A 115,343-nucleotide genomic window follows, 5' to 3' on the forward strand; every position below is an offset into this window, starting at 1 on the left:
GTTCTGGGGGCTTTTGCGTCTGCTCGGCGTCATGAGGTACCCACTGAGCAGGTCGACGATCTCGTCCTCGAGCTGTTGCGGATCGACCGGAGTCTGCGACGTGACGAGCCGATGCACCAGCGCGTCGACGGTGCTCACCACGATGTGGGCGCTGAGCCTGCCACCGGCTGACACGTCGGGGTGCTGCTCGAGCAGCCGGGTCGTCATATCCACGGCCAGCTCTTCCAACTCGTGCATCCGCGTCAGAAACTCCGGCGCCCGCGGGGCCTCCTCGAACAGCACGCGGTGCAGCCGCGGGTTGTCCCGATGGTTGTCTATCGTCGCGCGCACGAACACCCGCAGGATGTCGCCGAGGCCCTGCGGCAGGCCGCCCGACAGTCGTTCGCCGAGCAGTCGGGCGCCGTCATCGACGTGCGCGTCCATCAGCGCCCGCAGGATGGCGTCCTTGTTGGGGAAGTACTGGTAGAGCGAACCGATCGAGATCTTCGCCTGCTCCGCGATGCGGTTGGTGGTCCCGGGGACATAGCCGTGTTCGGTGAAAACGTGAGCCGCCGCGTCCAGGATGCGTTGCCGAGTCTGCGCGGCTCGTTGCTGTTTGGGCTGCTTGCGCTGCCGGAACCGATCCGGTGGGGCGATCGTGCGTGTCCTTCCCGAAAGCGAGTAGTCAACCGACGCTGTGACCAGCAAAATTAGGGTAACCTCACCGCCGCTCGACAGGAACCATTGTGCGAACCGTTCACCTCGAGACCATCCTGCCCACCAGCGTCGATCGCGTATGGCAGGCGATGCTGCTCCCAGCCACGTTTTTGTATGTGTGCAAGGGCTTGTTCGGCTTTCCGGCCCTCTCCGGACGCTCGGAGCCACTGCGCGCGGGTGAGGCCGGCACCGGCTGGCTGGTCGCCTTCCACCTGATCCCGGCGTACCGGCACACGATCGAGGTCATCGAGGTTGACGACGTGAGCAAGACGGTGCGCACCCACGAGCACGGCGGCATCCTCAAGACCTGGAACCACACCCTGCACGTCGAAGCGGTCGACGAGCACGCCTGCCGCTACAGCGACACCATCGACATCGACGCCGGAGCCTTGACGGCGCTCGCGGCGATTGTCGCGACGGGCATCTTCCGCTACCGCCAGCGGCGCTGGCACAAGCTGGTCCGCTGACCCCCTCCGGTGAGCAGACACAAAGGTCCCCATTTTCGTGCCGAAATGGGGGCTTTTGCGTCTGCTCGGCAGGGGTGCGTGACAACCATCACCCTTTGTGATACAAACTGCTATATTCCTAATAGGAATATAGCAGCCCGATACACCCCGCAGCACTTGGAGGACCGATGCCCCGGACCGTCGACACCGCCGAACATGCCACCCCCAGCGCCGTCATCGACCGCATCTCACTGGTGCTCGACGCGTTCGACGGGCCCGGACGGCTGACGCTGGCGCAGATCGTCCGTCGCACCGGTCTGCCGCGTTCGTCGGCGCACCGCATGCTGGAGCGGCTGGTACAGCTGCGCTGGCTGCGTCGCAGCGGGCGTGACTACGAACTCGGCATGCGGCTGGTCGAACTGGGCTCGCTGGCCGTACACCAGGACCGGCTGGTGCGGGCGGCGAGGCCGTTGCTGGGTGAATTGCACCGTGCTACCGGGCTTGTCGCACATCTGGCGGTGCTGGACGGATCCGATGTGGTCTACCTCGACAAGGTCGGCGACCGATTCAGCGCACCGCTGCCCACCCGGGTCGGCGGTCGTCAGCCGGCACACTGCACCGCGCTCGGCAAGGCGATGCTGGCCTACACCGACGACGACGCCCGCGCGGATCTGCGGGTGCGCAAGACGAAGTATTCGATCACCACCGGCCCGCAACTGGCCGTCGAACTGGCCAAGGTACGGGCGCACGGGGTGGCGTTCGAGCGCGAGGAGTCGCTGCTCGGATTCGGTTGCGTCGCAGCGCCGATCGGCGGCCCCGGCGAGGCGGTCGCCGCGGTCTCGGTGTGCGGCCCGATGAGTCAGATGAAGTTCGACCAGCGCCTGTCCGCCCCGGTCCGCATGACCGCGATGGGCATCTGGCGCCACGTCGAGGGCGGTCCCGCGCCGACTCTGCAGCCGCTACGGCCGCTGCGCCCCCAGCGGCCCGCCCTGCAATACGCGTGAACCTCGGCCCGATGCGGTCGGCCCATGCCTGAGGTCTTCGTGATCGACCGCGTGCTGACCCGCCCCGGCTGCGCCCGTCGCTTCGTCGACACCTACCTCGCCGAATACGCCCCCGGCGCGCGCGACCGGGGCATGACGCTGCGCGACGTCCTGGTCAGCCCGCCGATCTGGTACGACGACGACGTCAACACCGTCACGATCACCTGGACGCTGCCGAGCACCCAGGCCTGGTGGGAGATGACGTGGCAGGGTCGGCCGGATCCGGCTCTGGGCGAATGGTGGTCGCGGATGGCGGAACTGGTGCAGGACCGATCGCGGTCCTTCGCCTCGGCCGCCGAAGACGTGGACAGCCTCTGCGATGTATAGCGTGACGAGGTTGCTCGACGTCACCGACGGTCAGCGGGACCGGATGCTGGCCGAGTTGCGCTCCGCCGCAGCCGAAGCCGGCGCGCTACGCCGAGTCGTGCAGCCGACACTGCCCGGCTCGCGCAACGGTGGCGACATACTGGTCCATCTACGATTCGCCACCGAAAACCACTGGGATCGTGCCGCGACGCGATTCGGGTCGCTGCTGGCGGACCCGGCGGTGAGCCGCAGCAACGGGGCCGAGTATCCGGGCGAACCCCGGCGCTGCGGCGACACGCCGGGCTCCGTGTACCGGGCGCTGCTGCTGCGGGTGTCGCCCGACACCGATGCGTCCGTCGTCGCCCGCTTCGAGCGCGAGCTGTCGGCGATGCCGCGCTACGTGTCCACGATCCGTTCCTGGCAGCTGAGCCGGATCGCCCGGGCCGTCGGTGACACCGAGTGGACGCACGTGTTCGAGCAGGAATTCTCCGACGTCGAGGGGCTGATGGGGCCCTACCTGATGCACCCGATTCACTGGGCGGTGGTGGACCGCTGGTTTGACCCCGAGACCACCGATGTGATTGTCCGGCAACGCGTCTGCCACAGCTTCTGCACCATCACCGACCCCGTGCTGAGCTGACCCGCGATCAAACTCCCGCGGGCAGGATGTTCGGGTTGGCCGAAGCCGGCGGCTGCAGCGGCGCCAACAACCGTGTGCCATCCAGGCTGCGCACCGGCAACCGCTGCGACCAGGGGTAGTGCAGGCTGAAGGCCACGAGCCCGGTGCGCTCGGCGGCGGGCAGGTGGCACATGGCCAGCACGGTCTCGGCGAGGTATTCGACCGGCTCGGTCGGGAAGGAATCCGGGATCAGCTGTGCCGCACCGGGTGTCCGAACCGCCGTCGACGGAGCCACGCTGTTGACCGCGATGTTGTCGTCGAGCAGTTCGGCCGCCACACCCTGGGTAAAGCGGTGCAGCGCGGCCTTCATCGACGCGTAGACCACGTCGCCGGCGTTCTTGTTGTACTCGCGATACGGCCGCACCGGAGCCAACCCGGTAACCGAACCGATGTTGACGATCCAGCCCGCACCCTGCCTACGCATGTGCGGCACCGCGGCCTTCGTCAAGACGAAAGGGGTCCGCAGGTAGTGCTCCAGCGTGCGGTCGAATGTCTCCAGGCTCATGTCCTCGACCAGCGCGTAATCCGCGAAGCCGGCGTTGTTGACGAGGATGTCGATGCGCCCGGTGCGGCCGAGCACCTCGTCCACCAACCCCCCGCGCTGCGCGGCATCCTCCAGGTCGACCGCGAGTCCGAACGCCCGACCCCCCGCGGCCTGGATCAGATCGACTGTCTCGCCGACCGTTCCGGGCAGGACCGACGTCGCACCGGCCCGCGTCGACGACGACGGCGCGAGCGAGCGGGCCGTGACCACCACCGTGGCACCCTCGGCGGCCAGTCGCTGCGCAATCGCCCTGCCGATCCCGCGGCTACTGCCGGTGACCAACGCCGTTTTGCCCGAAAGCAACTCGCTCATCGGAGCTCGAAGTCAGCTTCGACCGGGGTGCGGTGAGCGTGCCACACGTCGACCAGGCGGTACGGGAAAGCGGTCACTATGCGTCCCCCGCCGGATCGGTAATACGTGTGCGCCGAAGGGGTGTGGCACCACACGGTGCCTGCCATGGCCGCATCGATGTCGGCGACGTAGTCCTCGTAGGCGCGTGGCGTGACCTCCATGACGGCCGCGTGCCGCAGCGCCATCAGCTGCAGGCACTCCAGCACGTAGTGCACCATCACCTCGACACCGAAGTTGTGGCCGGCGCCGTGCCCGGGGCTGTAGTTCGGTGACGACGAGATGAACAGATTCGGGAAGCCGGGCACCGTCCCGCCCCGGTAGGCACGCGGGCTGTCGCCCCACTCGTCGGCCAGCCGCCTGCCGTCGCGGCCCCGAATGTCCACGGTGGAAAGGAAATCGAGGTGGTAGCCGGTGGCGTAGACGATGACGTCGAGGTCGATCTGGCGGCCGTCGGCGGTCACGATGCCCGCCTCGTTGACCCGGGCCGGCTCGGCGGCCTCGACGTCCACGTGATCGCGCGCCAACGCCGCGTAGTACCCGCCCGGGTCGCGGATGATCCGCTTGCCGTACGGCGCGAAGTCCGGCGTCACCTTGCGGGCCATGTCGCTGCCGGCACCGAAGACCCGGTCGATGTACTCGAGGCACATCTGCAGCAGCATGTCGTTGGCGCGCGAGATCGACAGATGGCCGGCCGCCCATTCGGGGTCATGCAGAATGACCGGGTAGTTGTTATCCGCCGTTCCCCAGAATGACTTGAGCCGAACCCAATTGGCGTAGTACGGGAGGTGGGTGCCCAGCCACCGGCGGTGGTCCGGGACATCGTCGGTGAGCCGCCGCCGCGGGGCCACCCAGTGTGGCTGACGCTGGAACACCGTCATGTGCGACACCTGGTTCACGCAGGCGTCGACGATCTGGACCGCGGTGCAGCCGGCACCGACAACGGCGACGCGCTTTCCGGTCAGATCCAACGCGGGATCCCATCGCGCCGAATGGATCTCGACCCCCCGGAAGGTCCCCCTCCCGGGCAGCGCGGGCCAGCGCGGGCGGTTGAGGTAACCGGCGGCGGGGATGACGACGTTGGCGTAGCTGACGTCGCGGGTGCCGTCCGGGCCCACCGCATGGATCTGCCACTGGTCGCGCTCGGCGTCCCACCACAGCGCTTCGACCTCGGTGCCGAACCGGGTGCGCTCGCGCAGCGAGTTCGTGTCCGCGACCGACACCAGGTACCGCTGGTACTCCGCGCCCTGGGGGTAGTAGCTCGACCAGCCACCGTTGACGTCGCGTGACAGCGAGTAGTACGCCGACGGGGTGTCCACGCCGATACCGGGATAGGTGGTGGTGTACCACGTGCCGCCGACCTCGTCGTTGCGGTCGAGGATCACGTAGTCGATGTCGGCGGCGGCCAATTCCAGCGCGGCCGTCAGCCCGGCGATGCCCGCACCGATGATCGCGCCGCGGAAACCCTCCGGAAGCTTCGCGGTACACGGCAGCACCGGCTGCGACGGGTGGAACCCGCCCTGCTCCAGCAGCAATTCGAGGTACTCCGGGCCGACGGTTCCCCCGAGCGCCACCGGCGCGATCCGCGCGAACAGGCCGGGGTCGTCGGCGGGCAGGGCACCCGGCGGGCGGGGCGATCGCGTCGCGGCCAGCACCGCTTCGACCAGCGCGCAAGTTGTCGCGGGATCGGTCACGCCGGCCTGTTCCGGCGGGTCGGGAACGTGGGTGATGCGGTGCGCGAATCGGTCGACCACCGCGGGGTCGCCGGTCAGCTGGGCCAGCACGGCGAGCAAGACCCCGGGGTCGGCCTGCCGCAGGTTGGCCCGCAGTTCGTCGGGATCCAGCGCCGCCTGAGCCCTCATGGCTGCGATTGTCGACGCCGCCGGCGGCGGTGGACGGGCCGCCGTCTACTCAGTGGGACAGCAATTGGCCGGGAGGGGTTCGAGCAGTACCGGCAGACCGAGTCCCTACAGTTGCCGTCATGAGCCTCGACATCGCCACCAGCGGATCGACCCAGGTCTGGACCATCAGCCTGCCCCAAGTGGGCAACGCGATCACCGGCAAGGACTTCATCGCCGCGCTGGAGGCCGCCGTCGACGACGCGAACGCCGACACGAATGTCCGGGCGGTGATCCTCACCGGCGAAGGAAAGATCTTCTCCGCGGGCGGCAACGTCAAGGAAATGGCCGACCAGGCGGGCATGTTCGGCCTCAGCCCGCTCGACCAGCGGCACGCCTACGTCGCCGGGGTCCAGCGCATCCCCCGCGCCCTGGGTCTGCTGGAAGTGCCGCTGATCGGCGCGATCAACGGCGCAGCCATCGGCGCGGGCTGCGATCTGGCGATGATGTGTGACATCCGCATCGCCTCCGAGCGGGCGTCGTTCGCCGAGAGCTTCGTGCAGCTGGGCCTGATCCCCGGCGACGGCGGCAGCTATTTCCTGCAGCGCGCGATCGGCTACGAACGCGCCGCCGAGATGACGTTCACCGGCGACCGCATCGACGCCGCGACCGCACGGGACTGGGGGCTGGTCAGCCGCATCGTGCCGCACGACGAGCTGCTCGCCGAGGCGCATGCGCTGGCCGAGCGAATCGGCAAGAACCCGCCGCACGCCCTGCGGATGGCCAAACGTCTGCTGCAGGAGTCGCGCAGGGGTTCCCTGGAGTCGACGCTGGGAATGGCCGCGTCCATGCAGGCGCTGGCCCATCGCGACCCCGAGCACGAACAACGCATCGCAAAGTGGCGAACCCAGTGACGGCGGCGATCCCCCGCCTGGTGCCACCCGCCGCCACGGATGCCGCGGCGACGGACGCCCTGCGCACCGAGGTGCGCCAGTTCCTCGCCGAGCAACTGGCCGCCGACGCGTTCACACCGTCCGTCGACGCCTGGCTGTCCGGCTGGGACCAGGAGTTCACCGCTGCGCTGGCGGCGCGCGGCTGGTTGGGCATGACGGTGCCCGTCGAGTACGGCGGACACGGACGCTCCTTCGTGGAACGGTTCGTCGTGACCGAGGAACTGCTGGCCGCCGGCGCGCCCGTCGCCGCGCACTGGATCGCCGACCGGCAGATCGTGCCGTCGTTGCTCAAATACGGTACGCAGCAGCAGAAATCGGAATTCCTGCCTCGCATCGTGCGGGGCGAGTGCTTCTTCGCCATCGGCATGAGCGAGCCGGACTCCGGCTCCGACCTGGCCAGCGTGCGCACCCGCGCCGAGCGGGTCGACGGCGGATGGGCGCTTTCCGGCACCAAGGTCTGGACCTCGGGGGCGCATCTGGCGGAGGCGTTCATCGCGCTGGCCCGCACCGAACCGGTGGACCCACAGCATCGGCATGCGGGGCTCAGCCAATTCATCGTCGACCTGCGCGGGCCCGGGATCGACATCCGCCCCATCGTCTCGATGAACGGTGCACACCACTTCAACGAGGTGATTTTGGACGGGGCCTTCGTGCCCGACGACATGGTGTTCGGCGAGATCGGCGACGGCTGGCGCCAGGTGACGTCGGAGCTGAGTTTCGAACGCAGTGGCCCGGAACGGTTCTTGTCCACATTCGTGCTGCTGGCCGCCTGCGCCGACCGGATGGCCGCGAACGCGATTCCCCGCGACGCCGGACTGGGGCGGCTGGTGGCACGTGTCGCCGGGCTGCACCAGATGTCCACCGCGGTTGCGGGCGCCCTGGAACGACACGAACCCGCCGATCTCGCCGCGGCCGTGGTCAAGGTGCTCGGCACCACCACCGAGGGTGACATCGCGGAATTCGCCGACCAACAGGACTCCCCCGATTCGCGCTTCTCGCGGTTGGTGCGGGCCGCCGTGGACCAGCGGCCCGGCTTCACGCTGCGCGGCGGCACCAACGAGGTGCTGCGCGGGGTCGTCGCGCGCGGATTGGGCCTGCGATGAGCGCCGCCGTCGACCGCGCACTCGTCGACATGATGGGCGCCGTCTTCGCCGACTACCGCGAGAAGCATCCACCCACCCCGACCAGCGAACGGGACCCGGACCTGTGGGGGCACCTCAACGAGCTCGGCCTGGTGCGACTGACCGGCTCAGAACAGCGCGGCGGCAGCGGCGCCGGCTGGTACGAGGCGGCCGAACTGCTGGCCGCCGCGGTCCGGCACAGCGTCCGAATCCCCTTGGCGGAGCACGATTTACTGGCCTGCTGGCTGTTGGAGGCCAGCGGCGGCGCGGCCGACGGCGCGGTGCGGACGGTGTGCATACTCGACAAGCGCGGCGAGGCGACTCAGGTGCCCTGGGCGGCGGCCGCCGACCGCGTCGTGCTGGCGTGGCGGGCCGACGGCCAGTACCGGGTCGCCGACGTCGCCGCCGAGCAGCTCGCCATCACCGGTGACACCAACCTGATCGGCGAACCGCGCGACACGGTGGCCGCCGACCTCGGTGGCCTGCAGGGCGCCCCGGTGGCGCCGGCCCTGATCACCGGGCTGCGACTGAGGTCCGGGCTGGTGCGCGCCATTCAGGTGTGCGCCGCGCTGGACCGGATCCTGCAGCTGTGCGTCGAACACGTCTCCTCGCGGATCCAGTTCGGGCGCCCGCTGTCCAAATTCCAGGCCATCCAGCACCTGATCTCCGACCTCGCCGCCGAGGCCGCGCTCGCCCGGGCGGCCACGGAGGCCGCGCTGGCCGCGGCGGTCGGCAGCGAATGGTCGTCCCCCGATCTGGATTTCCTGGTGGCCGTGGCGCGTTCGTGCGCCGGCCACGCGACGTCGGTCGTGGTGCGCAACGCCCATCAGGTGCACGGTGCGATCGGCACCACCCGCGAGCACCGGTTGCACGAATACACCCGGGCCGCGCTGGCGTGGCGCTCGGAGTTCGGTTCGGTGCGGTACTGGGACGAGCAGGTCACCGATTCGGCGATGCATGCCAGCGCGGGCGCGCTGTGGAGCCTGATCACCGGCTGAACGCGGTGTTCCACTGACCGGGCGGCCCGCTACCAGCCGGTCGCGGGCGGGTGTTGACTCGCCGGATGAGCACCGACATCACGCTGCCGGAACTGCAGGAGTTCATCGCCGGCTTCTGGTACCACTACGACGAGGCGCACTACGACGAGCTGGCGGTGCGTTACGCCGCGGACGTGCGCTACATCAGCCGTAGCGACTCGGGCGCCAGCCCTTTCGAGGACCTGATGTCACCCGAACTGCACGGACGCGATGCGGTCATGGAGTGGCTTTCCCAGCATCGCGCGCAGAGCCCGTACCCCTTGCGGCACCACGCCACCAACGTGCACCGCACCCACACCGACGGCGATGTCGCCCACGCGCGCTTCTACATTTTCGTCAATCAGATCGCGAATTTCGTGCCATTCGCGGTGTCCAGTGGAGTGGGCGAGGTCGGTGTGCGCCGCGGCGCGAACGGTTTAGAGTTCACCGAAATGGACGTCATCCTTGATACCACCGACTCGGTGCCGCTATCCGAGCAGCAGGCCGAAACCACCGGGTCGTGAGCGCCCGCGAGACGTTTTCCGGCGGCGTCGCCGTCATCACCGGCGCCGGCGCCGGCATCGGTGCCGGGTTGGCCCGCCATGCCAGCCGGTTGGGTATGACGTTGGTGCTGGCCGACATCGATGCCGACGCCGTCGCCGCGTTGCGTGACGAGCTGAGCGCGGCGGGCGGCCGGGCCATCGACATGGTGTGCGACGTGCGCGACCCCGACGCCGTGCAGGAACTGGCCGCCCGGACGTACCGGGAGGTGGGTCCGGTACGACTGCTGGTGAACAACGCCGGCGTCGAACAGTTCGGCTATCTGTGGGACACGCCGGTGGCGAACTGGCAGCGGGTCGTCGACATCAACATCAGCGGAGTCTTCCACGGCGTCAGGGCGTTTCTGCCGCGGATGATGGCCGGCGACGAACAGGCGTGGGTGTGGAACCTCTCGTCGGTGGGCGGGGTGGTGGCCATTCCGTTGCAGGGCCCCTACATCATGAGCAAGCACGCGGTGCTCGCGATGACGGAATGCCTGCGTCTCGATGTGGAAGCGGCGGGACACGGGCACCACGTTCACGTGCAGGCCGTGCTGCCCGGCGCGGTGGTGTCCAACATCTTCGAGTCGGCCGGCGGCGTCGACGGCGCCGCCGGCGATGGCGTCGACGTTACAGCCGCCGAGACGCAGCGTTCGGCGATGTTGAACGTCAAGGCCGCGGCCATGGATCCGCTGGCGGCGGCCGAGACGCTGTTCGAGCAGGCCGCCGAGGGCCGGTTCTACCTGGTGACGCAGCCGTCGGTGGTGTCGGCCATGGAGCAGCGGGCGGATGTCCTTGCCACACAACGCCCTCCGTCGCTGAAATGACCCTGGAGCCCGAATGACCCCGGATCCCGAATGACCCTTGATCCCGATGCCGCCGCCCGGATCGCGTCGTTCGGCGACGTCCCGCCCATGCGGGTGCGGGGGCTGGCGGCGGTGCGAGCGGCTCTCGAAGCCGCTCCCCTGCCCGCGCAAATGCCGGCGATGACCAGCATCGTCGACACCGTCACTTCAGCATCGACTCCGGTCCGGATCTACCGGCCCACAAGCGATCCCAGCTCACCGGTGTTGGTGTACCTCCACGGCGGCGGCCTGGTGATGGGCAGTAACCACTGCTTCGAGCCGCTCGCCCGCGAGCTGGCATCGGCGTCCCGCGCCACCGTCGTCGCCGTCGAGTACCGGCTGGCTCCCGAGGCGCCGCCGCCGGCGCAGTTCGACGACGCCTACGCCGCGACCGAGTGGGTGTCACGCAACGCCGCCGACTTGGACGTCGACCCCGGCCGGCTCGCCGTGGTCGGCGACAGCGCGGGTGGGGCACTGGCGGCGGGCGTCGCGCTGGCCGCACGGGACCGTGGTGGGCCGCCGATCTCGGCGCAGGTCCTGCTGTACCCCGGCCTGGAGCGCGACATGTCCGCTCCGTCGATCACCTTGCTCGCAGACGCGCCGATGCTCGGCCGCGACGATATCGACTACCTGCATGCCCTGGTCGACGGGGACGGTGGCCACACCACGGACCCCTACCTGGTTCCCGCCCGCGCCGCCGATCTTTCCGGTCTGCCGCCGGCCATCGTGGTGACCGCGGGCTGCGACCCGATCCGGGACTGGGGTGAGCGGTACGCGGCCCGGCTGCGCGAAGCCGGAGTGCAGACCACCATGACCCGTTATCCGGGTGTCTATCACGGCTTTCTGATGCGGTCCGACGCGACCGCACGGGGGCGGCTGGCCATCGCGGAGATCGGGGCCCTGCTGCGGGCCAAGTTCGCCAATCCGATCCGCTTCGATGTCCCGGTGACCGGACAACACGTGACCGCACCGCGGTGACGCTGCGCACAATCGGGCAGTCCCATACGGAGAAGGAGACTGCCGATGCTCACCGAGGAACGGCGAAGAGAGCTGTCGGACGTGCTGCGCCCGGCCGCACCACCGCGCGAGATCGACGACGTCTACACCGACGACCAGCTCGAGCGACTGCTCGACGTGGTGCGCACCGAGGGGCCGTGGCGACTGATCATCGCGCAGCACTTCGCCTCGGCCGACGAGTTGATCGCCACCATGAGCGGCTTGTTCCCCGAGGGGTTCACCCCGTCGCTGGACCTGTTCCTGACCCCCACGTTCCGCGGCTACCTGGCCAACTACGGCGCGGTGCTCTATCCGCAGTTGCACGACTGCTTCTACCACGCCCGGTTCCTGGAGATGGCCAAGCGCTACTGGGGCGCCGAGTACGCCAAGCCGCAACTGATGCTGTTCAACATCAACGGCCCGTGCGCCAATCGCGATCCGGGACACCTGGATTCGCCGAGCTTCCGCGGTGTGCGGCATGAGAACGCACCCACCTGGCTCACCAGCGTCATGGGAAAGTCCGGCCTCTTCGGTGACTACCTCATCAAGATGGCCCAGGTGATCACCTGGTTCTCGCTGGATCCCGGCAGCGGTTTCACCTATTGGCCGGACGGGCCGTTGCGGGCGCCCCGGCGCGTCCTGCCGCCGATCAACAATCGCGGTGTGGTGGTGCAGAACGAGATGATGATGCACCGCGGCGAGGCGAACGGGCCGCTGGAGCAACAGATTCCGGCCGGCCTCGCGTTCGACACGATGTTCACCGGCGATCCCGGCGACCGCGACCAGTGGCTGCTCACCAACGGCGACGAGGTGATCGCGCGCCACCGCACCGACGAGCTCCGCTTCCTGGTGCACTGGTCGGCCGAGGTGTTCGCCGACTTCGACGAGCTGAAGAGAAACATGGAAGGCTCCGACGACCTGAGCATCGAAAAAGCCATCGACATCATGGTCGACGACGTCAACGGCAGGGGCATCAATCTCGACATCCCCAGCGAACCGCTGCACGATCCCGCGTTCATCAAGGCGCTCAACGCCGCCTACGACATCGGCGGGCCTGCCGCATACCCCGACGAGGCACCGATCAGCGCCTTCCAGCTGACGTGAGGCGTCGCCTGACTATCTGACCACCACGGTGCTCGGCTCCCGCGGCACACCCAGGTGGCGATGTGACGGCGGGCGGCGGCCGTCCTCGTCGGTAATGCCGTACCGCTCGGCCAATTCCGCGCCGATCAGTGCTTGTCCGCTCAGTTCGGCGAGTTCGGGATCGCGATACAGCGCATCGATCAAATTGCCGGTGAATTCGGGGGTTTCGGCGTGCGCGGCGGTCTTGGCCAGCGCTTCCGGCTGCCCGGCGAAAGCGGCTCGCAGCTTCTCGGTCAGCAGGATGCCCATCCAGATCGACGCCGTCGCGACCCCGGTGCCTTTGAAATCCACGGCCATGTCGGCGGCCATCTTGTCCACCCCGGCCTTCTGCGCGCCGTAGGCGGGCCCGTGCATGTAGCACACCGACCCCGGAGAGGAAGTGAATGCGATCAGGCCCCGCCCGGCGGCCACCAACATCGGCGCGGCATACCACGACGCCACGTAGGACGACCGCAAACCCACGTCCAGCACGTCGGCCAGCGAAAGCGGCTTCTCCCAGAACGGCTTCGGGCTGACCAGTGCGTCGGAGATGACCGCGGCGTTGTTCACCAACAGGTCCAACCGCCCGTCCTCGGAGCGCACCCGCTCGAACAGCGCGGCCACGGCGTCGTCGTCGCCGTGGTCGACGCGGACCGCCACGCCGCCGGGCGGAGCGTCGGCGATGGTGCGGCCGGTCGCATAGACGCGCCAACCGCGCGCGCTCAGGGCCGCCGCGATGCCGCGGCCGGCGCCGCGGCTTGCCCCGGTCACCACCGCGACACGCGCTGAGTCATTCATCCGCCGCCACCCCGGGCGAGGGCTCTCGAGGCGCGATGACCGCCGCCAGAATCGTGATTACCGTTGTTCGCACGGGCCTCCTTCGGGATCCTCGACAGCGAACGTCGCGACGATCGCGTCGCGGGCGGACCGCCAGGTCAGGCCGAGGTCGCGCAGCGTTTCGGAGTCGTCGGTCGGAATCGCGGCGGTGATCAGTTGCGCGGCTTCATAACTGAACCCCCCGCCCAACGGCAGCACCGGCGCGGCGAGGTCGCAGACCCGGCCGAGGAGGCGGAACGCGCCGGGGCTCATGGGGATCCGGCGGACCCGGCGGCCGGACCCCTGCTCGATCGCGGCGATCATGTCGTCGAACGTCAGCATCTGGCCGCCACACAGGTAGCGCTTCGGCCCCCGCCCGGGTCGCATCAACCGCTGGTGCACGTCGGCGACATCGCGCACGTCGACCATCATCATGCCGGCGTGGGCGACCTTGGGGGCAACCCCGAACCGGACGACGGTTCCCCAGCCCTGTTCGGTGATGCCCGGCGGGGTGCACAGCGCGGGCCCGACGACGCTGGAGGGGTAGGTCACGACCACGGGCGCACCGTCCCGCTGCAACTCACGCGCGACCCGGTCGGCGTAGGACTTGGTTCGCGCGTAGGCCGACTTTCCCTGCGCGGTTGGCGAATCCGGTCCGATCACCGATCCGGGCGGGGGAAACAACGCGCTGTAACTGGACACCAGGACGATCGGGTCGAGGCCCTGCGCGACGCCGCGGCGCATGATCCGCTCGCTGGCATGGGCATTGATATCCCACATCAGCTGTTCGCGGCTGTTGTCGGTGCCCACCACCCCGGCGGCGTGGATGACGGCCTCGCAGCCGTCCAGCAGACCGTCGAGGGCTTCCGGTGCGCGCAGGTCCCCGCGTACCGTCGTCACGTCTCCGGCGGCGCGCAGCCTGTCGATCAGGGCGTCGTTGGACCAGTGCGGTTCCACCAGCAGGTTCACCCGGTGGCCGGCGGTGAGCAGCCCGCTCACCACATGGGCACCGACGTAACCCGTTCCACCCGTCACCGCTATCCGCATCGCGGCAACCCTATCCGGCGTCGACGATCTTCAACTCCCCGGCGGCCACCGCCGCCTCGATCGAGTCCCGCAGCGCCGAGCACACCAGGAACGGGCCCGGCCGGTGACCCGCGAGGCGCTCGGCCTGTCGGCGTTCGGCGCAGCGGCCCGACGCGTCGGCGTTCCACTGCACGCTGGTCTGGTTCCAGGTGCTCTTGCGGGCCAGCACCCGCGCACCGCAGTCCCGGCACACCACCGGCGCCATCGGCATGTCGTCGAGGCGGTTGTCGGCCCGAACGCCGGGAGGGGTCACACCGAGCCCGCCCGGGCCGCCATGTTGTCCTCGACCTGTTTCATCCACGCCTCATAGGGCCGGGTGGTGTCCAGCTCGAACTCGAAGCGGTCCACCATGTCCGGCTCCACGTCGGCGGCATCGACATAGAACTGCTGATACCAGCGGCGCAGTTGATAAACCGGGCCGTCCTCCTCGACCAGCAGCGGGTTGTCGATCCGCGCCTTGTGCCGCCAGATCTGCACGTCCTGCTCGAAGCCCAGCTTCACGAAGTCGCCGAGCTTGACCGCGGTCCGCATGGCCTCGGCGCCCGGCAGGTTCGTCGATTTCTTCACCATGATGCCGTATTGCAGCACAAAGGAATTCGCATCGATCGGATAGTGGCAGTTGATCAGAATCGTCTTCTGGTCGCCCTGCTCGTAGTGGTAGGTCAGGTCGTCGATCATGAACGACGGCCCGAAGTAGGACGCCACCGACGTGGTGCCGAGCATCTTCGCGCCCTCACCGCCGATGTCGGGGCGACCCTCGCCGTTCATGTACTGCGTCGCCACCTGGCCCTCGAAGATGTTCTTGAAATACGTGGGCAGCGAGCCGTGAATGTAGAAGAAGTGCGCCATGTCCACGACGTTATCGATGATCTCGCGGCAATTGCTGCCGACGACGGTGGTGTACCAATGCCAGTCGGTCCACTCGTCGCTGGTGGCGCCCTCGATCCGGGGGATCGTGACCTCGGACGGGGGCGGCTTGCCCTCCGGGTCGTTCCAGACGAACAACATGCCGTCCTGTTCCAGCGTGGTCCAGGTCGCCGTGCGGGCCAGCCGGGGAGTGCGCCGCGCGTAGGGCACCTGCTTGCACCGCCCGTCGCCGCCCCAGCGCCAGTCGTGGAACGGGCAGGCGATCTCGTCGCCCTTGACCTCGCCCTGCGACAGGTCGCCGCCCATGTGCCGGCAGTAGCCGTCCAGCACGTTGACCTTGCCGTCTCCGCTGCGGAACACGACCAGCTTCTGGCCGAAGGCGTTGACGGCGTGCGGTTTGCCGTCCCCGAAATCCCGGACCAGTCCCAGGCAGTGCCAGCCGCGGGCGAACCGCGTCGGCGCCTCCTGCGCTTCGATGAACCGAACGGCGTCGGGCTGCTGCGTCATAGCCCCCATTGAACGCCTGCCAGGCGGGCGGCGCAGCGGCGTCGTTCCACTGACCAGGACGACTCATCCTGCCGAACGGCTCGGCAGCCTAGCGTTGCCAGGCGTGAGCGCCCTCAGCACGACGATCCCCGCCGGGCTCGCGGTCGCCGACACGTCCGTCGACCTGCTGGTGGTGGGCTCCGGCACCGGGATGGGCGCCGCACTGGCCGCCCACGAGCTGGGGCTGTCGGTGCTGATCGTCGAGAAGTCGTCGCACGTCGGGGGGTCGACGGCACGCTCGGGCGGCGCACTCTGGCTGCCCGCCGGCCCGGTGCTGCGCGAGGCCGGCGCCGGCGACACGGCGGCCGCGGCCGCCTCCTACCTCGACGCGGTGGTCGCGGGCAGCGCGCCCCCGGGGCGGTCGGAGGGCTTTCTGACGCACGTCCCGGCGACGGTCGACATGCTGCGGCGAATGACTCCTCTGCGCTTCTTCTGGGCCCGGGACTACTCGGACTACCACCCCGAGCAGCCGGGCGGCACGGCGGCCGGCCGCACCTGCGAGTGCTACCCGTTCGACACCTCGGTGCTCGGCGACTACCGCACCCGGCTGCGGCCCGGCGTGCTAGAGGCCGGGTTCGCGATACCGACGACGGGCGCCGACTACCGGTGGATGAATCTGGTGGCCCGGCTGCCGCGCAAGGGAATTCCCACCTTCGCCAAGCGGATAGCGCAGGGTCTGGGCGGCCGGCTGATCGGGCGGCGCTACGCCGCTGGCGGCCAGGCCCTGTCGGCCGGCCTGTTCGCCGGTGTGCTGCGCGCCGGCATCCCGGTGTGGACCGACACCACACTGCTGCGCCTGGACGGTGACCGGGAGCACGTGCGCGGCGCGGTCGTGGACCACGGCGGGCGCCAGGTGACGATCGCCGCGCGGCGCGGCGTGGTGCTGGCCACCGGTGGCTTCGACCACGACATGGAGATGCGGCGGAAGTTCCAATCCGAGTCGCTCGGCACGAATCTGAGCCTGGGCGCCAACACCAATACCGGCGACGGGATCCGCGCCGCGCAGGGGCTGGGCGCCGGCATCGACTTGATGGACCAGGCATGGTGGTTCCCGGCGATCGCGCCGCCGTCCGGCAAGGCACCGGCGGTGATGCTGGCCGAACGGTCACTGCCCGGCAGCCTGATCGTGGACCAGCACGGTCACCGCTTCACCAACGAGGCGTCGGACTACATGACTTTCGGTCAGCGCCTGCTCGAGTTGGAGCGGTCCGGCAACCCCGTCGAAGCGATGTGGATCGTCTTCGACCAGCGCTACCGCAACAGTTACGTCTTTGGGGCCGAGTTATTTCCGCGAATGCGGATTCCGCAGGCCTGGTACGACGCGGGAATCGCCGCACGCGCCGACAGCCTGGCCGACCTGGGGGCGCGGATCGGCGTTCCGGTGCCGGAATTCGTGCAGACCATGACGCGGTTCAACCAAAATGCCTCCGCCGGTGCCGATCCCGACTTCGGCCGGGGCCGCAGCGCCTACGACCGCTACTACGGCGACCCGACGATCACGCCGAACCCCAACCTGCGCCCGCTGATCCACGGCCCCTTCTACGCGGTGCGGATGGTCCTGTCCGACCTGGGCACCTGCGGCGGGCTGCGGGCCGACGAACGGGCGCGGGTGCTGCGCGAGGACGGCGGAGTGATCGCCGGGCTGTATGCGATCGGCAATACCGCCGCCAACGCGTTCGGCACCGCGTACCCGGGCGCGGGCGCGACCATCGCGCAGGGACTGGTATACGGCTACATCGCGGCCAGCGACGCGGCGCGTTAATCGGGGGCTAGTCGATGACGCGCTTGGCCTGAACCTGCTTTTCCACCTCTCGCCAATAGCCGGGAGTGGGCCGTGGTTTGCCAAACCCGCCCTTGGCGGCGGTTTCGATGATGGCGGCGGCCTCGTCGATGTCCTTCATCAGTTCCAGCGCGAATTCTCGTTCGGCGGCGTAGTACTTCGCCGCCCAGCGCAGCGCCATCACCGAATAGGCCCACGCGGGTTCGGATTCGGCCCCTTCGGCGTCCTCCACCGCCTTGCGGTACCTGGCCTCCGCGTAAGCCACGTGCTCGGCCAGCAGTTCCTTCAGCCGGGTCGGATTGCTGAGGTGTCCGAACGTCACCCGCAGCAGCATGCTGTGTTTGAGCACCGGCGGGTCCAGGGGCGCATTGTTGGTCCAGTCAGTGATGGCGGCCATCCCGGCCGGGGTGATCTTGTAGAGCCGGCGGCTGCGGGTGCCTTCGTCGCGCTCGACGCGAGATGTCACCAGCCCCAGGCTCTCCAGCTTCTTCAGCTCGCTGTAGATCTGGCTGTACGACGGGCTCCAGTAGTAGAGGTCGACGCTCCAGTCGATCCACTTCTTGAGGTCGTAGCCGGAGACCTCCTCTTCGTAGGACATCATGCCCAGCAGTGCCCAACTCGTGGCGGCAAGCGCCGGCTTCGCCGGTTCGTTGCTGGTCGGGTCCATTTCGCCAGATTAACAACACCGCGACCGACATCGCGTCCTACGACCGCTGGCCGGGACATCGCGTCGCGGGAGTGCCCGGGCCCTGCTCTATCGTTGCGGCCATGGTGGATCCGATCGCCGCGATGGCCGACTCGTCGCCGGGCTACGAGACGCTGGCCGAGTCGGTGCGCCGTTTGATCGATGCGACGATCCGCACCGAGGTGGCCCCCGAGCTCGTCGTCGCCGCGGCAGCCAAGATCGACGGCATCACAAGCGAACTCAGCACCGCGCTCATGCCCGGCTCATTCGGCCAGCGGGTGGCCGACGACGGGCAGGGCCCGGCCGCGGGCAACGTCGTGATCGGGGTGCGCAACCCGTCGGCTCCCCCGCTGGTCGTCCATCACGACACCGACGGCTCGGTGTGGACGGAGTTCGTCCTCGGGGCGGCATACGAAGGCCCGCCCGGCCATGTGCACGGCGGTGTCTCGGCGATGATCCTCGACCACGTCCTCGGTGCCACCGCGCACAAACCGGGACGGCCGGCCTACACGGGCACCCTGACGTTGCGCTATCACCGGCCCACGCCGCTGCAGCGACCGCTACGTGCCGAGGCCCGCATCGAAAGCGCGCAGGGGGCAAAGACTTTCGCGGTCGGTCAGATCAGCGACGGCTCGGCCGTCACCGTCTCGGCCGAAGGCGTGTTCATTCACCGACGAGCGTGACGGCTAGTGCGATCCTGACAACATCGCGAGGCCGAAGAAGATGAACCACAAGGACCCGAAGGCGAAAGCCAGGCCCGACGTCACCATGCCGCCGATGGCCATTCCGGTCGGCTCGTTGTACTTCTTGGCGCGGCTGTAGGCGAGGTATCCCACGACACCCGCAATGATCGCGGTGAGCACACCCGCACCGCATAGGAAGTCCAAGAGAAAGCTGACGCCACCGATGATGATCGAGTACAGCGCCATCGTCTTGGTGGTCGTCCAGGGCGGCGCCGTGGAGGCGGCCGGTTGCGGATATCCGCCGGGCGCGGCCCCGTACTGCGGCTGCTGTGAGTACTGGGGCGCCCCGTAGCTCGGCGGCGGCGGCGAGTAGCCCTGCTGCCCGTAACCGCCGCCCGCGGCAGGATCGCCTTGCGGCGGATAGCCGGGCGGGGGGTAACCCTGCCCCGGGGGGTTGTACTGCGGCTGATTACCCGATTGCCACTGGTCGCCCGGACCTGTCATTCCGACAATCTAGCTCATAGCGAGTTACTACCAGGTTCTAATGAGTGGATTTATGAAAAATTAACAGGCCGGGTTACGGTCCCTTCGCTTACGCTCCGCTCGCCCCGATCGCGACAACACTGAGACGGCACCCGTCCGGGCCCACGCGCCACGCGTGATCGACGCCGGTGACCACGACGCAGTCGCCCGCCTCGAGCGGGTGCACGCCGTCGCCGAGGATCAGTTCCACCGAGCCGGCCAGCACGATGTCCAGGTCAACGGTATTGGTGTGGTGCATGGAAAACTCTGCGCCGGAAGCATATTCGATCATCATCCAGTTGGTGACCCCCGCCGCGACACCCAAGTTGAGTGCGTTCGCGTGACGTCCGCCGTCGGCAATCGACGGTATTGACGGCGTCGAATGCAGCAGCGCATAGACCAGGCTGCCGAAACCCGGTTCGCCCTGCAGGGCGATCGGGTCCTCCGTTACCGCACACGAACGCCCGTCGGCGTCGACACCGGTGACCAGCAGGCGCCCGGCCATCTCACGCGCCTCCGGCGGGCCGGAACCGGGACGAGTCCTCGATGACCGTCACCGGGATGCCGTTGAGGGCGCCGTTGCCGGACGGCTCGTCGAGGAACGTCGGCGGTGACAGTGCGTTCGTGTTGGCGCCGGGCGAACTGTTGGCCACCGACATGCGCGTCCCCGGCTTGCCGTGGCCCCAGCCGTGCGGCATCGACACCACACCGGGCCTGATCGCGTCGGTGATCTCGACGGGCACCTTGATCTCGCCGGCCTCCGATTTCACCGTGACGACGTCGTCGTCGGCGATGCCTAAGCGGGCCGCGTCGGCGGTGTGCATCAGCAGGGTGCAGCGGTCCTTGCCCTTCATCAGCGCCGGCACGTTGTGCAGCCAGGTGTTGTTCGACCGCAGGTGGCGGCGGCTCACCAGCACCAGCGGCTCCGCCGGGCGCTGGATCCGCGCGGCCAGTCGCGGCAGGTCGTCGAGCAGGTACTGCGGGGCGAGCCGGATCTTCTTGTCGGCGGTGCCGAGGACGTCGGGCAGTTGCGGCACCATCGGGCCGAAGTCGATGCCGTTGGGGTTGGCCTTGAGCAGGTCCAGCGTGAGCCCGCCGGGGTTGTCCCCGTACCGGTCGCCGAAGGGGCCGGTGCGCAACGTCAGATCCAGCATCCGTTCCGGGCCGCCGTGACTGTAGAGCTTGCGGATTTCGGCGCCGTCGACGCCGCGGGTGAAGGCGAGGTAATCGAAGAAGCCGTCGTCGATCGCGGCGACGTCGACGTCCTCGGCCGGTGTGCTCGTGCACAGGCCCGTGAGCCGGATCAGGATCTCCCACTCGTGCGGGCGATCGCCCGGATCGAACACCGGCGCCGAGTAATTCGCGATGCTGTGGACCGCGAATTGCAGGATCAGGTCGTCATGATGCGCCTGTTCCAGCGGCGACAGCCCGGGCAGGATCACGTCGGCGTGCCGGGTGGTCTCGTTGAGCCAAAGGTCAACGGAGATCATCGCTTCCAGCATCGGCAGCGCCTCGTCCAGCTTGTCGCCGCCCGGCGTGGACAACACCGGGTTGCCCGCGATGGTGATCAGGGCCTTGAGCTGGCCGTCGCCCGGTGTGACGATCTCCTCGGCCATGCAGGACACCGGCACCTGGCCCAGCACCTCTTTCGCGCCACGCACCCGGGTGCGCCAGCGGCCGAATTCGGGTGCGCCGTCCTCCAGACCGGGCAGCGGCTGTGTGGTGATGGACCAGGCCGCGGGCCGCGGGAACATCGCGCCGCCGGGGGTGTCGAAATGTCCGGTAACGATGTTGACGACGTCGACGAGCCAGCTGGCCAGGCTGCCGAATTCCTGATTGCACAGGCCGATTCGGCCGTACACCACCGACTTGTCGGTGCCGGCCAGCTGGCGCGCCAGCCGCCGGATGCGGTCCGCATCGATGCCGGTGACCGCGCTGACCCGCTCCGGGGGCCAGTCCATGGCGACCCGGCGCATGGTGTCTATCCCATCGATGTGGCCCTCGACGTGCGGGCCCGGCCGGGCCAGACCCTCGGCGAACAGGGTGTGGGTCACCGCCAGCAGCAGCGCGGCGTCCGTGCCGGGGACGATCGGCAGCCATTCGTCCGCACGCGCGGCGGTGGCGGTGCGCACCGGGTCGATGACGATTACCTCGCCGCGCTTGCGGACCGCGTCGATCAGGCCCATCACGTCGGGGGCGGCCAGCAGCGAACCCTGGGACGCGGCGGGATTGGCGCCCATGATGACCAGCAGGTCGGTGCGCTCGATGTCGGGCACGGGGAAGGTCCACCAGCCGCCGTACATCAGGTGCGACGAGAGGTTCTTGGGCCACTGGTCGACCGTGCCCGGCGAGTAGGTGACCGGCATCCCCGACATGCCCAGCAGCACTCCCGCGTAGCGGGCCAGCGAGAACGAGTGCGCGAGCGGGTTGCCGGTGTAGGCGGTGACGGCGCCGATTCCGTACTTGCGGATCACCGGGGTCAGCAGCTCGGTGCAGCGGCGAAACGCCGCGTCCCAGCTGACCTCCTGCCACTGGCCGTCCACCTTGACCAGCGGGCGGCGGATGCGGTCGGGGTCCTCGTGCAGCGCGCCCAGCGACACGCCCTTCGGGCAGAGGTGGCCGTGGCTCCACACGTCGTCGCGGTTGCCCCGGATCGCGGTCACCTGCCCGGTCTCGGAGCCCCCTTCGACGGTGATCTCCAGACCGCACATCGCCTCACACAGCGGACACGTCCGCAGATGCCTGCTCTTCTCGACCGTCGTCACCCACCCACCATATTCCGCTACTGGCGGTAGCGGAAGTGCTTCCGGGCCTGCGCAATTTCCTGGCAGGCCGCTGCTGACCTGCCCTGAAACTGATTTGAATTCGCACAGGGTGCTGTACAAGGCGGTTATGCGGGTCCTAGCGTCAATTGCGGTAAACAAACTCGAGGGGGCTTGATGATCGACGATCGGCAGCCGACGAACATCGAGTACTTGCGCAGCGAAGTCCTCGAGCGGGTGGATGCGCAACCTTTCGAGGACTGGTCCCCCGCGTTGTTGCGGGCCCTCATCGCCGTCTTCGACCTCAACGGGTTCACGCCGTCGGCCCCCCGCGCTTTCCGGCCCTACCTGGTCAGGTAGCCAGTCCCTCGACCGTCCCGTGCAGCACGGTGCCGCTGGCGTCGGGCAGCACCCGGCGGGCAACCAGGAACTCGCTGCCCATCCAGCCGCGGCGGATGAACTTGCCGAAACCGATGCGCGTGCCCGGCGCTCCCGTCGCGGCCGGCATCATCTTGATCCTCTGCAGCGCGTCCTTGACTCCCGCGCCCGTCAACGGTCGCGCGGAGGCCAGCGCGGTCATCATCACCCGCCCGATATCGCAGCAGTAGAGCGGGAAGTAGTACTCCGGACGGTGCCCGTACCGGGCCGCGAAGCGGTCCAGGAATGTCTGCCCGACGGCGTTGCGCTCGTCGTACTGGTCCAGCCCGATCCAGCCCGCAAGCTGTTCGCGCCACCATGGGCTGACCGCCGCGAACTCGAACGCGGTGGTCGTGTATCGCGGTGGCGTCCAGCCGATTTCGGTCAGCGCCTCGTTCATTCCCGGAATGCCCAGCCCGAACCCGACGTGCAGAATGGCGTCAGGCCGGTGAACGGCCAGCTCCACCATGGCTTTTCGCTTATCGGCGGCGACCTGTGGAATCGCGACCTCCGCCGTGATCCGCAGCCCCGCATCCTTGCACGCCGCCCGGGTGGTGCGCAGGTACTCGTCCCCGATGAGCGACGACTCGAACGCGATGCCCACCGTCTGGCAGCCGTCCAGGGCGGCGACGGTCGCCATGATGATCGGCTCCTCTTCCATTGAGCCCGCAGGCAATCCGAACGACCACTCGCCGAGGATGTTTTCCGACGCGCCCATCGTGATGATCGGCACCCGTCCGAGGTCTTCGACATAGCGCCGCAGTGCGACGGCGTTCTCGGAAACCCAAGGGCCGAAGATCACCAGCGCGTCCTGTTCGACGAGCTCGAAGAACGCGTCGTGCACGGCCCGGAACGAACCGTTGGGCAAGCCCTGCACCGCGCGCACGACGAACTCGACCGGGCGCTCCAGGACGCCGCGCTCCACAAAGTCGTCGACGACGAGTTGCAAAGCGGGCAGGATGTTCTCGTCGAAACCGCCGGATTCGTCGAGGTAGTCGAACAGCAAACCAATGCGGGCGGGCTGGACGTTTGCCATCAGCGCGCCCGGGCCAGCCGGAAGCGCTGCAGGACCAGGTCCAGCAGTTCGGGGGTCAGCATGCCGCCGGCGTATTCGACCCAGCACCAGCTGCGGGCCACTTTCCTGCCCGACGAGCCGCCGGTGAGCCGGCCGAAGAAGTGCAGTGGGCTGCCGCTGGTGTCGAACGTGAAGGCGTACGAGTCGGCGCCGATCGTCGCGTCCAGGGTCGAGAGCCTGCCGTCGGAATCGAACCCCGGCCGGGCGACGATGTCGTCGTGCACCGTGGTGACACCGTCTTTGAGCTGGTAGCCCGGCCCGAAGGCCAGCCCGTCGCGACCCTGCCAGAAGCTGCCGCCGCCGAGTCCCCCGTCGGCGTACTCGTGCAGCCACGACACCCACATGCCTTGCAGCTGACGGGCGATCGGTAGCTCGGTGTACGCCATGCCCGGCGGCCCGTAGGCGAAGTCTTGGTGCGCATAGCCCGAAACCTCGACACCCGCAACCGATCCCGTCACATACATCAGCTCGTGCCGGTAATAGACCTCGTCGTCGATGCCGGGCTGGGCCGGGACGTGCGTGACGACGACGTCGCTGACGGTCTTCCCGTGCATCTCCCACCGGCCGGCGGCGTCATGCCAGTGGAAGCCGTCGGCGCCGCGCTCGATGCGGCCGCTGGAGAAGATCGTCTGCACGCTGTCGCCGCCGTCGCTGTATTCCAGGGGTTCGAACCAGTCGATCGTCGAATACTCGTCGAAGAGGTGCGGCGACGCGGGATCCAGGCCCTTCTGCAGCGCCCGGAACCCGCAGATCGGCGAGACCACGTGTGTCATCCCGACCACGAAGTCGTCGGTTCCGCGCAGGCCCCAATAGTCCTGATCCGACGCGTCGGAGACCACTGCCCCCAGCCAGACGCCGGCCAGATCGACTCCGGGCCCGGGCGTCCAGCCGCGCCGGTAGTGATCCAGCGTCGACGGCTGCCGGGTTACCTCGAACTCGACGTGATCTAGCACTCTCGGCTCCTCTCGACAGGACTATCGTGCTACGCGGCGTCAAGGGCACTGCGTTCCAGTGAGGAGTCACGACGGTGGAGATGTGGGAACTGGTCGCCCGCGAGCGGATCCGCGACACCCTGGCCCGGTACAACTGGGCGGGCGACGCCGGGCGGCTCGACGGCCTGGCCGGGACGTTCTGCGCCGACGGCGTTCTCGAGATACGCGGTTTCGCGCCGCTGCGCGGCCGGGCCGAGATTGTGGCGTTTCTCGGCGGTGTCACCGGCAAGGTGGCGGCCGCCGCTGACCTCCAGGTCAAGCCGATCGTGCGGCACAACGTCACCAACGTCTCGTTCGACGGCCTGACCACCGAACAGGCGAACGTCTCGTCGTATTTCACCGTGGTTACGCACCTCGGCTTGGACCACTGCGGCCGCTACCGCGACGTCCTGGTGCCCGACGGCGACGCGTGGCTGATCAAGCACCGCAAGGTGTCGACCGACTGGGCCGCCCCCGACTCGGCGATGGCCCGGCAGTGACCTCGGCAGGCCCCGCGTCCGGTCAGCGGATCTGCAGCCCGCGGCGGCGCACCCACAGCTGGGCTGCGACGGTGCCGGCCACCCAGACCCCGACCGCGAAGCCGAGGTGCACGAAGCTTTTCGTGTCGCGCCCCAGCACCGGCCCGATCGCCGCGGGCAGCTGGGTCCACAACAGGTGGTGCTCCACCCCGCCGATCGGATCGGCGACGTAGTACACCGCATACGGCAGCCCGAGGGCGACCAGCCAGCCGGCGGTGCGGCGCCAGTCGCGACGCTGCCGCCATCGGCGGATCAGCGGCTCGGCGCTGACGGGGTGCAGCACGGAGATGACGTTGCCCACACCCAGCCAGGACACGATGGGCACCGCGACGTTAGGGATAGTAACGGCCAGGCGCGCAGGCGATTCCAGCCACAAGGTCAAGGTCACCGCGGCGGCCAGGGTGGGCAGCCCGACGAGGCAGATCAGCGCCAGATTCTTGAGCAGCAGCATCCGCCAGACCGGCACCCCGTCGCTCAACCCCTTGGCGACGCGGTAGTGGTCGCCGCCGAGCGTGTTGGTGGTGGTGACGTCGGCGAGGATGAAGGACGAGAAGTAGCTGCCCACCAGGACCACCCAGTCCAGCTGGCCGTGGTGGAAGTGGCGCACGTGCTGCCCGTGCGCCGCGGCCAGCGGCTGCACCGCCAACCAGGCCACCGCCAGCAACAGGTTCGCCACCACTCCCGAGAGCCAGGTCCGCGGCGGGTGAAACGCCCAGCGGATCTCGGCGCGCAGCGCCGGCCATAGCCGTCGTCGCAGATCCGCGGCGGCGCGCTGCGCGGCGGCGGGGCGCGGCGCCGATGCGCGCGCAAGGACCCGCAGCGCCGCGCGCAGATGCGTGTTGGGCGTTTCAGACTCCGACATGTGCTCCCCACCGGCGCGGTTGTCGGTGCGACCATACCTTGGGTCGAGCCGGTCGGACGCGGTTTGCCCGGTGTTAAGGTTCATTGCGCCTAAGGAGGCCCGGATGGATTCCCCAGCGACCACTTGCTCGGCCGAAAAGTGCCGCAATAGAAGCGAACTGAGTCACTGACGAATGTCCGCACCGAGGTCCAAGTCGCTTTCGCTGACGCTGGTGGCGGTGGCCTACGTGGTCGCCGTGGGGATCGCCGGTGCCTGGCTGGCGTGGGCTCCGAGCACCGGGCGGCTGTGGCTGGACACGTTGGTCGCCGATGTGCTGGCCACCGTCGTGGTGTTCGCGTTCAGTCGCGCATACCGCAACTCGAGCTTCTACGACGCGTACTGGAGCGTCGTCCCGCCCCTGCTGACCTTCTACTGGTGGAGTCAGGCCGGGCCCGGCGTCGACCAGGTGCGGTGCTGGCTCGTCGCGACGGTGGTGCTGGTCTGGGCGGTGCGCCTGACCGCAAACTGGGTCTACGGGTTTCCCGGCCTGCACCACGAAGACTGGCGCTACCCGATGTTCCGCGAGCGCGCGGGGCGCTGGGCGTTCGTCGTCGACCTGGTCGCCATCCACCTCATCCCCACCGTGCAGGTGTTCGTGGGCATGCTGCCGGTCTATGTCTGCGTCACCCACCCCGGCGGCGACGTCCGGTGGCTCACCGTGGTCGCTTTCGTCGTCGGGCTGGGTGCGGTGGCGATCGAATTGGTCGCCGACGTGCAGATGCACCGCTTCGTCCGGGACCGTCAGCCCGGCGCGGCGATGGACCGTGGGCTGTGGAGCTGGTCGCGGCATCCCAACTACTTCGGGGAGCTCAGCTTCTGGTTCGCCCTGGCGCTGTTCGGCGTGGCGGCGTCGCCGTCGGACGCGTGGTGGCTGTTCGCGGGCGCGCTGGCGATGCTGGGCATGTTCCTGGGCGCCAGCATCCCGATGATGGAGAAGCGCAGCCTGGCGCGTCGCCCCGACTACCAGGCTGTCATCGACCGGGTGCCGCGCCTGGTTCCCCGGCCGCCTCGCAAGATAGCGACATGAACCGCAAACGCGTCGTCATCGCGGGACTGGGAGACGCTGGGATCCTGACCGCGATCCGCCTGGCCAAGCACGCCGACGTCGTCGGCATCTCGGTCAAGCCCGGGCTGGTGAGCGGCCAGGAACTCGGTGTGCGGCTGTCCCGCCCCGACGACTGGGCCCGCGACTACTGGATTCCGTTCGAGCGGTTCCGCGGGCTGGACCGGGTGCGGGTCGTGCAGGCCACGCTGACGGGCGTTGATCTCGCGGCCCGGACCGTCCACGGCCGGCGCGCCGACGGCACGCCCGTCGCCGAGGAGTACGACGCGCTGGTCATCTCGACCGGTGTCACCAACGGATTCTGGCGGCGACCGACGGTACAGTCCGCCGACGACGTCGACGCCGACCTGCGTGCCGCACACGACCGGGTCGCCACCGCCGGATCAGTGATCGTCGTCGGCGGCGGCGCGGCCGCGGTCAGCAGCGCCGCCAACATCGCCAGCACCTGGCCGCACAAGCGCGTGGACCTGTACTTCCCCGGCCAGCGGGCGCTGGTCGAATATCACCCGGGAATCTGGAAACGCATCGAAACCCGGCTGACGGACCTGGGCGTGGGGCTGCATCCCGGCCACCGCGCCGTGGTGTCGGATGACTCCGACGAGCTCACCAGCGCACCGGTCAGCTGGAGCACCGGGCAGCCTCCGGCCTCCGCCGACGCGGTGTTGTGGGCGATTGGTCGGGTACGGCCGAACACCGGCTGGCTGCCGCCGGAGCTGCTGGATGACCACGGATTCGTGCGCGTGACCCCGCAGTTGCGGGTGCCGGGTCACTCGGGTGTCTTCGCGGTCGGGGACATCGCCGCCACTGATCCCCTCCGCAGTTCCGCCCGTAATCGCGGGGATGCGTTGGTGGCAGCGAACATTCGCGCCGAATTCGACGGCCGCAAGCTGCGCACATTCCAGACGCCGGGGCGGCGCTGGGGGTCGCTGCTCGGCATCCAGCCCAACGGGCTGGAGGTGTTCTTACCCACCGGCCAGGCGTTCCGGTTTCCGTCCTGGGCCGTCGACCGCGTGGTGATGCCGCTGATCGTGCGCTGGGGCATGTACCGCGGAGTGCGCGCCAGGGGGTTTCGCCCTGAGGCGATGCTCGGCGGGCGGTCCCAGCTGTAACTGTTCTCGGTCGGGGCAGGCGTGTGCAGCTTTGCCCGCCTTCGCGCCCCGCCGCGCCGAGAGTCCCCAAATTCACGGCCCCACCTGCCATTTCACGCAAATTTGAGCGCCCTCGTGGGCAAGCGGCGGGCCGGTCCGCCGCGAGCGTGCACAAAATGCCGGTCAGCGCGGCGGGTCGCCGCACATCTGCGCACGCTCGCGGGCACGCGACGGGCCGCGCCGGTTCAAGCGTCAGCCCCCTGGTCCCCCGGGCCGCCGGCGGTGCCGTTGGTGCCGCCCGTCGCCCCGGTACCCGCCAAGCCGGCCCCGCCGCCGAATCCGCCCGGACCACCGTCGCCGGCGGGAAGCGCGCCGTTGCCACCGGTGCCGCCCTTGGGGCCGTTGCCGCCGTTACCGCCCTTGCCGGTGGTGCTGTTTCCGCCCTTGCCGCCGTCGCCGCTGGTGCCACCGGTGCCGCCATCCCCGCCACCGCCGCCGCCGGTCGCGACTCCGCCGACGCCGCCGGTGCCGCCGACTCCGCCGTTACCGCCAGTGCCGCCGGTGCCGCTGTCCGAGTTACCGCCAAGGCCGCCGTTGCCGGCCGTGCCGCCGTGACCGCCGTCGCCGCCCCAGCCGCCGTCGGTGGCAGTGCCGCCCGCGCCCCCGCCGCCGCCGACGCCACCGTTGCCGCCCGTACCGCCGTTGTTGCCCGAGGCACCGGAATTCCCGTTCCCGCCGTTACCGCCCGTACCGCCGAAGCCACCCGCACCGCCGACGCCGCCGTAGGCGCCGCCGATGCCGGCTCCCCCAGCCCCTCCGGTACCGCCCGCGCCCCCCGCATAGCCGTTACCGGCGTTGGGGACCGACGGGCTGCCCGGCCGGCCGTTGTCCCCGGTGCCGCCGTTGCCGCCCGCGCCGCCCGTGCCGCCGAATCCGTTGGTGCCCGCGATCCCGACGCCGGTGCCGGCGCCCGCGGCCCCGCCCTGGCCCGCGCCCCCGCCGGCGCCGCCCGTGCCACCATCACCGCCGGCCTTGCCGAGGCCGGAGCCGGAAGTCCCGGCGCTGCCGACGCCGCCGGTACCGCCGTCGCCGCCGTTGCCGCCCGTCCCTCGGAAGTTGCTGGAATTGGCCGACCCGCCGTCGCCCCCCTGGCCGCCGGTGCCGCCGGCGCCGCCGGCCGCGGTGCCGGTGAATCCCGTCGCGGTTCCTGCGTTACCCCCGGCGCCACCGTCGCCACCCCTGCCGCCGGTACCGGCCATCGTGCCGGTGCCGGAGGTGACCGCCTTGCCGGCGCCGCCGGTGCCGCCGTCGCCGCCCCTGCCGCCCGTCCCGGCCACGCCACCCTGACCACCGTCGCCGCCGTCGCCACCCGTGCCGCCCGCGCCGCCGGTCCCGGTGGTGCTCGCGATGCCGTTCCCGCCGTGGCCACCCTGACCGCCGGTGCCGCCGGCGCCGCTGCCGCCGTTGAGGCCGCCGTTGCCGCCCTGACCGCCTTTTCCGCCCGCGAAGCCGGCGCCACCGTCGCCGATGCCGTCGGAACCGTCGCCGCCCGTACCGCCGGTGCCGCCCTGGCCGCCGGTGCCCTTGGCGCCCGGGTTCCCACCGCTGCCGGCGCCGGCGCCCTTCGCCCCGCCGCCGCCTCCGTCGCCTCCGTCGCCGCCCTTGGCGCCGGTACCGCCGACCTGCCCGGCTACGGAGGTGCCGGTGCCACCCGTGCCGCCCATGCCGCCGTCGCCGCCGGCACCGCCGTTGCCGTTGGTTCCGCCCGCGCCAGCGGCGCCGCCCGCGCCGCCGAGGCCGCCGTCGCCACCGCGGTGACCGATCTCGCCGGCGCCGCCGTTGGCGCCGGGCGCGCCGTTGCCGCCCTTGCCCCCGGTACCGCCGTTGCCCGAATGCCCGGCAACGCCCGCCGTGCCGGCGCCGCTACCGGCCGTCCCCCCGGCGCCCGCGTCCCCGCCCTTGCCGCCGGTGCCACCGCCGCCACCGTCGCCGGTCCCAGCGCTGCCGACGCCGCCGGTGCCGCCGTCGCCACCCTTGCCGCCGTCGCCGTTGCTGCCGCCGGCACCTGCGTCGCCGCCGTTGCCGCCCGTGCCGCCCTTGCCCGCATTGCCGCCGCTGCCGTCGGCGCCGTCGCCGCCTCGGCCGCCGGTGCCGCCGTCGCCGCCGATGCCCGCGTTGCCGCCGGTGCCCGCCGCGCCGGCGCCCGCGCCCGCCGACCCGCCGCCGCCGGCGTTGCCGCCATTGCCACCGTTGCCACCGCTGCTGCCGGTGCCGCCGTTGTTGCCGTTGGCCCCGGTGCCGCCGTTGCCGCCCTGGCCTCCGTCGCCGTTGGTGCCGCCCAGCACGGCGGTACCGCCGCTGCCGCCGTCGCCGCCCACGCCGCCGTTGTGACCATTGCCGCTGGCCGAGTCCACGGTGCCGCCGCCGCCGTTGCCCCCGATGCCGCCGGTCCCGCCCGTGCCCACCTGGCCCGATGCGCCGCCGCCGCTGCTGACACCGCCGAGGCCCGCGGCCCCGCCGGTGCCGCCCCCGCCACCGTTGCCGCCGTCCGAACCCGCGGCCGTGCCGGACCCGCCCGCACCGCCCGTGCCGCCGGCGCCACCGGTTCCCCCGGCCCCGCCGCTGCCCGCGCCGACGCTGCCGCCGCCGGTGCCGCCCTGACCGCCATTGCCGCCCGTCGTGCCCGCGATGCCCGAACCCGCGGCCGCGTCAAAGCCCTGTCCGCCGGCCCCGCCCGTTCCACCGGCGCCGCCGGATCCCGCCGCCTGGCCGGTGCCACCCGTCCCGCCCATGCCGCCGGTGCCGCCACTGCCACCCGACGCGGCGTCGCCGCCCGCCCCGCCCGTGCCGCCGACGCCGCCGGTGCCGATCAGCGAGGGGCCGTTACCGCCGGTGCCGCCGACGCCGCCGGTCTGCCCGGGGCCGCCGACACCGCCGGTGCCGCCCATACCGCCCTGCCCGATCGCCCCGCCGACGCCGCCGTTGCCACCGGCGCCGGCGGCCGAGGTGGAGGTGCCGTTCCCGCCGGTGCCACCGGTGCCGCCGATGCCCAGGAATCCGGCGGCCCCGCCGTTCCCGCCCTTGCCGCCGGCCTGACTCGCAGTGCCGGGCGTGCCGGACCCGCCCGCGCCGCCGTTGCCGAACACCCAGCCGCCGTCGGTTCCGTTCGCGCCGGTATTTGCCGCGCCGTCGGTGCCGTTGCCGAACAGCGGTCGCCCGGTCAACGCCTTCCACGGCGAGAAGATGTCGGCGAGGTTGAAGGCCGCCGCCGCGTCGGCGGCCGCGTAGGAGTGAGCGCCCCCGCGCAGCGCCTGCACGAACTGCTCATGGAATGCCGCGACCTCGGCGCTGACCGTCTGATAGGCCACCGCGTGCTGACCGAAGAACGCCGCGACCGCCGCGGACACCTCGTCGGCGCCGGCGGCGAGGACACGTGTCGTCGAGGACGCCGCCTGCGCGTTGGCCGCGCTCAGCACCGATCCGATGCCGGCTACATCCTGGCTGGCCGCCGCTACCAATTCCGGCGATATCGATACGAACGACATCAGGCGGCTCCCATCACCTCAGCACCGCGCAGTGCTCTCGGCCACCCCCGCAATGGCACATCGTATCCCCGTCCGGACAGCGCGTCCGCGCTTTGCGGTTCTTGCACGCGATTGCCGAGACGCGGCCGAAATCACGAAAAGTTTTGCCTGCGTAAATAACTAGCCCCACATCCCACTCGCGGACGGCACCCGGGTGGGAGTTCACCATACGCGGTGACAACGACCGACGTTGTGCCACAACATGGTTCAGAGCGACGCGCGCGAGGCGATCCCAACCCGTCGCAAGGGCTTCACTACGGCTGTACCAACGGCATCGCGCGTGGGACCATCTGCTGGTGACCGGAGACGACGCGGAAAAGCGTATCGAGGAGCTGGAACGCCAGTTGGCCGAACTCAAGGCCGAACTTCGCGAGGATCACGCCACCCGGCCGGCCGCCAACGACGGCGCCGACGAGAAAGGACGCCGACGCGCCGAGGCCCTGTGGGAAGGCATCCGCACCGGCCAATCCGCCGGACCGGACGGGCCTTCGGCGTCGGAGATCGGGCAGCTGCGTGAGACGCTGAGGAGCGCCGCTGCCGACGCCGGCATGTCGCAGGACCAAATCGACGACGTGTTGAAACACGGTCGCGTGACCATCAGGACGGGGCAGCGCACGTTTAATGCGGGGCCGATGTACCCGCAGTCCGTCGGGCCGCGGGCGGCCTTCTCGATGCCACGGCGAAGGCTCTCCGGCGCGGATCGCGTCGGGGCGGTGATCGGCGTGATCGGCGGATTACTCGGCGTCTGCGTCGGAGGCGCGGCGGCCGTGACGGCCATCTTCCCGTCGACCGCGCTGTGGACGAGCGCGATCGTCTGCCGCAGTCCCTACGAGCTGGTGACCAGCAGCTCCGGGTACAGCTACAAACCCGGCCAGTCCGGAACCAGCGTGACGTTCCAATGCGTCAGCGACGCCGGCTGGTATGAGGTCGATCCATTCGTGATCACCGCGCTGCAGTCCTTGCTCGTCGCCGTCATCGTGGGCGTTGTCGCGCTTGTCGTGGGCTTAATCCGGCGCAGGGCACCGCGCCGTGGATTTTCCTCTCCGGCTGAAATGCGTTTCGACTGAGGCGATCCAGGAAGCGTGCCGCGAGGCGGGCCGGCGGGCCGTCGTAGAGTGGGCCACGACCCCCTCCCATCGTCGGCGACTGCGAGGACCCATGACCGAACGCATCGAGACTCAACGCACCATCCCGGCGCCCGCGGCCGAGATCTTCGCGGTGCTGTGCGACCCGCAAGGTCACGTCGCCATCGATTCGTCGGGAATGCTGCAGGACGCCGACGGCCGTCCGGTGGGCGCGGTCGGCGACACCTTCGTGGTTCACATGGATCGCGACTCGCTCAACGACTTTCCGCAACTGGGCAAGTACGACGTCACCGTCGAGATCACACAGTTCGAACCGGATCGGCTGATCGCGTGGACGGTCCTCGGTCAGATCCGCCCACAGATCGGTCACGTCTACGGCTACCGGCTGGAGCCGGAGGGCGACTCGACCGTGGTCACCTCGTTCTACGACTGGTCGAATATCGATCAGCAGTGGCGGGAAGCCGGCATCTTCCCGGTGATCTCCGAGGGCGCGCTGCGGGCCTCGCTGGGCATCCTCGACCGGACGGTGCGCCGCGGCTATCCGCAGGGATAACCGTTCTCCGGCAAGGTAGTTCACATCCGGTGTCGGGCCGGGATCAGCTACTTGCGGGCCAGCGCGTGCCAGGCCAGGTCGGCGATCGCGGCGCAGTAGTCGTCGTCGATGACGTCGTCGGAGTAGAGCACGCGAACGTAGAGGGGCGCCAGGACGATTTGCACGGCCGCCACCGGGTGCACTCCCCCGCGTAGCTCGCCACGTTCCTTCGCCCGGTCCACGATCGCACGCAGGACACTGAACCGCTCCTGCCAGAACATCATTCGCACACCGGAGTCGTGTCGCGCCCGGCCGTCCATCACCAGAGCCCGCACATAGGTGCGACCGACTTCGGTGTTGATGCGTTCGGCGACGGTGCGGGCCAACGCCAGTAGGTCGCTGCGCAGCGAGCCCGTGTCGGTGACCGTACGCAAAGTCTCGTTGTCGCCCAGGGCGGCATCCACGATCAGGCGCTGACGGTCGCCCCAATAGCGGTAGACCACCGCCGCGTCGAGGTGGTGACGCTCCGCCATCGCCTCGACGCTGAAACGCTCGACACCCCAGCGGGCCAGCTCGTCGAGCACCGCGGGCATCACACGCTCCCGTACCTCCGCGGGAATAGCCTCCAGCGATTCATCGGGTCGCTGAGACGGCTGCATCCGTGTCTCCTTAGCCGAGTAAGAGTCAACCGCGGCGTTTACGCTACTCGGCGCCGTTGATCGATATCAGCCGGGGACGGCGGGCGGCGGAAGGAAACCCGAGTGCGCTATCGAGACGGACACACAGCTACCCGTCGGGCCCTTGTGATCGAGCAGGACACCGGAGCCGGTGGCCACGCCGTCATGGCTGTAGTGCGTGAGCGCGGCCAGCCCGATGTGGGTTCCCTCGGGGAGCCGGCTCAGCGTGAGGGTGTAGTCGGCGTTGATGAACTGCAGGCCATTGGCGCCCCAGTTGGCGAGCGATGCGGTGACGTCGGCGGCCATCGCGGCGCGGGTGAAGGCGGTGAGCGGGTCGGCGTCGATCAGCGAACGTGTCTCGTGCAGCCAGGTGTACTTCCGTCCCGATGTATCCGACCAGTCGGGATCGGGATTCTGCACCTCGACGCCCCAGCCATAGGTGCGCATGAAGATCGAGGACGGCGGACCCTCCTCGGCCGCCGGCAGCGGCGGCATTTGCACGGGCTGTGACCACACGTCGCCATCCGGCTGCGGCCCGCGGCGCAGAAACAGCGCACTCGCCCGCGCCACGGGTTCGCCGTTCTGGATGAGCTCGGCCTCGACGAGCCGCAGCCTCCGCCGATCGTTGCGCACCCGGGTTTTCACCTCGATCGGTTCCAGGGCGGTCGGCCGCGGCAGGTCCACGGTCAGCCGCGCGGGCTGCAGTTCGGGGTCGTCGACCGCGGCCTCGACCGCCCAGCCCAACAGGCCGCCGACGACGTGCCCGCTCATGCTCGGCCCCCAACCCCCGCGGGCGATTGCGTTTGGCACATAGCGGTTTCCGTCCCGCACGAAGTACGGCATCGGTGGCGCGGAGCGCTCCTGGATCGCCTGTGCGAGGTCTGGCCCGGTCACCGTATGCCCATCACGCGGTCGCGGGCGGGCGCGGGCAGGGCAGGCATCATGGGCGGTCTCCTTTTGGGTGGTCAACAGTTGACGTTACAGTTCATCTTCTGGTCGCGTCCGGTCGCCCGTTCGGCTCGCGCTCGGCTGCGCATTTTCAAATGAAGTGGCTGCGGCCGTCCCGTAGCATGAAGAGCTGCCGTCATAGCCCGATCTGGCGCGAGGAGTTGAGACGTTTGGCTGAGCGAGTCGCGGACGAATTGGACCGCCGTGACCACATTCTCGACGCCGCCAATCAGTGCTTCACGCAGTTGGGTATCGAGCGGACCAGCGTGCAGGATGTGGCGCGGATGGCAAAAATCTCGCGCGGCACCGTGTATCGGTATTTCGGCGACCGTGATGTGCTGATCGAGGCCGCGATCGAGCATGGCGCCCAACGGTTCTACCGCGAGGTGGCCGCGGCGATGGCCACCAGATCCACCTTGGCCGAACAACTCGGCGCGATGGCCGAGACGAACGCCAAGATCCTGCTCGACCACCGCACCCGCAACCGGCTGATGGCCGACGACGCAGAGCTCATGCGCCACATCATCTCTGACGGCGACACCGCGGTGCGGCGCACGACGGAGTTTCTCAAACCCTACGTGCGCGACGCGCAAAAGCGCGGCGAGGTGGGCGGTGCCGTCGACATCACCGCCGCCAGTGAATGGCTGGCCCGCATCATTTATTCCTTCGCCACCGTCAATCGGGGCCTCAGTTTCGACATGGCCAGGCCGGAGACGGTCCGTCAGTACGTGGAGAAGTTCGCCGTCAACGGACTGCGCTGACCCAGCGCCGAGCGCAGCCTCACATCGCCGTCCGGTTGTCATGCCCCATCGCGGCCGGATCGACCGCGAAGTCGCGCACCATGGCCTGGACGGTGTACGACGCCGCCAGCCTGCCGTCACGGGTGAAGACGCGACCGTCGCCTTGCACGAGCCCGCGTCCCGCCCAGAAGGCCCGGTTGGCGTACAGCAACCAGTCGGTGATGTCGGCGTCGTCGTGAAAGGCTATGGTGGCCTTCATGATTCCCGTGGACAGGCTGACGTGGGCGTCGGCCTCGCCCAGGCCGGGGTGCGGCCGCATCCCGGCGGCGATCGTCCAGTGCGTCGTCGACTGGGCCAGCAGCGCTGCCCGCAGGTAGGGCTCGCCCGGATCGTCCCGGAACCGCACCCAAACGTCGATCGACGGTGGCCCCACCCGGTCCGGGTCCGGGTCATAGGCGCCGTCGACCACCCGGATCTCGCGACCCGTCATCCCGAAGCCCGAAAACGGCTCCGCCGCCTCGGGACCCGCTACCTCGGGCAGGGCCTCGGTGGCGCGCATGACATCCGCGGCCCCCGTGTCCGCAAGAAGAATGCCGGCGCTGCGCAGCACGCCGTCCTGACTGATCCGCACGTTCGCCGACGAGAACGTCTTGCCCCGGCGCAGCACGTCGACGTCCAGGTCCACGGGCGCATCGAAGGACGCCGCCTTGACGAAGATCATCGAGGCCGACGTGACCCGCTGGCCCACCAGTGTTTTCGAAGCCGCGACGACCGCCGCGCCCAGCAGTTGGCCCCCCTCCACAACATTGCGTTGGGTCGGACCGTGTGCCGGGCCGACGAAGCGGCCGTCGGCCGTCGGCTCGACATCGATGAGCCTGCACAATTCGTCGGCGTCTCCCCAGAGCGGAAAGCTGGCAGCGACTTTGGAGCCGTCGGGCCAATCGTCGACGACGACCACGCGCAGCACGGCGTCGTCGAACGACACGTATCCGGCGATCGCGACGGCCTCGGGAAACGGGGTTCGATAGGTCCAGGCGACGTTCTCGGCGGTGGGTTGCGCGCCCGCCACGCTCCAATAGTTCGCGCGGCCTTTGAAGGCGCACACGGTGGTGTGGTCCGACGGCACGAAGAGGTCCCAGCGCACGTCGGCCTCGGGGAAGTACAGGCGATCCTGGTGGTCGGTCTCGGAGACCACCAGGCAGCTATCACTCTCGGCGAGCACCGCTTCGCCCAGCCACACCTGGGCCGCACGTGGGCACCCGGTCGCCTGAATGCGGCACACCGGATGCTCCGGCGATGCCGACTCGACTTGTGTTGTCATCGTTGACCTTTCGTCGGTGTCCCCACAGCCCGTCCGCCGGTCTCGCTATTCGCGTCACGCCCCATGCCCACCCCGCGCGATGCCAAGCTGTAGGAGACACCATACAGCCACATGTGCGTACATTTGCGCAGGTGGGCGCGTACTTACGGCCCGGTCAACCCCCGGTCGCGTCGCGCACCGCGTCGACAACCGCGGCGAGGCCTCGCTCCCGATCGCCGGCGGGCCCCGGCCAATGCATCAGCCTCAGATCGGTGACCCCCGCCGCCGCCAGCGACGCGGCGTCAGCGGCGGCCGCAGCCAGATCGGGTCCGCCATCCGCGCCGGCTTTCACCCGAAGGGTGCCGGCGACGCCGAACCCGTGCGGGTCGCCACCGGCGTCTTCGACCGCCGCGCGCATCCGGGCGATCCCGGCGCCGACGTCGCGCGCGTCCTCGCCCCAGGGAATCCAACCCGCCCCGAACCGGGCCAGCCGTCGCGAAACCGCCCGGTTCACCGTCCCACTCACCCAGATCGGCACGCCGCCCGGCTGCACGGGCTTGGGCATCTGGTGGATCCGCTCGAAGCTCAGCCGGGGCGAGCGGTAGGACACCTCGTTCTCCTGCCAAAGCCGCCGGCACACCTCGAGCGTCTGGTCCAGAATGGCTCCGCGACTGTCGAAGTCGACTCCGGCGGCCTCGTATTCCTCCCGCTGCCAGCCGACGCCGACGCCGACGTCGACGCGGCCACCGGACAGGACATCCATGGTGGCAAGGGTTTTCGCCAGAACCGCGGCGGGGCGCAGCGCGGCCAGCAGGATGTTGGTGCCCAACCGGATGCGTTCGGTCCGCGCCGCCAGATAGGTCAGCGTCGTGAGCGGCTCCAGCCAGTGACCGTCGGGCCCGGTGGGCTGACGGCCGCCTTTCGTCCCGCCCGCCTTCGGGTCGGCGTAGGCCTGCATATTCATCCCGAAGGCGATGTGCTCCGACACCAGCAACCGATCGAAACCGCGGCGCTCCAGCAGCTGTGCCCATTCGGTGAGGTGATCCCAGTCGGCCGGCGCCTCAGCCGCGAAGGAGGGAATGGCCATCGAGAGCTGCATCGACGTCACCGGCTCCTTTCACTGCGGTCGGTGATCGACCATACCGTCCGGCCGCCCTTCCCGAAGACAGCTAAACAGCCCATGTATTAGTGTTCAATGTCTATGACGACGGATCTGCGCTGGGATCCCTTCGACCACACGCTGCACGTGGACCCCTACGCGACCTGGAAGCGGCTGCGTGACGAGGAGCCGACCTACTACAACGCGGAGTATGACTTCTACGCGCTGAGCAGGTTCGCCGACGTGCTGGAGGCGTCCCTGGACACCGAGACGTTCTCCTCGCAGCACGGCATCACGCTGGACGCCATCACCGACGAGCCCTGGCCTTCGCCCAAGGCGATGATCATGATGGATCCGCCCGACCACACCGCCCTACGAAAGATGGTCAACCGCACCTTTTTCCGAACGCAGATTGCCGAGCTCGAGGAACGCGTCCGTGCGTTGTGCCGCGGCTACCTGGACGCGTTCGTCGGATCCGGCGGCTTCGACTATGTGCGCGATTTCTCGATGAAGCTGCCCGTCATGGTGATCAGTTCGCTGCTGGGCTTCCCGGAGCGCGACCACGACAATCTGCGGGAATGGTCGGACGCGCAGATACACCGCGACGAGGGCGCGCCGCAGCTCGGTGAGGATGGCCAGCAAGCCCAGATCAACCTGCTGGGCTATTACGCCGACCAGATCCGGCTGCGCCGGATGACACCGACCGACGACATCGTCGGTAGCCTGATGACCGCCGATCTGGTGCAGCCGGACCGCGCGACCCGTCGGCTCGACGATGCGGAGGTGTTGATGTTCATCGCGATGATCAACGTCGCCGGCAACGAGACGGTGGCGCGGCTGCTGGGCTGGGCGGCGCTGACGCTGTCCCGCCACCCCGATCAGCGCGCCAAGCTGGTCGATAACCCCGCGCTGATCGGTGGCGCCGTCGAAGAGTTGCTCCGTTACGAGGCGCCGTCGCCCGTGCAGGGCCGCTACGCCACGCGGGAGGCGATCCGCCACGGCACGCGCATCCCCGCCGGCTCGCGGGTGGCGCTGCTCACCGGATCGGCGGGCCGCGACGAGCGGCAGTACGAGAACCCGGACGCCTTCGACGTCGAGCGGACCGGAATCCGCCACGTGAGCTTCGGCCACGGATCGCACTTCTGCCTCGGCGCGGCGCTGGCGCGCCTGGAAGCCCGGGTAGCGCTCGAAGAGACGCTCGCGCGCTTCCCGGCGTGGGGGGTCGACGACGACGCGGTGACCTATGTGCACACGAACTCGGTGCGCGGCCCGGCCAGCGTGCCGATCCGGTTCTGACCCGGTGGCCCGCCGGTTCCGCGAAGTCGTGAAGGCGTTACGCCGGCTTCGTCGGCGGCAGTACCCGCTGGAGTGGGCCGGCCGGGCGCTGCTGGTGTCGGGTGCCGTCGTGCCAACCGCGGTCGGCGCCGCACTGATCGCGGTGCTGACGTTCTGGGCGCTGCCGACCGGCGCCGCCCTCAGCGAACGTCACGTGCTGGTGCTCAACGCCGTCGCGTCCGCGGTGTACGGAGCCATCGCCCTGCCCACCGGCGCCGTCTGGGGCTATTTCTGGTTGACTTCCACCCCCGGCGCCGACGAGCGGGCCGCGCGGCGGGCACTGTTGACCGCGCCGACTCGAATGGCTGTCATCCAGGGCACGGTGTGGATCGCGGCGATGGTCATGCTCGTGCTCATCAACATCCGCACGCCTTGGCTGGCAACGACATTGGGCATCAGCCTCTTCCTGGGGGCGGCGGTTACGACGACGATCTCGTACTGGCTGTGCGCGCGCGCCCTGCGCCCCGCCGTTGCCGAATTGCTGACCAGAGACCCGCCGACACGACCGCGGCGGCCCGGGCTGCGGCTGCGTTCGGTCGCAGCGTGGGTGGTCGGGACCGGGGCGCCGATGCTGGCGTTGATGCTGGTCGCCGCAAGCGCCCTGGTGGTCGACTATCCGGGGCATCGCCTGGCCGTGGTGGTCTTGGGCCTCGGAGCCTGCACGATCGTCAGCGGGCTCGTGATCGCCGCATTCACCGCGGCCACCACCGCCGACCCCATCGACGAAGTCAGGCGCGGCATGCAACACATCCAGCGCGGCGACTTCGACGTATCGGTGCCGGTGTTCGACGCCTCCGAACTCGGGCTGCTGCAGGCGGGATTCAACGTCATGGCCGGTGGGCTGCGCGAGCGCGAACGCCTGCGCGACCTGTTCGGCCGGCACGTCGGGCGCGACGTTGCGCGCCTGGCCGAGGAAACCGCGTCCGGCGACAACGTCCCGGTCGAAATGGGCGGCGCCAACCGCGAAGTCGCCGTGCTGTTCGTGGATCTGATCGGCTCGACACGACTCGCCAACGTCCTGGAGCCGCAAGAACTGGTGGCGCTGCTCAACGAATTCTTCGCGGTGGTGGTCAGCGTCGTCGAGCACCATCGAGGTCTGGTCAACAAATTCGAGGGCGACGCCGTGCTGGCGATCTTCGGCGCTCCGAACCACGATCCCGACAGCGCCACCCACGCATTGGCGACGGCGCGCGAACTCGGCAGTCGGCTCAACCCGCCGGGTGAGGAGATCAGGGCGGGCATCGGGGTATCGGCCGGTATCGCCGTGGCGGGCAATATGGGCGATCCCAACCGCTACGAGTACACCGTGATCGGCGACCCGGTCAACGAGGCGGCGCGGCTGACCGAGTTCGCCAAGCTGTCCGGCGGTATCGCGGCGTCGGGTGCGGCGCTGAGCCGGGCCGGCGAGGCGGAGCGGCAGCGGTGGCGCGTCGTTGACACCAAAGTGCTGCGCGGCCGCGACAATTCGACCGACATCGCCGTCCCGAAAGTCTGACCTGCTTAGCAGCTGAACACATAGTGTTCTATTGTTCAAGACATGGTGACGACCTCGACCGCCCGGTTCGACGACCCGGCGTTCTACCTCGGGGACCCCAACGCGACGTTTGCGCGGCTGCGTGACACCGACCCGGTGCACTGGTATGACGAGGGCGGGTTCTGGGTGATCACCAAATACGAGGACGTCAAGGCGATCTCGGTGCGGCCCGAGAGGTTCAAATCCGAGCGCATCGGGATCCTGATGGATCTGATCGCACACCGGGATAACCGCGACCCACAGGGCTACGGCGCCCGGGGCATCATGTTCATGGATCCTCCCGAGCACCGCGCGCACCGCAAGGTAGTCGGCGTGCGCTTCACCCCGGCCGCGGTCGCCGCGATGGAGGCGCGGGTGCGCGCGGTCGTCAACGATGCCCTCGACGAGCTGCCCGACGGTGAATTCGACTGGATCCAGCGGATAGCCGAACCCATCCCCGTGTATGTGTTCGCTTACCTGCTCGGCGTGCCCGAGTCGGACTGGCCCGAGGTCGCGAGTTGGGCGACCACCATCGCCAACGTGGGCAGCGGGCTTGCGACCGACGACGACATGGCGCTGATCTTCGACCAGATCGGCCCGTATCTCTTAGGCCTGACCGCCGAACGAAAAGCGCAGCCGAAGGACGATCTGCTCACCCTGTTGACAGAGGTCACCATCCGCGGCGAGCCGTTCGACGACGCCCAGGTGATGATCTACGCGCTGACCCTGCTGGCGGCGGGCAGCGAAACGACCCAGAGCTTGATCGCCGGGATCGCGGATTGCCTTGACGCGCAACCGGACCAGGCCGAGCGGTTGTTCGCCGACCCAAGCCTCGGCGGCAACGCCGTCGAGGAGGTGCTGCGGTACTGGACGCCGGTCATGAGCATGGCCCGTCAGGCCGCCCACGACGCGGAACTGCGCGGCGCCACCATCAAGGAGGGCGACGGTGTGCTGCTGGCCTACGCCTCGGCCAACCGCGACGAGGAGCACTGGGGAACGACGGCCGAGCGGTTCGACATCACCCGCCCCGACGCGGCGTCGCACCTGGGATTCGGCGTGGGCGAGCACTTCTGCATGGGCGCCGCGCTGGCCCGGCGGGAGGCACGCTTGCTGGTCGAGGAAATCACCAAACGCGCCAAGGGACTTCGCGTGGTCGGTCCGCGGGTGCCTAGGCCGTCGGCGCTGGTGCACACACACGACCGCCTGCCCGTCGTGCTCGAGTATCGCTGAGCGACCGCGGCTTTCAGCGCACGCTGATCTCCAGGCGGCTGAGTCGGCGCACCAGAATGCTGGGCAACCACTCGCCGACGTCGGTTGCCGCGATCTCGGTGGTGCGTTGCAGCAGCGTGCGCAGCACGATCTGGGCCTCCAGTCGGGCCAGTGCCGCCCCGACGCAGAAATGCACGCCCTTGCCGAACGCGACGTGGGTCTTGCCGCTGCTGCGGTCCAGGCGAAACTCGTTGGGCGCCTCGAAGTGTGCGGGATCGCGGTTTGCGGCTCCCCACATCAGCAGCAGATGCGAGTCGGCGGGCACCTCTACCCCGCCCAAGGTGGTGTCTCGCCAGACGTGCCGGTAGTGGCCGCGGAACGGGGGTTCGAAGCGCAGCGTCTCTTCGATGAAGCCGTTCAACAGTTCTGGATCTTCCCGCACCTGCCGCTGAATGTCGGGACGCTCGGTGAGGATCCATGCGGCACTGCCCAACAGCGAGGCCGTCGACTCGCCGGCGGCGCTGAACAGCGTGAGCATGATTCCCATCGCCACGACCTGGTCCACCTCGCCCGACGCGAAGCGTGCGGCCATGTCCGGTATCAGTCCGGGCTCATCTGTCTCACTTGCCTTTTCGAAATGCTTCATGACATAGGTGGACAGTTCGAATGCCGCGGCTCCAGCCTCCGCAAGTTGCGCCTCGGTGACGATGCCGTCGAGCAGCGTGGTGGTGGCATAGCCGAGCCGAATCAGGTCGTCGACGTCGGTATCGGGTAGCCCCAGCAGCTTCGCGACCACCATCATGGGCAGTCGGTTCGCCATGGCGCTCATCCACTCGATGCGGCCGTCCCGCAGGTTCTCGGCCCACAGGCGCTCGGCGGTGTGGGTGGCGAACTCCTCGATAATCCGGACGCGCCGGGCGGACAGGTGCGGAAGCAGAATCTTGCGATGTGCTGCGTGCGTCGGGTCGTCGGCGGTGGCCAACGCGTGGTAAGGACTGCCCGCCTCCATCATGGGAAATGGCCTGACGCTGCCATCCTCGTGATAAACCATGGTCGCCGTGAGGTTCGACGAGAAATCCCCCACCCGACTGACCGCGTCGATCAGCGCGTCCCAACCACACACGGCATAGAACTCCGAGTCGCCAATGCGGTGCACCGGTGACTGGGCATGCATCCGGTCATACAGCGCGGGCGGATCCTGCAGGGCCTCGGCACCGAAGAAGTGGGCTGGATCGGCCAAGACCGTCATGAGATCAGGCTGAATGTGGCGGCCGCCAGGCGTCAATACGGCCTCGCAAAGTTGATAAGCACCGTGCCGCGGGCGGGTGGGTCCCCGAAACCAGCTGTAGGGCACCATCAGCGGATTAGGCTGAGGAAAATTACAGGAAATTCTCACCCTGCGAGAAATATTTCGACCGACCGCACCACGAAGGGACAGCACGGATGCCACGCGACGATTGGCTGGTGGGCCGCGATCGGAACAGCGCAGCCGCCGAGCGGATCTATGCCGCCGCGACCGAACTCATTTCCCGCGTCGGATACGACGCGTTCACCATCGAGGCGCTCGCCGCGATGGTCCACTGCTCGCCGGCGACCATCTATCGCCGGGTCGGCGGCAAATCAGCCATCCGCGACTCCGTCGTGGCCCTGCAGGCGACGCGCATCCTCGAGTCCGTCAGGGATGCCATCAACGATCTGAGTGGCCCGGAGCGGGTGGTCACCGCGACCGTCGTCGCGCTGCAACGCATGCATGCCGACCCGCTGGCCGCGCTCATGCGGTCATTGCCTTCGACTACCGCAAACGAATGGCTGACCGCATCACCCGTCGTCGCAGCCTTTGCCGCCGAAATGCTCGGGCTCGACGACCCCGACCCGCTGGCGGCGCAATGGCTCATCCACGTTTTCCTGTCGCTCTGGTGCTGGCCACTGAAGGATCCCGCGGCCGAGCGTGCCATGGTCGAGCGCTTCCTCGGGGCGTCCTATCGAGGTGGCGGTTGAATGACCCGGATCGCCGGGCACGGGGTCGCGAATCACCGATGTGCCGCGAAGCGGCAGCCGACCCCGTGACCGGCGAAGTCCGTCACAGGATGTAGAGCATTTCCTGGTAGGTGGGCAGCGGCCACAGGTCGTCGGCCACAACGCTTTCCAGCATATCGACGGCACTGCGCACCGTCTCCATCGCCGGCAGCAGCGCCTGCTGCGCGTGCGTGGCCTCGTCCAGCGCCGAGTCCGCCGAATGGTCGGACAGCGCCGACTTCAGCGTCGCCAGCGCCGCGGAAAGATCGGCCAGCGGCGCCGAAACCGCTTCCAGCGCAGCCAGACTCGGCTCTACCCCGGCCGCCTTCAGGGCGGCGACGTTCTGCGCGAGCTCCGTCTGGTAGCGCACCGCGGCCGGCAGGATGACCGTCGTGCCGAGCTCCAGCGCCAGCTTCGCCTCCACCGCGATGGTCAGCGCGTACTGCTCCAGACGGACCTCGTAGCGGCTGTGCAGCTCGCGTTCGTTGAACACCCCGTATTTCTCGAAAACCTCGACGGCTTCCGGCTTGATCAGCTCAGGGATGGCGTCCAGCGACGTCTTGAGGTTCGGCAGTCCGCGCTCGGCGGCCTCGATCTGCCAGTTCTCCGAGTAGCCGTCGCCGTTGAACACCACCGCGCCGTGTTCGGTGATGACCTCGGTGAGCAGCTTCTGCACCGCCTTGTCGAAGTCCTCGCCGTCCGCGACCGCCTTCTCCAGGACCGTGGCCATGTAGTCGAACGAGTCCGCCATGATCGTGTTCAGCACGATCATCGGCACCGCGACGGTCTGCCCGGAGCCCGGCGCCCGGAACTCGAACCGGTTGCCGGTGAACGCGAACGGACTGGTGCGGTTGCGGTCGCCGGCGTCCGTCGGCAGCGGGGGCAGCGTGTCGACGCCGATGATCATCGTGCCCTTGCCCTTTGACGACGTGGCGGCGCCCTTGGCGATCTGCTCGAAAACGTCGGCGAGCTGCTCGCCGAGGAAGATCGAGATGATCGCCGGCGGAGCCTCGTTGGCGCCGAGCCGGTGGTCGTTGGTGGCCGATGCGACCGAGACCCGAAGCAGCCCGGCGAACTTGTGCACGGCGCGGATCACCGCGGCGCAGAACACCAGGAACTGGGCGTTCTCGTGGGGGGTGTCGCCCGGGACCAGCAGCGAGCCCAACTCGGAGTTGCCGACCGAGAAGTTGACGTGCTTGCCCGACCCGTTGACCCCGGCGAACGGCTTCTCGTGGAACAGGCATTCCATGCCGTGCTTCTTGGCGATCGTCTTGAAGATCGTCATCAGCAACTGCTGGTGGTCGGAGGCGATGTTGGCCCGTTCGAACATCGGCGCGACCTCGAACTGGCCGGGCGCCACCTCGTTGTGCCTGGTCTTGGCGGGGATGCCGAGCTTGAACAGCTCCCGCTCGGTGTCCATCATGAAGCCCAGCACCCGCTCGGGCACGGCACCGAAGTAGTGGTCGTCGAACTCCTGGCCCTTGGGCGGCTTCGCGCCGAACACCGTGCGCCCGGCGTTGACCAGGTCCGGGCGCGCCAGGAAGAAGTGGCGATCGACCAGGAAGTACTCCTGCTCCGGCCCGCAGAACGACACGACCTTGTCAAGTTCCTTGTGCCCGAACAATGTCAGGATGCGCTCGGCGTGCACGCCCATCGCCTGTTGGCTGCGCAGCAGCGGCGTCTTGTAGTCCAGTGCCTCGCCCGTCATCGAGACGAAGACGGTTGGGATGCACAGGGTGTTGCCGTTCGGGTTCTCCAGGATATAGGCCGGGCTGGTGACGTCCCAGCCCGTGTAGCCGCGCGCCTCGAAGGTGCTGCGCAGCCCACCCGACGGGAAGCTGGACGCGTCGGGCTCGCCCTGGATCAGCGTCTTGCCGGCGAATTCGGCCAGCGTCTGCCCGTCGGACACGGGCTCGAGGAAGCTGTCGTGCTTCTCCGCAGTGAGGCCGGTCATCGGGTAGAACACGTGCGCGTAGTGGGTGGCTCCGCGTTCCAGCGCCCAGTCCTTCATGGCCACCGCGACGGTGTCCGCCACGGCGGGATCCAGCTTGGCGCCCTTCTCGATGGTGGCCACGATCGACTTGAACACGGATTTGGGCAGCCGCGCCTGCATCTCGGCCTTGGTGAAGACGTTGGAGCCGAAGACCTCCCCTGGCGCTTCACCCGCCACGAAACTGATGGCTGGGGGGACGTATGCCTCGACGTTGTTGATCGCCTGCAGGCGCACCGCGTTTCCGCTCAATGGGGTTCCTATCGCTGAGGGGGTCCGGAGGTTTTCCTCGACGGAAGTGGACCGCCTCACAGTAAGGAGGTTGCATGCCGATCTTGTTACGCCTGCGTCAACATTGCGACCGCGCGTCTGCGCTGGGTCGTGCGCTGGCTTCACGCTGAGTGCATGCTCGGTGGAAGCGCCCGCGCTTGGCGAGGAGTAGCTGGACGGATAGTCCGGGCGACAGGCTGTCGCTACGAGGCGGGCCGAAGGCCATATGTCGACTTTTTTGTGGCGCATGGGGCTCGTGAGACCAACGCGGGTGCCGTGGCGAGAGCCCCCAAATGCACAGTCATACCGGCCATTTCGGGCAACTGGGGGTGCTGCGGCCGGCAAGCGGCGACCCAGTCACCGCGGCTTCCGCTGGCACGCGTGGTGCTCGCGCCGAACGTGAAACTCCTGCGCAGCGCAGTGGATGATGCCCACAGCGGGGCGAAACCATTTGCCAGATGCGCAGGTGACTAATCGCCGATCCGCGTGAACTTCACGTCGACGTCGGTGCTTCCGCACCCGGGCGCGCCCGTGATCTCTTCGTGGCCGTGCCCGCTGATCAGCGTCACCGGATCCTGCGGCGGTTGCGGCAGGTCGAACGGTACGAGGAAGTGCACGTGCGACATGCCGCCCCTCGCGCACTGCGCGTCGAACTCGCGGTCGTAGACCCATTTCCCGTCGGCGAACACCATCAACATGACGGCGGTCGGCGGACTGTGGAAGATGGTCAGACACCGGTCCCCGGCCCGCAGGCAGTCCGTGTGCGCGACGTAGTCGTTCTGCTCCCGGAACCCATTGGGCTGCCGGCTGGATTGGTGGTAGCGGCCGCGCAGCGCCTCGGCGGGCGAGACGACCCGGGCCGGCAGGGTGGCCGGGTCGGGGATGCTGGTGAGGTCCGCGTCGCCGGTGCGGGTGAACGTCACGGTGCGCTTGTTGGCGCAGCCCGCCGTCATCCGCTGGGTGGCTTCGCCGACGAAGGTGCCGTCGGGCCGTGGTTGCAGTGTGATCGTTTCCCACACCTCGCCGTCGCGGGCGCCGCAGTTGGTGGTGCCGACGCTGACGGCCAGCCAGTTGCCCCCGACCTGATCGAAAACTATCGACTGCACCTGCATGGTGTCCCCCGTCAGGCGTGAGGCGGTCGCCAGGCAACCGGCCGCGCCGCACGCCGAGCGGACGGCCCAGGTCTCGCCCGTCGGCGGCGCTCCCTGGGCGGGTTTGCCTTCGGTGTCGCTGACCCGGCCGAATTCCACGCGGTAGACGCCGGTGAACGGTCCCGTGTTGGGTGGGGGCGCGGGCGGCGCGGTGCTGCTGTTGGGTTCGGTGGTGTTGGCCAGGTTGTGCTGCTGGGTCAGTTTCGTGGTCGCGAAGACGCCGCCGGCGATGAGCACCGCCGCGGCCGCGAGCACGCCCACGAGACGCCGCCCCTTGCGCGCCTTCGGCGCCGGGAACAGCGGCGCGGTGGGCGCCGCCACCGCGAGGCGGGGATTGGTGTCCTTTATGCCGAAAGGCAGCTCGCCGGCGTAGGCGGCATCTGGAGTGAGGTGCCGGCACAGCTGCTCGGCGAACTCCCGGCAACTCCCGAACCGACGGGAACGGTCTTTGGCCATCGCCGTGGCAAACACAGCGTCCAGCGCGGCCAACTCGGGCCGATAAGCGCCGATCGACGGCACCGGTGCGCCGACGTGCTGGCTGATCACCACCGCCGGATTGGAGTTGTCGTACGGAGGTCCACCGGTCAACAGGTGAAATGCGGTGCACGCCAGCGCATACTGGTCGGCTCGCCCGTCGATCGCCTCGCCCCTGAGCTGCTCGGGCGGGGCGTAGAACACCGTGCCGACCGTCATGTTGGTTACGGTCAGGCCAGCGGCGTCGTCGATGCGCCGCGCGATGCCGAAGTCGGCGAGGTAAACGCGGCGGCCCTGCCGGTCGGGTTCGGTCAGCAAGATGTTGGCCGGCTTGACGTCCCGGTGCAGCAGGCCCCGGAAGTGCGCATAGTCCAGCGCCGAGGCCACCGCGGTGATGATCGGCGCGACTTCGCTCAGCGGCATCCCGCCCGGGTACTGGTCGCGAAGCAGCCGCGCCGCATCCGTGCCGGCTACGTAGTCCATCGAGATCCAGAACAGGCCGTCCGCTTCGCCGCGGTCGTGGATCCCGACGATGTGCGGGTGCGACAGCCCGGCGGCCAATTCGGCCTCTCGGTCGAAGCGTCCGCGAAACTCGGGATCGGCGGTCAGGTCGGCGGGCAACACCTTGAGCGCGTCCTCACGCGGCAGCCGCGGATGCGCGGCCAGATACACGCTGCCCATGCCGCCGGCACCGAGCGCCCGCAGGATGGTGTAGCCGGCGAAGACCTGGCCGGCCTGAAAAGACCTGGCAACACCGTAGATTCCGTCTTGGGAGGTATTGGGCACCGCAAATCCTTTCCCTGGCAGGAAAACTCGTAGCCGGTCAGCGACCGAGCAGCCCGCAGTAGTGACCGACGGGGCAATCGCCCGGCCCGTACACCGCGGCCGTCTCACCGGACCCGGCGCCCGCGCCCAATCCGACGCCCAGGACGCCGGCCGCCAGCAGTGCCCCGGCGATAATCTGCTTCAGGCTGTGGGTGGTGGTGTTCACGAGGCGGGTCCTTTGCGGCGGAGTAGGTGCTTGACGGCCGGTCGCTGTGACCGACAGGACTTACGTTGAGGCACGGCGCTTGTCGCGCGGTCGCGGAATTCATGCGAAATTCTTGCGCCCGCTGCCGCTTTGCCGAATGTCGACTCATGTCACGCCTCAGCGCCGCAGAAACCGTGCGCCAAGCCGACGCTCGCCGAACGTCGGCAATTCGCCCGAAGTCCCGCCCCCGCATACGGTCGCGGCCTACCGTTAGCCACCATGGGGCGCGGTGCTGCTCGAGCTATCACCACTTTGGTCACGACAATCGCGGCGCTGCTCCTCGCGCCGGTGGGTGTCGCCGCCCCGGCCGTCCAACCGGTGGACGGCGCCCCCTGTGACGCGGCCGATCCGGATTCGCAAACGTTTGCCAGGCCACGATCCGGTTCGGCCGAACCCGAGGCGCTGCTGTGTGTCGGCTTCCTGCCTCGGCATTGGCAGCGCATTGACGGGCTGCGGCGGCCCGTGCACAGCTTCTACACGTACGGGCCCACCTCGACGCTGTTCCCCGGGGATGTCAACCTGGGCGACTGGTGGGACGGCGTCGGGGCGACGACGGACTCGATATGCGTTGAGGAACAGATGTTTTCCGACGGCAGGCCGCCCGAGACGCGGTCCAACAACGTCGGGCAGTACTTCGGCTTCAAGGTGTCCCCCGGCATGACCAGCCTGAGCCTGAAAGGCAACTGCCGCTGGCTGATATCGCCGTGCAACGGCAAGTCTGGGCCGTGCACCGCGGGATATCTACCGCCGCTGAGGGCTAACCGCGAGCGCCAGACCGAATTTACGTAGCGCCATCGACCGGCGGTTCCCCGGCAAGTCGGTCAGCTAGATTCCGCACTCACGCCGTGATTCGCGTGGCGTATGACCAAAGGCGTCGACGTGGGCTTATCGTGTCCCCAACCGCCGTCGTCGGGAGGCTTTCACACGTTGATGATCGTCGACCAGTACCTGCGAATTCTGCACTTCGACCGGCGCATGCCGCTCAATGTCGACCTCGGTCCGCTGCACATCCATCTGTACTCGCGGTCCGTGTTCTTCATGTGGATCACGGTGGGGCTGCTGGCGATCGGCGGCATCGCCGTATTCGCCTCGCGCAAGCGGGAGCTGATCCAGCGTTGGAGCAGCTGGATGATGATCGCGCCGGCGGTCGGCATACCGATCTGGTTGGGCCACGGCACCACCGCCGTGCTGGCCGCCGCGCTGGCGGTGGTCGCCGTGGCCGAATACGAGCGCCTGGTGAAGCTGGGCAAGGTCGACTTCGGCCTGTTGCTGGGGCTGGCTGTGCTGTATCCGCTGGCGGCCTGGCTGCGCCCGTCGCTGCTGAGTCTCGCGCCGATCGTCGTCCTCGCCTGCGCGCTGCCGTCGGTGCTCAGCGGTGACGTCGAACATGGCGTCCCGCGGACGGCGTTCACCGCGTTCGGTTCGGTGTGGATCTGCTGGTCGCTGGCGCACCTGGTGGTGTTGTGGTCCAACGCGTACCTGGTGTGCTTCGCGGCGGCCGCCGCCGACGTCGCCGCCTGGTGCGGCGGGAAGGGGTTGCGCAAGTTCGGCTGGGCCCGCCGGCCGCTGTCGCCGCTGAGCCCCAACAAGACGGTCGGCGGGCTGGTGGGTGCGGTCGTCGGGGCGTTTCTGGTGCTGACACTGCTGGGCACGATTTCGGTCGGGCTGCTGATCGCGGTCGGATTCGGCGGCGTGCTGGGCGACCTCGTCGAATCGATGGTCAAGCGGCAGGCGCAGGTCAAGGACGCCGGCTCGTGGCTGCCCGGGTTCGGTGGGCTGCTCGACCGGATCGACTCGCTGCTGCTGGTCCTGCCGCTGGCGTACCTGCTCGGATGAGCATGCACGAGCGTCAATCCCGGGTCTGGTCGGCGATCGCCCAGGTGATGTCCGGGCCGTACGGCCTGCCGCTGGCGTTCCTGTGGGGCTACGCCGAGGCGCTGAGCTGGTTCATCGTCGCCGAGATGGCCCTGTTCCTGTTCGCCGCCGCCGTTCCGCGCCGGGTGATGCCGTTGGCCGGGGCGGTGGTCGCCGGGTCCGTGCTGGGCGTGCTGACCAACGCGTGGCTGACGACTCGCGGAGTGTTGCTGCCCGCACCGCTGACCACCACGCGGATGGCGGCCACCGCCTATGGCCAATTCGCCGAGGGACCCAGCGCGATCATGCACCAGGCCTTGTCGGGCATACCGGTGAAGGTGTATGCCCGCGCCGCCGGCCAGCACGGCGTGGACCTCTGGGCGCTGGCCGGCTGGACGCTGCTGGAGCGCGGCCTGCGGATCTCCACGGTGGGCCTGGTGATCTGGGGGTTGTCCAGCGTGTTCCACCGCTGGCTGCGCCGCTTCTACGGCATCTACCTGATCGGCACCGCGATCATCTTCACCGCCGCGCTGTCGGCCGTGATCGCCGCATGGTCGTAGCGGGACTTACGCGGCCAGGGCGTACCGGTAGGCGGTCTGCGGCAGGCGGTCGCCGCGCAGGGCCATGACCTGTTCGCGCAACTGCTCGGGCGAGACACCGCGGGGGTCGACGGGCTGGCCGATGCGGCACTGCATCGGGGCGGGTGAGATGAAGTTGGCGCCCTTGGGCAGCACGTCGGCGGTGCCGAGCATCGCGACCGGTACGACGGGCACCCCGCAGTCTCGCGCCAACCGCAGTGCGCCGGAGCGGAATTCGCCGATGCTGCCGTCCTTCGAGCGGGTGCCCTCCGGGTAGATGACGACGGTGCGCCCGGCCTTCAGCGCGGGGCGGGCCGCGGCCAGCAACTGCTCGTAGGTGCCGCCGCCGGAGCGCCGCACCGGCAGCACGCCGGCCACCGCGGTCGCGATGAAGCGACGCACCGGCACGTCGAACCAGTAGTCGGCGGCCGCCGCGAACACCGGCTGGGCCCCCGGGGGAAGGGCGGCCAGCAGGGCCGCGGTGTCGGCGTGCGAAGAGTGGTTGGCCACGACGATGCAGCCACCGCGCACCCGCCACTGTCCGGTCACGGTCAGCCCGCCCGAAGCGGCAGCCACCGCGCGCCACATCCAGTGCCGCAGGACGCTCGAGAATCCGGTCATGATGCCAGCACCTCCTGGGTGTCTTGCTGCTTGGCGGCCAGCTCGCGACGGGCGGCCCGCAGCCGCAGCACGGTGGTGATCAGCGAGCCGTTCACCAGTTGCGTGCACATCACCGGCAGGATGACCGGGAACGCCGTCGCCAGCAGTACGAAAAGGCAACGTTCCGTCTTGCCCAGCGGGCCGCCGTTGCGCCGCTGCGCGCCGGCGCCGGCCGCGGCCAGCGACGCGAACGTCGGCAGCGTGGCCGCCAGCGCCGCCGCCATGACCATGAGCACCGGCCACGACAAGAAGTGCAGACCCGGGCCGCGCTGCTGCGCCGCCCACACGGCCAGGCCCGCGAAGGTCAGCAGGTCCGACGCACGGTCACCGACCTCGTTGACGACGAATCCCCATGGCCGGCTCACCCCGCGGGCACGGGCAACCGCGCCGTCCAGGTTGGCGCCGGCCAGCCGCAGCGCCAGGAACAACGCCGCCAGTGGCCACAGGCCCAGCGCGATGGTCACACCGGCCAGCCCGGCAGCCACCACTCCGGCCACGGTGAACACGTCGGGCGAGATCTGGCGGGCCACGGCGGCGTTGAGGATCGGGGTCAGCCGACGGGTGTACCAAGGCTTCAGCGCGTAGAGGCCCAGCCACTTGCGGGGCGCGGGCGGTGAAATCGGGGCGACGGGCACAACCGCGGCGACGGCATTGATCCGGGGCAGCGGGTGGCTGTCGGTCGAGGCGAGGGCGCGGGATCCGGTGGTGTAGCAGGCGCGGTGCGCGCCGGCGGCGGGTGTGCGGGGCCGATGTAGCGTCAGGGCGCTTTCGCGGGTGGCGCTCACGTGGTTTCCTTTCGGTGGCGGGGTCTCTGCGGAGAAGTGGACACCGGCCGGGGAGCTACCGGTCCCAATTTCTCCGGCGGAGAAGCGCTGGGTGTACCAAGATTGGGGCGCCCCGCTTGCCGCATCTTCGTGAAACGCTTGCGGAATCCTTGCGTCCGATCGGGGCATGCAATTCAGCATGCGGGGCGGCGGCGCGCCGCGGATGAGTAGGACTACGCGTCTTGGCCGGTATCGGTCGCCGGCCAGCGGCTGACACCCTCGTTGAACCCGAACCGAGCATGCAGGCGGGCCAGGGGTTTCGGCGCCCACCAGTTGACCCTGCCCAGCACGTGCATGAAGGCCGGCACCAGCGCCATCCGCACCAGCGTGGCGTCGGCCACCACCGCCACCGTCAGCCCGAAGCCGAACAGCCGCATGAACGACACCTGCGCGGCCATCAACGCGGCGAACGAGATCGTCATGATCAGCGCCGCTGCCGTGATAACGCGTCCGGTGTGGGCCACCCCGAGCGCGACGCTCTTGTCGTTGGCGCCCCAGCCGCGGTGCGAGATCAGCCAGTACTCGCGGATCCGCGCCATCAGGAACACCTCGTAGTCCATCGAAAGCCCGAACGCGATGCAAAACAGCAGCACCGGCAGCTCCACCCCCAGCGTGCCGGTCGCCGCCGTGCCCAGCCCGCCCAGATGCCCCTCCTGGAACACCCAGACGAGGGCACCGAACGCCGCGGTCAGCGACAGGACGTTCATCAGCACCGCCTTGACGGGCAGCACCGCGCTGCCGGTCAGAAGGAACACCAGGACCATCGTGATCGCCGCGATGATCGCGAGCACCCACGGCAGCCGCGACGATATTGCGTGCACGCTGTCGCGGTTGGCCTGCGCCGGCCCGGCCAGCTGCATTGGCCTGCCTGCCGGGGTTGCAACTGCGTGCAGCCGGTCGAGCTGGACGGCGGAGGCTTCGGAATAGAGCGGCGCCGTGGTGGTGACGGTCAGGAAGGCGCTGCGGTCTTTGAGCCCGGCCGGTGCCGCCGGCGGCCCGGGCCACGGCCTGCCGTCGGCGAAGGTGGCGCGCGGCGAGGAGACCGATACGACGTCGGGCACCCGCGACAGCGCGGCGGCGTAGGCATCGAGGTCGCCGGGGGTGAGATTCATGGCGTCGGGCAGCACGACGGTGATGTCGGGAGTTCCGTTGCCCGGGAAGTCTGTGCGCAGCTGGTCCCCGACCTGACGGGCCGACGCACTGGTGGGCAGTATCCGGTCGTCGGCGAAGCCCCACTTCACGTCACGAAACGGCGCGCCGAGCAGTAGCAGGAGCGCAGTCACGGCGATGCCGATCGGCACCGCGTGGCGCATCACGAATCTCGTCCACCGGTACCAGAACCACTCATCGACGGGCGTGGGTCGCGGGTCCGCCCGCCGGAGGGCCCGCCGCGTCAGGCGGCGCACGTCCAGCGCGTCGAGCCGTTCGCCCAGCAGCGCGACGGCCGCGGGTGTCACGACGATCGCCGCCGTCGCCGTGAACGCGACGACCACCGCCCCGGCGTAGGCGAACGACTTCAGGAAAAACGGCGGGAACAGCACCAGCGCCGCCATCGACAACGCGACCGTCAACGCCGAGAACAGCACGGTGCGCCCGGCCGTGGCCATCGTGCGGATCAGCGCGGCGTCCCGGGTCTGCCCTTCCGCCAGCTCGTCTCGGAACCGGCTGAGGATCAGCAGCGTGTAGTCCACGGCCAGCGCCATGCCCAGCGCGACGGTCAGGTTCAGGGCGAAGACGGACACGTCGGCGAACAGCGTGATCGCGCGCAGCGACGCCATGGCCCCGAGGATCGAGAAGACGCCGACCGACACCGGCAGCGCCGCCGCCACCAGGCCACCGAAGACCCAGACCAGCAGCAGGAAACTCAGCGGCAGCGCCAGCGACTCCATCAGCAACAGGTCTTGCTGGGTCTGCCCGTTGACCTGCCAGGCGACGGCGGCGTCGCCGCCCGCGCGTACCGTGACGCCGTCGCGGTCGTGGGCGAGTTCGTCGGCGAGGTGTTCGGCGTAGGTCAGTGTGTCGTTCTCGCCGCCGGTGAGGGCGGCGACGATCAGTCCGGTTTTGCCGTCCTTGCTGATGAACTTTGGCGCCGCCTGCGGCGACACCGTCCACGGCGAGGCCACCGACCCGACGTGCGCCGAATGTTGCAGCCGCGCAGCGATATCGGAGCCGACCACGCTCGCGTGCGGTCCGAGCGCCCCGTCGCCGGCGGTGACCGCGAACAGCAGGCTCAGGTCGCCCTGGCCGAACTTCGTCGAGAGCAGGGCCGACGCCTTGGACGATTCGGCGCCTGGATCCAGTCCGCCGCCGGCCGACAGCGACTTGACCACGGGGACGCCGAAGATCGCGGCGCCGACCATCACCAATACGGCGGCCGCGAGGACGCGGCGCGGGGCCGCGATGGCGAGCCGAGCGACTCCCGTCAGCACGTCGCCCCCCGGTGCCGAGCAGACGCAAAAGCCCCCAATTCGAGCCGAATTTGGGTGCTTTTGTGTCTGCTCGGCATGGTTAGTCGACCAGCAGCTCGCGGTAGAGGGGCGTGCTCAGCAGTTCGGTGTGGGTGCCGGCGGCCTGGATCCGGCCGTCGGCGAGCACCAGGATCTGGTCGGCGTGGGCAACGGTGGACAGTCGGTGGGTGACCACGAGCACGCTGCGTCCGCCGCGCGCCCGCAGCAGGTTGGCCATCACGTCGGATTCGTTGGCGCGATCCAGATGCGCGGTGGGTTCGTCCATCAGGATGAGCTGCGAGCGCGACAGGAACGCGCGGGCCAGCGCCAGTCGCTGGCGTTGCCCGCCGGACAGCCCGCGGCCACGCTCGAGCACCGGGGCGTCGAGTTGCCCAGGCAGAGCTTCGATTTCGGCCGCGATGTTCGCCTCGTCGAGGACCCGCCAAAGGTCGGCGTCGACGGCGTCGGGATCGGCGATGAGCAGGTTGTCGCGGATCGTGCCGTTGAGCACCGGCGCATCCTGCTCCAGCAGCCCGAGCCGGCCGCGCAGCTCGCGCAGCGGTATGGCGCGGAAGTCGCAGCCCGCCCAGCGCAGGGCGCCGGCGTCCGGGTCCTGAAACCGGCACAGCAGCGCCAACAGGGTCGACTTTCCGGAGCCCGATGGCCCGACGAGCGCGGTGACCTGATCGGGGACGAGGGTGAAGCAGACGTCCTCCAGCACCGGCTGCGAGCCGTAGCCGAACGAGACATGGTCGAATTCGACCAGCGCCGAGCGGTTTCCGCTGTCCGATGCGCCAGCAACGAAGTTCGGCGGGTCGCCCTCGGGCAGCTCCCGCAGGGTGGTCGTGAGGTGCTGGTACGCGCCGGCGGCGGTGCGCAACCCGTTGAGCGCGGTGATGCCGGCGGTGACGGGAAAGACCGCGTACATGGCGAAGGCGAACAGCGTCACGAACTGGCCGACGGTCAGGCTGCCGTCGGCGACGCGGCGCCCGTCGATGATCATGATCGCCAGGAACGAGCCGGTGACGCCCAGTCGGATGACGGACAGGTCGACGGCGGTGGCCAGCGCGATGCGAACACCGGCCCGGTAGGCGTTGTGCGCGCTGGCGCCAATGGATTTCACTTCGCGCTCTTCGGCGCCGTACAGCTTGACGGTCCGCGCGGCGCCCAGCGCCCGGTCCAGCCCGGACGTGTAGTCGCCGAGCGCGGCCTGGCGGTCCAGCGAGGCGCGTTGGATGCGGGCCAGGAACGGTCCGCCGGCCAGGAACGCGGCCGCCATGACGGCCACCACGACTCCGACCGTGGCGGCGTCGATCGACAACATCAGCGCGCTCGCGCCCAGCAGTGTCAGCGCCCCGAACACCGCGTCACCGAGGGCGCGCGGCATGTCACGCAGCAGGCCGACGTCGCTGGCGCCGCGGGCCAGCAGGTCCCCGGTGCGACCGCGATCCAACAGGTCGATCGGCAGGCGTACAACGTGATCGGTGAAGTCGGCCCGCAACCCGCGCACGATCTTCTCGCCGGTCCGGTCCAGCCGGAAGTGCCCGACCGCGTCCAGCAGAAACTGCCCGACGAGCATTGCGGCCAGCAGGGCGACGGGTGTGAGGATCGGCGCACCCGCCGCCGCCCGGTCGACGAGGCGGCCGGCCAGCAGCGGTTGCAGCAGGGTGAGCACGGTCACCGCGCCGAGCAACAGCAAGCTCAGCGCCATCGACGCCCAATGCGCCCGAAGCAGTGTGAGCACGGCCATCACAGCAGTCCGAGCAATTGCAGGTCGGTGACGTATTTGAGGATGACGGCCGGTGAGATCCGCGGGATGTCCGGATTGTCTTTGTCGGGGCCGATTTTCGCCTCGCGCACCGCCGCCCGGAAGCGGTCGGTCGGCGCGTAGGCGCCGTGGGTCGGTTCCAAGGGCCGCGCGGGCGCGGAATTACGCATGTGCAGCATCTGCAGCACGGAGTGCCGGCGCTGACGGTCCGGCAGTACCTGCAGGGCGGCCTCGAACCGCGTGAGCCATTCGTCGAAGTCGTCGACGCGCTCGATCGGGTAGCCGGCGTCCATCACCCAGTCGACGTACTCGTCGAGCCCGATGCCGTCGTCGTGCGGGTTCATCACGTGGTAGGTGGAATGCTCCCCGGCCAGTTGGGGCCGCAGCGTGGCTATCGCCTCGGCGACGAACTTCACCGGCAACCCGTCGAAGTGCGCCGGCAATCGGCTGCCGTCGGCCCCGCGCCGGTAGAACGAGGCCGGCGCGATGCCGGTGGCCATGAGGCTCAGCGCCATGCGGGTGAACATGTCCGACACGTTGAGCTGGCCGGCATAGGTGGGGTCGGGCAGGATCATGGCGCAGCGGAACACCGCGACGGGCAGCCCGCACAGGTCGTTCGCCTCGCGCAGCAGCACCTCGCCGGCCCATTTGCTGGTGCCGTAGCCGCCGGCCAACCCCGCATCGACGGTGCGCGTGGCGCTCACGACGCGGATGTCGGCGTCCTCGGTGAACGCCGACCTCTCGACCTGTTCGCCGACGTCCGCGGTCGAGACGTAGCTGTAGGCCTTGAGTTTGACGCTGAGCGCGATCCGGATCAGCTCGGCGGTGCCGACGACGTTGGGTCCGAACAGCTCGCCGTAGGGCAGGACGGCGCTGACGACCGCCGCGGAGTCGACGATCGCGTCGACGGTTTCGGCCAACCGCTGCCACCGCCGCCGGTCCAGCCCCAGGTCGGGTTCGGCCTTGTCGCCGGCGATGACCTGCAGGTGGTCGACCGCCAATTCCCGGTAGTGGCGCAGTAGTTCTGGGTCGCCGCTGTCGAAGACGGCGTCCAGTCGCCGCCGGGCGTCGTCGTCGGAGGAGGCGCGCACCAGGCAGATCAGCGTGCCGTCGACCGACTCCATCTGCTCGAGTAGTTGCAGGGTGAGGTAGCGCCCGACGAAGCCGGTCGCCCCCGTCAGTAGGACGGTCCGCACCTCCGGGCTCGGGCCGGGCAGCCCCGGGGCCGCGGCCAGCGTCGCGGTGTCGATGAAGCAGTCCAGCGTGAGGTCGCGTGCGTGAACCTCGCTCGGGTCGGGTCCGTGGAGCGCCGCGAACCGCGCGTCGGCCTTTCGGCCCAGCCGCCGGCTCAACGCGCGAACCGACGGCGCGTCGAGCAGGGTGGCCACCTTGAGCTGGGCGTCCAGCGCGGCGTTGACACCCGCGACCACGCGCATCGCGGTCAGCGAGTCGCCGCCGAGATCGAAGAACGAGTCGTCCGTCCCAACCCGTTGTAGACCAAGGACTTTCGCGTATACGCCCGCGACGATCTCCTCGGTCGGGGTGGCCGGCGCGCGGTAATGCGCAGTGTCGCGATATTCGGGTGCCGGCAGGGCGCGGGTGTCGAGTTTGCCGTTGACGGTCAACGGCAGCGCGTCCAGGACCAGCACGGCGGCGGGGACCAGGTACGACGGCAGCCGCTCGGCGAGTTGAACGCGCGCCGCGGCCGGGTCCACCGACCCGGTCACGTAGCCCACCAGGCGCCTGTCCCCCGGGCGGTCCTCGCGGACGATCACCGCCGCGCGCTCCACGCCGGGCAGTCCGTTCAGCGCGGCGGTCACCTCGCCGAGTTCGACGCGGTATCCGCGAATCTTGACCTGCTCGTCGGCGCGGCCGACGAAGTCCAGCTGCCCGTCGGGACGCCAGCGCACCAGGTCACCGGTGCGGTACATGCGTTGCCCCGGTGGGCCGAACGGGCACGGCACAAAACGCGCCGCCGTGAGGCCACTACGACGCCAATACCCCACGCCGACGCCGGAACCCGCCACGTACAGCTCCCCCACGACGCCTGCCGGCACCTGCCGCAGCGACGCATCGAGCACAAAGAGCGCGGCGCCGGCGGCCGGCGAGCCGATCGGCGGTATGCCCGAACCGGGCCGCAGCGGCGCGCTGACCGCGGCGTCGACCGTCGTCTCGGTCGGGCCGTAGGCATTCAGCATCAGCCGCCCCGGCGCCCACCGATCGACCAGCTCGGCCGGGCAGGCCTCCGCGCCGACCACCAGCGCCATCGACTCGAGCCCCTTCGGCGACAGCATCGCGACGGCCGACGGGCTCTGGGTGAGTACGTCGACGCGGTGGGTCGCCAGCAGGTCGTGCAGGTCGCTCGGCGAGGCCGCCACCGACTCGGGCACTACCACCAGGCGACCGCCGCCGAGCAGCGCCCCGAAGATCTCCCACACCGAGACGTCGAAGGCGTACGAATGGCATTGCGCCCAAACGCCACCGCGCGGCAGCGAGCCGAGTGACTCGACCAGCCGGATCACGCTGCGCTGCGTGACGGCCACCGCCTTGGGCATTCCGGTGGTGCCCGAGGTGTACATGACGTAGGCGACGGCGTGGGCGTCATCGACGCCGAGAGCGTCCTGGGCGACGGGACGGGGCGCGGTCGTGGTTCCCGGCGCGTCCAAGTCGATCACCGCGACGTCGTGCCCGTCGAAGCGCGGCCGCAGCTCGGCCGTCGTGACGACGGCCGCCGGCGCGGCGTCGGCGAGCATGAAGTCGAGCCGGGCCGCGGGCTGCGCCGGGTCGATCGGCACGTACGCCGCCCCCGACTTGAGCACGCCCAGGATCGCGACGATGGCCTGCACCGAGCGGGAAAACATCAGCGCCACATGCGATCCAGGGCGCACACGATGATCGGCAAGCTGGCGCGCCAACCGGTCGGCGGCGGCGTCGACCTCGCGGTAGGTCCACGATTGAGCGCCGGATTGCACCGCGACCGCCGCGGGGGTGCGGGCGACTTGCGCGGCCCACAGCGCCGGAATCGAGGCTTGTGTCACGCCGGCGGAGGCGGCGGGCAGCGCCAGCGCCGCCCGGTTGCCCCACCGGTCCAGCCTGGCGCGCTCGTCGGCGTCGAGCAGGTCCAGCGACGACAGCCGCGCCGACGGGTCGTCCGCCATCGCCACCAGGACCCGCTCCAGGCGTGCAACCAAGGCCTCGATACGGGCCGCGTCGAACACATCGGTGCGGTACTCCACCGCCCCGCTGATCCCGTCCGGCGCGCCCGCATCGGTGAAACGTTCGGCGAGAGAGAAGGCCAAATCCATGACGGCGGTGTGGGTTTGCAGCGGCAGGGTGGTGGCCCGCAGGTCGCCCAGGCTCAGCTGTGGCGGGGTGATGTTCTGCCAGGCCAGCAAGACCTGGATCAGCGGATGGTGTGCCTGCGTCCGGGGCGGTTGGAGGCGATCGACCAGCACCTCGAAGGGCACGTCCTGGTGCTCGTAGGCGGCCAGGCTGCGTTGCCGCACCTGGGCGAGGACCTCGGCGAAGGTCGGGTCGCCGGGCAACTCGACCCGCAGCACCAGGGTGTTGACGAAGAAACCCACCAGGCGGTCCAGTGCGGGATCGCCTCGGCCGGCGATCGGGAAGCCCACCGCCACATCGGTGCTGGCGCCGAGGCGGGACAGCAGCACCGCCAGGGCCGCCTGGACCACCATGAACATGGTCGAATTGTGCTCGTGGGCAATGCGGGCCATCCGCTCCTGCAGCGTCGCAGGCCATTCGACCGGCACGCTGTCGCCGCGGTGATCGGCCGCCGACGGATACGGCCGGTCGGTGGGCAGCTCCAACCGAGGGGGCACGCCCGCCAAAGCGTCTTCCCAATAGGCCAGTTGTGCGGCGAGGACGCTGTCGGGGTCGGCGAGATCGCCGAGGGTTTCTCGCTGCCACAGCGTGTAATCGACATACTGCACCGGCAATTCGGCCCAGCCCGGCGGCCGCCCCGCGCACCGGGCGGCGTACGCCGCGCCCAGGTCGGTGGCCAGCACACCGACCGACCAGCCGTCCGCCGCGATGTGGTGCACCACCGCGACCAACACATGTTCTTCGTCGGCGATGCGGAAAAGTCTTGCTCGCAAGGGAATCTCGGCCGACAGGTCAAAGCTGTAGCGCGCCACCCCGGCGATGGCCGCATCCAGCCGGGCCGCTGGCCAGGCGGACGCGTCGATAACCGCCCAGCCGAAATCGATCCGATCGTCGGCGACGACCAGCTGCCGCGGAACGCCCTCGGGCGCCACGAACAGCGTCCGCAGGCTTTCGTGTCGGCCCACGACGTCGACCAGCGCCGCTTGCAGCGCGTCGGCGTCCAGCCGCCCGGTGCAGCGCAGCGCCACCGTCATGTTGTAGACCGGCAGCGCGCCGTGTAGCTGGTGCAGGAACCACAGCCGGTTCTGCGCGAACGACAACGGCACCACCGCGGGCCGCGCGTCTGCCCTGAGCGGCGCGCGCCGGCCCGCGTCCCCGCCGACGTACCGCGCCAAGTCGGCGACGGTGGGTGCCTCGAACACCGCGCGCACGGCGAGGCCGGCGTCGAGGGCGTTGTTCGCGGCGGCGATCAGCCGCATCGCCAGCAGCGAGTCACCGCCCAGCTCGAAGAACGAGTCGTCGACGCCGACCCGCCGCAGCCCGAACAGCTGGGCGTAGATGCCGGCCAGGATTTCTTCGATCGGGGTGGCGGGGGCGCGATAGCGATCGACATCCTGGTACTCCGGCGCCGGCAGGGCGCGGGTGTCGAGTTTGCCGTTGGGGGTCAGCGGCAGCGCCGGCAAGACCACCACCGCCGTCGGGACCATGTAGTCCGGGAGCCGCTCGGCCAACCGGGCGCGGATCTCGGCCGGGTCGCCGGTGCCGGTGACATAACCGACCAGCCGCGCGGGGGCGGGGCCGTCCACGCGGGCGATCACCGCCGCCTGGTCGACGCCGTCGAGCGCGGCCAGGACGGTGCGCACCTCGCCGAGTTCGATGCGGTAGCCGCGGATCTTGACTTGTTCGTCGGCGCGGCCGAGGTAGTCGAGTTGGCCGTCGGCGCGCCATCGCACCAGGTCTCCGGTGCGGTACATGCGGCCGCCGGACGGGCATGCCACGAATCGAGCTGCGGTCAGGCCCGGACGGCGCCAATAGCCCACGCCCACACCGGCTCCCGCCACATACAACTCGCCGACCACGCCGACCGGCACCGGCCGTAGCCACCCGTCGAGCACGAACAGCGCCGCCGTCGGCACCGGCGAGCCGATCGGCGGTGTGCCCGCGTGCAGCGGCGCGCTCATCGCCGCGTACACCGTGGTCTCGGTGGGGCCGTAGGCGTTGATCATCAGCCGGCCCGGTGCCCAGCGGTCCACCAGTTCGGCCGGGCAGGCCTCGCCGGCCACCACGAGGGTGACCGATTCCAGACCCTCCGGCGACAGCGCACCGGCCGCGGATGGGGTTTGGCTGAGGACGGTGACGTGTTCGGCGCGTAGCAGGGTGTGGAGGTCTTCGGGTGAGCGGGCGATGCCTTCGGGCACGATCACCAGCCGGCCGCCGCTCAGCAGCGCGCCGAAGATCTCGAACACCGAGACGTCGAAGGCCAACGAATGCCACTGCGACCACACCCCCGCGCGCGGCAGCCGCGTATTCAGCGACTGCAGCAGCGCGACGACGTTGCCGTGGGTGACGGCCACGCCCTTGGGCACGCCCGTGGTGCCCGAGGTGTAGATGACGTAGGCGATGTCCTCGGGGTTGGGTTGCGGTAGGACGGTTTTCGGCGCGGTATCGACGCACCTTTCGACGTCGAGGACGGCCACGTCGTGCCCGTCGAACCGCCCGGCCAGCGCGCCGGTCGTCAGCGCGACGATCGGCGCGGCGTCGGCGAGCATGAACCCGATCCGCGCCGACGGCAGCGACGGGTCGATCGGCAGATACGCCGCCCCGGTCTTGAGCACCGCCAGGATCGCCGCGACCGCGTGCACCGACCGCGAAAACAGCAGCGCCACACACTGACCCGGCCCCGCCCCGCACCGGGCCAGCACACGGGCCAGCCGCTCGGCCTGCTCTTCGAGCTCCCGATACGCCAGCGAGCGGCCCTCGCACGTCAACGCCACCGCATCCGGCGTGCGGGCCACCTGCGCGGCCCACAACACCGGAATCGATGCCTGCACCGACCCGGTCCGGGCCAGCACCGCCCGATTTCCCACCTTGGCGAGGTGGGCGTGCTCGCGCTCGTCGAGTGAATCCAGCGAGGAGAGCCGCCGCGCCGGATCCGCCGTCATGTCCGCCAGCACCCGCTGCAACCGCCCGAACAGCGCCCCGATCTCGTCGGCGCCGAAAACCTCGGCGTCGAATTCGATGCGAACGCCGATCTCGTGGCCCGGCACGATGCGGATGCTCAGCGGATAGTGCGTGTAGTCGCGGCTGGTCTGCTGGGTGATGGCCAGGCCGCCCGCGCCGTCGCGCAGCGCTTCGGTATCGATTGGATAGTTCTCGTAAGCGAAGAGCGTGTCGAACAGCCGCTCCTGGCCGACGAGGCGGTGGATCTCGCTGAGAGCCAGGTGCTGGTGCTCGAGGGTGTCGTTGTGCGCGGTTTGCAGCCGATCGATCAGCTCCGCCGTGGTGATGACCGCTGTGAACGTCGCCCGCACCGGCACGGTGTTGATGAACAGCCCGACCATCGATTCGGCCCCGGCCAGATCGGCGGGCCGCCCCGAGACCGGCACCCCGAAGACGACGTCGTGCCGACCGGTCAACCCGCTCAGGAGATGCGCCCAGGCAGCCTGCAGGACCGTGCTCGCGGTGGCATGGCAGCGACGCGCCAACTCGCCGATGGCGCGGGTGGTGGCCGTCGGCAGGTGGAACGAGCTCGCGCCGCGCGGGCCCACACCCAGCCGATCAGGCGCCCCGACCAGGGTGGGGGTGTCGAAGCCGGCCAGCACCGCACGCCAGGCCGTGCGGGCGGCCTCGAGGTCCCGGTCGGCCAGCCAGGTCACGAACCGCCGATACGGCACCGGCGTGGGCAGCCGGTGCCCGTGGTAACCGGCGAAGATCTCGCGCAACAGGATCGGCATCGACCAGCCGTCCACCACGATGTGGTGATTGGTCAGCACGAATCGATAGCGGTGCTCGCCAGTGCGGATCAGCGCGACCCGAAACGCCGGTTGCCCGGCCAGGTCGCACACCGCGGCGCGTTCCTCCGCACACACCCGCTGCACCTGCTCGTCGCGGTCAAGTTCGATATACCGCCATGCCGCAACGGGGTCGGCGTAGATGAGCTGCACCGGCTCCTCGAACTGGTCATGAAACCGCGCCGCCAGGTTCGGATGCCGCTCGACGAGCGCCTGCACCGCTCCCCGCAGCCGGTCCGGGTCCAGCGCACCGGCCACGGCGAAATCCAGTTGCACCGCATACACGTCGTCCTGCCCGGTGCCGGCGTGGAACAGCAGCCCGCGCTGCATCGGCGTCAACGGCAACACCTCAGCCACCCGATGCTGGCGCTGCAACTCGTCAATCTGGTGCTGACTCAACCGCACCAGCGCAACATCCGACGGCGTCAACCCACCACCACCACGGCGCACATGCGCGCATATCCCAGCCAACGCCTCAAACCACAACTGGCCCAACCGCCCTACCCGGTCGCGATCGAGCACCGACGACGCCCACAACCAGTCCGCACGCAACCGCGGACCCGCATCCGTATCCACGGTGGCCGCGTTCAACTCGACGGTGTGCGGCAACGACATCGCCAACCCGGCACTGCCCTGACCCGCCGCCCGCGGCAGCACACCCCAACCCGCGCCGGCGCCCGCCACACCCCCCAGCCGCCCCAGGTAGTTGAACCCGATCGTCGGATCCGGCCCGACCAGCTCCACGTCGGGGTTCAGATGCCGCAACAGCCCATAAGTCAGCGGGTTCGGCACCGCCCGAAGCTGCTCCTTGAGCTGCTTGACCTCCGACCCCAACGCGGCGTCCCCGGCCGCGATCTGCCCCCAAGTCAACCCGCTAACCTCCAGGGCCACGGGGTACTTCGTGGTGAACCATCCGACGGTGCGCGACAAATCGAGACCGGGCGCGACGTCCTCGTCACGCCCGTGGCCTTCCACGTCGATGCCAATCTCCTTGGCGCCGAACATCTCTGCGCACGCCAGCGCGAACCCGATCAACAGGATGTCTTGCACCCCGGCATGAAACGCCGACGGCACCAGACCCAACACCGCGCGCGTCGTCTCCTCGTCCAACGACACCGACAACTGCTCCGCGGTGGCGAACGTGTCGACCTCCGGCAGCGGCGCGGGCAGCAGCGCCGGCTTCCCCGCGATCGCCCGCCAGGCATCGGCCTGCTCCACCACCGCCGTCGAACGCGCATGCTCACCCAGCAGCGACGCCCACCGCCGAAACGACGTCCCACCCGACGCCAACGCAATCGGCTGCCCGCCCGCATGCTGGGCCCAACCGATCGCCAAGTCCTCCAACAGAATCCGCCACGACACCCCGTCGACCGCCAGATGGTGCACCACCAGCGCCAACTGCCCATTCTCGGCGGCCCACACCGCGCTGACCATGACCCCCGCGACCGGATCCAGCCGCGATCGCGCCCCCACCAACACCTCATCCGACAGCGTCGCCACCGACTGCACGCACTTGCGCGCATCCACTGCTCCCGGCTCCGGTATCGACAATGACCAGTCGCCGACGGTGTCTCCCTCATCCACCCGCAACCGCAGCATCGAATGCCGATCCAGCAACGCCTGCAACGCCGTTACCACATCGGCCTCGCCGGCACCGCCCGGCGCCTGCAACACCACCGTCTGGCTGAACTGCTCCACCGGACCAGCCGCACCCAGCAACCAGCGCATGATCGGCGTCGCGACCACCACACCGACGCCCTCGTCCACGGCGGCGGCCCGGTCCTCGGCGACACGGGCCACCCGCGCCAACGCCGCCACAGTCTGCTCCACAAACACGTCACGCGGACGACAGAGCACCCCCGCCGCGCGCGCCCGCGACACCACCTGCATCGACAGGATGCTGTCGCCCCCGAGCTCAAAGAACGACTCGTCGACCCCCACCCGCTCCAGCCCCAGCACCTGGGCATAGACGCCGGCCAGAATTTCCTCGACCGCCGACGACGGCGGCCGGTATCTGCCAGCGTCGCCGTACTCCGGCGCCGGCAGGGCGCGGTGGTCGAGCTTGCCCGACGAGGTCAGCGGGAATTCGTCGAGCACCACGATGTGCGTCGGGACCATGTATTCGGGCAACCGCGCGCTCAACCGCTGGCGCACCGCAGCGAGCCTGGCGTTGGCGTGCGGGTCGTTGGCGTGGGCGCCCCGCTGCTGCGGCAGATAGACATCGCTCAGCGCCTCATCGCCCGCTAACACGAAAACTGCATCCAGACAGCCGGTTTGGGCACCCCAGGTCACCGCCGCGCGGTATCCGGCGGCCTCGCCCAGGCGGTAGAGTTCCTCGGGCGTCACCGCGGGCACATCGGTGACCGACCCGGCCCGAGCAATGCCGCTCACCCGGACAACCGCGGGTCGCTCCGACGCCAACCGGGCGCCCAACTCGCCCAGGCCGGCCCACTCCCACCCCGGCGCCCCGGCCACCGACCGCACCGACGCGGGCTCGGTGTGCACGACGACGTCGTACCGGTACCGGTTCAGCTCGTTGTCGCCCCACCCCCGCTTGACCTCAATGTCGACACCGGCCACCCCCGGCCGCCCGTGCGCCCAGGCGCTGAAAAACTCTGGCGCCAAAAGCAATTCGGATTCGGTGATCGTGGCGCGGCGTACCCGCCGGGCGATGTCGTGCCCGTCCGCGCCATCCGCGAGCGCGACGCCCGTGTAGAAGTCGTCCTGCAAGGTGTGGTTGCGGACATCGCCGATGAACAGTGCCCCGCCCGGCGCCAGCAGACCGAGCGCGGTGTCGATGACCTGCGCCAGATACTGCGCGTTCGGGAAATACTGGACCACCGAGTTCAGCACGATCGTGTCGAAGCCCGCCTGCGGCAGCCCCCCGACGACGTGCGCCGGCTGCGCCACCAACTCGACCCGATCCCGCCACGGCAGCGGCGCCAGCGCGCGCGCCAGGTTCTCGATCGTCACCGCCGATACATCGGTGGCCACATAACGCTCGCAGTGCGGCGCGACCTGCGACAACACCAGCCCCGAGCCCGCGCCGATCTCCAGCACCCGCCGCGGCCCCAGCGCCAAAATCCGCTCCACCGTGGCCGCGCGCCACTCCTGCATCTGCTCGAGCGGAATCGGCGCCCCGGTGTAACTGCTGTTCCAGCCCCGAAAATCCTGGCCGAACTCCACGTCGCCGGCGGCAGCGCCATACAGGTCGTCGTACACGTGCTGCCACTGCCCCACGATCTCGGCGTCCCGCTCGGCCGTCTCGGCGGCAATGCGGTCCAGCGTGATGTAGGCGACGAGGTGGGCTCCGCCGGTCACGCCGTGGTGGACGGTGGCGACGGCCTGCGCGACCTCCGGGCAGGCCAGCAGGGTGTTTTCGATCTCCCCCAGCTCGATGCGGTATCCCCGCACCTTGACCTGTTCGTCGGCGCGGCCCAGGTAGTCGAGCGTGCCGTCGGCGCGCCACCGCACCAGATCCCCCGTGCGGTACATGCGGCCGCCCGCCGGGCACGCCACGAACCGCGACGCGGTCAGGCCCGGCCGCCGCAGGTATCCGGCGCTGACCCCGGCCCCCGCCACATAGAGCTCCCCGACCACGCCGATCGGCACCGGCCGCAGCCAGCCGTCCAGCACGAAGAAGGCAAGGTGGGCCAGGGGCGCGCCGATGGGGCTGGCATTGCCGTCCGCGTCGCCGACGACGATCTGCCGGAACGAGGCGTGCACTGTCGTCTCGGTGGTGCCGTACAGGTTGAGCATCCGTGGCGATCCCATGTCGCCCAGCCAGGTCCGCAGCCGACGCGGTTCCAACGACTCACCGGCGAACAGCACGGATTCCAGCGCCAACCGCGGTCCGGGCCGCGCCGCGGTTTGCAGCGCATGAAACGCCGATGGCGTCTGGCTGAGGACACTGACGTGTTCACTGAGCAGCAGGCCGTGCAGGTCCTCGGGTGAGCGGGCGATGTCGTCCGGCACCACCACCAGCCGGCCTCCGGTCAGCAGCGCACCGAAGATCTCGAACACCGACACATCGAAGGCGAGCGAGTGCCACTGCGACCACACGCCCGCGTGCGGCAGGCGCGCATCCAGCGATTCCAGCAACGCGGCGACGTTTCCGTGGGTGACCGCCACGCCCTTGGGCACGCCGGTGGTGCCCGAGGTGTAGATGACGTAGGCGATGTCGTCTGGATCCGGTGCCGGTAGTGCGGTGCCCGAAGCGGCCACCTCCTGAGTCGCCTCGACATCGAGGACCGCTACCTCGTGCCCGTCGAACCGCCCGGCCAGCGCGCCCGTGGTCAGCGCGACGATCGGCGCGGCGTCGGCGAGCATGAACTCGATCCGCGCCGACGGCAGCGACGGGTCGATCGGCAGATACGCCGCCCCGGTCTTGAGCACCGCCAGGATCGCCGCGACCGCGTGCACCGATCGCGAAAACAGCAGCGCCACACACTGACCCGGCCCCGCCCCGCACCCGGCCAGCACACGGGACAACCGCTCGGCCTGCTCGTCGAGCTCCCGATACGCCAGCGAGCGGCCCTCGCACGTCAACGCCACCGCATCCGGCGTGCGGGCCACCTGCGCGGCCCACAACACCGGAAGCGACACCCCCACCGTCGCGGCCCGGGTCAGCGCCGCCCGGTTACCCCACTCCGCCAGCTGGGCATGTTCGGCAGCGTCCAGCACATCGATCGAAAAGATCGGCCGGCTGGGATCGGCGGTCATGCCGACCAGCACCCGCTGCAACCGCCGGGAGAACGCTTCGACCTCGTCGGCGCCGAACACCTCGGTGTCGTATTCGACGCGCACGCCCAGTTCGGATCCCGGCAGAACCTGGATGGTCAGCGGGTAGTGGTTGTAGTCGTGCCTGGACATCTCGGTGATGGCCAGTTCGCGTGCGCCCGACAGCGCGGCGGCGTCGAGCGGGAAGTTCTGGTACACGAACAGGACATCGAAGAGACTGTCATGGCCGGTGAGGCGGTGGATCTCGCTGAGAGCCAGGTGCTGGTGCTCCAAGGTCGCGTGGTGCGCGGTTTGCAGCCGGTCAATCAGATCCGCCGTGGTGGTGGTCGGCGTGACCGTCGCCCGCACCGGCACCGTGTTGATGAACAGCCCCACCATCGATTCCGCGCCGACGATGTCGGCGGGCCTTCCGGAGACCGTCGTTCCGAAGGCGACGTCATGCCGACCGGTCAGCGACATCAGCAGCCGCGAGAAAGCAGCCTGCAGAACGAGATTGACGGTGGCGTGCCGCGACCGGGCCAACTCGGTGAGGGCCCGCGTCGTGATTTCGGGGATTCGAAACAGGGTGGCGTTGCGCGGTCCCGGCCCCGACGCTCCGGGCGAACCGACCAGGGTGGGGGTGTCGAAGCCGGTCAGCGCCTCGCGCCAGGCCGCGCGCGCGGCGTCGAGGTCCCGGTCGGCCAGCCAGGTCACGAACCGCCGGTACGGCGTCGGCGCCTGCAGACGCTGCCCGTGATAGCTGGCGAAGATCTCACGCAACAGGATGGGCATGGACCATCCGTCGGCCACGATGTGGTGATTGGTCAGCACAAACCGATACCGGTGGTCGCCGGTACGGATCAGCGCGACCCGAAACGCCGGTTGCCCGGCCAGATCACACACCGCGGCGCGTTCGTCGGCGCACACGCGGCGGATCTGCTCGTCGGAATCCAGTGCGATGTACCGCCAGCCCGCAGCCGGGTCGGCGGGAATGACCTGGATCGGATCATCGAACTCGTCGCGGAACCGCGCCGCCAGATTGGGATGCCGCTCGACCACCGCCTGCACCGCGTCGCGCAGCCGATCGGGGTCCAGTGCACCGTGAACGGCGAAATCCAGTTGCACCGCGTACGTGTCACCCACTGTCGTATTGGCGTGGAAGAGCAGCCCGCGCTGCATCGGGGTCAACGGCAGCACGTCGGCGACGCGGTGCTGCCGTGCCAGCTCGTCAATCTCTTTCTGGCTCAACCGCGCCGGCACGATGTCCGACGGCGCCAAGCCGCCCCCGCCGCATCGTACGTGCGCGCACATACCGGCCAGCGCCTCAAACCACAGCCGGCCAAGCCGGCCGATCTGGTCGCGGTCGACCGCCGACGACGCCCATATCCAGTTGGCGCGCAACTGCACACCGGTGTCCGTGTCCACCGTGGCCGCGTTGAGTTCGACGGTGTGCGACAACGGCATTGGCAGCCCGGCGCTGCTGTTGTCCGCGGTCCGCGGATGGACTTGCCAACCCCCGCCCGCGGTCACCGCACCAAGCCGACCCAGGTAGTTGAACCCGATCGACGGCTCGGCCCCGAGAATGTCGGTCTCGGTATTGAGGTAGCGCAACAGCCCGTAGCCGATGGGGTTCGGGTGCGCCCGGAGTTGCTCCTTGGCGTCCTTGATGGCCGCTCCCAGCGCCGCATCACCCGCTATCACCTGCGCCCAGCGCAGCCCACCCACGGCCAGCGCGACCGGGTATCGAGCCGTAAACCATCCGACCGTGCGCGACAGGTCGACGCCGGGCACCAGTTCCTCGTCGCGGCCGTGGCTCTCGACATCGACCCCAACGGCATTGGCGCCGAACAACTCCGCGCACGCCAGCGCGAACGCGATCAGCAGAATGTCCTGGACTCCGGCGTGAAACGCCGCCGGCACCGCGCCGAGCAGTTGACGCGTCGTCTCCGCGTCCAGCGACAGCGACAGCTGCTCCGCGGTGGCGAAGGTGTCCACCGCGGGACGCACCGCGGGCAGCACGGCGGGCACCGCGAGCACCTGACGCCACCGCTGCGCTTGCTCCACCACCGCCGACGAGCGCGCGCACTCACCCAGCAGCGACGCCCAGCGCCGAAACGAGGTCCCGCCCGGCGCCAACACAATCGGCCCCCCACCGGCGTGCTGAGCGCAGCCGATCGCCAGATCCTCCAACATGATCCGCCACGACACCCCGTCGACCGCCAGATGGTGCACCACCAACGCCAACTCACCTGTGTCGACAGCCCACACCGCGCTGAGCATCACCCCCGCTCCCGGGTTCAGCCGCGACCGCGCCGCGATCAGCGTGTGGTCGGACAGCACGTCGACCACGCGAAGGCACTCGTGGGCGTCCACCGATCCGGGCTCAGGCACCGTCAGCGACCAGTCGTCGTTCACGCGCAACCGCAGCATCGGATGCCGATCCAGCAACGCCTGCAACACCGCCACCACATCGGCCGCACCGACACCACCCGGCGCCTGCAACACCACCGACTGGTTGAACTGCTGCACCGGACCAGCCACACCGGCCAACCACCGCATGATCGGCGTCGCCACGACCATGCCGACACCCTCGTCGACCACACCTGCTGAACCCTCGGCCAGGCCGCACACCCGCGCCAACCCCGCCACCGTCTGCTCCACAAACACATCGCGCGCACGACACAACACCCCCGCCGCCCGCGCCCGCGACACCACCTGCATCGACAAGATACTGTCGCCGCCGAGCTCGAAAAACGACTCGTCGACCCCCACCCGGTCCAACCCCAACACCTGGGCGTAGACCCCGGCCAGGATCTCCTCGACCCGCGATGACGGTGCCCGATACGCTTCGGCGTCACCGTATTCCGGCGCCGGCAAAGCGCGGCGGTCAAGCTTGCCGTTGACCGTCAACGGCAGCGCATCGAGCACCACCAGCGCGGCGGGAACCAGGTACGACGGCAGCCGCCGCGCCAACTCGTCGCGCGCCGCGGCCGGGTCCAAGGACCCGGTCACGTAGCCCACGAGACGCTTGTCGCCCGGGCGATCCTCGCGAACGATCACCACCGCCTGGTCGACGCCGTCGAATGCGGCCAGCGCCGCGCGCACCTCGCCGAGCTCGATGCGATACCCGCGAATCTTGACCTGGTCGTCGGTGCGACCGAGGTACTCCAGCTGCCCATCCGCGCGCCACCGCACCAGGTCCCCGGTGCGGTACATGCGGCCGCCGAATGGGCAGGCCACGAACCGCGAAGCGGTCAGTCCCGGCCGCCGCCAATAGCCCACGCCCACACTGCGACCGGCGATGTACAACTCTCCCACCACGCCGACGGGCACGCGACGCAAAAAACCGTCCAGCACGAAAAGCGCCGCACCCGACACCGGTGAACCGATCGGCGGCGATCCGCAATCCACGGTCAGCGGGCCGCTCATCGACGCGTAAACCGTTGTCTCGGTGGGGCCATAGGCGTTGATCATCACCCGTCCGGGCGCCCACCGATCCACCACCTCGGCGGGACACGCCTCACCGGCGACCACCAGCGCCGTCGACTCCAGTCCCGCCGGCGTCAAAGCCCCTACCGCCGAAGGTGTCTGGCTCAACACGCTGACGCCTTCGGCGGCGAGCAGGGCGTGCAGGTCGGTCGGCGACGCGGCCACCTCCTCGGGCACCACCACCAACCGTCCACCACACAACAGCGCACCCCAGATTTCCCACACCGAGACGTCGAACGCATACGAATGCCACTGGCTCACCGTGAACGACACCGAGTCGTGGGGCGGCCGGAAGAAGCCGTTGACCCGGAACAGTCGGGTGACGTTGCGGTGATCGATGGCAACGCCTTTGGGAACGCCGGTGGTGCCCGACGTGTAGATGAGGTACGCGATGTCGTCGGCGGAGGGCATCGGCAGGGGTGTGCCGGGCCAAGCCTGGATTTCGGGGTCACCGACCACGACGACGGGCAGGCCGGAGTCCTGCAGCCGGGTCCGGAGTGCCGCGGTGGTGACGGCGGCCACCGGCGCGGCATCGGTGATCATGAACGCGACCCGCGCCGCCGGCAGCAACGGGTCGATCGGCAGATAGGCCGCGCCCGTCTTGAGCACGGCAACCATCGCGACGATTGCCTCGGCTGAGCGGGAGAATAGCAGCACCACCCCCGTCCCACGCCGCACACCGCGACTGGACAGCAAGTGCGCCAGACGGTTTGACGCCTCGTCCACCTCCCGGTATGTCATCGTCAGGCCGTCGCAACTCAGTGCCACCGCGCGCGGGGTGCGGGCCACCTGTGCGGCGAACGCCTCCGGGATCGACACCGCCGGGGGCGCGGGCTGCGACAGCACCGCGCGGTTCCCCCAGGAGTCGAGCCGGACATGCTCGGCATGGTCCAGCAGGTCCACCGACGACACCCGGCGACCCGGGTCGGCCGTCATCGCCGTCAGCACGGTCGCCAGCCGTCCGACCAACTGTTCGATGCCGGCGGCGTCGAACACGTCGGTGCGAAATTCCACGGTCCCGCCGATCCCGGCCGGTACCCCCGTCGGGGTCCACTGCTCGGCCAGGGAGAACGTCAGATCCATGCGGGCGGTGTTGGTGTCCACCGTCATCGGCGAGACCCGCAGATCACCCAGGGTCAGCTCCGGCGCGGAGTTGTTCTGCCACGCCAGCATGACCTGGACCAGCGGGTGATGCGTCAGCGATCGGGGCGGGTTGAGCCGTTCGACGAGCACCTCGAAGGGCACGTCCTGGTGTTCGTAGGCCGCCAGGCTGCGTTCGCGGACCTGCGCCAGCAGTTCGGCGACGGTCGGGTCGCCGGCCAGGTCGACGCGCAGCACCAGGGTATTGACGAAGAAGCCCACCAGCTCGTCGAGGGCGGGGTCGCGGCGCCCGGCGATCGGGAACCCCACCGCCACATCGGAACTCGCGCTGAGCTTGGACAGCAGTACCGCCAGCGCAGCCTGCAACACCATGAAGCTGGTCGCGTTGTGTGCGCGCGCGGCATCCCGGACCCGCTGGTGCAGGTGCGCCGGCCAGTGCACCGCCACCTTGGCGCCGCGCTGATCGGCCATCGGCGGATAGGGCCGCTCGGTGGGTAACCGCAGCCGTTCGGGTAGCCCCGCCAGGGCGCCTTCCCAGTATCGCAACTGCCCCGCGATCGCACTGTCGCTGTCGTCGACATCTCCGAACTGGGCGCGCTGCCACAGCGTGTAATCGGCGTACTGCAGCGGCAATTCGGCCCATTCGGGGCCGGCCCCGCCGGCGCAGCGGCCGGCGTATGCCACCCCCAAGTCGCGCGCCAGCGGCGCCACCGACCAGCCGTCGGCGGCGATGTGGTGCACCACCACCAGCAGCACGTGCTCCTGATCGCAGACACGGAAAGCCATGGCCCGCAGGGGGATATCGACCGAAAGGTCGAACGGCAGCAGCGCCGCGGCGGCGATGGCCTCGTCAAGGCGGGCCGTCGACCATCCGGTGGCATCGATGACCTGCCAGCCGAGGTCCACCCGCTCGGATGCGACCACCACCTGCTCGGGCGTCCCGTCGGACACGGCGAACCGGGTCCGCAGGCTCTCGTGGCGGGCGACCACGTCGGCCAGCGCCGCGCCCAGAGCGTCCGAATCCAGCCGCCCGTGCAGCCGCAACGCCACCGGCATGTGGTAAACGGCTGTGGGACCCTGAAATTCGTGCAAGAACCACAACCGGCTCTGCGCAAACGAAAGCGGAACCCTCGCGGGCCGCGCGCCGGCCACCAACGGCGCCAACGCATCGCGGCGTTCGCCGATCCGCGTCACGAGCCCGGCGACCGTCGGCGCGTCGAAAAGGGCACCTACCCTCAGGTCGGCGTCCAGCGCGGTGTTGATCGCGGCGATTACCCGCATCGCCGACAGCGAATCGCCACCCAGGTCGAAAAATGACTCCGCCACCCCCACCCGCTGCACGCCGAGCACCCGGGCGTAGATCCCCGCCACGATCTCCTCGACGGGGGTTATCGGGGCCTGATACCTGTCCAGCTCAACGTATTCCGGTGCCGGAAGCGCTCTGGCGTCGAGTTTGCCGTTGGCGGTCAGCGGCAGCGCGTCGATCGCCACCACCGCGGCGGGGACCAGGTACGGCGGCAGGCGCCGCGCCAACTCCAAGCGTGCCTCGGCGGGGTCTGACGATCCGGTCACGTAGCCCACCAGACGCTTGTCGCCCGGGCGGTCCTCCCGGACCAGCACAACCGCCTGGTCGACGCCGTCGAGGCAGGCCAGCGCCGCGCGCACCTCGCCCGGCTCGATGCGGTACCCGCGAATCTTGACCTGCTCGTCGGCGCGGCCGACGTAGCGCAACTGCCCGTCCGGCCGCCAGCAGACCAGGTCCCCGGTGCGATACATGCGCATCCCGGCCGCGCCGAACGGGCAGGCCACGAACCGCGCGGCCGTCAGTCCGGCGCGGCGCCAGTAGCCCACGCCCACCCCGGCGCCGGCCACATACAGCTCCCCCACGACGCCAGGCGGCACTGGCCGTAGCCGCTCGTCCAGCACGAACAGCGCCGAACCCGCTACCGGCGAACCGATCGGGGCCGCACCGGAACCCGGCGCCAGCGGCGCGCTCAACGCCACGTAGATCGTGGTTTCGGTGGGGCCGTAGGCGTTGATCATCACCCGCCCGGGCGCCCAATGGTCGACCACGTCCGACGGGCAGGGCTCTCCGCCCATCAGCAGCGCCACCGATTCCAGCCCCGCGGCCGTCAACATCCCTACCGCGGAAGGGGTCTGGGTCAAGACGTTGACCCCTTCGGCGATCAGCAGGTCGTGAAAGTCGTTCGGGGAGGCCGCAACCGACTCGGGCACCACCACCAGCCGTCCGCCGCGCAGCAGCGCACCCCAGATCTCCCAGGCCGAGAAATCGAAGGCGTAGGAATGCCACTGCGACCAAACCCGTTCCGACGCCGCGGGCAGGCCGCCGTCCAGCGACGTGACCAGCTGCGTCAGGTTGTGGTGGGTGATGGCAACGCCCTTGGGCACCCCGGTGGTGCCCGACGTGTAGATGAGGTAGGCGACCTGAGAGGCGTCGGCCACCGCGGGCAACGGCGTGCACGGATGGCCGGGCAGTGCGGGGTCGGCGACATCGATCACGTCATGCCCGTCGAACCGGCCGGCGAATTCGGCGCGGGTGAGGACAGCCACCGGCCCGGCGTCGGCCAGCAGGAGGTCCAACCGATCGGCGGGCAGCCCTGGGTCCAGCGGCAGGTACGCCGCTCCGGCCTTGAGCACCGCCAGCATCGCCACGATCGCCTCGGGAGACCGCTGCAGCAGCAGCGCCACACACGTGCCCGGTCGCGCGCCGCGGCCGGACAGCATGTGCGCCAGCCGGTTCGACGCCTCGTCAACTTCCCGGTATGTCATGGCCGAGCCGTCGCAACTCAGCGCGACCGCCCCGGGCGCGCGGGCCACCTGCGCCTCGAACGCCGCCGGGATCGAGACCGCCGGTGGCGTAGGCCGCGTCAGCACGGCGCGGTTGGCCCATCCGTCCACGCGGGCGCGCTCGGCCGGACCGACGAGATCGACGGACGACGGGCGGCGCGCCGGATCCGCGGTGACCGCCGCCAGCACCGTCTGCAGCCGTCCGACCAGCGCTTCGATGCTGGCGGCGTCGAACACGTCGGTCCGGAACTCCACCGTCCCACCGATCCCGGCGGGTTCGCCGGCGGCGTCGACGCGTTCGGCCAGGAAGAACGACAGATCCATGCGGGCCGTGCGGGTCTGCAGCGGGACAGGGGTGGTCTGCAGGTCGCCCAGCGCCAGTCCCGCGGCGGGGTCGTCGTATCGGAAGGTGAAGTTCTGCCAGGCCAGCATCACCTGGATCAGCGGGTGATGCGTCCGCGAGCGCGGCGGGTTCAGCCGATCGACCAACACCTCGAACGGCACATCCTGGTGCTCGTAGGCGGACAAGCTGCGCGCCCGCACCTGCCCGAGCAACTCGGCGAAGGTCGGGTCGCCGGCCAGATCGACCCGCAGGATCAGGGTGTTGACGAAAAAGCCCACCAGGCCATCGAGCGCGGGGGCGCCCCGGCCTGCGATCGGGAAACCAATCGCCACATCGGAACTGGCGCTCAGCCGCGACAACAGCGCCGCCAGCGCCGACTGCACGACCATGAAGCTGGTCGCGTTGTGCCGGCGGGCGACGTCGCGCACCCCCCGCTGCAACTCCGCCGGCCATTCCACGACGACGCTGGCGCCGTGGTGATCGGCTACCGCCGGATAGGGGCGGTCGGTTGGCAGCTGCAGGCGCTCGGGCAGACCGGCCAGCGCCTCCTCCCAGAACGCCACCTGCGCGCCGAGCGGGCTGCGGCGGTCCGCCGCATCGCCCAGATTGCGTCGCTGCCACAGCGTGTAGTCGAGGTACTGCACCGGCAGCGCGGCCCAGCCCGGGACGCGCCCCGCGCACCGGCTGACGTACGCCACACCCAGATCGGCGGCCAGCACACCGATCGACCAGCCGTCCCCGGCGATGTGGTGGACCACGATCACCAGCACGTGCTCCCGGTCGCCGAGGCTGAAAAGCCTTGCCCGCAAGGGTATCTCGGAGGCCAGGTCGAAACTGTGGCACGTCGCTTCTTCGATCGCCCCGGTCAGCCGTTCCGCCGGCCAGTCGGCCGCGTCGACGATCTCCCAGCCGAAGTCGGCACGTTCGACGGGCAGCACGAGCTGGCGCGGTATGCCGTCCACCGCAGAAAACACCGTGCGCAGGCTCTCGTGGCGGCCCACCACATCGGCCAGCGCGGCACGCAGCGCGCCCGCGTCGAGCGGACCCCGCAACCGCAACGCCACCGCCCGGTTGTAGACCGGCGAAGAGCCCTGTAACTGATCGATAAACCACAGCCGGCTCTGGGCGAACGACAACGGCAGCACCGCGGGCCGGCGCCCGGCCACCAGCGGCGTGAGCCGCCCCGATTCTTCGCCGATGCGCGACGCCAATTGGGCGACCGTGGGCGCGTCGAAGATGGTGCCCACCCGCAGATCGGCATCGAGCTCCGTGTTGATCGCGACGATCACCCGCATCGCCGATAGCGAGTCGCCACCCAAGTCGAAGAACGACTCTTCGAGCCCGACATCACGCGGATCCATGCCAAGCACTCGGGCATAGACGTCGACCAGAGACCGCTCGATGGCGTGGCGGCGGTCGTCGTCCCGGTTCATCCGGTCCCCAACCCCGAAGCCTTAGGAGTTACGAGTCCGCGCCCAGCGCGAGCCGCTCGCGCAGACTTTTCGGCCGGATGTCGGGCCAGTTCTGTTCGACGTACTCCAAGCACGCGGGCCGGGCCGCCTCGCCGTAGACGATCCGCCAGCCGGCCGGAATTTCGGCGAATGTCGGCCACAGGCTGTGTTGTTCTTCGTCGTTGACCAAAACGAAGAAGCTGCCATTGTCGTCATCAAACGGATTTGTACTCACTCGGTCTCCTAATCGCCTACTAGAGATGGGGTGAAGGGCCAGCGGCGACGCCAATCTAGCACCCACAAACATCAAATTTGGGGCATCAACGCCAGTCGCGAAGCCCGCCGCGCGCCGGCCCGACTCTGGGCACCGCCACGCCGTTGCCGTTCGTGCTCACGTGGTGCCGCCTCCCTGTCGGGCGCCAGCCTCGACGCGCGTATTCGCCTGCTATTTCACACAACTAACACCGCTACCGATCCCAAAGCTCACCCACCGGTTGAACCCAGCGGCCCGGCGCCACCTACGTTCCGCGACAGCGCTTGCCGCCCGGCTGCGAAGCTCTTGCGGAATTCTTGCGGGGGCGGCCGAAGCGGGATCGACCATTCGACAATGCGGAAAGCAAGGAATTACGTAAGGTGTGCGCCCATCGAGGCGAAATGACGGCGCGCGACAAGCGCGGCCGAGCGTCAGTCGGTCACTGGCTCCGACGGGATCGGATTCGCGGGTTCGGTGAGTTCGACGGCCTGCCCCGCCTCATCGTCGTGTGCCGTGTCCGCTCCGACGACGTCGTGCGGCTCTTCCTCCTCGATGGCCGCGGCCTCACCGCGCGCCAACATCACGGTGGCGACGATCACCAACACCGTGACCGCTATCAGCAATGCCCATTCCGGCCCGTTCTTCAGCTGCAGCGTCTCCTTGAGGACGGCGATGCCAAGAATCGTGGCCACGATGGGCTTTGCGACGGTGATCGTCGGCAGCGAGGCGGTCAGCGAGCCGGCGCGGAACGCCGATTGCTGGAAGATCATTCCGCACACCCCGGCGCCGATCCAGAAGGGAAACTCCCAGGTGTGCAACAGGTGGTGGCCGCCGTGGTGGATCACTTCGGTGATGCCCTTGGTCAGCACGACAAACAACGCCAGCGACGACCCGGAGACCGCCCCGAGCAGCACGGGCGCGGCCGGACGGCCCCTGAACACCCTTGCGCCCAGCACACACATCACCAACGCCGGGCCCATCACGATGGCCACGATGAGCCAGTCGCTCACCGCGCCCCGCTTCTCGCCGGCCGTCGGGTCCCCGACCTTGATGAGCAGCGCCAGCGCGGCGGCCAGCACAGTCGCCCATATCCACTCGTTGCGGGTGATGCGATGTCCCGTTATCCGCGCATAGATGGGCATGGCGAACAGCAACACGGTCACCTGCAGGCAGGTGACCAGCATGACCGAGCCATAGTCCAGGGCTATGGCGATGAGTACGTAGCTGGCGACGTCGCCGAGACCGCCCATCCACCAGCGGCGATTGCGCACCAGCATGCTGAACAGCGTCAGGTGACCGACTTCGCCCTCGGTGATCGAGTGCGCGGAACTCTGCCGGATCACGCTGCCGATCGCAGCCGACAGCGCCGCAAGCAGGGCCAACACCGCCGGGATGATCTCAGCCTTCAGCATGGTCGTTCCCATGGTTGCCCTCCTCGCCGAGGTCCCGCCCCTGACACCGCTAAGCACCCCGCTGCTTACCAGCAGTTTCTCCCGCAGCCACTCTAGTGTGCAATGGATTGCTCGGCAGGCCATGCGCGCAAACGCGTGGACACCCAGTATTTGCGGAATCGTGTCTTAGAGCAACTGTGTCTCAGAGTGGAAATTTGGTGCCGGTGAGCTGTTCGGACAGCTCCCACAGCGCGGCGGCGGTGCCGGTGCGCTTGGCGAGCCAGGTGCGCCAGATCGGCTGAGTGCGGCCGTAAAGGCCGAAGCGCGGCCCGACGTAGGTGTTGCCGGGCAGATCCCGCGAGACCGCGTACAAAGTCTGCCGGGCGCCGAAGTCGGCGTCGGTGGACACCAGCCGGTCCGCGGCCATCACCAGCGCGTCGCTCAGGCGGCGGCCGGAATGTCCCTGCAGCTCGGTGCGGGACCAGCCGGGATGGGCGGCCAACGCGCGCAGCGACGAGCCCGCGGCGTCCAGCCGTCGCTGCAACTCGCTGGTGAACAGCAGGTTGGCCAGCTTCGACTGGCCATACGCCATGAATCCCGAATAGGGCCGGCGCTGCCAGTTCAGGTCTTTGCGGCTGATGTAGCCGATCATGTGCAGCAGCGAGGCCACCGTCACCACCCGGTCGGTCAGCTTGGGTAGCAGCAGGTTGGTCAACGCGAAATGCCCGAGGTGGTTGGTGCCGATGTGGCTCTCGAAGCCATCGACGGTCAGCGCGAACGGGACGGCCATGATGCCGGCGTTGTTGACCAGCACGTCGACCTTCTCCACGCCGTCGGCGAAACGCCGGACCGAGGACAGATCCTGCAGGTCTAGCTCGCCCACCTCGACGGAACCGGCCATGCGCGCGGCAGCGGCCTCGCCCTTTTCGGTGTCGCGCACGGCAAGGATGACGTGGGCGCCGACGCGGGCCAGCTCGCGGGCGGTCACCTCCCCGAGCCCGCCGTTGGCGCCGGTGACGACGACGGTGCGGCCGGCGAACGAGGGCAGGTCCGCCGCAGTCCATTCAGGCATGGCAGCCACCCTAATGCGAAGTTTCGAAAGTCTCTGACCTGGATATGCCCCGTCCATCGGTTCCGGGACCCGTCGCTCAAGGCAGCAGCCTCGCGGTATCGTGCTGCGATACGCGCGGAATCCCACCCGGACGCCCCAGCCCCTTCCCGAGGAGAACTCAATGGGACGCGATCTACCCGCCCTGTCAACCCGCTCCGACACGGTCAGGTGACCGCGGATGTATATCGGCGTCATCTTCAATCCGCACGCACGCAAGAACATCGCCGCTCCCGGACGTAGCCGCGAGCTGCAGAACATTCTCGGTAAGTACGGTGAAGTGCACGAAACCCACTCTGCCGAGGACGTCCGCGCGGTCCTGGGCGAGCTGCTGCCGCGGATCACCCACCTGGTCAGCGACGGCGGCGACGGATCGCTGAACTGGCTGGTCAACGACACCGAACACTGCATCGCCGATCCGCACGACTGGCCGACGTTCGTGCCCAGCATGGGCGGCAGCGTCAACGCCATCGGACGTAAGGCGGGTGTCAAGGGGCGGCCTAAGGAGATCCTGCGTGAGCTGGCACTCGCCGCGCAGGCGGACCGTCCACCACCGGAGATGCGCCTGGACACGCTGACGCTCGACGGCGAGACCAAGGACGGAGAGCAGTTCCATCGGCTCTGCTTCGGGCTGGCGGCCGGCGGCGTCGGCAACCGGTTCTACGACCGGTATTACGACAACCACACCCACGGCCGGGCGGACGTGGTCAAGGTGATCGTCCGGTCGGCCCGCGACTACGTGAACAACAAGGTCTCCAAAACCCACGCGAACACGCCCAACTACGCGAGCAAGCTGTTCATTCCGACCCATGCCCGCGTGGTGATCGACGGCGACGAGGTGCCCACGCGGGAACACCGGTTTTTGCACGCCGGCTCCATTGACCTGGTCATCGGCGGTGGCTTCCGGCTGTTCGCGAAGGCCTCCGAGCCCGGGCTGCTGCACTTCCAGGCTGGGAACCTGCGGCCGTCGAAGATCGTCACGCAACTACCCAGGGCGCTCCGCAGCGGCAAGATCCGCGGCGGCTTCGAGCTGCGCGACGTCAACGGCCGCGAGATGATCATCGAGGCTGAGGACGAGCCCCTGTCGCCGATTATCGACGGCGAGCGCTTCTTCGACATCGTGAAACTGGTGGCCCGCGCCGGGCCCCTGATCCGCGTTGCGCGGGTGGAACCGTCGGTCGCCGCGCTGGCTTAGGTCTGCCGGTCGAACGATCGCCCGCCCCGGCGCCGGGTACCCGACGTATGCTGCACGGCTGGCGTCAGTATGTCAGTATGTCCGTAGTTTATGAGTTCTGCCGTGCTGCGCGGCCGGGGGTGGCACCAGCGATGGGGCTGAAGGCTGCGCTTCGCGCGACCCCGGGCGCGGGTTGCTGCGAACTCGACCTACGGTGACGCAACTAGCATCAACGTCGCAGACTTCTTGTTTGCCGACTTCTCTTGACGGTGGCGCTAATAAACTATGCGGAGCGGTGGTCACGCCACAATAACGGCGCGATCAGACAGTACTGAAATACGGAGATGCACATCTCAGTATTAGCACAGTTAGAAGCTCTGACCAGGCAATTCTAGCGGCTAGCGGCCTACTGAGATACTGAGATTGATATCTACTGAGATCATGAATAGGGCGCTTCGAACTTGCGTCGGGTATGGTGGGATTTACTTACTCAGCCACATTAGCTGTGTAATTCATATGTAGCGCAAGAAAATGCTTCTCACATCTTTGCTTGCGCCTCATCGGGGACTACTATCTGACACAACAACACTTGCGATGGGGGAAGTGTTCAGTTGATCGCGGTTTTGAAACCGGCCACCGACTTGAAACGGGGAGTGACTCCTATGGAGACCCTTATTGACTACATGAACCAGTGGGAGACCCAGCGACCCGACAAGACGCTGTACCAGTTTGTCGACGTCGACGGCCGGGAGCTCGAGCAGTACACCTACCAGAGCTTCGCCGAGCGGACGCGCGAGCTGGCCGCCTACCTGTCGACCGAGGTCGGCCTAAAGAAGGGCGAGCGGGCGCTGCTGGTCTACCCGCCGGGTCTCGAGATGGTCGCCGCGCTGTTCGCCTGCGCACGCATCGGGGTCGTCGCCGTGCCGGTCAGCCCTCCCCTGCCGATGGCGTTCGAGGCGGGATTGGCCAAGCTCAGCTTCATCGCGCGCGACAGCCGCGCCAAGGCGGTGCTGTCGACAAAGGAGCTCGAATACAACTACCGCCTGATGGCGGGCCACCTGGACGGCGTGCTGCCCTGGTCGGACAACGAGCGCCTCCCGGACCTGCCCTGGTTCGCGACGGACGCCACCCGCGAGTTCGGCGGCCGGCCCGTGGCCGACACGCCCGGCCCGGTGCTGTTCCTGCAGTACACGTCCGGCTCCACCAGCGACCCCAAGGGCGTCGTGGTGACGCACGCCAACATCATCGCCAACGCCGGCGCCTTCGTCGGCGACAACCTGGTGCTGGTCAGCTGGCTTCCCCAGCACCACGACATGGGCCTGATCTCCGCGTACTTCTTCATCATGCTGCACGGCGGGACCACCCATGGGATGTCGCCGGAGGACTTCCTGAAGAAGCCGGCGACGTGGCTGCGGCTCGTCAGCGACGTGCGCGCGAACTACACGCCGTGCCCGAACTTCGCGCTCGAGTACTGCCTGCGGGAAGACAAGCTCCCCGCGTCGGAGCTCGAAGGCATCGACCTGAGCAGCCTCGACTCCATCGTCACCGGGGCCGAGCCGCTGCGCGCCAAGACCTTCCTGCGCTTCCGTGAGCGCTTCGCGCCCTACGGCCTCAAGCCCGAGGCGGTGACCGGCGCGTACGGCCTGGCGGAGAACACCCTGATCGTGACGCTGCGCGGACGGCAGATCCTGGCCGTCAACAAGCGGGCGCTGCAGCAGAACCTCGCGCGGGTCGAGAAGACCCTGCCCGAGAACAACAACCAGGCCCTGCTGGTGAGCTCGGGCAAGCCCATGGCCGACAACGTGGTCCGCATCGTCGACGCCGAGTCGCGGCAGGCCCTCAACGACGGCCAGGTCGGCGAGGTCTGGGTGGACGGACCGTCCAAGGCCGCCGGCTACTGGGAGCGTTCCGACGCGACCGTCGAGATGTTCGGCGCCCGCATCGTCGGCGACGACGAGCACACCTATCTGCGCACGGGCGACCTCGGCTTCCTTTACGAAGGCGAGCTGTTCGTCTGCGGCCGGACCAAGGACCTGATCATCGTCCGCGGCGTCAACTGCTACCCCGCGGACGTCGAGGCCATCGTGGAGCGGGCCACGCCGGAGCTTCGCCCCGGCTGCACGGCCGCCTTCTCGATCGAGGGTGACGGGCAGGAAGCGCTGGTCGTGGTCGCCGAGGTGCGCGACGAGAAAAACCTGCCGGACACCAAGGTTCTGGCCCGCACGATCCGCAAGCACTGCCACATCGAGCCCCACACCATCGCGTTGCTGCCGGCGCGCACCGTCCCCAAGACCACCTCGGGCAAGATCCGCCGCCGGGAAGCACGCCAGCTTTGGCTGGACGGCGGCATGTCGCCGCTGGCGACCTACGCCCAGCGGCCCCACGAGGCCCTGGACGCCAGCGCCGGCCCGATGGAGCGCTTCCGCCACCTCATCGAGAGCTATGACCTCACCGGCCAGGAGGACTGCTCCTTCGCCGACATGGGCATCGACTCGCTGAGCCTGGCCGAGCTGCGCACCGACCTGCAGGCCCTGCTGGAAGAGCACGGCGCGGGTGAGCTGGCCGAGGAGGTCAACACGCGACTCCTGCAGCGGCTGACGGTCGCCGAGTTCTTCCGGCTGGTGAGCCAGTTCGGCGATCGGGACGGGCAACCGCTCGACGCCGTGCGTCAGGCGCTCGCACAGATCTCCGCCGAGTACGAGGCCTACGAGACCCGGCAGATGCGTGCCGACGCGCAGCTGCCACTGCCGGCGCTGCCCGACGCCCGTCCGGGTGTGGTGAGCGACGTCCTGGTCACCGGCGTGACGGGGTTCCTGGGGCCGTTCCTGCTGAGCAGCCTGCTCGAGCAGACGTCCTACACCCTGCACACGCTGATGCGCGCCACCGACACCGACCACGGCCTGGACCGGATCGTGGCCTCGCTGCGCCGGGCACAGCTGTGGTCCGCGGAACTCGAGAACGAGGTTCGCAGCCGCGTGCGGGTGATCTGCGGCGACCTGGCCGAGCCGAACCTGGGCGTCGGCGAGGCGGAGTTCCAGCGGCTCGCGGAGAGCATGGACGCCATCGTGCACAACGGCGCCCTGGTCAACTACGTGCGGACCTACGACGCCCTGCGGCCCGCGAACGTGGGCGGCACCTGGGAGTTGCTGCGCCTGGCCATGACGTCGCACCGCAAGGCCTTCCACCTGGTCTCCAGCACCTTCATCTACGGCTGGAGCACCCTGCCGGTGGTAGGCGAGTGGGACGCGAACGAGCCGATGAGCGGGCTGGACTTCGGCTACTCACAGACCAAGTGGGTCGCCGAGCAGCTGGTGCTCGAAGCCCAGCGTCAGGGACTGGACGTGCGCATCTACCGGCCGTCGCTCATCTCCCCGACCAGTGCGGGCTTCGGGAGCAGTGAGGACATCCTGGTGCGCCTCACGGCGTTCATGATTCAGCACGGCGTGGCGGTCAACGCGCTCAACCAGGTCAGCCTGCTGCCGGCCGACCTGGTGGCCGACCACATCGTCGACCTGATGGAAACGGACCTCCCGGCCGACGCGGGCACCGTCTTCAACATCACCGCCGACGACTACTACGCCCTCCCGGATGTCACCCGGCTGCTGACCGAACGGCACGGCTACCGGTTCGAGTACCACGACATCCCGTCCTTCGTCGAGCAGGTCAACCAGCTGGCCGGTCCCAGTGATCCGCTGTATCCGCTGGCCGACTTCCTCACCCGCTCGGCGGGCAAGATCACGGCGATGCGCGACAAGCGGTACGACAATGCCAAGTACCGCTACGCGCGCGGCCTGGCCGACGTCCGGATGCACGAGCCGACGCTGGGACAGACTGTCGACGACCTGCTGCGGTTCGTCCGCAGCGAGGGTCTGATCAGCGAAGACGAGACCGAGACCCGATACAGCGCCTAGCCGCAGGAAGTTCACCATGTTCACTGTCGATGACCAGGCAACAGGCCGGCGGGATGAATCGCTCGATCACGAGCGATTCGTCCTGCAGGCGCGCGACGTCGATTTCGACTGGGCGAAGCTACCGTTCCACTACGTGCCCAACGAGGTGATGACCACCCACTTCTGCAATGTCCTGCACCTGCTCCTGCCGGCGGGTGAGGAATTCATCGCGGGGGTGTTCAAGGACGCGTTGCCGCTGGTCAAGGACGACCAGCTGCGGCTGGACGTCCAGGGCTTCATCGCGCAGGAGGCCATGCATTCCCAGGCCCACTCCGGGGTGCTCGACCACTTCGCCGCCAAGGGCGTCGACCTGTCACCGTTCATCGACCAGGTCACCTGGATGTTCCAGAAACTCCTCGGCGACCGGCCGCGCTGGAGCCTGCGCCGACGGCAGAGCTGGATCCTCGAGCGGGTGTCGATGGTGGCGGCCCTCGAGCACTACACCGCGATCCTGGGCGAATGGATTCTGGACACGCCGCAGCTCGACGCCATCGGCACCGACCCGGTGATGCTCGACCTGTTGCGCTGGCACGGCGCGGAGGAGGTCGAGCACAAGGCGGTCTCCTTCGACACCATGAAGCATCTGCGCGCGAGTTACTGGCGGCAGGTGCGCACCCAGCTGCTGATCACGCCGGCCCTGGCGCTGTTGTGGATCCGCGGCGTGCGCTTCATGTACTCCGTCGACCCGCACCTGCCGCCGGGGACCAAACCGCGCTGGCGCGACTACCTCAACGCCGCACGCCGGGGCCTGTTGCCCGGGCCGACGCAGTTCCTACCGAAGATCAGCGCCTACTACAAGCCCGGTTTCCACCCGTCTCAGATGGGCGGGGTGGGCCGCGCGGTCGACTATCTGGCTCGATCGCCCGCCGCGCGCGCGGCGCACTGATCCAGTACCGGAGAATCCATGAATCAGCCCACCGCCCAGGCGGTTTCAACCACGGTGACCGCCACGGACGGGGTGCGCCTGGCGGTGCACGCCTACACCGACATCGACCCGCGGCGCCCGACCATCCTGGCCGTGCACGGCTACCCCGACAACCACCACGTGTGGGACGGGGTCGCCACCGAACTCGGACGCCATGCCGGCAAGTACAACCTCGTGGCCTTTGACGTCCGCGGCGCGGGCGAATCAGACACGCCCACAAGCCGATCCGGATACAAGCTGAATCAGCTGTCCGCCGACATCGGCACGGTGATCGACAGCCTGGGCGTGGACACCGTGCACCTGCTGGCCCATGACTGGGGCTCGATTCAGGCCTGGGCGGCGGTCACCGATGAAGCAGTCATGAGCCGCATAGCGTCGTTCACGTCGGTCTCCGGACCGCACCTGAACTACGCGGGCAAGTTCCTGCGCTCGGCACGCACCCCCCGCGCCGCGATCGACGTCGTCAAGCAGTTCTTCGCCTCGTCCTACATCTGGTTCATCCTGTTCCCGGTCGCTCCGGATTTTGCGGCCCGGTCCGGACTGGGCGCGAAAATCTTCGAGACGGTTGAACTTATCGGCCGTTCGAGCGCGCGCAGCCAGCGCCGCGCCGACTACCGATCGACGCGCGACTACCTCAACGGGCTCAACCTGTATCGCGCCAACATGCCCGCGCCGATGTTCATGCCCCCGGCTCAGCTGCCGCAGACCGACGTCCCGGTGCAGGTGTTGGCCGCGCGCCAGGACTACTTCGTGTCGCCCGCCATGCAGCGGTTCACCGGCTCGATACCGGCCCGCCATCGGGTGCTGCAGATCGAAGGCGGGCACTGGGTGGTGGCCTCGCGTCCCGATGTCATCGCGCGGCTCACCGGCGAGTGGGTCGACCTGGTCACCGAAGGCGCCACGCCGACCGACCGGGTCGTCGCGGGTCGTCGTGACGTGCGAGGCAAGCTCGCGCTGGTCACCGGCGCCGGCGGCGGAATCGGCCGGGCCGCCGCGGTGGCGCTGGCCCGCCAGGGTGCGGCCACGGTCGTGCTCGTAGACCGCGACGTGCCCGGAGCCTCAGGAGCTGAGGAAACCGCCGACGCCGTCCGGGCGGCCGGGGCCGAGGCCGCGGTCCACCAGGTGGACGCCGGCGACGAGTCGGCGATGAACGACCTTGCGGCCCAAGTGCACGACAAGCACGGCGTGGTCGACATCCTGGTCAGCGGGGGCGTCGGCACCCGGGCGTTCGCCGACCAGATGGTCGAGCGCGGCCAGGGCGGAACGATCGTCAACGTGTCGTCGAACACGGCCGTCGCATCGTCGCGAACCGGCCTCGCCAAAGAGGGCATCAAGGTCGCCACGGTGCGCCCGGGACCGCCGGAAACCACCGCAACGGCGATCGTCAAGGCCGTCCGGGCCCGTTCGATAACGAACCTGAGAAGGAACTAGTCCCGTGTCGCAAACCATTTGGGGCAGTAGGCCCACCGACCTGTACGGTCGCCGCAAGCACGACCGGTTCTACACCGCGCTGTCCGGGGTGGGGACCCTGTTCGGCGGCATCGCGTCGCTGTCCCGGTGGACGCCGGCGCGAATACTGCCGGTGCAGCGCATCAACACGGCCGTGGTCACCAAGCGCGAGCTGGTCTCGCCCGACGTGGTCGCGTTGACCCTGGCAGACCCAGACGGCGCGCTGCTGCCTTCCTGGACACCCGGCGCGCACATCGACGTTCGGCTGCCGTCGGGGCTGCGACGGCAGTACTCGTTGTGCGGCCCGCCCGGGCGCCGCACCGACTACCGCATCGCCGTGCGCCGGATCCCCGGGGGCGGCGGCGGCTCGATCGAGATGCACGACGCCTTCCAGGTGGGCAACACGCTGGAGTTCGAAGGTCCGCGCAATGCGTTCTATCTGGTTACCGACGAGCGGGAGCTGCTGTTCGTGATCGGCGGCATCGGCGTGACGCCGATCCTGCCGATGATCCAGGCGGCCCAGAAGCGCGAATTGAACTGGCGCGCAGTGTATGCCGGCCGCAGCCGCGAGTACATGCCGCTGCTGGACGAGGTGCTGGCGGTGGCGCCGGACCGCGTCACCGTGTGGGCCGACGACGAGCGGGGCCGGATCGCGACGGCGGCGGACCTGTTGGCCGACGCGGGGCCGACGACCGCGGTGTACGTGTGCGGCCCGAGCGGCCTGTTGGAGGCGGTGCGTGCCGAGCGCGACCAGCACGCCGACGCCCCACTGCATTACGAGCGATTCGGTCCCCCACCCGTCGTCAACGGCGTGCCGTTCGAGTTGGAACTCGCGCGCTCGCAGCGGGTGCTCAGCGTGCCGGCGAACCGGTCGGCCCTCGGCGTCATGCTCGACGACAACCCGGCGACCCCGTATTCGTGCCAGCAGGGGTTCTGCGGCACCTGCAAGGTCAAGGTGCTGGCCGGCGACGTGGATCGCCGGGGACGCGCGGTCGAGGGCGACCAGGAAATGCTGGTCTGTGTGTCGCGGGCCGATGGCGGTCGCGTCGTGATCGACGCGTAGATACCGAACCGACAAATAAACCCGCGATGGGGTGCCACACGCGCCTCATCCGACACTAGAGTGCTCTTCGTGGGCAGGAACCTGTTAGCCATCGGCCGCAGCCGCTGGTTGGCGGTCGTCGCCTCCCTCATCGTCTCCGCCGGAATGATCTACGCCCAAGGCGTGAAGCCGGCGTGCTGCGCTCAGGCCCCAGGCGCCGCCCCGACAAGCCAGGCCGGCCAGGCAGGCCCGGCGGGCCCCACGTCGCCGCCCCCCGGCGCGCCGCGCACCGCCACTCCCGAGGAGGTGCAGGCGCTGGCGTCGCTGGCGTCAGCCGCGCCCACCAATGCCCAGGACTTCCAGTTCCCGCTGCCCGCCGGCATCGCGCCGGAGGGCGGGTTGCAGATCCACACCATCTGGGCGGCTCGCGTCATCCACGTGTTGTTTCCACAGATCAGCACCATCGGGGGCTACCGGCAGGACGCCCTGAAGTGGCATCCCAACGGGCTCGCGATCGACGTGATGATCCCGAACCACAGCAGCGCCGAGGGCATCGAGCTGGGCAACCAAATCGCCGGCTACGCCCTGGCAAATGCCAAGCGCTGGGGCATCGATCACGTCATCTGGCGGCAGAAGATCTACCCCGGCGTCGGCGCGGGGAGCTGGACCTCCGACCTCGGCAACGAAACCGCCAACCACTACGACCACGTCCACATCGCCACCGACGGCGGCGGATACCCGAGTGGCCACGAGGTCTACTACATCGCGTCCATGCGCGTCGCCCCCCAGCAATGATCGGAAAGGGGGGTTGCTGACGGCTATAGGCTGGTCCCATGCCCGCACCGTCAGCCGCCACCTTTGACCGTCTGCGTCAGCTCGCCGCGATCAAGGACGCCACCGCCCGGCCATCCCGAACTATCGATGAGGTCTTCACCGGCAAACCGCTGACCACCGTCCCGATCGGCACCGCCGAAGACGTCGAGGCGGCGTTCGCCGAAGCCCGCTCGGCGCAGATCGCGTGGGCCAAGCGTCCGGTCGGCGAGCGGATTGAGATCGTCCGCCGCTATCGCGACCTGGTCATCGAGAACCGCGAGTTCCTGATGGACCTGCTGCAGGCCGAGGCCGGCAAGGCCAGGTGGGCGGCGCAGGAGGAAATCGTCGACTTGATGGCCAACGCCAACTACTACGTACGGGTGGCGGCGGATCTGTTGAAGCCCCGCAAGGTTCAGGCGCTGCTGCCGGCCATCGGCAAGACCACGGTCGGCTACCAGCCCAAGGGCGTGGTCGGGGTGATCTCGCCGTGGAACTACCCCATGACGCTGACAGCATCGGACTCCGTGCCGGCGCTGCTGGCGGGCAACGCCGTGGTGCTCAAGCCCGACAGCCAGACGCCGTACTGTGCGCTGGCGTGTGCCGAGTTGTTGTACAAGGCAGGGCTACCCCGGGCGCTGTATGCGATCGTGCCCGGGCCGGGGTCGGTGGTCGGCACCGCAATCACCGAGAACTGCGACTATCTGATGTTCACCGGCTCGTCGCAGACGGGCAGCCACCTCGCCGAGGCCGCCGGCCGTCGGCTGATCGGTTTCTCCGCCGAACTCGGCGGCAAGAACGCGATGATCGTGACGCGGGGCGCCAACCTCGACAAGGTCGCCAAAGCGGCTACCCGCGCGTGCTTCTCGAACGCGGGCCAACTCTGCATCTCCATCGAGCGGATCTACGTGGAGAAGGACGTTGCCGACGACTTCACGCGCAAGTTCGGCGACGCGGTGCGGAAGATGAAGTTGGGCGCCGCCTACGACTTTTCGGTCGACATGGGCAGCCTGATCTCCGAGGGCCAGCTGAAAACGGTGACGGGCCATGTCGACGACGCAACCGCCAAGGGCGCCAAGGTGATTGCGGGCGGGAAAGCCCGGCCGGACATCGGTCCGCTATTCTACGAGCCGACGGTGCTGACCGATGTGGTGCCCGAAATGGAGTGCGCCAACAACGAGACGTTCGGGCCGCTGGTCTCGATCTACCCCGTCGCCGACGTGGACGAGGCCGTCGATAAGGCCAACGACACCGACTACGGTCTCAACGCCAGCGTGTGGGCCGGGTCCAATGCGGAGGGCGAGAAGATCGCCGCGCGGCTGCGGTCGGGGACGGTCAACGTCAACGAGGGTTACGCGTTTGCGTGGGGCAGCCTCAGCGCGCCGATGGGCGGGATGGGCATTTCCGGCGTCGGCCGCAGGCACGGTCCCGAGGGCCTGCTGAAGTACACCGAATCGCAGACGATCGCGACCGCGCGGGTGTTCAATCTCGATGCGCCCTTTGGCCTTCCGCCCACCCTGTGGCAGAAGTCGCTGCTGCCGATCGTGCGGACCGTGATGAAGCTTCCCGGGCGGACGTGACGCCCGGTGGTGGGCCACACCGTGAAATCACCGTCACTGTGGACCCACCACCGTCACGCCATCGGCGCCAGCTCACGCCACACCCTGCGCTGTGGCACGGGCACGGCCTCCGGAACCCACGGTTGCCACAGCAGCCGCATACCCGCTTCTTCGGGTGTGAGATCGGCCTTGAGCTGGTTGCACACCAGGCAGGCCGCGATCAGGTTCGCCCACGAATTCGGGCCACCGCGCGACTTGGGCACGATGTGGTCCACCGTCGTCGCGAAATCGCCGCAGTACCCACACGTTCCCCGGTCGCGGCGCAGCACCGCGGTGACCGACGCGCTCGCGTGTTCGTCGAGATCCCGATAAGGAACGAGCACATACCGGTGGAGCACAATGACGGCCGGCAGTGGCACCGCCAGGCGTGCCGAACGGATGACCGCGCCCGACTCGTGCGCCTGGTGGATCCGCGCCTTGTCGTTGACGACCAAAACGATTGCGCTTTGCCATGATACGAGGTCGAGGGCCTCGTAGGACGCGTTCAGCACCAGCACCGCTGGGTAGTCCACCATGCCGCGGCCCTCCTCTCTCCTAGTGTCTTCAAGTCGACCATGTCGTCAAGCGCCCCTGGCAGGACTCGAACCTGCAACCTGCCGGCCCGGAACCGGCCACTCTCTCCGTTGAGCTACAGAGGCCCAAATCTGCGTGCCACCGGAGGGATTCGAACCCCCAATCCCCTGATCCGTAATCAGGTGCTCTGTCCGTTGAGCCACGGCGGCGAGGGCGGAGCCGAACCTGGTGCCTCGGGAGGGATTCGAACCCACACTGGCCGGCATCTGAAACCGGTTCCTCTTCCAATTGGGATACCAAGGCATATGGAAACTTTTTTGCGCTGCCCGCCCAGGGATCGAACCTGGAACCTCCCGGTCCAAAGCCGGGCGCAGCTACCGAATTGTGCTAGCGGGCAATTACTCTGGCCGGCGCGGGCGACAGGAATCGAACCTGCAGCCTGCGGCTTTGGAGACCGCCGCTCTTCCGGTTGAGCTACGCCCGCCCATTCAATCTTCAGTTATCAAGGATTCGACTCCGCCGATCGGGAAAGCGGATCCAAGTAAACACTCGAAGGTAGCGCTCGTCAACAGCGAAAATTGTTGGGGCACTTGCAATTACAGGCTTATTCGGGCACGCCGAAAGCTAGGCGTGTCCGGCGACGCGCCCAGCAGCGAAAAGTGGTTCAGCAAAATAATTTGAAAGTCGTTGACGGCCTGCCTCCCGACCCGGCCATGGGGCCGTTGAGGCGCCGAGCCGCCGCATGGATCGGGAGCGCGACTGCTGTCGCGTGACACGCTCATTCCACGCCAAAAAGACCGAGCCGAGACTTCTCGGTTCGGTGCAGCACATCACGAACGTGGACATCCTTCAACGGTAACAGGACCGCGCAACCCAATTCGGGCGCCGAGCAGCGATGCCCGCTATCGCTTGACGCCGGTCACCTCCCGCAGGCCACGTTCGGGTCCGAGTGGCGAGCTTGAAGTGGGCTCTACGCCAAGGACTTTAACCGTTGCGCTCACATAGAGCTCGGTGCGCTCCACCAGGATCCGTGGGCCCGCGAACTCGGACGGGCAGACGTCCCCGGTGCGTTCCCGCCAGTCGTGCAGGCGAAGCGCGAGTTCAGTGGTGATCCGTTCGTAGCGGTCGCGGTCCTTGCCGAGCAGGAGGTTGTTCAGTTCGGACGGGTCTTCGAGCAGATCGTAAAGTTCGCGCGCCGGGCGTGGCCCCGCCGCCCAGGCGGCGACGGCCTTGCCGGACGGGCTGTCCTGGATATCCAGTGGCAGGTCCACGAGGTGCTGCGGCGCGTAGTTCTCGATGTAGCTGTACTCCTTGGTACGTATCGCGCGCATGGGATCGAAGGAGTCGTGGTAGGTCTTCTCGGTGAACACTTCTCGCCGCGGCGCGGGGTCCAGGGCGCCGAGCAGATCGGCGGCGTGGGAGATCCCCTCCACGTCATCCGGCGTTTCCAGCCCCAGTATGTCGAGCAGCGTCGGCAGCAGATCCACACCACTGAACAGCTCGTCATAGCTGCGTGGGGGCAAGCCGAGTCGCGTGGGCGGGCGGATCATCAGTGCGATGCCGGTGCCGGAGTCATACAGGGTCGACTTCGCGCGCGGGAACGGCGCCCCGTGGTCGCTGAAGAAAACTACCCAGGTGTCGGCATCCAAACCGGTCTCGGCCAGCGTGTCCAGCAGCCGACCGACGGCCGCATCCGCGACCGCGATCGCTCCGTAGAAATCCGCGAAGTCACCACGGATTGCGGGGATGTCCGGCAGGTAATCGGGCACGTCCACGTCGTCGATCGGCGCCGGCTGATAGCGGTCCCGCGACCACGGTCGATGGGTTTCGAAGAAGCCCGCCGTCAGCAGGAACGGATCACCGTCGCCGAGCGGGGCGGATTCGGTCAGCCATTGCTGCGCTCTGGCAACCACGTAGTCGCAGTGCGAGTCGGAAACGTCGAACTCGTCGAACCCGAGCCGCGACGGAAAGGACGTCTCGTGCTGCATCCCGAACAACACCGAGTACCAGCCGGCGTCCGAAAGTATCTGCGGGAGCGTCCGCACGCCGTCGCGGTATTCGAAACCGTGGTGAGCCAGCCCGATCAGTCCGTTGCTGTGCGGGTAGCGACCGGTGAATAGTGCGCCGCGTGACGGCGAGCACTGCGGGGCGGCCGCGTGCGCGCGGGTGCAGAGGATGCTCTCGGCGGCGAAGCGATCCAAGCACGGACTTGAAACCCCGCGATGTCCATACGCGCCCAGCCAGCGTCCGGTGTCGTGCCAGTGCACGATCAGCAGATTGTCTTTTCGGCGGCCGTTCATGCTCGGCACCCCGTGCCGTCGGTGCCGCCGGCTCCTAGGTGGCGCTGCCCGACGGTGGCCCCGGGTCCTCGTCCCTCGCCGGCACGGGCTTGGCGTCCGAGCGTTTGAACAGGGACTTCAATCCGGAGAAGTACTCTTTCCATAGGTCCGACAGCCACGAACGCGCGGATTGCTCGACTCCCTCACTGACAATTTTTGCGACGAGTTCCTCGACCGTCATGCCGTGTTCTTCCGCCGCGCGCCGCAATTGCTCCAATTCGTCGTCCGACAATCCTTCGAGCGCGGAGCCGATCTGCGGGTTGACTTCCTCACGTCCGTTCGATTCGCCGGGGCCTGATTCTGTTTGCATGGGTTCATCATTGCGGTAGCCGGACCATCCGGGAACAGGCGGATGGTCGCGGGGCTCAGTCTTCGGCTGTCGGTGCCGCGGCCTCGACGGTGACCACCTCGGTCAGTCCGCTGATTCTGAGGACCGGCATGAGAAGCGAATGAGCGATGAGATGGATGTTCTCGGCATGGGTGGCCAAGACGTTGATGGCGGCGCTGTCCAGATATTCCACGGCGCTGAGATCGACCAGGAGAGTCCCGCCGCTGTCCGCGGCCGCGGTCGTGAGCGCCTTGCTGAACGCGTCGATGTTGCTCAGGTCGATCTCCCCCGCTGCAACCAGCACGGGTTCCCCGTCGCTGCGGCGCGCAGTCTCGAGGATGAGCGACGTGGCCATCAATTGATTGTCGCGGACAGGTTGACGGTGGTGCCGCTGGGGCTGGACTGAATCTCGACGTCGCGCATGAGGCTACGCATCAGCGGAATGCCCCGCCCGCGACTGGGGTAGGTCGGCGATTGTTCAGGCTTCCACGAGCCCGTGTCGGCGATCGTCAAGTGAACTTGGTCGCCGCGGACGACGGCTTCCATGCAAATTGTGCCCTCGGCAGCGCCACGGTGACCATGCTCGATCGCGTTCGCCACGGCTTCACCGGCGGCCACCAGTACGTTCATCGCTTGGGCCGGCGTCGCCTGCGCCCGCGTCAACCAACTGCGCAGTTCCGTGCGTACGGGGGCTAGGTGGCTGGCGTCAGCGGGGAACTTCAATTCCAGCGGGGGCGGATGGCGGTAGACCAGAAGAACAACGTCGTCCTGGTAGCCGCCGCTTGGCGCGACATCGAACATGACCTGGTCCGCCAGCTCATCCAGTGTGGAGTCGCGCGCATCCTGAGCGACGGCGGCAACGCGCGAAATGCCCTGGTCCAGTGGAACGCGGCGACGTTCGACGAGACCGTCGGTGTAGAGCAGCAGCGTCGCGCGCGCAGGTATCGTCACGCGGGCTTCGGGGCGTAACCAGTCTGGCCTCATCGCCAACGCGATCGTGTGGCCGTCTTCAAGCATCTGAACGGTGCCGTCGACGTGGACCAGGATGGGCGGGGGGTGACCGGCGCTGGAGTAGACCAATTCGCCGGTGGCGGGGTTGAGGACCGCGCAGACGGCGGTGGTGCATCGTGCGCCGGGCAGGCGAGCGGCGAATCGGTCCATCCCGGCCAGAGCGGCACCTGGGCTCGGGTTTTCGGACAACAGTGCGCGGCAAGCGCTGCGGACCTGCCCCATCACGGTGGCGGCGGCGAGCCCATGTCCGACGCAGTCGCCGACGATCAGGGCGATACGCCCGTCCTCGAGGTCGAAGATGTCGTACCAGTCGCCACCCACTTGCAATGGGCGGGTGGCGGCCTGATAACGCACCACGAAGCCGCTCGGCAGGTCTGCGGGCCCCAGGATTGCATGCTGGAGGGCCAGGGCTGTTTCCCGCTGCTGGTCGACCCGGTGCACTCGCTGGAGTCCCTGGCCGAGGCGGCCGGCAAGCACGGTCAGCAAAGTCTGGTCCTCGAGGGTGAACGGCCGTTGTTCGGCCAGATCGATCCAGACGACCAACACACCCTCGGGATGCTGCAGAGCGATGCCTGCCGTCCCGGGTTGGGTTGTGTTGGGAGTGAGCAGGTCGCCGTCGCGCAACGCGCTGAGCATCTCCTGCGTCTGCGCCGGTAGATCGGCCCACCGGGCGGGCTCACCCACCGATACCAGTCGTGGTGCAAGAAGGGTTGGGCCCGTGGTGGAAGTCGGGGCCAGGAAAGTCACCGCCAGAACGCGACGCGCCCGCCACAGCCGCCGCAGTTCCTCGGCCGCCGCGAGCAGTGCCTCGTCGACGGTGTCGGCTTGGGCGAGTTGCTGATTAAGCGCATGTTCGCGACCTGCTGTCAGTGCCAACGCGATAGCGGCGTGTCCCGCGAAGTCACTGACGAGCTCGAGGTAATCGCTGCCGAATTGCAGCTGCTGTGGATCCCGCGCGACAGCGATGACGCCAAGCACCGCATCATCGGCGATCAGAGGCATGACGATCGCGGGCCGTTCACCCACGTCGGTGAATCCCTCGATCGGATATTGGAAGGAATCAGTGATCAGCGGCAAGCCGCGACGCGCGACACCACCCGTCGTCGAACCATCCATCGGCACCTGACGACCGATCACTTCCGAGGAGTACCGGCCCGCGGTAGCAGCCACCACGAGGGCGTCGACTTCATCGGCGGGCAGGTCGGGCTCTTGGGGAACCAGCAATATCGCTTGCTCGGCGTCGGCCAACTCGAGCGCCCGGTTCACGATGAGCTGCAACGGACCCGTCTGGGGGTCGCCGGACAATAAGGCGGTCGTGATCTCACGACTGGCCTTCGTCCATTTTGCGGATTCACGCACGCGCTCGAAAAGTCGCGCGTTGTCGATTGCGACGGCGGCCGCCATGGCCAAGGCCCGCACCGCGCTCTCCTGCACCTCGGAAAACACCCGGCCGGGCTCGGTGTCGGCCAAATACAGATCGCCGAAGTTCGCTGCGCGAATGGTGATCGGTATCCCAAGGAGCGCCCGGATCGGCCGGCCCTGTGCGTGCAATCCGCTGGCCTGCGGATAGGCGTCGAGATCGTCGACGCGCAGACCCTCACCTACTGCCAGATCACCGAGTCGGCGCGCTGTGTCGGCGTCGATCCCCGCGTGTACGAACGAGACGAAAGCACCGTCGGGTCCGCGTATCCCCAAAGCTCCATAGCTGACGCCGGCCAGTTCCAACGCGGCGTTGACCACGCGACGCAATGTCACATCCAGGTCCAGATCGGAACCGATCTCGACGATCACCCGGACCAGTTGCTCCATCTGGTCGCGGGCTGTAGCCAGCTCATCGAGCTGTTCGTGTAATCGGCCTAGCAACTGGCGCTGACCCTGCCAAAGGTGCCCCGATGAGCCCGGGTCGTTGTCCCCCACAACAAACAAAGTAGTAGCCGATCTCGCTCATCGTTTACTTTTGGGCCGCTTGGTCGCGTGACCTCAGTCTTTAGCCCCTGCCTCGCTGGTCGTTGATGTGTCAGCGCCTCGATGACAACATGGTCAATACCGAGCTGGAGCTCGAGCTCGTGCCCGCCGAGGTGGCCTGCCGCGCCTTTGGGCGACGCTCGCGGATCGAGTCTCGGTGGTCGGCGTTGTTGTCCGGGGTGCCACAGCGGCGACGTCGAGGTGTTATGCGGCAACGAATTGCTGGTCACCTCGGTGCAGGTGTCATGAAAGGTCAGGCAAATGGGTAGATTCCACCGCCACGACGACGGCACGGTGCACAGCCACGACCACGACCACGACTCCCATGGCGAGCACGACCACGGTGATCACAGCGGGTATCAAACCGGCTCGCAGCGCATCGAGGTCCTGGAGTCGATCTTCGCGGAGAACGACACCCGCGCCGATATCAATCGTCGAGCGTTCGAGGGCAACGGTATTCGAGCGCTGAACCTGATGAGCTCGCCGGGCTCCGGGAAGACCACCGTCTTGGGCGCCACGCTGGACGAGCTGGCGGGCGAGCTGTCGGTGGGCGTGATCGAGGGTGACATCGCCACCGACCTCGACGCCGCCAAGCTGTCGGGCCGCGGCGCGCAGGTGTCACTGCTCAACACCAACAACGGTTTCGGCGGCGAGTGTCACTTGGACGCCCCGATGGTCAACCGGGCATTGCAGGGGCTCGACCTGCCACCGCTGGACCTGGTGATCATCGAGAACGTCGGCAATCTGGTCTGCCCCGCGGAGTTCGACGTCGGCGAACACGCCAAGGCGATGGTGTATTCGGTCACCGAGGGTGAGGACAAGCCGCTGAAGTATCCGGTGATGTTCCGATCCGTCGATGTGGTGCTGCTGAACAAGATCGACCTGATCCCCCACCTCGATACGACCGTCGACACCTACATCGACCACGTCAGGCAGGTCAATCCCACGGCCGCGATCTTCCCTGTCAGCGCGCGGACCGGCGAAGGCATGGCGGCGTGGTTCGACTGGCTCCGCCAGTTCACCGCTGCCGGTGCGCGACCCGTCATTACCTGACGCAGGCCCGCCGTCGTTTCCTGGATACAAGCCACACTTGTATCCCTACAAGAACGCGGCCGCTACTGCGAGGCCGGCGTTGGCTAAAAGATCAGTGGCATGAACATTTCAGCAAGCACCAACCAGACTCACACCACCACCAGCAAGCGGATCCGGTTGCAGCGCCGCAGCAAGGCCAGCGCCCTGCTGATCACGACGATCGCCGCGGCCGCCGTCGGTTGCGCCGCGCCAGGCGCCGCCGACGCAGCGCAGCTGCAATCGATGATTCCCACCCCGGCGAACACTCAGCGCACCGACGGCCCCTCCTCGATTTCGGACAACGGGATCCGGATGCACTTCCTGGTCAACGGATCGGGGGCCGCTGTTCTCGACGCGTACAAGGCCGCGCTCGAGGCCAACGGCTGGGCGGTGACCGTCGTGAACTCCGGCGGCTGGGGAGGCGCCGGCGGCGCCACCTACACCGGGACCCGGGGCGGAGCCTACGGCGTCTTCACCGGCGGAGGTCCCGGCGGCGCCACCGACATCAACGCCTGCGCGTGGCCCTCGAAGCCCGCCAACACCAACTGCGGCGACCGGCGATAGCGGCGGCGTCTCAGCCATCCAACTGCACAACTCAGGGGCGGCCCGCAAGGGCCGCCCCTTCAACTTGCACGGGGCTGGGTAGACCGGAAGCTAATCCGACGACTTATCGGACTTGTCCGAGTCGTCGGATTCGTCGGAGTTATCGGACTCGTCGGACTCATCGGACTCATCGGAGACATCGGACTCGTCGGAGTCATCGGAGTCATCGGACTCGTCGGAGTCATCGGACTCGTCGGAGTCATCGGACTCGTCGGAGTCATCGGAGTCATCGGACTCGTCGGACCGCTCAGCCTTGTCCGCGTACTTCGTCAACAAGCCGGCCAACTTCCGGGCCTCCTCGGGCGCCAACAAATCTTCAAACAACTGCTCGTCGTCCTCAGAGATGCGCTCAATGTAAATCTCGTTGTTCTTGGAGCCGACGTCCCACCGACCACCCTGACGAACCATCGAATGCCGCCCTCCGACTCGAAACCCGGACCAAACCAAAATCGCGCTCAACGCTATTGCGATACGTACCCACTTCTGCGGCGGACGGAACGACGAGATGCATCGGAGTTTCACCTTGGCGCGCGCTACCACTGCTCCGACGTCGGGATCGGATCAAGATCACCCACGGTCCGGCGTCGGCCACGTCGTCCGCCGTCCGTTGGAAACATCCGTCACGCGCCCCCTTGCCGTAACTGCACGACGACAAGCCGCCTTCAGGCGGATAGCTGCGCGGGCGCCTCCGACATGCGCACACCCGCATGTCGTGCATCAATTGGAGTGCGCCGTACCGCCCAGACAGGAGCACGATGTCCGAAAAGACACCCGACGATATCTTCAAACTCGCCCGTGACGAGAACGTCGAATACATCGATGTGCGCTTCTGTGACCTGCCAGGCACCATGCAGCACTTCACAATTCCGATTTACGCCTTCGACGAGAACGTATTCGAGGAGGGCCTGGCCTTCGACGGCTCGTCGATCCGCGGGTTCCAGTCGATCCACGAATCGGACATGACGCTGCTCCCTGATCCCGAAACCGCGACGATAGATCCGTTCCGGGCCGCGAAAACGCTGAACGTCAACTTCCACGTGCATGACCCGTTCACCCTGGAGCCCTATTCGCGGGACCCGCGCAATGTTGCCCGCAAGGCCGAGAACTACCTGATCAGCTCCGGTATCGCCGACACCGCCTACTTCGGCCCGGAGGCCGAGTTCTACATCTTCGACTCGGTCAGCTTCGACTCGAGCATCAACGAGTCCTTCTACAAGGTCGACGCCACATCGGGGTGGTGGAACACCGGCAAAGAGACCGAGTCCGACGGCAGCCCCAACCTAGGCCACAAGGTCCGCCCCAAGGGCGGCTACTTCCCGGTGGCCCCCACCGACCACTACGTCGACCTGCGCGACGAGATGCTCACGCACCTGACCAACGCCGGCTTCGCCCTGGAGAAGGGTCACCATGAGGTGGGCAGCGGCGGCCAGGCCGAAATCAACTACAAGTTCAACACGCTGTTGCACGCCGCCGACGACCATCAGATGTACAAGTACATCATCAAGCAAACCGCCAGGCAGGCCGGCAAAAGCGCGACGTTCATGCCCAAGCCGCTCTACGGCGACAACGGTTCCGGCATGCACTGCCACCAGTCGCTGTGGCAGGACGGCAACCCGTTGATGTACGACGAGACGGGCTACGCCGGTCTGTCGGACACCGCCCGCCACTACATCGGCGGCCTGCTCTACCACGCGCCGTCGCTGCTCGCGTTCACCAACCCGACGGTGAACTCCTACAAGCGGCTGGTCCCGGGCTACGAGGCCCCGATCAACCTCGTCTACAGCCAACGGAATCGGAGCGCATGCGTCCGCATTCCCATCACCGGCACCAACCCGAAGGCCAAGCGGCTCGAATTCCGTTGCCCCGACTCGTCGGGCAACCCGTACCTGTCATTCGCGGCCATGCTGATGGCCGGATTGGATGGCATCAAGAACACCATCGAGCCGCCTCCCCCGATCGACAAAGATCTCTACGAGCTACCTGCGGACGAGGCCGCGGACATCCCGCAGGCGCCGACCCAGCTGGCCGACGTGATCGACCGGCTCGAGGCCGACCACGAATACCTGACCGCGGGAGGCGTTTTCACGCCCGACCTGATCGCGACCTGGATCAACCTCAAACGCGACTACGAGATCGCCCCGCTCAACCTGCGGCCCACTCCGGGCGAATTCGCGCTCTACTACGACGTCTAAACCTCCGCGTCCTGCATCCACGCCCACCGCGGCGGTCGCGCCTGGGACCTGCGCGTCGAACGGGCCGCCGCGAGCTCCGACGCGAGTTCGCCATTGACGCCGGTCGCCGGCGGTGGCTGGCCTTTGCGCAGCGTCGCGATCAGTTCGCGGTACGGGCCGATGAGGTAGACGGTGTCGCCGGCTCTGAGGCGATCGTCGCGGCGGGGGCGCAGCCTGATGGGCCCTTCGGGTCGGGTGATCGCGATGACCCGCGTCTGAGTGGACATTTCCACCATCAGCAGCCCGTCGAGCTCGCTGTCCGGCGCCACCAGCATTCCGCCGACCATGAAGGAACGCTGCCCGACCCAGAACGTACCCAGCACCTGCAGGCCCATCGCGGCGCCGATGAACCAGGGCGCCGCCAGGTCGACGATTGACCGCACATTTTCGAAGCCGAACCGCTGGTTCACCGCGGTGCCCAGCGCGCGGCCCTGGACGCGCATCACGATCGGCACCTTGGTGTCGGATCCGAGGATCTCCAGCAGCACGATTCCGGTTTCGATGTTCTCCATGTCGTCCTGCGTCACCACCGCCACGCCGCGCGCGCGGTCGACGCGCGCCGATTCCAGCGTCTGACGCATCGTCGAATCCCCGAAGATCACCGGCACGTCGAGCTCGGCCACGGTGGACAGGAAACGGTTATTGTCGTCGCGCTCGATGACGAGCACCTCGTATCCGGCGGCGGTCAGGTCGGTCACGACGCGGATGCCGATCGAACCCAGTCCCACTACGACGACGTGGCCGCGCATGTGGCGCGCGCGCCGGAGTCCGGCCGTGTGGACGAACCGACGGGACAGCAGCAGGTCCGCGAGGACCGCGAACAGCACGGCGGTGATCACGACGCCGCCGAACATCAGCCCGATGGCGAACATCCGCAGGAAAACGGACTGCTGCGCGAAGCTGAAATCACCGAAGCCGACGGTGGTGATCGTCTCGGAGGTGAAGTACAGGGCGTCCAGCCACGACATCCGCGGGTTCCGATAGGCGAAACGCACGATCGCTGCCGAGCCGAGCGTCAGGAAGAGCAAGATCGCCAACGAGGGCAACAGCATCGGGTTCACGTCGTCGCGCATGGCTCGTGCGGCGTCGATCGTGCGTCGCAGCCGGGAGTCGCGCGAGCGTGCAGCGGTTCGGGGCGGCAAGCTGATCCCGCGTGCTTCCACTTCCTCTTTGACGCCGATCATCGAGGTCCAGTCGCCGGCGTAGACCTGCAGATCACGTCCCGGACATGGCACCACCTCTCCGGGCGTCGGCGAGTTCTTGCCGTGGACCACCGCGACCGGCGCCAGGTCGGCATAGAGCTGGCGCAGCGTCCCGTCGTGTGGCGCCTCGGATCCCCATACGACGAATTCGATACCGGCCGTTTCGAACTGGTGGGCGTTGCGCGACAGGGCGGCCTCGACCAGGGACGGCGTCGCCAGGTCGGCGACGTCCAGGATTGCGCCCGGGCCGTTGACGTCGGCCACCGCACCGCGCAGTACGTCGTTGGCCAGACGCGCTACCACGCGGACGCTCGGGCTGTATTGGCGTGCCAGCAAGGCGATTTCGAGATTTACCGCATCGTTGGGACCGGCGCAGACCACGGCACGCGCGCGGTGCACTCCGGCGCCGAGCAGATCGGCCGCGGTGTTGATCTTTATGATCCGGGCGCCCGCGCCGCGCAGCTCCTCGGCGATCGTCTTTGACAGCGCGTCGTCACCGCTGACGATGATTTCGCGGTGGAATTGAAAAATCTCACCCATTTTCGCGGCGCAGTCGAGGGTTGGCAGCGTGCGGCATAAATATGAACTATCGGCCACAATGCCGAAACGTGCCACCGGAGGACTGCACCCTCTGGGGCGCAACAGGATTGACCCGCCGTCGTCACTCGGACGAAATGGTTATGGCGTATCGGGGGTCAGAGCCAGCCGGTGCGGGCGGCGGCGACGGGCTCGGCGGGGGCGGGGGCCAATTCCCCATCGCGCACGCCCTCGAGCAGACGTTGCACGGCGGCGAGGATCTCCGGGGCTGCCGCGGCGAGTCCGGTCCTGTCGGCGTCGGTAAAGAGGTCGCTGTCGACACCGGCCCGAGCCAGCACCGTGGCCGGGTCGGCCAGCTGATCGGCAAGCCAGGACAGCGGGTCGGCCGACAGCTCGGCGACGAAGTGTCGGGGCCCGGGTTCCCAGCCGTCGAAGCGCGGATGGTGATGGGCTCGGTCCAGCGTCCCGGCCGGGCTCTTGGTCGACCCGAACAGATCCACCCGCCACACCGGCCGGGCAAAGGTGATCGGGACGCCGGCGTAGATCGACCCTTGCGGCGCAGCGCGGTCGACGAGGCGCAGCTCCAATCTGACGCCCCGTTCGGGGGTTTCCTGGCCGGCCAGCGGGGTGGGATCGACGAAGTACATGTCCCCGACGACCACGCCCATGTTCTCGAATCCGAACGCTGCGAGCATCGCGTACCCTCCCTCTTCCTCTTTTGCAGGGTAGACCGATTGACTAGCCCTCGTTGGCGAGGTCTGCGAGGAAGCCCGGCAACCGGCCGGCGCCAAAGTCATAGAACCGCGCCCACACCGGCTCGATCGCGATGCGGACCATTTGCCGGTACGTCGATCGCACGTTGCGTTCGAACTCGGCAAGTTGGGATTCGTCCATCGACCTCCGCGCCGACGCGAGGTACTCGTCGGTGATCCCGTCGACGGTTTCCAGTGTGGCCAGACCACGTATTAACAGCGCCTTCGCCTCTTCTGGCGTGGAGCCGGTGTCGATCGTCAATGCGACTTGCGGACGGGACGAAAGCGCGCGGGCCTTCGGCGAGGTCGGCGCCGTGGAGACCACGATACGTTCGCCGGTCCAATGGAACCCGACGGGGATTGCCCGCGGAAAGCCGTCGTACCCGTTGTAGGCGAGCCGGGCCATCGAACCGGAGAGCAGCTCGACCGCGCCGGGGTGACCGAGCTCGTCGGACAGTTCCTGCGCGTTCATCACGCTGCCCGACGCCGTTGCCGCACCGCCGCTATCGCGGCCTTGAGTCCGCGGCGGCGCCCCGTCGCAGGATCGGACTTGGCGAAGCCGGCCCCCAGTTCGTCGAACATCCGCTCGCTGCGGGTTTCCGGGGCGTCGTCTGCGGTGTCGCGTAAAAACTTGTCCGGCAACGAGAGTTTCGCGATCGTGCGCCACACCTTGCCGTACTGGATCAGGAATGATCCTGTGGTGTAAGGCAAGTCGTATTTGTCGCACAGGGCCCGCACCCGTATCGACACCTCGTGCAGCCGGTTACTCGGCAGGTCCGGATACAGATGGTGCTCAATCTGGTGGCATAGGTTGCCGCTCATGAACCGTAGCGCTCGCCCGGCGTCGAAGTTGGCGCTACCCAACATCTGCCGAAGGTACCACTCGCCCTTGGATTCTCCGCTCATGTCGGTCTCGGTGAATTTCTCTGCGCCGTCGGGGAAATGGCCGCAGAAGATCACCGCGTTGGCCCAGATGTTGCGGATCACGTTGGCCACGATGTTGGCCTTCAGCGTCGATGTATAGGTCGCCGCAGGCGACAACGAGGTAAGCGCCGGGTGGCCAACATAATCCTTGAACAGCTGACCTCCGATCTTGGCCAGGAACTCACGCGTTTGTTGGAGGGTGAAGTCGCGTTCGGGGCCTGCCTTGAACAGCTTTTCCAAATCGATCGTCTGTAAACCGATCCCCCACTCGAAGGCCAGCGCGAGCACGGCATTGAACAACAGGTTGCCGACGTTATAGGGCTGCCACGACTGATCCCGGGTCACCCGCAGGATGAAGTACCCGATGTCGTCATCCATGCCGAGGATGTTGGTGTACTTGTGATGCTGATGATTGTGCGCCGAAACCCAGTGCCTCGACACCGCATTCATGTCCCACTCCCAGGTGGTGGAGTGAATCTCGGGATCATTCATCCAATTCCACTGGCCGTGCATGACGTTGTGGCCGAGTTCCATGTTCTCGATGATCTTGGCCAGAGCGAGGGTCACCGTTCCGGTCCACCACGCCCAGCGTTTCGAACTGCCGGCCAGCAGGACCCGGCCCACTACATCGAGGCCGCGCTGCGCGGCGATGCTGCGGCGGATGTAGCGGGCGTCGCGCTCGCCGAGCGAGTCCTCGATGTCCAGCCGGATCGCGTCCAGCTCAACTGCCAGATTGTCGATATCGGCGGCAGTCAAGTGTGCAAAAGCCGGAACATCAGAGATCGCCATAGATTCCTCCCCCTCAGCGGACGTGCGGTCCGCTCCCTTCGATCGTCCAACGGCGCCGGTATCTCAGCGGTTCCTGCTGAGACGAGGACTTACGTGATTCTCATGTCCGCAGGTAAGGCTGCCTGTTGGCCCTTGCGAATCGGACTCGATTCGGGCCAGGCTATGACAGCACGCAGAGAAAGGTCCGCCCGATGATCAAACATGTTCTCGGAGTTTCCGTCGTGTCCTTGGCGGCCGCGGGGCTTACCGTGGCCGCGGCGCCGACGGCCATGGCGGACACCTTCTGCGGCAAGTCCAGCCGCGGGGCCTCGGTCTACGCCGGCAATTCCGACACCTCGTGCGGATTCGCCATGAGCACTGCCGAGGCCTATCACGCCCACGGTGTCGGCTCGCAACCGTTCGAGGTGCGCAGCCCGGTTACCGGACAGACGTACACGATGACCTGTACGTCCGCGGGCTCGGTGTGCCAGGGCGGCAACAACGCCCTTGTCTACTTGCGGTAGGCAGGCTCCCGTCTAAATCGCATCGAGGCACTCTTTCACCCGCGCCAGTGCCTCGTCGAAGATCTCCACCTTCTCGCCGCGCTTCTCGTTGGCCGGCTGCGCGGCGCCGCGGCCACCTTCGGTCTGCACCCGAGCCGCACCCTGGCGTCGCAGCAAGCTGAAGTTCTTCTCGCGTGCCTGCCTAAGTCGGTTTTGCAGTTCCTTCAGCGACTTCTCGTCCATGCGCGCCAGCGCCTCGGGGTGGCTCTCGCCGATCAACGAATTTTCCTGTGGGGTCAGATTCACGTGGTGGGTGCTCACCGTAGATTCATAGCCTGCGCCGGGCACGTGTGCACATCGAATCACGGGACCGATGTCACACATGCACCGGCGACAGCACGACGACCCAGGTCGCGATGTAGTGGCAGGCAGCCGCGGCGACGGTGAATGCGTGAAAGAACTCGTGATAGCCGAAGGTCTGCGGCCACGGGTTGGGCCAACCGAAGCCGTAAAGTACGGCGCCCACGTTGTACAGCACGCCTCCGGTTACGAGCAACACGACGGCTACCAAACCGGCGCCATCGAGAAGGGTTCTGGCGAACCAAATCGCCACCCAGCCGAGCAGCAGGTACATGGGCACGCCCACCACCCGCGGCGCCGACGGCCACAGCATCTTCAGGGCCACTCCGACGGCCGCACCCACACACACGATCGTCAGCACCAACATCCCGGTGTGCCGCGGCATCGCCAGCAACGCGAAAGGCGTGTAGCTGCCGGCTATGAAGATGAAAATCATCGAATGGTCGACGCGCTGCATCCATTTGTGGGCGCTGCGGGAGCGCCAGCGCACGCGGTGGTAGGCGGCACTGACGCTGAACATGGCGATGATCGTCGCGGCGTAGATCAGGGTCGCCCAACGGGCGATCGGGGACGCCTCGATAGCTGCGGCCGACACCAGCGCCGCACCGGCCACCACGGCGGCGACCGCCGAAAACGCGTGAATCCAACCGCGTGCGCGCGGCTTGTCGAGCATGTCGGCCACGGTGTCAGCGACGACCTGAGGCAGGTCGTCGTCCACCCCCGTGGCTGGCTGGATCGGCGTGTCGTTCAGGAAGCCCCCCCGTCGCCTGAACATGCGGTCGCAATTTCACACGGTGTCCCGCCGCGCGGGACAATCGTGTATGCCCACATCTCCACGTTCACAACCCGCCGGGCCGAAACCGCCGCGGGTCCGCCCCGACCCCGCGGACTTGGAGAGGTACGAAGACGAGGAACAGGCGCGCGCGGCATCGGACGAGCGCCGACTCCACGACGAGCGACCGCCGCATCACGGATAGTGCGTGAAGCCCTCAGAGCCTCTTCGCTTGCAGTGCCTTCATCACCGCGGGCACGGTCGTCGAACGCGCCGACGAAATCCGAGAGCGGCAGCGTCGGCCATCCCGGCGAGGTGGCACGGATATTTTCCAGGGCGTTTCGCACGTAGTCTTCGAACTCGGCTTTCGCGGTCCTGTCGTCACCGGATGCGGCCGTGGCGCGAATCTCCAGCATGCGGCGCAGTTCGCCGTCGCTCTGGGCGAGAGTCAGGACGAGTTCACCAAGCTCATTGACGTCCATCGCTTGCAAGGTCGCTTCCAGCGCTGGCGTGACCTGAGAGCCGTCGACGGCGCCGCTGTCGATCACCGCGAGTCCGACCGCGACCAGGTGCTTGCAGACGTTTCCGTCGGCGGCGTGCGGGCAGGTGCAGGAACCATCGGGTTGGCCTGGACCGACGCGTGGGCTTTCGCGGCTGTCACCCGCCAACCCGCGGACGTACCGGACATAGTCTTCGCCTCGGGCGTAGTCCGCTCACCGGCCACGCTGAGCAGCGCCCTCTCCGACAACGACATACCGCCATGGTGCCCGATCGACACTGCGACAGTCCTAAGGTGGGCGGCATGAACGAGCGCCACATGGCTCGCGTGCCGTACGCCCACACCCGATCTGTCGATCAGTCCTTCGTGGACACCGAGACGTAGTCGACGAGCATCGGCTGCCCGGAAATCGTTGCGCCAGTTGGGCCGCCGCCGAACGCGGCTGGGAAGCCGCCGCCCATCGCCACGTCCAGGATGACGAAGTACCCGTGGTGGGTGGCGGCGTCCCACATGGCCTCTGGGACTTGGTTTTCGTTGACCGTGTAGTAGTTGTTGCCGTCGAGGTAGTACCGCAACTGCTCGACGCTCGTACTGCGGTCCAGTTCGACGGCGTAGGTGTGAAAAGTGGTTCCGGCGTTGGTCACCGGACGTTCGCCCGAGCCGATTCCGGTGGGTTCGTTGAACGGCCCGCCGGGGTAGGTACCGCCGTGTACGGTGCCGAACACCGAACTACGGCCGTTGATGGACTCCATGATGTCGAGCTCGCCGATGCCCGGCCAGTTCGAGGCGCCGGTACCACGCGCCGCGTCACCGAGGGCCCAGAACGCCGGCCAATAGCCCTTCCCGTTGGTGGTGTTGACGTTGGGCTGCTCAATCGACGCCTCGATACGCAGCACCCCGCCGGGCGGGGCCTCAAAGTCCGTGCGCTGCGTCTCGATTCGGCCCGACGTCCAGTTGCCGGCGGCGTCCTTGATGGGCTTGATCGCAAGGTGACCGTTGCCGTCGAGGTAGACGTTGTTGGTGCTGTTGGTCATCGTCTCGATCTCGCCGGTGCCCCAGTTGCTGGCTCCGCCGGGATAACCGTGGCCCAGATCGTAGATCCAGTTGGCGCTGTTGACCGGGGAGCCGGCGGCGCCGGTGAAGTCGTCGCGGAAGATTTCGTGCCAGCCGCCGCCACCGGTGCCACCGGAACCGCCGGCGCCGGTGGCTCCTACGGCCCCGCCGGTGCCCGCGTGACCCGCAATGCCCAACAATCCGGGCGCACCGCCCGCACCCGCAATTCCGCCGACGCCGCCCTTGCCGCCGGGACCCACCACGCCTGCAGCGTTGGCTGAACCCCCGGTTCCACCGGTGCCCCCGGTCCCGCCGTCACCGCCGGCCCCGCCATTGCCGTACAACAACCCGCCATGCCCACCGACGCCGCCCGCGCCACCACTGCCCCCGGTATCACCGATCTGACCCACAGCCCCGGTCGAACCGGTGACCCCCGTTCCGCCCTTCCCACCAGCCCCGCCATTGCCAATCAACCCCGCCGAACCACCCGCACCGCCGGCCTTCCCGGCCGCCCCGGAACCACCGTCACCGCCGTTACCCCACAAGATTCCGCCCGCACCACCGGCCTGACCGGTTCCCGCCGCCCCATCGGCACCGTCGCCGATCAGCGGACGCCCCAACAACGCGAGGGTGGGCGCATTGATCGCACCCAACACCTCGCGCCCCAGGGTCTGCACCAGCGAAGAGTTGAGACCCTCCGCGGCCGCATACGCGCCCGCCCCCGCGCCAAGGGCCTGCACGAATTGCTGGTGAAACGACGCCGCCCCAGCACTGACTGCCTGAAAGGCCCGCCCGTAGTCGCCCCACAACGCCGCTACCGCCGCCGACACCTCATCCCCACCAGCGGCCAACAACTGCGTCGTCGGAACCGCCACCGCCACATTCGCGGCCCTCAACGCCGACCCAACCCCCGCCAAATCCGTTGCTGCCGACGACAACAACTCCGGACCCACTAGCAAGTTCACCATCTAATTGCTCCTCTGATGTCGACCGAAAGTCGTCAATCGCCGATGTCGAATGTCAGCTGTGTGGGCGGGCGAGAATTGCCCAGGATCAGCACGGAACTTTGGCTGTTCACGTCGTCATAGGGGAAGCCGTAGGCTTTGTTGTCAATGCTGTTCTCGTGGAAGAACTCTGCGTAGTTGTTGTACCGTCCCCCCTCCGGGTAGTAGGCGGAAGCGTTGTCCCATTGATCCGGCGAAGTTGCCACACCTCGGTTGAATGCCGCATCGAGCTCGGCGAGGAAAGCCCCCTGTTGGCCCGTGCCGACGTAGGGGCCGTTGGCCGCAAAGGTTTGCGCCGTCGTGGGTTTCGTCATCGTGTACGTCGTGGTACTGCCCCCGTCGGTGGTCACGCTGTACACGAACTGGTTGCTCGCGTTGACCTGGCCGTGCACCGTGTAGCCGGCGCCGTCGTAGTAGAACGGCTTGGTTTGATAGGTCGTCCAGAAGTCGTTGATCGGTGGATCGAGCCAGGTGGTCAGGCCTGCGGGCTGGACGGTCCGCGGAGACAAGATCCGCACCGGGTCGCCGTTGGCATCGCTGACGATAAGTGACTGGAACGCTTGGGGCTCCGTCGCCCTGAACTGCTGGAACACTTGATCCCGCGACATGGTCATGCCGGTGGTGGCCGAATAGCCGCTGGAGTTCTGTGTCACCGTAGCCGAGAACGGAAGCCCGAACTGGTCTACCTGTGTTGTGTTGCCGCCGAAGGGAATTGCGCCGTTCTTGAAGGTCAACTCGTACCAGTCGTAGACCGTGGTGTAATTCGGATCGGTCGGATTCGCCGGGTTGGGGCCCGCCCAGCCCTTATCGTCGGGGCTGATTCCGATGTAGAGGGGCTGCTTCTCCGATATATACATCCGCGCCCCTTGGAGTTCGGGCGGCATACGGAAGTTGCCCGCCTCGTCGAGGGTGAAGGACATATCGGCGTAGTTCTTTCCGTTGTGCGTGAGGTGGTCTGGGGCGTTGGCTGCGTTGTGGTCGATCGGGTGCGCGACGCCGTTCTGGTCGATCCAAGCCCAGTGGCCCGGTGAGGTCTGGCCGATAACGGTCACGTAGACCTGGTTGTCAGGCAAGCCGGTGTGGTTGATGAAGACGTCGGGGAACGTTCCGGCGGGGCCGCTGTCACCGGGAGTGCCGATGGGGCCGCTGTAACCGTGAGCGCCGGTGGCACCGGTGCCCCCGTCCGAGCCCGCGTGACCAGGGCTGCCCAATAATCCGGGCGCGCCGCCCGCACCCGCAATTCCGCCGACGCCGCCCTTGCCGCCGGGACCCACCACGCCTGCAGCGTTGGCTGAGCCCCCGGTTCCACCGGTGCCCCCGGTCCCGCCGTCACCGCCGGCCCCGCCATTGCCGTACAACAACCCGCCATGCCCACCGACGCCGCCCGCGCCACCACTGCCCCCGGTATCACCGATCTGACCCACAGCCCCGGTCGAACCGGTGACCCCCGTTCCGCCCTTCCCACCAGCCCCGCCATTGCCAATCAACCCCGCCGAACCACCCGCACCGCCGGCCTTCCCGGCCGCCCCGGAACCACCGTCACCGCCGTTACCCCACAAGATTCCGCCCGCACCACCGGCCTGACCGGTTCCCGCCGCCCCATCGGCACCGTCGCCGATCAGCGGACGCCCCAACAACGCGAGGGTGGGCGCATTGATCGCACCCAACACGTCCTGTTCAAAAGTCCGCAACAACGAACCGTTGAACGCGTCCGCGCCTACATACGCGCTCGCGCCCGCGCTAAGGGCCTGCACGAACTGTTGGTGAAACGACGCCGCCCCAGCACTGACTGCCTGAAAGGCCCGCGCGTAGTCGCCCCACAACGCCGCTACCGCCGCCGACACCTCATCCCCACCAGCGGCCAACAACTGCGTCGTCGGAACCGCCACCGCCAGGTTCGCGGCCCTCAACGCCGACCCAACCCCTGCCAAATCCGTTGCTGCCGAAGATAATCCCTCCGGACCCACCACCACGTAGGACAACGCTGACCTTCCGCCGATCGACCATGGGAACAAATAATCAATCGTTTGATAGTAAACTTATTGGACAGATTTGCAACGATTTGGTCACGATTTTCTGTACGTGTTGCCCCACCGGGACTGGCCACTCCGGGCGCGCGGAGCTCTCCAAGCGCGCACCGTCGCGTGCCGTAGCGATGAGTTTCGCCCTCCAGTGCAGTCTGGTCTGCATGGGCAAACTCATCTATGGCTTCAACGTGTCGGTAGACGGGTACATCGCCGACACACAAGGCAACATCGACTGGGGCGAGCCGAGCGAAGAGCTGCATCAGTACTGGAACGACTTCGAGCGGGAGACCGCCTTGGCGTTCTACGGTCGGCGGCTCTACGAACTGATATCCGCGTACTGGCCGACCGCCGACGAGGCCCCAGACGCGACACCCCTCATCGTCGACTTCGCCCGCATCTGGCGCGATATGCCCAAGGTCGTGTTCTCGCGCACCCTGGAGTCCGTCGGCTGGAATTCCCAACTGGAACGCGGCGACCCGGTCGAGGTGGTGACGAAGCTGAAAGCCGAAACCGACGGCACCCTGGAGGTGGCCGGGGCGACGTTGGCCGCGCCGATCGTGCAGGCCGGACTGGTGGACGAATACCGGCTCGTGATTGCGCCCACCGCCGTCGGAGGTGGCACCCCGTTCTTCCCGACACTGCCGTCATGGATTTCGCTGCGACTGTTGGAAACCCGCACCTTTCCGTGCGGCGCGGTCCTGCTGCGATACGCGGCGAAACACGATTGATCGGGCTGACACAGCCAGGCGAGCTGCGAGCAGGCGACCGAGTTGCTCGGCTACCGGGTCCGGACCCCGCTCAAAACCAGGTACGCCCGGTAGTCAGTTGCCGCAGGAAGCCTAACCAACGAGGGTGACGGAGTTAGACCGGCGCAGCTTGCCCGACGCCGTCTTCGGGATGGTTCCCGGACCCAGAACCACGACGTTGCGTGGCCGCATCTCGACCTCGGCGAGCACTTCGTGCGCCACCTGGTGCTCGATACGGCGCACCTCGTCGGGGTCTTCGAAGGCATTCGACTCGACCGCCACGGCGAAGGTCTCGCGCGAAAGTCCGGCATCGAGTCGCACGGCCACTGCACAACCCGGGCGCACACCTTCCACCCGGCCCGCCGCCCGCTCGATGTCAGTTGGGTAGATGTTCCGCCCGGCCATGATGATGACGTCCTTGACGCGGCCACACACGATGACGTGACCGTTCTCCATCCGATAACCGAGGTCACCGGTGGCGTACCAGCCGTGCCGATCCTGCGCCGCGATGAATCCGCCCATCGTGAGATAGCCGGAAGTGACCGAATCGCCACGCAACTCGATCACCCCGACCCCCCGGGCGGCCAGGATATTGCCGTCGTCGCCAACGATGCGAGCCTCGATGCCCTGCAACAGCGGCCCCAGCGAGGCCAGCCGGCGAGTGTTGCCCTTGGTGGCCCGCACCGCACGGCCCAGCGCCGCCAGCAGGTCGGCGTCCACCCGATCGACCACCAGACCAGCGCCGCACTTTGAGAACGCCACTGCGAGCGTCACCTCGGCCATCCCGTAGGCCGCCAACATCGCCTGGGGCCTGAGCCCAAACGGGGCACCGGCATCACACAAGTCCTCGACGTCGGCCGGCTCGACGGGCTCGGCACCCGACAGTGCGATGCGCAATGTGGACAGGTCGAACTGGCCGGGCTTGGCCTGCTTGCGCAGCCGCTTGGCGAACAGCGCGTAGGCGAAGTTGGGGGCCGCCGTCATCGTCCCCTGGTACCTGTCGATCAGCTTGGCCCACAGCAGCGTGTCCCGCATGAAGTCCGCCGGGGTGACCTTGACCAACTCGCCGCCGAAGTACATCGGAAAGGTTAAGAAGCCGATCATGCCCATGTCGTGGAACAGCGGGAGCCAGCTGATCATCACGTCGGTGTCGACGTTGAACTCGGCACTGATGGACATCGCCTCGAGATTGGCGAATAAGTTGCGATGGGTGATCTGAACAGCTTTGGGAGATCCGGTAGAACCGGAGGTCAACTGCATCAGCGCCAAATCGTCCTCGCCGGTCTCGATGGGGTCGATCGGCTCGTATGCGAGCAGCTGCTCGACGGTCAGCACCTTGATACCGCGCTCCTCCAGCACCGGTATGGCTGCCTGAAACGGGTCCGAGACTATGACCGCCTTGGCCTCGATCATGTCGACGACGGTCGTGGTGTCCTCGGCCCAGATTGCCAGGTCGGTACGCGGGGTGGGCTGATGCAGCATGGTCAGGCTGGCGCCCCGCATCCACAGCCCCTGCGCGGTCGGCGGGATCTCGACCGGCGCGCCCGCCAACACCCCCACCGCGTCGCCATGGCCTACCCCGGCAGCTGCCAGCCCACCAGCTATCCGGCGCGCCCGCTCGTGAACCTCGCGCCACGTGTGGCGAACCGGGGTCTGTGGCTCACCGGTCACCATGCCCTTGGTGCTCGTATAGGCGTTGTGGAACATCTTCGCGGCAAATCTGCTCACAGCCAGCTCCTCGGTTCCCGACCCTTTCCCAAAGGTCCGGGATCATATGCTCCGCCCGCCGGGCACCACGACGTGGCAGGCGCGCCCACGCAGGTAAGCGCGGTTAGGTCCCAAATCAGCGACGAGGCAGGCAAACCTGCGTTTGATTGCACGATCAGCAAAATCCGGTCCACGTACAACACCGGTGGGCCCTCGTAGACCGCCCATCGGAGCATTTAGCGGATGAGGAAATTACCTGTGTTTACTTTGCGCTGCTCGTAACCGG

86 protein-coding genes, 5 tRNA genes and 1 pseudogene are annotated in these 115,343 nt (G+C 68.4%); 39 read left to right on the top strand and 53 right to left on the bottom strand.

Features of this window, described 5'->3' with window-relative positions; translation table 11 throughout:
* Nucleotides 1-636: TetR/AcrR family transcriptional regulator (locus AC5Y5V_RS18190; protein ID WP_499938344.1), on the bottom strand; the 636-nt coding region annotated here is incomplete at its 3' end.
* An 89-nt stretch (nucleotides 637-725) separates the two neighbouring features.
* On the opposite strand from AC5Y5V_RS18190, the gene AC5Y5V_RS18195 reads away from it, so the two are divergent.
* From AC5Y5V_RS18195 to AC5Y5V_RS18210, 4 genes are all read left to right on the top strand, one after another.
* Nucleotides 726-1,163 (top strand): Rv1443c family protein, encoded by a 438-nt coding sequence (locus AC5Y5V_RS18195; RefSeq protein WP_499938086.1) that lies wholly within the window; start codon nucleotides 726-728, stop codon nucleotides 1,161-1,163.
* A gap of 167 nt (nucleotides 1,164-1,330) precedes the next feature.
* A complete protein-coding gene (locus AC5Y5V_RS18200; RefSeq protein ID WP_499938088.1) occupies nucleotides 1,331-2,146 on the top strand; it encodes an IclR family transcriptional regulator in 816 nt (271 codons plus the stop codon).
* 24 nt (nucleotides 2,147-2,170) lie between these two features.
* Nucleotides 2,171-2,512, top strand: a complete 342-nt coding sequence (locus tag AC5Y5V_RS18205) for a hypothetical protein (RefSeq protein WP_499938090.1) — start codon at nucleotides 2,171-2,173, stop codon at nucleotides 2,510-2,512.
* The gene (locus AC5Y5V_RS18210; protein ID WP_499938092.1) at nucleotides 2,505-3,131 is read left to right on the top strand and encodes a Dabb family protein; all 627 of its coding nucleotides are present in this window, start codon (nucleotides 2,505-2,507) and stop codon (nucleotides 3,129-3,131) included. Before AC5Y5V_RS18205 ends, AC5Y5V_RS18210 begins: the two co-directional genes overlap by 8 nt.
* A gap of 7 nt (nucleotides 3,132-3,138) precedes the next feature.
* Here the strand turns inward: AC5Y5V_RS18210 and AC5Y5V_RS18215 are convergent, their stop codons facing one another.
* Together AC5Y5V_RS18215 and AC5Y5V_RS18220 are read right to left on the bottom strand one after the other, a co-directional pair.
* Nucleotides 3,139-4,026 (bottom strand): SDR family NAD(P)-dependent oxidoreductase, encoded by an 888-nt coding sequence (locus AC5Y5V_RS18215; RefSeq protein ID WP_499938095.1) that lies wholly within the window; start codon nucleotides 4,024-4,026, stop codon nucleotides 3,139-3,141.
* Entirely contained in the window at nucleotides 4,023-5,924 is a 1,902-nt protein-coding gene (locus AC5Y5V_RS18220; RefSeq protein WP_499938098.1) for a flavin-containing monooxygenase, read from the bottom strand. Before AC5Y5V_RS18220 ends, AC5Y5V_RS18215 begins: the two co-directional genes overlap by 4 nt.
* Before the next feature lie 119 nt (nucleotides 5,925-6,043).
* Here AC5Y5V_RS18220 and AC5Y5V_RS18225 point away from each other — a divergent pair, with 119 nt between their 5' ends.
* The 7 genes from AC5Y5V_RS18225 to AC5Y5V_RS18255 all read left to right on the top strand — a co-directional run bounded on the left by AC5Y5V_RS18225 (nucleotide 6,044) and on the right by AC5Y5V_RS18255 (nucleotide 12,474).
* A complete protein-coding gene (locus AC5Y5V_RS18225) occupies nucleotides 6,044-6,814 on the top strand; it encodes a crotonase/enoyl-CoA hydratase family protein (protein ID WP_499938100.1) in 771 nt (256 codons plus the stop codon).
* On the top strand, nucleotides 6,799-7,956 hold the full coding sequence (locus tag AC5Y5V_RS18230) for an acyl-CoA dehydrogenase family protein (RefSeq protein ID WP_499938102.1): 1,158 nt from the start codon (nucleotides 6,799-6,801) through the stop codon (nucleotides 7,954-7,956). Before AC5Y5V_RS18225 ends, AC5Y5V_RS18230 begins: the two co-directional genes overlap by 16 nt.
* Nucleotides 7,953-8,972, top strand: a complete 1,020-nt coding sequence (locus AC5Y5V_RS18235; protein WP_499938103.1) for an acyl-CoA dehydrogenase family protein — start codon at nucleotides 7,953-7,955, stop codon at nucleotides 8,970-8,972. Before AC5Y5V_RS18230 ends, AC5Y5V_RS18235 begins: the two co-directional genes overlap by 4 nt.
* A 65-nt stretch (nucleotides 8,973-9,037) precedes the next feature.
* Nucleotides 9,038-9,514, top strand: coding sequence for a nuclear transport factor 2 family protein (locus tag AC5Y5V_RS18240; RefSeq protein WP_499938104.1), 477 nt, complete (start codon nucleotides 9,038-9,040; stop codon nucleotides 9,512-9,514).
* The gene (locus AC5Y5V_RS18245) at nucleotides 9,511-10,356 is read left to right on the top strand and encodes an SDR family NAD(P)-dependent oxidoreductase (protein WP_499938106.1); all 846 of its coding nucleotides are present in this window, start codon (nucleotides 9,511-9,513) and stop codon (nucleotides 10,354-10,356) included. The genes AC5Y5V_RS18240 and AC5Y5V_RS18245 overlap by 4 nt, the downstream gene beginning before the upstream one ends.
* A 30-nt stretch (nucleotides 10,357-10,386) precedes the next feature.
* A complete protein-coding gene (locus AC5Y5V_RS18250) occupies nucleotides 10,387-11,352 on the top strand; it encodes an alpha/beta hydrolase (RefSeq protein WP_499938110.1) in 966 nt (321 codons plus the stop codon).
* 45 nt (nucleotides 11,353-11,397) lie between these two features.
* Nucleotides 11,398-12,474, top strand: coding sequence for a hypothetical protein (locus AC5Y5V_RS18255; RefSeq protein WP_499938112.1), 1,077 nt, complete (start codon nucleotides 11,398-11,400; stop codon nucleotides 12,472-12,474).
* Between the two features lie 12 nt (nucleotides 12,475-12,486).
* On the opposite strand, the gene AC5Y5V_RS18260 is transcribed toward AC5Y5V_RS18255, so the two are convergent.
* The 4 genes from AC5Y5V_RS18260 to AC5Y5V_RS18275 are packed head-to-tail and all read right to left on the bottom strand — an operon-like array spanning nucleotide 12,487 to nucleotide 15,768.
* On the bottom strand, nucleotides 12,487-13,290 hold the full coding sequence (locus tag AC5Y5V_RS18260) for an SDR family NAD(P)-dependent oxidoreductase (protein ID WP_499938114.1): 804 nt from the start codon (nucleotides 13,288-13,290) through the stop codon (nucleotides 12,487-12,489).
* A 57-nt stretch (nucleotides 13,291-13,347) separates the two neighbouring features.
* Nucleotides 13,348-14,355 (bottom strand): NAD-dependent epimerase/dehydratase family protein, encoded by a 1,008-nt coding sequence (locus tag AC5Y5V_RS18265; protein ID WP_499938116.1) that lies wholly within the window; start codon nucleotides 14,353-14,355, stop codon nucleotides 13,348-13,350.
* 10 nt (nucleotides 14,356-14,365) lie between these two features.
* The gene (locus AC5Y5V_RS18270) at nucleotides 14,366-14,605 is read right to left on the bottom strand and encodes a ferredoxin (RefSeq protein WP_499938346.1); all 240 of its coding nucleotides are present in this window, start codon (nucleotides 14,603-14,605) and stop codon (nucleotides 14,366-14,368) included.
* A gap of 38 nt (nucleotides 14,606-14,643) precedes the next feature.
* The gene (locus AC5Y5V_RS18275; RefSeq protein WP_499938118.1) at nucleotides 14,644-15,768 is read right to left on the bottom strand and encodes a 3-ketosteroid-9-alpha-monooxygenase, oxygenase component; all 1,125 of its coding nucleotides are present in this window, start codon (nucleotides 15,766-15,768) and stop codon (nucleotides 14,644-14,646) included.
* Nucleotides 15,769-15,871: 103 nt separating this feature from the next.
* Here AC5Y5V_RS18275 and AC5Y5V_RS18280 point away from each other — a divergent pair, with 103 nt between their 5' ends.
* Complete coding sequence (locus tag AC5Y5V_RS18280; RefSeq protein ID WP_499938120.1) at nucleotides 15,872-17,569, top strand: 3-ketosteroid-delta-1-dehydrogenase; 1,698 nt, start codon at nucleotides 15,872-15,874, stop codon at nucleotides 17,567-17,569.
* Between the two features lie 7 nt (nucleotides 17,570-17,576).
* On the opposite strand, the gene AC5Y5V_RS18285 is transcribed toward AC5Y5V_RS18280, so the two are convergent.
* The gene (locus AC5Y5V_RS18285; protein ID WP_499938122.1) at nucleotides 17,577-18,254 is read right to left on the bottom strand and encodes a PadR family transcriptional regulator; all 678 of its coding nucleotides are present in this window, start codon (nucleotides 18,252-18,254) and stop codon (nucleotides 17,577-17,579) included.
* 122 nt (nucleotides 18,255-18,376) lie between these two features.
* Here AC5Y5V_RS18285 and AC5Y5V_RS18290 point away from each other — a divergent pair, with 122 nt between their 5' ends.
* Nucleotides 18,377-18,955 carry a PaaI family thioesterase gene (locus AC5Y5V_RS18290; protein ID WP_499938348.1) on the top strand — a complete coding sequence of 193 codons (579 nt, stop codon included), beginning with the start codon at nucleotides 18,377-18,379 and terminating at the stop codon, nucleotides 18,953-18,955.
* A gap of 3 nt (nucleotides 18,956-18,958) precedes the next feature.
* Here the strand turns inward: AC5Y5V_RS18290 and AC5Y5V_RS18295 are convergent, their stop codons facing one another.
* From AC5Y5V_RS18295 to AC5Y5V_RS18305, 3 genes are all read right to left on the bottom strand, one after another.
* Nucleotides 18,959-19,459 carry a DUF4190 domain-containing protein gene (locus AC5Y5V_RS18295; protein ID WP_499938124.1) on the bottom strand — a complete coding sequence of 167 codons (501 nt, stop codon included), beginning with the start codon at nucleotides 19,457-19,459 and terminating at the stop codon, nucleotides 18,959-18,961.
* Between the two features lie 88 nt (nucleotides 19,460-19,547).
* On the bottom strand, nucleotides 19,548-19,982 hold the full coding sequence (locus tag AC5Y5V_RS18300; protein ID WP_499938127.1) for a cupin domain-containing protein: 435 nt from the start codon (nucleotides 19,980-19,982) through the stop codon (nucleotides 19,548-19,550).
* A gap of 1 nt (nucleotide 19,983) precedes the next feature.
* Nucleotides 19,984-22,242: a molybdopterin-dependent oxidoreductase gene (locus AC5Y5V_RS18305; RefSeq protein ID WP_499938129.1), complete on the bottom strand. Its 2,259-nt coding sequence runs from the start codon at nucleotides 22,240-22,242 to the stop codon at nucleotides 19,984-19,986.
* Between the two features lie 174 nt (nucleotides 22,243-22,416).
* Here AC5Y5V_RS18305 and AC5Y5V_RS18310 point away from each other — a divergent pair, with 174 nt between their 5' ends.
* Nucleotides 22,417-22,599, top strand: coding sequence for a hypothetical protein (locus AC5Y5V_RS18310; RefSeq protein WP_499938131.1), 183 nt, complete (start codon nucleotides 22,417-22,419; stop codon nucleotides 22,597-22,599).
* On the opposite strand, the gene AC5Y5V_RS18315 is transcribed toward AC5Y5V_RS18310, so the two are convergent.
* Nucleotides 22,592-23,692 (bottom strand): ABC transporter substrate-binding protein, encoded by a 1,101-nt coding sequence (locus AC5Y5V_RS18315; protein WP_499938133.1) that lies wholly within the window; start codon nucleotides 23,690-23,692, stop codon nucleotides 22,592-22,594. The genes AC5Y5V_RS18310 and AC5Y5V_RS18315 overlap by 8 nt on opposite strands.
* Nucleotides 23,692-24,684, bottom strand: a complete 993-nt coding sequence (locus AC5Y5V_RS18320; RefSeq protein WP_499938135.1) for a hypothetical protein — start codon at nucleotides 24,682-24,684, stop codon at nucleotides 23,692-23,694. The genes AC5Y5V_RS18315 and AC5Y5V_RS18320 overlap by 1 nt, the downstream gene beginning before the upstream one ends.
* A gap of 74 nt (nucleotides 24,685-24,758) precedes the next feature.
* Between AC5Y5V_RS18320 and AC5Y5V_RS18325 the strand changes: the two genes are divergently transcribed.
* A complete protein-coding gene (locus tag AC5Y5V_RS18325; protein WP_499938138.1) occupies nucleotides 24,759-25,202 on the top strand; it encodes a nuclear transport factor 2 family protein in 444 nt (147 codons plus the stop codon).
* 22 nt (nucleotides 25,203-25,224) lie between these two features.
* Here the strand turns inward: AC5Y5V_RS18325 and AC5Y5V_RS18330 are convergent, their stop codons facing one another.
* Nucleotides 25,225-26,103: a hypothetical protein gene (locus AC5Y5V_RS18330; protein WP_499938140.1), complete on the bottom strand. Its 879-nt coding sequence runs from the start codon at nucleotides 26,101-26,103 to the stop codon at nucleotides 25,225-25,227.
* 172 nt (nucleotides 26,104-26,275) lie between these two features.
* Between AC5Y5V_RS18330 and AC5Y5V_RS18335 the strand changes: the two genes are divergently transcribed.
* Nucleotides 26,276-27,169 (top strand): DUF1295 domain-containing protein, encoded by an 894-nt coding sequence (locus tag AC5Y5V_RS18335; protein ID WP_499938142.1) that lies wholly within the window; start codon nucleotides 26,276-26,278, stop codon nucleotides 27,167-27,169.
* Entirely contained in the window at nucleotides 27,166-28,314 is a 1,149-nt protein-coding gene (locus AC5Y5V_RS18340) for an FAD-dependent oxidoreductase (protein ID WP_499938144.1), read from the top strand. The genes AC5Y5V_RS18335 and AC5Y5V_RS18340 overlap by 4 nt, the downstream gene beginning before the upstream one ends.
* Before the next feature lie 224 nt (nucleotides 28,315-28,538).
* Here AC5Y5V_RS18340 and AC5Y5V_RS18345 read toward each other — a convergent pair whose 3' ends face one another.
* Nucleotides 28,539-31,838 carry a PE family protein gene (locus AC5Y5V_RS18345; protein ID WP_499938146.1) on the bottom strand — a complete coding sequence of 1,100 codons (3,300 nt, stop codon included), beginning with the start codon at nucleotides 31,836-31,838 and terminating at the stop codon, nucleotides 28,539-28,541.
* Nucleotides 31,839-32,173: 335 nt separating this feature from the next.
* Between AC5Y5V_RS18345 and AC5Y5V_RS18350 the strand changes: the two genes are divergently transcribed.
* Both AC5Y5V_RS18350 and AC5Y5V_RS18355 read left to right on the top strand, forming a co-directional pair.
* On the top strand, nucleotides 32,174-32,944 hold the full coding sequence (locus AC5Y5V_RS18350; RefSeq protein ID WP_499938148.1) for a hypothetical protein: 771 nt from the start codon (nucleotides 32,174-32,176) through the stop codon (nucleotides 32,942-32,944).
* 91 nt (nucleotides 32,945-33,035) lie between these two features.
* Nucleotides 33,036-33,515 carry an SRPBCC family protein gene (locus AC5Y5V_RS18355; RefSeq protein ID WP_499938151.1) on the top strand — a complete coding sequence of 160 codons (480 nt, stop codon included), beginning with the start codon at nucleotides 33,036-33,038 and terminating at the stop codon, nucleotides 33,513-33,515.
* A 47-nt stretch (nucleotides 33,516-33,562) separates the two neighbouring features.
* Here the strand turns inward: AC5Y5V_RS18355 and AC5Y5V_RS18360 are convergent, their stop codons facing one another.
* On the bottom strand, nucleotides 33,563-34,153 hold the full coding sequence (locus AC5Y5V_RS18360; protein WP_499938153.1) for a TetR-like C-terminal domain-containing protein: 591 nt from the start codon (nucleotides 34,151-34,153) through the stop codon (nucleotides 33,563-33,565).
* Nucleotides 34,154-34,219: 66 nt separating this feature from the next.
* Nucleotides 34,220-35,014: an acyl-CoA thioesterase domain-containing protein gene (locus tag AC5Y5V_RS18365; protein WP_499938351.1), complete on the bottom strand. Its 795-nt coding sequence runs from the start codon at nucleotides 35,012-35,014 to the stop codon at nucleotides 34,220-34,222.
* A 200-nt stretch (nucleotides 35,015-35,214) separates the two neighbouring features.
* Between AC5Y5V_RS18365 and AC5Y5V_RS18370 the strand changes: the two genes are divergently transcribed.
* Nucleotides 35,215-35,880 (top strand): TetR/AcrR family transcriptional regulator, encoded by a 666-nt coding sequence (locus tag AC5Y5V_RS18370; RefSeq protein ID WP_499938156.1) that lies wholly within the window; start codon nucleotides 35,215-35,217, stop codon nucleotides 35,878-35,880.
* Between the two features lie 19 nt (nucleotides 35,881-35,899).
* Here AC5Y5V_RS18370 and AC5Y5V_RS18375 read toward each other — a convergent pair whose 3' ends face one another.
* The gene (locus tag AC5Y5V_RS18375; RefSeq protein ID WP_499938158.1) at nucleotides 35,900-37,180 is read right to left on the bottom strand and encodes a DUF427 domain-containing protein; all 1,281 of its coding nucleotides are present in this window, start codon (nucleotides 37,178-37,180) and stop codon (nucleotides 35,900-35,902) included.
* Nucleotides 37,181-37,334: 154 nt separating this feature from the next.
* Nucleotides 37,335-38,267, bottom strand: a complete 933-nt coding sequence (locus AC5Y5V_RS18380; RefSeq protein WP_499938160.1) for a TIGR03619 family F420-dependent LLM class oxidoreductase — start codon at nucleotides 38,265-38,267, stop codon at nucleotides 37,335-37,337.
* 93 nt (nucleotides 38,268-38,360) lie between these two features.
* Here AC5Y5V_RS18380 and AC5Y5V_RS18385 point away from each other — a divergent pair, with 93 nt between their 5' ends.
* The 3 genes from AC5Y5V_RS18385 to AC5Y5V_RS18395 are packed head-to-tail and all read left to right on the top strand — an operon-like array spanning nucleotide 38,361 to nucleotide 42,336.
* The gene (locus tag AC5Y5V_RS18385; RefSeq protein WP_499938162.1) at nucleotides 38,361-39,554 is read left to right on the top strand and encodes a cytochrome P450; all 1,194 of its coding nucleotides are present in this window, start codon (nucleotides 38,361-38,363) and stop codon (nucleotides 39,552-39,554) included.
* 4 nt (nucleotides 39,555-39,558) lie between these two features.
* On the top strand, nucleotides 39,559-41,088 hold the full coding sequence (locus AC5Y5V_RS18390) for an adenylate/guanylate cyclase domain-containing protein (RefSeq protein WP_499938164.1): 1,530 nt from the start codon (nucleotides 39,559-39,561) through the stop codon (nucleotides 41,086-41,088).
* A 42-nt stretch (nucleotides 41,089-41,130) separates the two neighbouring features.
* On the top strand, nucleotides 41,131-42,336 hold the full coding sequence (locus AC5Y5V_RS18395) for a cytochrome P450 (protein ID WP_499938166.1): 1,206 nt from the start codon (nucleotides 41,131-41,133) through the stop codon (nucleotides 42,334-42,336).
* Between the two features lie 13 nt (nucleotides 42,337-42,349).
* Here AC5Y5V_RS18395 and AC5Y5V_RS18400 read toward each other — a convergent pair whose 3' ends face one another.
* Entirely contained in the window at nucleotides 42,350-43,564 is a 1,215-nt protein-coding gene (locus AC5Y5V_RS18400) for a cytochrome P450 (RefSeq protein ID WP_499938168.1), read from the bottom strand.
* 194 nt (nucleotides 43,565-43,758) lie between these two features.
* Here AC5Y5V_RS18400 and AC5Y5V_RS18405 point away from each other — a divergent pair, with 194 nt between their 5' ends.
* On the top strand, nucleotides 43,759-44,313 hold the full coding sequence (locus tag AC5Y5V_RS18405; RefSeq protein ID WP_499938170.1) for a TetR/AcrR family transcriptional regulator: 555 nt from the start codon (nucleotides 43,759-43,761) through the stop codon (nucleotides 44,311-44,313).
* An 82-nt stretch (nucleotides 44,314-44,395) separates the two neighbouring features.
* On the opposite strand, the gene AC5Y5V_RS18410 is transcribed toward AC5Y5V_RS18405, so the two are convergent.
* The 3 genes from AC5Y5V_RS18410 to AC5Y5V_RS18420 form a co-directional block, all read right to left on the bottom strand.
* Entirely contained in the window at nucleotides 44,396-46,573 is a 2,178-nt protein-coding gene (locus AC5Y5V_RS18410) for a glutamine synthetase III family protein (RefSeq protein WP_499938172.1), read from the bottom strand.
* A gap of 488 nt (nucleotides 46,574-47,061) precedes the next feature.
* Nucleotides 47,062-49,002: a serine/threonine-protein kinase gene (locus AC5Y5V_RS18415; protein ID WP_499938173.1), complete on the bottom strand. Its 1,941-nt coding sequence runs from the start codon at nucleotides 49,000-49,002 to the stop codon at nucleotides 47,062-47,064.
* 37 nt (nucleotides 49,003-49,039) lie between these two features.
* A complete protein-coding gene (locus AC5Y5V_RS18420) occupies nucleotides 49,040-49,207 on the bottom strand; it encodes a hypothetical protein (RefSeq protein WP_499938175.1) in 168 nt (55 codons plus the stop codon).
* A 291-nt stretch (nucleotides 49,208-49,498) separates the two neighbouring features.
* On the opposite strand from AC5Y5V_RS18420, the gene AC5Y5V_RS18425 reads away from it, so the two are divergent.
* The 3 genes from AC5Y5V_RS18425 to AC5Y5V_RS18435 all read left to right on the top strand — a co-directional run bounded on the left by AC5Y5V_RS18425 (nucleotide 49,499) and on the right by AC5Y5V_RS18435 (nucleotide 51,660).
* Nucleotides 49,499-50,035, top strand: coding sequence for a hypothetical protein (locus AC5Y5V_RS18425; RefSeq protein WP_499938177.1), 537 nt, complete (start codon nucleotides 49,499-49,501; stop codon nucleotides 50,033-50,035).
* A 90-nt stretch (nucleotides 50,036-50,125) separates the two neighbouring features.
* The gene (locus AC5Y5V_RS18430) at nucleotides 50,126-51,082 is read left to right on the top strand and encodes a phosphatidate cytidylyltransferase (protein ID WP_499938179.1); all 957 of its coding nucleotides are present in this window, start codon (nucleotides 50,126-50,128) and stop codon (nucleotides 51,080-51,082) included.
* 2 nt (nucleotides 51,083-51,084) lie between these two features.
* Nucleotides 51,085-51,660, top strand: coding sequence for a hypothetical protein (locus AC5Y5V_RS18435; protein ID WP_499938181.1), 576 nt, complete (start codon nucleotides 51,085-51,087; stop codon nucleotides 51,658-51,660).
* A gap of 6 nt (nucleotides 51,661-51,666) precedes the next feature.
* Here the strand turns inward: AC5Y5V_RS18435 and AC5Y5V_RS18440 are convergent, their stop codons facing one another.
* The 8 genes from AC5Y5V_RS18440 to AC5Y5V_RS18475 form a co-directional block, all read right to left on the bottom strand.
* On the bottom strand, nucleotides 51,667-52,299 hold the full coding sequence (locus AC5Y5V_RS18440; RefSeq protein WP_499938183.1) for a lysophospholipid acyltransferase family protein: 633 nt from the start codon (nucleotides 52,297-52,299) through the stop codon (nucleotides 51,667-51,669).
* On the bottom strand, nucleotides 52,296-53,123 hold the full coding sequence (locus AC5Y5V_RS18445; RefSeq protein ID WP_499938186.1) for a CDP-alcohol phosphatidyltransferase family protein: 828 nt from the start codon (nucleotides 53,121-53,123) through the stop codon (nucleotides 52,296-52,298). Before AC5Y5V_RS18445 ends, AC5Y5V_RS18440 begins: the two co-directional genes overlap by 4 nt.
* Nucleotides 53,124-53,335: 212 nt before the next feature.
* Entirely contained in the window at nucleotides 53,336-55,591 is a 2,256-nt protein-coding gene (locus AC5Y5V_RS18450; RefSeq protein ID WP_499938188.1) for an MMPL family transporter, read from the bottom strand.
* 79 nt (nucleotides 55,592-55,670) lie between these two features.
* Nucleotides 55,671-57,359, bottom strand: a complete 1,689-nt coding sequence (locus AC5Y5V_RS18455) for an ABC transporter ATP-binding protein (protein ID WP_499938191.1) — start codon at nucleotides 57,357-57,359, stop codon at nucleotides 55,671-55,673.
* Nucleotides 57,359-78,373 carry a non-ribosomal peptide synthase/polyketide synthase gene (locus AC5Y5V_RS18460; protein ID WP_499938353.1) on the bottom strand — a complete coding sequence of 7,005 codons (21,015 nt, stop codon included), beginning with the start codon at nucleotides 78,371-78,373 and terminating at the stop codon, nucleotides 57,359-57,361. Before AC5Y5V_RS18460 ends, AC5Y5V_RS18455 begins: the two co-directional genes overlap by 1 nt.
* Nucleotides 78,374-78,431: 58 nt before the next feature.
* A complete protein-coding gene (locus tag AC5Y5V_RS18465; protein WP_499938193.1) occupies nucleotides 78,432-78,656 on the bottom strand; it encodes an MbtH family protein in 225 nt (74 codons plus the stop codon).
* Between the two features lie 449 nt (nucleotides 78,657-79,105).
* A complete protein-coding gene (locus AC5Y5V_RS18470) occupies nucleotides 79,106-80,098 on the bottom strand; it encodes a DMT family transporter (RefSeq protein ID WP_499938197.1) in 993 nt (330 codons plus the stop codon).
* Between the two features lie 169 nt (nucleotides 80,099-80,267).
* Nucleotides 80,268-81,137: an oxidoreductase gene (locus AC5Y5V_RS18475; RefSeq protein ID WP_499938201.1), complete on the bottom strand. Its 870-nt coding sequence runs from the start codon at nucleotides 81,135-81,137 to the stop codon at nucleotides 80,268-80,270.
* A 217-nt stretch (nucleotides 81,138-81,354) separates the two neighbouring features.
* Between AC5Y5V_RS18475 and AC5Y5V_RS18480 the strand changes: the two genes are divergently transcribed.
* The 7 genes from AC5Y5V_RS18480 to AC5Y5V_RS18510 all read left to right on the top strand — a co-directional run bounded on the left by AC5Y5V_RS18480 (nucleotide 81,355) and on the right by AC5Y5V_RS18510 (nucleotide 92,103).
* Nucleotides 81,355-82,368: a diacylglycerol/lipid kinase family protein gene (locus AC5Y5V_RS18480; RefSeq protein ID WP_499938204.1), complete on the top strand. Its 1,014-nt coding sequence runs from the start codon at nucleotides 81,355-81,357 to the stop codon at nucleotides 82,366-82,368.
* A 641-nt stretch (nucleotides 82,369-83,009) separates the two neighbouring features.
* Nucleotides 83,010-86,258, top strand: coding sequence for a thioester reductase domain-containing protein (locus AC5Y5V_RS18485; RefSeq protein WP_499938206.1), 3,249 nt, complete (start codon nucleotides 83,010-83,012; stop codon nucleotides 86,256-86,258).
* Between the two features lie 16 nt (nucleotides 86,259-86,274).
* The gene (locus AC5Y5V_RS18490) at nucleotides 86,275-87,183 is read left to right on the top strand and encodes a metal-dependent hydrolase (protein WP_499938208.1); all 909 of its coding nucleotides are present in this window, start codon (nucleotides 86,275-86,277) and stop codon (nucleotides 87,181-87,183) included.
* Between the two features lie 18 nt (nucleotides 87,184-87,201).
* Nucleotides 87,202-88,653 (top strand): alpha/beta fold hydrolase, encoded by a 1,452-nt coding sequence (locus tag AC5Y5V_RS18495; protein ID WP_499938210.1) that lies wholly within the window; start codon nucleotides 87,202-87,204, stop codon nucleotides 88,651-88,653.
* Between the two features lie 4 nt (nucleotides 88,654-88,657).
* Nucleotides 88,658-89,734 carry a PDR/VanB family oxidoreductase gene (locus AC5Y5V_RS18500; RefSeq protein ID WP_499938212.1) on the top strand — a complete coding sequence of 359 codons (1,077 nt, stop codon included), beginning with the start codon at nucleotides 88,658-88,660 and terminating at the stop codon, nucleotides 89,732-89,734.
* Between the two features lie 69 nt (nucleotides 89,735-89,803).
* Complete coding sequence (locus AC5Y5V_RS18505) at nucleotides 89,804-90,508, top strand: VldE C-terminal domain-containing protein (protein WP_499938214.1); 705 nt, start codon at nucleotides 89,804-89,806, stop codon at nucleotides 90,506-90,508.
* A gap of 38 nt (nucleotides 90,509-90,546) precedes the next feature.
* The gene (locus tag AC5Y5V_RS18510; RefSeq protein ID WP_499938217.1) at nucleotides 90,547-92,103 is read left to right on the top strand and encodes a succinic semialdehyde dehydrogenase; all 1,557 of its coding nucleotides are present in this window, start codon (nucleotides 90,547-90,549) and stop codon (nucleotides 92,101-92,103) included.
* A gap of 53 nt (nucleotides 92,104-92,156) precedes the next feature.
* On the opposite strand, the gene AC5Y5V_RS18515 is transcribed toward AC5Y5V_RS18510, so the two are convergent.
* The 10 genes from AC5Y5V_RS18515 to AC5Y5V_RS18560 form a co-directional block, all read right to left on the bottom strand.
* A complete protein-coding gene (locus tag AC5Y5V_RS18515; RefSeq protein WP_499938219.1) occupies nucleotides 92,157-92,657 on the bottom strand; it encodes an HNH endonuclease in 501 nt (166 codons plus the stop codon).
* Nucleotides 92,658-92,707: 50 nt separating this feature from the next.
* Nucleotides 92,708-92,780 (bottom strand) — tRNA-Arg (locus AC5Y5V_RS18520).
* Nucleotides 92,781-92,791: 11 nt separating this feature from the next.
* Nucleotides 92,792-92,864, bottom strand: a tRNA-Arg gene (locus tag AC5Y5V_RS18525).
* Between the two features lie 17 nt (nucleotides 92,865-92,881).
* Nucleotides 92,882-92,958: transfer RNA gene (locus tag AC5Y5V_RS18530), tRNA-Leu, on the bottom strand.
* Between the two features lie 19 nt (nucleotides 92,959-92,977).
* Nucleotides 92,978-93,052: transfer RNA gene (locus AC5Y5V_RS18535), tRNA-Gln, on the bottom strand.
* Nucleotides 93,053-93,066: 14 nt separating this feature from the next.
* Nucleotides 93,067-93,139, bottom strand: a tRNA-Trp gene (locus AC5Y5V_RS18540).
* Nucleotides 93,140-93,557: 418 nt separating this feature from the next.
* Nucleotides 93,558-94,955, bottom strand: coding sequence for a sulfatase family protein (locus tag AC5Y5V_RS18545; protein ID WP_499938221.1), 1,398 nt, complete (start codon nucleotides 94,953-94,955; stop codon nucleotides 93,558-93,560).
* 34 nt (nucleotides 94,956-94,989) lie between these two features.
* A complete protein-coding gene (locus AC5Y5V_RS18550; RefSeq protein ID WP_499938223.1) occupies nucleotides 94,990-95,304 on the bottom strand; it encodes a hypothetical protein in 315 nt (104 codons plus the stop codon).
* 55 nt (nucleotides 95,305-95,359) lie between these two features.
* Nucleotides 95,360-95,677: an STAS domain-containing protein gene (locus tag AC5Y5V_RS18555; protein ID WP_499938225.1), complete on the bottom strand. Its 318-nt coding sequence runs from the start codon at nucleotides 95,675-95,677 to the stop codon at nucleotides 95,360-95,362.
* Nucleotides 95,677-98,142, bottom strand: coding sequence for a SpoIIE family protein phosphatase (locus AC5Y5V_RS18560; protein WP_499938355.1), 2,466 nt, complete (start codon nucleotides 98,140-98,142; stop codon nucleotides 95,677-95,679). The genes AC5Y5V_RS18555 and AC5Y5V_RS18560 overlap by 1 nt, the downstream gene beginning before the upstream one ends.
* A gap of 417 nt (nucleotides 98,143-98,559) precedes the next feature.
* Here AC5Y5V_RS18560 and hypB point away from each other — a divergent pair, with 417 nt between their 5' ends.
* Both hypB and AC5Y5V_RS18570 read left to right on the top strand, forming a co-directional pair.
* A complete protein-coding gene (hypB, locus tag AC5Y5V_RS18565; protein ID WP_499938228.1) occupies nucleotides 98,560-99,351 on the top strand; it encodes a hydrogenase nickel incorporation protein HypB in 792 nt (263 codons plus the stop codon).
* 99 nt (nucleotides 99,352-99,450) lie between these two features.
* Nucleotides 99,451-99,933, top strand: coding sequence for a hypothetical protein (locus AC5Y5V_RS18570; RefSeq protein WP_499938230.1), 483 nt, complete (start codon nucleotides 99,451-99,453; stop codon nucleotides 99,931-99,933).
* 90 nt (nucleotides 99,934-100,023) lie between these two features.
* Here the strand turns inward: AC5Y5V_RS18570 and AC5Y5V_RS18575 are convergent, their stop codons facing one another.
* Nucleotides 100,024-100,380 carry a hypothetical protein gene (locus tag AC5Y5V_RS18575; protein WP_499938232.1) on the bottom strand — a complete coding sequence of 119 codons (357 nt, stop codon included), beginning with the start codon at nucleotides 100,378-100,380 and terminating at the stop codon, nucleotides 100,024-100,026.
* A 347-nt stretch (nucleotides 100,381-100,727) separates the two neighbouring features.
* Here AC5Y5V_RS18575 and glnA point away from each other — a divergent pair, with 347 nt between their 5' ends.
* Nucleotides 100,728-102,164, top strand: a complete 1,437-nt coding sequence (gene glnA, locus AC5Y5V_RS18580; protein WP_499938234.1) for a type I glutamate--ammonia ligase — start codon at nucleotides 100,728-100,730, stop codon at nucleotides 102,162-102,164.
* Here the strand turns inward: glnA and AC5Y5V_RS18585 are convergent.
* The 4 genes from AC5Y5V_RS18585 to AC5Y5V_RS18600 form a co-directional block, all read right to left on the bottom strand.
* The gene (locus AC5Y5V_RS18585) at nucleotides 102,161-103,945 is read right to left on the bottom strand and encodes an NAD-binding protein (RefSeq protein WP_499938237.1); all 1,785 of its coding nucleotides are present in this window, start codon (nucleotides 103,943-103,945) and stop codon (nucleotides 102,161-102,163) included. The two genes, glnA and AC5Y5V_RS18585, sit on opposite strands and share 4 nt — an antisense overlap.
* Before the next feature lie 155 nt (nucleotides 103,946-104,100).
* On the bottom strand, nucleotides 104,101-104,637 hold the full coding sequence (locus AC5Y5V_RS18590; protein WP_499938239.1) for a hypothetical protein: 537 nt from the start codon (nucleotides 104,635-104,637) through the stop codon (nucleotides 104,101-104,103).
* 43 nt (nucleotides 104,638-104,680) lie between these two features.
* Entirely contained in the window at nucleotides 104,681-105,166 is a 486-nt protein-coding gene (locus AC5Y5V_RS18595) for a pyridoxamine 5'-phosphate oxidase family protein (protein ID WP_499938241.1), read from the bottom strand.
* Nucleotides 105,166-106,407: a fatty acid desaturase family protein gene (locus AC5Y5V_RS18600; protein WP_499938245.1), complete on the bottom strand. Its 1,242-nt coding sequence runs from the start codon at nucleotides 106,405-106,407 to the stop codon at nucleotides 105,166-105,168. The genes AC5Y5V_RS18595 and AC5Y5V_RS18600 overlap by 1 nt, the downstream gene beginning before the upstream one ends.
* Before the next feature lie 191 nt (nucleotides 106,408-106,598).
* Between AC5Y5V_RS18600 and AC5Y5V_RS18605 the strand changes: the two genes are divergently transcribed.
* Nucleotides 106,599-106,910, top strand: a complete 312-nt coding sequence (locus AC5Y5V_RS18605; RefSeq protein ID WP_499938248.1) for a hypothetical protein — start codon at nucleotides 106,599-106,601, stop codon at nucleotides 106,908-106,910.
* Between the two features lie 12 nt (nucleotides 106,911-106,922).
* On the opposite strand, the gene AC5Y5V_RS18610 is transcribed toward AC5Y5V_RS18605, so the two are convergent.
* The 6 genes and pseudogenes from AC5Y5V_RS18610 to AC5Y5V_RS18635 form a co-directional block, all read right to left on the bottom strand.
* Entirely contained in the window at nucleotides 106,923-107,210 is a 288-nt protein-coding gene (locus AC5Y5V_RS18610) for a hypothetical protein (protein WP_499938250.1), read from the bottom strand.
* Nucleotides 107,211-107,265: 55 nt separating this feature from the next.
* On the bottom strand, nucleotides 107,266-108,024 hold the full coding sequence (gene trhA / locus AC5Y5V_RS18615; RefSeq protein ID WP_499938252.1) for a PAQR family membrane homeostasis protein TrhA: 759 nt from the start codon (nucleotides 108,022-108,024) through the stop codon (nucleotides 107,266-107,268).
* Nucleotides 107,997-108,569 (bottom strand): hypothetical protein, encoded by a 573-nt coding sequence (locus AC5Y5V_RS18620; protein ID WP_499938361.1) that lies wholly within the window; start codon nucleotides 108,567-108,569, stop codon nucleotides 107,997-107,999. The genes trhA and AC5Y5V_RS18620 overlap by 28 nt, the downstream gene beginning before the upstream one ends.
* Before the next feature lie 12 nt (nucleotides 108,570-108,581).
* A pseudogene (locus AC5Y5V_RS18625) lies at nucleotides 108,582-108,689 on the bottom strand (SWIM zinc finger family protein); the annotation flags it as partial.
* A 187-nt stretch (nucleotides 108,690-108,876) separates the two neighbouring features.
* Entirely contained in the window at nucleotides 108,877-110,541 is a 1,665-nt protein-coding gene (locus AC5Y5V_RS18630) for a PE domain-containing protein (RefSeq protein ID WP_499938254.1), read from the bottom strand.
* A 32-nt stretch (nucleotides 110,542-110,573) separates the two neighbouring features.
* Nucleotides 110,574-112,559, bottom strand: coding sequence for a glycoside hydrolase family 64 protein (locus AC5Y5V_RS18635; protein ID WP_499938256.1), 1,986 nt, complete (start codon nucleotides 112,557-112,559; stop codon nucleotides 110,574-110,576).
* A 206-nt stretch (nucleotides 112,560-112,765) separates the two neighbouring features.
* On the opposite strand from AC5Y5V_RS18635, the gene AC5Y5V_RS18640 reads away from it, so the two are divergent.
* The gene (locus AC5Y5V_RS18640) at nucleotides 112,766-113,332 is read left to right on the top strand and encodes a dihydrofolate reductase family protein (RefSeq protein ID WP_499938258.1); all 567 of its coding nucleotides are present in this window, start codon (nucleotides 112,766-112,768) and stop codon (nucleotides 113,330-113,332) included.
* A gap of 111 nt (nucleotides 113,333-113,443) precedes the next feature.
* Here the strand turns inward: AC5Y5V_RS18640 and AC5Y5V_RS18645 are convergent, their stop codons facing one another.
* A complete protein-coding gene (locus tag AC5Y5V_RS18645; RefSeq protein ID WP_499938260.1) occupies nucleotides 113,444-115,078 on the bottom strand; it encodes a fatty acyl-AMP ligase in 1,635 nt (544 codons plus the stop codon).
* Nucleotides 115,079-115,343: the final 265 nt, after the last annotated feature.

The sequence above is a fragment of the Mycobacterium sp. NGS68 genome (assembly GCF_059812195.1).

Coding starts and splice junctions, on each gene's coding strand:
- AC5Y5V_RS18345 (WP_499938146.1), bottom strand. CDS start 31,838: ATGTCGTTCGTATCGATATCGCCGGAATTGGTAGCGGCGGCCAGCCAG.
- AC5Y5V_RS18290 (WP_499938348.1), top strand. CDS start 18,377: ATGGCCGACTCGTCGCCGGGCTACGAGACGCTGGCCGAGTCGGTGCGC.
- AC5Y5V_RS18375 (WP_499938158.1), bottom strand. CDS start 37,180: ATGACAACACAAGTCGAGTCGGCATCGCCGGAGCATCCGGTGTGCCGC.
- AC5Y5V_RS18235 (WP_499938103.1), top strand. CDS start 7,953: ATGAGCGCCGCCGTCGACCGCGCACTCGTCGACATGATGGGCGCCGTC.
- AC5Y5V_RS18250 (WP_499938110.1), top strand. CDS start 10,387: ATGACCCTTGATCCCGATGCCGCCGCCCGGATCGCGTCGTTCGGCGAC.
- AC5Y5V_RS18395 (WP_499938166.1), top strand. CDS start 41,131: ATGGTGACGACCTCGACCGCCCGGTTCGACGACCCGGCGTTCTACCTC.
- AC5Y5V_RS18485 (WP_499938206.1), top strand. CDS start 83,010: ATGGAGACCCTTATTGACTACATGAACCAGTGGGAGACCCAGCGACCC.
- AC5Y5V_RS18605 (WP_499938248.1), top strand. CDS start 106,599: ATGATCAAACATGTTCTCGGAGTTTCCGTCGTGTCCTTGGCGGCCGCG.
- AC5Y5V_RS18630 (WP_499938254.1), bottom strand. CDS start 110,541: ATGGTGAACTTGCTAGTGGGTCCGGAGTTGTTGTCGTCGGCAGCAACG.
- AC5Y5V_RS18570 (WP_499938230.1), top strand. CDS start 99,451: ATGAACATTTCAGCAAGCACCAACCAGACTCACACCACCACCAGCAAG.
- AC5Y5V_RS18220 (WP_499938098.1), bottom strand. CDS start 5,924: ATGAGGGCTCAGGCGGCGCTGGATCCCGACGAACTGCGGGCCAACCTG.
- AC5Y5V_RS18400 (WP_499938168.1), bottom strand. CDS start 43,564: ATGACGGTCTTGGCCGATCCAGCCCACTTCTTCGGTGCCGAGGCCCTG.
- AC5Y5V_RS18205 (WP_499938090.1), top strand. CDS start 2,171: ATGCCTGAGGTCTTCGTGATCGACCGCGTGCTGACCCGCCCCGGCTGC.
- AC5Y5V_RS18335 (WP_499938142.1), top strand. CDS start 26,276: ATGTCCGCACCGAGGTCCAAGTCGCTTTCGCTGACGCTGGTGGCGGTG.
- AC5Y5V_RS18405 (WP_499938170.1), top strand. CDS start 43,759: ATGCCACGCGACGATTGGCTGGTGGGCCGCGATCGGAACAGCGCAGCC.
- AC5Y5V_RS18585 (WP_499938237.1), bottom strand. CDS start 103,945: ATGGGTGAGATTTTTCAATTCCACCGCGAAATCATCGTCAGCGGTGAC.
- AC5Y5V_RS18640 (WP_499938258.1), top strand. CDS start 112,766: ATGGGCAAACTCATCTATGGCTTCAACGTGTCGGTAGACGGGTACATC.
- hypB (WP_499938228.1), top strand. CDS start 98,560: ATGGGTAGATTCCACCGCCACGACGACGGCACGGTGCACAGCCACGAC.
- AC5Y5V_RS18315 (WP_499938133.1), bottom strand. CDS start 23,692: ATGGCAAACGTCCAGCCCGCCCGCATTGGTTTGCTGTTCGACTACCTC.
- AC5Y5V_RS18340 (WP_499938144.1), top strand. CDS start 27,166: ATGAACCGCAAACGCGTCGTCATCGCGGGACTGGGAGACGCTGGGATC.
- AC5Y5V_RS18600 (WP_499938245.1), bottom strand. CDS start 106,407: ATGGCGATCTCTGATGTTCCGGCTTTTGCACACTTGACTGCCGCCGAT.
- AC5Y5V_RS18440 (WP_499938183.1), bottom strand. CDS start 52,299: ATGACCGGATTCTCGAGCGTCCTGCGGCACTGGATGTGGCGCGCGGTG.
- trhA (WP_499938252.1), bottom strand. CDS start 108,024: ATGTTCAGGCGACGGGGGGGCTTCCTGAACGACACGCCGATCCAGCCA.
- AC5Y5V_RS18560 (WP_499938355.1), bottom strand. CDS start 98,142: ATGGAGCAACTGGTCCGGGTGATCGTCGAGATCGGTTCCGATCTGGAC.
- AC5Y5V_RS18275 (WP_499938118.1), bottom strand. CDS start 15,768: ATGACGCAGCAGCCCGACGCCGTTCGGTTCATCGAAGCGCAGGAGGCG.
- AC5Y5V_RS18295 (WP_499938124.1), bottom strand. CDS start 19,459: ATGACAGGTCCGGGCGACCAGTGGCAATCGGGTAATCAGCCGCAGTAC.
- AC5Y5V_RS18285 (WP_499938122.1), bottom strand. CDS start 18,254: ATGGACCCGACCAGCAACGAACCGGCGAAGCCGGCGCTTGCCGCCACG.
- AC5Y5V_RS18385 (WP_499938162.1), top strand. CDS start 38,361: ATGACGACGGATCTGCGCTGGGATCCCTTCGACCACACGCTGCACGTG.
- AC5Y5V_RS18555 (WP_499938225.1), bottom strand. CDS start 95,677: ATGGCCACGTCGCTCATCCTCGAGACTGCGCGCCGCAGCGACGGGGAA.
- AC5Y5V_RS18490 (WP_499938208.1), top strand. CDS start 86,275: ATGTTCACTGTCGATGACCAGGCAACAGGCCGGCGGGATGAATCGCTC.
- AC5Y5V_RS18270 (WP_499938346.1), bottom strand. CDS start 14,605: ATGCCGATGGCGCCGGTGGTGTGCCGGGACTGCGGTGCGCGGGTGCTG.
- AC5Y5V_RS18360 (WP_499938153.1), bottom strand. CDS start 34,153: ATGCAGCCGTCTCAGCGACCCGATGAATCGCTGGAGGCTATTCCCGCG.
- AC5Y5V_RS18495 (WP_499938210.1), top strand. CDS start 87,202: ATGAATCAGCCCACCGCCCAGGCGGTTTCAACCACGGTGACCGCCACG.
- AC5Y5V_RS18475 (WP_499938201.1), bottom strand. CDS start 81,137: ATGCCTGAATGGACTGCGGCGGACCTGCCCTCGTTCGCCGGCCGCACC.
- AC5Y5V_RS18515 (WP_499938219.1), bottom strand. CDS start 92,657: ATGGTGGACTACCCAGCGGTGCTGGTGCTGAACGCGTCCTACGAGGCC.
- AC5Y5V_RS18200 (WP_499938088.1), top strand. CDS start 1,331: ATGCCCCGGACCGTCGACACCGCCGAACATGCCACCCCCAGCGCCGTC.
- AC5Y5V_RS18355 (WP_499938151.1), top strand. CDS start 33,036: ATGACCGAACGCATCGAGACTCAACGCACCATCCCGGCGCCCGCGGCC.
- AC5Y5V_RS18215 (WP_499938095.1), bottom strand. CDS start 4,026: ATGAGCGAGTTGCTTTCGGGCAAAACGGCGTTGGTCACCGGCAGTAGC.
- AC5Y5V_RS18595 (WP_499938241.1), bottom strand. CDS start 105,166: ATGAACGCGCAGGAACTGTCCGACGAGCTCGGTCACCCCGGCGCGGTC.
- AC5Y5V_RS18575 (WP_499938232.1), bottom strand. CDS start 100,380: ATGGTTCGTCAGGGTGGTCGGTGGGACGTCGGCTCCAAGAACAACGAG.
- AC5Y5V_RS18365 (WP_499938351.1), bottom strand. CDS start 35,014: ATGCCGTACTTCGTGCGGGACGGAAACCGCTATGTGCCAAACGCAATC.
- glnA (WP_499938234.1), top strand. CDS start 100,728: ATGTCCGAAAAGACACCCGACGATATCTTCAAACTCGCCCGTGACGAG.
- AC5Y5V_RS18210 (WP_499938092.1), top strand. CDS start 2,505: ATGTATAGCGTGACGAGGTTGCTCGACGTCACCGACGGTCAGCGGGAC.
- AC5Y5V_RS18545 (WP_499938221.1), bottom strand. CDS start 94,955: ATGAACGGCCGCCGAAAAGACAATCTGCTGATCGTGCACTGGCACGAC.
- AC5Y5V_RS18435 (WP_499938181.1), top strand. CDS start 51,085: ATGCACGAGCGTCAATCCCGGGTCTGGTCGGCGATCGCCCAGGTGATG.
- AC5Y5V_RS18470 (WP_499938197.1), bottom strand. CDS start 80,098: ATGGGAACGACCATGCTGAAGGCTGAGATCATCCCGGCGGTGTTGGCC.
- AC5Y5V_RS18310 (WP_499938131.1), top strand. CDS start 22,417: ATGATCGACGATCGGCAGCCGACGAACATCGAGTACTTGCGCAGCGAA.
- AC5Y5V_RS18255 (WP_499938112.1), top strand. CDS start 11,398: ATGCTCACCGAGGAACGGCGAAGAGAGCTGTCGGACGTGCTGCGCCCG.
- AC5Y5V_RS18510 (WP_499938217.1), top strand. CDS start 90,547: ATGCCCGCACCGTCAGCCGCCACCTTTGACCGTCTGCGTCAGCTCGCC.
- AC5Y5V_RS18225 (WP_499938100.1), top strand. CDS start 6,044: ATGAGCCTCGACATCGCCACCAGCGGATCGACCCAGGTCTGGACCATC.
- AC5Y5V_RS18240 (WP_499938104.1), top strand. CDS start 9,038: ATGAGCACCGACATCACGCTGCCGGAACTGCAGGAGTTCATCGCCGGC.
- AC5Y5V_RS18480 (WP_499938204.1), top strand. CDS start 81,355: ATGTATATCGGCGTCATCTTCAATCCGCACGCACGCAAGAACATCGCC.
- AC5Y5V_RS18330 (WP_499938140.1), bottom strand. CDS start 26,103: ATGTCGGAGTCTGAAACGCCCAACACGCATCTGCGCGCGGCGCTGCGG.
- AC5Y5V_RS18550 (WP_499938223.1), bottom strand. CDS start 95,304: ATGCAAACAGAATCAGGCCCCGGCGAATCGAACGGACGTGAGGAAGTC.
- AC5Y5V_RS18300 (WP_499938127.1), bottom strand. CDS start 19,982: ATGGCCGGGCGCCTGCTGGTCACCGGTGTCGACGCCGACGGGCGTTCG.
- AC5Y5V_RS18265 (WP_499938116.1), bottom strand. CDS start 14,355: ATGCGGATAGCGGTGACGGGTGGAACGGGTTACGTCGGTGCCCATGTG.
- AC5Y5V_RS18590 (WP_499938239.1), bottom strand. CDS start 104,637: ATGCTCGCAGCGTTCGGATTCGAGAACATGGGCGTGGTCGTCGGGGAC.
- AC5Y5V_RS18455 (WP_499938191.1), bottom strand. CDS start 57,359: ATGGCCGTGCTCACACTGCTTCGGGCGCATTGGGCGTCGATGGCGCTG.
- AC5Y5V_RS18370 (WP_499938156.1), top strand. CDS start 35,215: ATGAAGTGGCTGCGGCCGTCCCGTAGCATGAAGAGCTGCCGTCATAGC.
- AC5Y5V_RS18260 (WP_499938114.1), bottom strand. CDS start 13,290: ATGAATGACTCAGCGCGTGTCGCGGTGGTGACCGGGGCAAGCCGCGGC.